At 55.4% G+C, this 115,343-nt stretch carries 97 protein-coding genes, 3 pseudogenes, 1 riboswitch and 1 other annotated feature (2 of these 102 running past the window's edge); of the genes and pseudogenes, 36 read left to right on the top strand and 64 right to left on the bottom strand.

Annotated features, from left to right (window positions below; genetic code table 11):
* The 22 genes from secA to leuO form a co-directional block, all read right to left on the bottom strand.
* Positions 1–2,250, bottom strand: partial view of a preprotein translocase subunit SecA gene (secA, locus tag OOJ60_RS14520; protein ID WP_042290036.1) — the 5' portion only. Its footprint begins 456 nt before the window's first position; 2,250 of the gene's 2,706 nt are visible here — the first part of the coding sequence; the start codon lies at positions 2,248–2,250; its stop codon lies beyond the left edge, outside the window.
* Positions 2,251–2,311: 61 nt separating this feature from the next.
* Complete coding sequence (secM, locus tag OOJ60_RS14525) at positions 2,312–2,818, bottom strand: secA translation cis-regulator SecM (protein WP_042290039.1); 507 nt, start codon at positions 2,816–2,818, stop codon at positions 2,312–2,314.
* 274 nt (positions 2,819–3,092) lie between these two features.
* Positions 3,093–4,010 carry a UDP-3-O-acyl-N-acetylglucosamine deacetylase gene (gene lpxC / locus OOJ60_RS14530; RefSeq protein WP_042290041.1) on the bottom strand — a complete coding sequence of 306 codons (918 nt, stop codon included), beginning with the start codon at positions 4,008–4,010 and terminating at the stop codon, positions 3,093–3,095.
* 100 nt (positions 4,011–4,110) lie between these two features.
* The gene (gene ftsZ, locus OOJ60_RS14535) at positions 4,111–5,262 is read right to left on the bottom strand and encodes a cell division protein FtsZ (RefSeq protein ID WP_042290043.1); all 1,152 of its coding nucleotides are present in this window, start codon (positions 5,260–5,262) and stop codon (positions 4,111–4,113) included.
* A gap of 62 nt (positions 5,263–5,324) precedes the next feature.
* Positions 5,325–6,587 (bottom strand): cell division protein FtsA, encoded by a 1,263-nt coding sequence (gene ftsA / locus OOJ60_RS14540; RefSeq protein ID WP_042290046.1) that lies wholly within the window; start codon positions 6,585–6,587, stop codon positions 5,325–5,327.
* Positions 6,584–7,414 (bottom strand): cell division protein FtsQ, encoded by an 831-nt coding sequence (ftsQ, locus tag OOJ60_RS14545; RefSeq protein WP_042290047.1) that lies wholly within the window; start codon positions 7,412–7,414, stop codon positions 6,584–6,586. Before ftsQ ends, ftsA begins: the two co-directional genes overlap by 4 nt.
* Before the next feature lies 1 nt (position 7,415).
* The gene (locus OOJ60_RS14550; protein WP_060570728.1) at positions 7,416–8,336 is read right to left on the bottom strand and encodes a D-alanine--D-alanine ligase; all 921 of its coding nucleotides are present in this window, start codon (positions 8,334–8,336) and stop codon (positions 7,416–7,418) included.
* Positions 8,329–9,804, bottom strand: coding sequence for a UDP-N-acetylmuramate--L-alanine ligase (murC, locus tag OOJ60_RS14555; protein WP_042290051.1), 1,476 nt, complete (start codon positions 9,802–9,804; stop codon positions 8,329–8,331). Before murC ends, OOJ60_RS14550 begins: the two co-directional genes overlap by 8 nt.
* A 57-nt stretch (positions 9,805–9,861) precedes the next feature.
* On the bottom strand, positions 9,862–10,929 hold the full coding sequence (gene murG, locus OOJ60_RS14560; RefSeq protein WP_205612775.1) for an undecaprenyldiphospho-muramoylpentapeptide beta-N-acetylglucosaminyltransferase: 1,068 nt from the start codon (positions 10,927–10,929) through the stop codon (positions 9,862–9,864).
* Entirely contained in the window at positions 10,926–12,170 is a 1,245-nt protein-coding gene (gene ftsW / locus OOJ60_RS14565) for a cell division protein FtsW (RefSeq protein WP_042290057.1), read from the bottom strand. The genes murG and ftsW overlap by 4 nt, the downstream gene beginning before the upstream one ends.
* Complete coding sequence (gene murD / locus OOJ60_RS14570; RefSeq protein WP_205612776.1) at positions 12,170–13,486, bottom strand: UDP-N-acetylmuramoyl-L-alanine--D-glutamate ligase; 1,317 nt, start codon at positions 13,484–13,486, stop codon at positions 12,170–12,172. The genes ftsW and murD overlap by 1 nt, the downstream gene beginning before the upstream one ends.
* A gap of 2 nt (positions 13,487–13,488) precedes the next feature.
* Positions 13,489–14,571 carry a phospho-N-acetylmuramoyl-pentapeptide-transferase gene (gene mraY / locus OOJ60_RS14575; RefSeq protein WP_012904478.1) on the bottom strand — a complete coding sequence of 361 codons (1,083 nt, stop codon included), beginning with the start codon at positions 14,569–14,571 and terminating at the stop codon, positions 13,489–13,491.
* On the bottom strand, positions 14,565–15,923 hold the full coding sequence (murF, locus tag OOJ60_RS14580; protein ID WP_181821981.1) for a UDP-N-acetylmuramoyl-tripeptide--D-alanyl-D-alanine ligase: 1,359 nt from the start codon (positions 15,921–15,923) through the stop codon (positions 14,565–14,567). The genes mraY and murF overlap by 7 nt, the downstream gene beginning before the upstream one ends.
* Positions 15,920–17,407: a UDP-N-acetylmuramoyl-L-alanyl-D-glutamate--2,6-diaminopimelate ligase gene (gene murE, locus OOJ60_RS14585; protein WP_042290063.1), complete on the bottom strand. Its 1,488-nt coding sequence runs from the start codon at positions 17,405–17,407 to the stop codon at positions 15,920–15,922. The genes murF and murE overlap by 4 nt, the downstream gene beginning before the upstream one ends.
* The gene (ftsI, locus tag OOJ60_RS14590) at positions 17,394–19,148 is read right to left on the bottom strand and encodes a peptidoglycan glycosyltransferase FtsI (protein WP_042290065.1); all 1,755 of its coding nucleotides are present in this window, start codon (positions 19,146–19,148) and stop codon (positions 17,394–17,396) included. Before ftsI ends, murE begins: the two co-directional genes overlap by 14 nt.
* A 152-nt stretch (positions 19,149–19,300) precedes the next feature.
* Positions 19,301–19,666 (bottom strand): cell division protein FtsL, encoded by a 366-nt coding sequence (ftsL, locus tag OOJ60_RS14595; protein WP_012904474.1) that lies wholly within the window; start codon positions 19,664–19,666, stop codon positions 19,301–19,303.
* Positions 19,663–20,604 (bottom strand): 16S rRNA (cytosine(1402)-N(4))-methyltransferase RsmH, encoded by a 942-nt coding sequence (gene rsmH, locus OOJ60_RS14600; protein ID WP_042290070.1) that lies wholly within the window; start codon positions 20,602–20,604, stop codon positions 19,663–19,665. Before rsmH ends, ftsL begins: the two co-directional genes overlap by 4 nt.
* Before the next feature lies 1 nt (position 20,605).
* Entirely contained in the window at positions 20,606–21,064 is a 459-nt protein-coding gene (mraZ, locus tag OOJ60_RS14605) for a division/cell wall cluster transcriptional repressor MraZ (RefSeq protein ID WP_042290072.1), read from the bottom strand.
* A gap of 613 nt (positions 21,065–21,677) precedes the next feature.
* The gene (cra, locus tag OOJ60_RS14610) at positions 21,678–22,682 is read right to left on the bottom strand and encodes a catabolite repressor/activator (RefSeq protein WP_042290334.1); all 1,005 of its coding nucleotides are present in this window, start codon (positions 22,680–22,682) and stop codon (positions 21,678–21,680) included.
* Between the two features lie 215 nt (positions 22,683–22,897).
* Positions 22,898–23,389 carry an acetolactate synthase small subunit gene (gene ilvN / locus OOJ60_RS14615; RefSeq protein WP_042290075.1) on the bottom strand — a complete coding sequence of 164 codons (492 nt, stop codon included), beginning with the start codon at positions 23,387–23,389 and terminating at the stop codon, positions 22,898–22,900.
* 2 nt (positions 23,390–23,391) lie between these two features.
* Positions 23,392–25,116, bottom strand: coding sequence for an acetolactate synthase 3 large subunit (gene ilvI / locus OOJ60_RS14620; RefSeq protein ID WP_060570735.1), 1,725 nt, complete (start codon positions 25,114–25,116; stop codon positions 23,392–23,394).
* Between the two features lie 327 nt (positions 25,117–25,443).
* Entirely contained in the window at positions 25,444–26,394 is a 951-nt protein-coding gene (gene leuO / locus OOJ60_RS14625) for a transcriptional regulator LeuO (RefSeq protein WP_205612777.1), read from the bottom strand.
* Positions 26,395–27,050: 656 nt separating this feature from the next.
* Here leuO and leuL point away from each other — a divergent pair.
* From leuL to leuD, 5 genes are all read left to right on the top strand, one after another.
* Entirely contained in the window at positions 27,051–27,137 is an 87-nt protein-coding gene (gene leuL, locus OOJ60_RS14630) for a leu operon leader peptide (protein WP_205612826.1), read from the top strand.
* A gap of 90 nt (positions 27,138–27,227) precedes the next feature.
* On the top strand, positions 27,228–28,799 hold the full coding sequence (leuA, locus tag OOJ60_RS14635; protein WP_060570736.1) for a 2-isopropylmalate synthase: 1,572 nt from the start codon (positions 27,228–27,230) through the stop codon (positions 28,797–28,799).
* Positions 28,799–29,890, top strand: coding sequence for a 3-isopropylmalate dehydrogenase (gene leuB, locus OOJ60_RS14640; protein ID WP_042290085.1), 1,092 nt, complete (start codon positions 28,799–28,801; stop codon positions 29,888–29,890). The genes leuA and leuB overlap by 1 nt, the downstream gene beginning before the upstream one ends.
* Before the next feature lie 2 nt (positions 29,891–29,892).
* Positions 29,893–31,293 carry a 3-isopropylmalate dehydratase large subunit gene (gene leuC / locus OOJ60_RS14645; protein WP_200034942.1) on the top strand — a complete coding sequence of 467 codons (1,401 nt, stop codon included), beginning with the start codon at positions 29,893–29,895 and terminating at the stop codon, positions 31,291–31,293.
* A gap of 10 nt (positions 31,294–31,303) precedes the next feature.
* The gene (gene leuD / locus OOJ60_RS14650; protein ID WP_042290089.1) at positions 31,304–31,909 is read left to right on the top strand and encodes a 3-isopropylmalate dehydratase small subunit; all 606 of its coding nucleotides are present in this window, start codon (positions 31,304–31,306) and stop codon (positions 31,907–31,909) included.
* A gap of 88 nt (positions 31,910–31,997) precedes the next feature.
* On the opposite strand, the gene OOJ60_RS14655 is transcribed toward leuD, so the two are convergent.
* Positions 31,998–33,176, bottom strand: coding sequence for a sugar efflux transporter (locus OOJ60_RS14655; protein ID WP_042290091.1), 1,179 nt, complete (start codon positions 33,174–33,176; stop codon positions 31,998–32,000).
* 117 nt (positions 33,177–33,293) lie between these two features.
* Positions 33,294–33,407, bottom strand: a complete 114-nt coding sequence (sgrT, locus tag OOJ60_RS14660; RefSeq protein WP_042290093.1) for a glucose uptake inhibitor SgrT — start codon at positions 33,405–33,407, stop codon at positions 33,294–33,296.
* Between the two features lie 93 nt (positions 33,408–33,500).
* Here sgrT and sgrR point away from each other — a divergent pair, with 93 nt between their 5' ends.
* From sgrR to thiQ, 4 genes are all read left to right on the top strand, one after another.
* Positions 33,501–35,156 (top strand): HTH-type transcriptional regulator SgrR, encoded by a 1,656-nt coding sequence (sgrR, locus tag OOJ60_RS14665; RefSeq protein WP_060570737.1) that lies wholly within the window; start codon positions 33,501–33,503, stop codon positions 35,154–35,156.
* 33 nt (positions 35,157–35,189) lie between these two features.
* Positions 35,190–35,314, top strand: a riboswitch (TPP riboswitch).
* 32 nt (positions 35,315–35,346) lie between these two features.
* Positions 35,347–36,330, top strand: coding sequence for a thiamine ABC transporter substrate binding subunit (thiB, locus tag OOJ60_RS14670; RefSeq protein ID WP_205612778.1), 984 nt, complete (start codon positions 35,347–35,349; stop codon positions 36,328–36,330).
* On the top strand, positions 36,306–37,916 hold the full coding sequence (gene thiP / locus OOJ60_RS14675) for a thiamine/thiamine pyrophosphate ABC transporter permease ThiP (protein ID WP_060570739.1): 1,611 nt from the start codon (positions 36,306–36,308) through the stop codon (positions 37,914–37,916). Before thiB ends, thiP begins: the two co-directional genes overlap by 25 nt.
* Positions 37,900–38,598: a thiamine ABC transporter ATP-binding protein ThiQ gene (thiQ, locus tag OOJ60_RS14680; RefSeq protein WP_042290102.1), complete on the top strand. Its 699-nt coding sequence runs from the start codon at positions 37,900–37,902 to the stop codon at positions 38,596–38,598. The genes thiP and thiQ overlap by 17 nt, the downstream gene beginning before the upstream one ends.
* An 85-nt stretch (positions 38,599–38,683) precedes the next feature.
* Here the strand turns inward: thiQ and OOJ60_RS14685 are convergent, their stop codons facing one another.
* On the bottom strand, positions 38,684–39,451 hold the full coding sequence (locus OOJ60_RS14685; protein ID WP_060570740.1) for a DedA family protein: 768 nt from the start codon (positions 39,449–39,451) through the stop codon (positions 38,684–38,686).
* An 85-nt stretch (positions 39,452–39,536) separates the two neighbouring features.
* Entirely contained in the window at positions 39,537–40,415 is an 879-nt protein-coding gene (gene araC / locus OOJ60_RS14690; RefSeq protein ID WP_042290107.1) for an arabinose operon transcriptional regulator AraC, read from the bottom strand.
* 339 nt (positions 40,416–40,754) lie between these two features.
* Here araC and araB point away from each other — a divergent pair, with 339 nt between their 5' ends.
* The 3 genes from araB to araD all read left to right on the top strand — a co-directional run bounded on the left by araB (position 40,755) and on the right by araD (position 44,766).
* Positions 40,755–42,464, top strand: coding sequence for a ribulokinase (gene araB, locus OOJ60_RS14695; RefSeq protein ID WP_042290110.1), 1,710 nt, complete (start codon positions 40,755–40,757; stop codon positions 42,462–42,464).
* A 10-nt stretch (positions 42,465–42,474) separates the two neighbouring features.
* Complete coding sequence (araA, locus tag OOJ60_RS14700; RefSeq protein ID WP_181821987.1) at positions 42,475–43,977, top strand: L-arabinose isomerase; 1,503 nt, start codon at positions 42,475–42,477, stop codon at positions 43,975–43,977.
* 93 nt (positions 43,978–44,070) lie between these two features.
* Positions 44,071–44,766: an L-ribulose-5-phosphate 4-epimerase gene (araD, locus tag OOJ60_RS14705; protein WP_205612779.1), complete on the top strand. Its 696-nt coding sequence runs from the start codon at positions 44,071–44,073 to the stop codon at positions 44,764–44,766.
* A gap of 38 nt (positions 44,767–44,804) precedes the next feature.
* Here araD and OOJ60_RS14710 read toward each other — a convergent pair whose 3' ends face one another.
* Complete coding sequence (locus OOJ60_RS14710; RefSeq protein WP_042290118.1) at positions 44,805–45,188, bottom strand: DUF4751 family protein; 384 nt, start codon at positions 45,186–45,188, stop codon at positions 44,805–44,807.
* Positions 45,189–45,619: 431 nt separating this feature from the next.
* Here OOJ60_RS14710 and polB point away from each other — a divergent pair, with 431 nt between their 5' ends.
* The 3 genes from polB (at position 45,620) to rluA (ending at position 51,829) form a co-directional block, all read left to right on the top strand.
* On the top strand, positions 45,620–47,971 hold the full coding sequence (gene polB, locus OOJ60_RS14715; protein WP_205612780.1) for a DNA polymerase II: 2,352 nt from the start codon (positions 45,620–45,622) through the stop codon (positions 47,969–47,971).
* 280 nt (positions 47,972–48,251) lie between these two features.
* Positions 48,252–51,158 carry an RNA polymerase-associated protein RapA gene (gene rapA, locus OOJ60_RS14720; RefSeq protein WP_199956935.1) on the top strand — a complete coding sequence of 969 codons (2,907 nt, stop codon included), beginning with the start codon at positions 48,252–48,254 and terminating at the stop codon, positions 51,156–51,158.
* An 11-nt stretch (positions 51,159–51,169) separates the two neighbouring features.
* On the top strand, positions 51,170–51,829 hold the full coding sequence (gene rluA / locus OOJ60_RS14725; RefSeq protein WP_042290127.1) for a bifunctional tRNA pseudouridine(32) synthase/23S rRNA pseudouridine(746) synthase RluA: 660 nt from the start codon (positions 51,170–51,172) through the stop codon (positions 51,827–51,829).
* A gap of 40 nt (positions 51,830–51,869) precedes the next feature.
* Here rluA and djlA read toward each other — a convergent pair whose 3' ends face one another.
* Positions 51,870–52,682 (bottom strand): co-chaperone DjlA, encoded by an 813-nt coding sequence (gene djlA, locus OOJ60_RS14730; RefSeq protein WP_042290130.1) that lies wholly within the window; start codon positions 52,680–52,682, stop codon positions 51,870–51,872.
* A gap of 255 nt (positions 52,683–52,937) precedes the next feature.
* Between djlA and lptD the strand changes: the two genes are divergently transcribed.
* The 6 genes from lptD to apaH are packed head-to-tail and all read left to right on the top strand — an operon-like array spanning position 52,938 to position 59,662.
* Positions 52,938–55,277: an LPS assembly protein LptD gene (lptD, locus tag OOJ60_RS14735; protein ID WP_042290133.1), complete on the top strand. Its 2,340-nt coding sequence runs from the start codon at positions 52,938–52,940 to the stop codon at positions 55,275–55,277.
* Positions 55,278–55,329: 52 nt separating this feature from the next.
* Positions 55,330–56,616: a peptidylprolyl isomerase SurA gene (gene surA, locus OOJ60_RS14740; protein ID WP_205612781.1), complete on the top strand. Its 1,287-nt coding sequence runs from the start codon at positions 55,330–55,332 to the stop codon at positions 56,614–56,616.
* Positions 56,616–57,605 (top strand): 4-hydroxythreonine-4-phosphate dehydrogenase PdxA, encoded by a 990-nt coding sequence (gene pdxA, locus OOJ60_RS14745; RefSeq protein WP_205612782.1) that lies wholly within the window; start codon positions 56,616–56,618, stop codon positions 57,603–57,605. Before surA ends, pdxA begins: the two co-directional genes overlap by 1 nt.
* The gene (gene rsmA, locus OOJ60_RS14750; RefSeq protein WP_042290139.1) at positions 57,602–58,423 is read left to right on the top strand and encodes a 16S rRNA (adenine(1518)-N(6)/adenine(1519)-N(6))-dimethyltransferase RsmA; all 822 of its coding nucleotides are present in this window, start codon (positions 57,602–57,604) and stop codon (positions 58,421–58,423) included. The genes pdxA and rsmA overlap by 4 nt, the downstream gene beginning before the upstream one ends.
* Before the next feature lie 2 nt (positions 58,424–58,425).
* Positions 58,426–58,803 carry a Co2+/Mg2+ efflux protein ApaG gene (gene apaG / locus OOJ60_RS14755; protein ID WP_042290141.1) on the top strand — a complete coding sequence of 126 codons (378 nt, stop codon included), beginning with the start codon at positions 58,426–58,428 and terminating at the stop codon, positions 58,801–58,803.
* A 10-nt stretch (positions 58,804–58,813) separates the two neighbouring features.
* Positions 58,814–59,662, top strand: a complete 849-nt coding sequence (gene apaH / locus OOJ60_RS14760) for a bis(5'-nucleosyl)-tetraphosphatase (symmetrical) ApaH (protein ID WP_042290143.1) — start codon at positions 58,814–58,816, stop codon at positions 59,660–59,662.
* Positions 59,663–59,743: 81 nt separating this feature from the next.
* Here apaH and folA read toward each other — a convergent pair whose 3' ends face one another.
* The 9 genes and pseudogenes from folA to OOJ60_RS14805 form a co-directional block, all read right to left on the bottom strand.
* The gene (gene folA, locus OOJ60_RS14765; RefSeq protein ID WP_042290144.1) at positions 59,744–60,223 is read right to left on the bottom strand and encodes a type 3 dihydrofolate reductase; all 480 of its coding nucleotides are present in this window, start codon (positions 60,221–60,223) and stop codon (positions 59,744–59,746) included.
* A gap of 184 nt (positions 60,224–60,407) precedes the next feature.
* Positions 60,408–62,281 (bottom strand): annotated as a pseudogene (gene kefC, locus OOJ60_RS14770) (glutathione-regulated potassium-efflux system protein KefC).
* Complete coding sequence (gene kefF / locus OOJ60_RS14775) at positions 62,274–62,804, bottom strand: glutathione-regulated potassium-efflux system oxidoreductase KefF (protein ID WP_060570749.1); 531 nt, start codon at positions 62,802–62,804, stop codon at positions 62,274–62,276. The pseudogene kefC and the gene kefF overlap by 8 nt, the downstream one beginning before the upstream one ends.
* A 103-nt stretch (positions 62,805–62,907) precedes the next feature.
* Positions 62,908–63,141 (bottom strand): YgdI/YgdR family lipoprotein, encoded by a 234-nt coding sequence (locus tag OOJ60_RS14780; RefSeq protein WP_042290152.1) that lies wholly within the window; start codon positions 63,139–63,141, stop codon positions 62,908–62,910.
* 102 nt (positions 63,142–63,243) lie between these two features.
* The gene (locus OOJ60_RS14785; RefSeq protein ID WP_205612784.1) at positions 63,244–64,575 is read right to left on the bottom strand and encodes an MFS transporter; all 1,332 of its coding nucleotides are present in this window, start codon (positions 64,573–64,575) and stop codon (positions 63,244–63,246) included.
* 61 nt (positions 64,576–64,636) lie between these two features.
* The gene (gene fixX / locus OOJ60_RS14790) at positions 64,637–64,924 is read right to left on the bottom strand and encodes a ferredoxin-like protein FixX (RefSeq protein ID WP_042290155.1); all 288 of its coding nucleotides are present in this window, start codon (positions 64,922–64,924) and stop codon (positions 64,637–64,639) included.
* The gene (gene fixC, locus OOJ60_RS14795; RefSeq protein WP_181821997.1) at positions 64,921–66,207 is read right to left on the bottom strand and encodes an FAD-dependent oxidoreductase FixC; all 1,287 of its coding nucleotides are present in this window, start codon (positions 66,205–66,207) and stop codon (positions 64,921–64,923) included. The genes fixX and fixC overlap by 4 nt, the downstream gene beginning before the upstream one ends.
* 22 nt (positions 66,208–66,229) lie before the next feature.
* The gene (locus OOJ60_RS14800) at positions 66,230–67,171 is read right to left on the bottom strand and encodes an electron transfer flavoprotein subunit alpha/FixB family protein (protein WP_042290160.1); all 942 of its coding nucleotides are present in this window, start codon (positions 67,169–67,171) and stop codon (positions 66,230–66,232) included.
* 11 nt (positions 67,172–67,182) lie between these two features.
* Positions 67,183–67,956 (bottom strand): electron transfer flavoprotein FixA, encoded by a 774-nt coding sequence (locus OOJ60_RS14805; protein ID WP_060570754.1) that lies wholly within the window; start codon positions 67,954–67,956, stop codon positions 67,183–67,185.
* 455 nt (positions 67,957–68,411) lie between these two features.
* On the opposite strand from OOJ60_RS14805, the gene caiT reads away from it, so the two are divergent.
* The 5 genes from caiT to caiD all read left to right on the top strand — a co-directional run bounded on the left by caiT (position 68,412) and on the right by caiD (position 74,855).
* Positions 68,412–69,956: an L-carnitine/gamma-butyrobetaine antiporter gene (gene caiT, locus OOJ60_RS14810; RefSeq protein ID WP_042290166.1), complete on the top strand. Its 1,545-nt coding sequence runs from the start codon at positions 68,412–68,414 to the stop codon at positions 69,954–69,956.
* A 3-nt stretch (positions 69,957–69,959) separates the two neighbouring features.
* Positions 69,960–71,102 (top strand): crotonobetainyl-CoA dehydrogenase, encoded by a 1,143-nt coding sequence (caiA, locus tag OOJ60_RS14815; protein ID WP_042290168.1) that lies wholly within the window; start codon positions 69,960–69,962, stop codon positions 71,100–71,102.
* Positions 71,103–71,189: 87 nt separating this feature from the next.
* Positions 71,190–72,407 (top strand): L-carnitine CoA-transferase, encoded by a 1,218-nt coding sequence (caiB, locus tag OOJ60_RS14820; RefSeq protein WP_042290171.1) that lies wholly within the window; start codon positions 71,190–71,192, stop codon positions 72,405–72,407.
* Positions 72,408–72,464: 57 nt separating this feature from the next.
* Positions 72,465–74,018 carry a crotonobetaine/carnitine-CoA ligase gene (gene caiC, locus OOJ60_RS14825; protein WP_205612785.1) on the top strand — a complete coding sequence of 518 codons (1,554 nt, stop codon included), beginning with the start codon at positions 72,465–72,467 and terminating at the stop codon, positions 74,016–74,018.
* A gap of 51 nt (positions 74,019–74,069) precedes the next feature.
* Positions 74,070–74,855, top strand: coding sequence for a crotonobetainyl-CoA hydratase (gene caiD, locus OOJ60_RS14830; protein WP_205612786.1), 786 nt, complete (start codon positions 74,070–74,072; stop codon positions 74,853–74,855).
* Between the two features lie 96 nt (positions 74,856–74,951).
* On the opposite strand, the gene caiF is transcribed toward caiD, so the two are convergent.
* From caiF to OOJ60_RS14855, 5 genes are all read right to left on the bottom strand, one after another.
* On the bottom strand, positions 74,952–75,341 hold the full coding sequence (caiF, locus tag OOJ60_RS14835) for a carnitine metabolism transcriptional regulator CaiF (protein WP_042290179.1): 390 nt from the start codon (positions 75,339–75,341) through the stop codon (positions 74,952–74,954).
* 247 nt (positions 75,342–75,588) lie between these two features.
* Positions 75,589–78,813, bottom strand: coding sequence for a carbamoyl-phosphate synthase large subunit (gene carB / locus OOJ60_RS14840; RefSeq protein ID WP_205612787.1), 3,225 nt, complete (start codon positions 78,811–78,813; stop codon positions 75,589–75,591).
* 18 nt (positions 78,814–78,831) lie between these two features.
* The gene (carA, locus tag OOJ60_RS14845) at positions 78,832–79,980 is read right to left on the bottom strand and encodes a glutamine-hydrolyzing carbamoyl-phosphate synthase small subunit (protein ID WP_060570759.1); all 1,149 of its coding nucleotides are present in this window, start codon (positions 79,978–79,980) and stop codon (positions 78,832–78,834) included.
* A gap of 455 nt (positions 79,981–80,435) precedes the next feature.
* Positions 80,436–81,257, bottom strand: a complete 822-nt coding sequence (gene dapB / locus OOJ60_RS14850; RefSeq protein ID WP_181822003.1) for a 4-hydroxy-tetrahydrodipicolinate reductase — start codon at positions 81,255–81,257, stop codon at positions 80,436–80,438.
* Between the two features lie 133 nt (positions 81,258–81,390).
* Positions 81,391–82,398 carry a LacI family DNA-binding transcriptional regulator gene (locus tag OOJ60_RS14855; protein WP_042290191.1) on the bottom strand — a complete coding sequence of 336 codons (1,008 nt, stop codon included), beginning with the start codon at positions 82,396–82,398 and terminating at the stop codon, positions 81,391–81,393.
* 187 nt (positions 82,399–82,585) lie between these two features.
* Between OOJ60_RS14855 and OOJ60_RS14860 the strand changes: the two genes are divergently transcribed.
* The 5 genes and pseudogenes from OOJ60_RS14860 to OOJ60_RS14880 all read left to right on the top strand — a co-directional run bounded on the left by OOJ60_RS14860 (position 82,586) and on the right by OOJ60_RS14880 (position 86,899).
* Positions 82,586–84,331, top strand: coding sequence for a class I mannose-6-phosphate isomerase (locus OOJ60_RS14860; RefSeq protein ID WP_205612788.1), 1,746 nt, complete (start codon positions 82,586–82,588; stop codon positions 84,329–84,331).
* A gap of 4 nt (positions 84,332–84,335) precedes the next feature.
* Positions 84,336–84,764, top strand: a pseudogene (locus tag OOJ60_RS14865) (PTS sugar transporter subunit IIA).
* Positions 84,765–84,775: 11 nt separating this feature from the next.
* The gene (locus OOJ60_RS14870) at positions 84,776–85,270 is read left to right on the top strand and encodes a PTS system mannose/fructose/N-acetylgalactosamine-transporter subunit IIB (RefSeq protein ID WP_042290197.1); all 495 of its coding nucleotides are present in this window, start codon (positions 84,776–84,778) and stop codon (positions 85,268–85,270) included.
* A 10-nt stretch (positions 85,271–85,280) separates the two neighbouring features.
* The gene (locus tag OOJ60_RS14875) at positions 85,281–86,081 is read left to right on the top strand and encodes a PTS mannose/fructose/sorbose/N-acetylgalactosamine transporter subunit IIC (RefSeq protein WP_042290199.1); all 801 of its coding nucleotides are present in this window, start codon (positions 85,281–85,283) and stop codon (positions 86,079–86,081) included.
* The gene (locus tag OOJ60_RS14880; RefSeq protein WP_042290202.1) at positions 86,081–86,899 is read left to right on the top strand and encodes a PTS system mannose/fructose/sorbose family transporter subunit IID; all 819 of its coding nucleotides are present in this window, start codon (positions 86,081–86,083) and stop codon (positions 86,897–86,899) included. Before OOJ60_RS14875 ends, OOJ60_RS14880 begins: the two co-directional genes overlap by 1 nt.
* Before the next feature lie 63 nt (positions 86,900–86,962).
* Here OOJ60_RS14880 and OOJ60_RS14885 read toward each other — a convergent pair whose 3' ends face one another.
* The 8 genes and pseudogenes from OOJ60_RS14885 to OOJ60_RS14920 all read right to left on the bottom strand — a co-directional run.
* Complete coding sequence (locus tag OOJ60_RS14885) at positions 86,963–87,745, bottom strand: glucose-6-phosphate isomerase family protein (RefSeq protein WP_042290204.1); 783 nt, start codon at positions 87,743–87,745, stop codon at positions 86,963–86,965.
* Positions 87,738–88,301 (bottom strand): glucose-6-phosphate isomerase family protein, encoded by a 564-nt coding sequence (locus OOJ60_RS14890; protein ID WP_042290206.1) that lies wholly within the window; start codon positions 88,299–88,301, stop codon positions 87,738–87,740. The genes OOJ60_RS14885 and OOJ60_RS14890 overlap by 8 nt, the downstream gene beginning before the upstream one ends.
* 127 nt (positions 88,302–88,428) lie before the next feature.
* A complete protein-coding gene (gene ispH / locus OOJ60_RS14895) occupies positions 88,429–89,379 on the bottom strand; it encodes a 4-hydroxy-3-methylbut-2-enyl diphosphate reductase (protein ID WP_042290209.1) in 951 nt (316 codons plus the stop codon).
* Position 89,380: 1 nt separating this feature from the next.
* Positions 89,381–89,830, bottom strand: coding sequence for an FKBP-type peptidyl-prolyl cis-trans isomerase (gene fkpB / locus OOJ60_RS14900; protein ID WP_042290212.1), 450 nt, complete (start codon positions 89,828–89,830; stop codon positions 89,381–89,383).
* Positions 89,831–89,926: 96 nt separating this feature from the next.
* A complete protein-coding gene (gene lspA, locus OOJ60_RS14905; RefSeq protein ID WP_042290214.1) occupies positions 89,927–90,424 on the bottom strand; it encodes a signal peptidase II in 498 nt (165 codons plus the stop codon).
* Positions 90,424–93,240, bottom strand: coding sequence for an isoleucine--tRNA ligase (gene ileS, locus OOJ60_RS14910; protein WP_042290217.1), 2,817 nt, complete (start codon positions 93,238–93,240; stop codon positions 90,424–90,426). The genes lspA and ileS overlap by 1 nt, the downstream gene beginning before the upstream one ends.
* Before the next feature lie 34 nt (positions 93,241–93,274).
* Entirely contained in the window at positions 93,275–94,210 is a 936-nt protein-coding gene (gene ribF / locus OOJ60_RS14915) for a bifunctional riboflavin kinase/FAD synthetase (protein ID WP_042290220.1), read from the bottom strand.
* Between the two features lie 7 nt (positions 94,211–94,217).
* Positions 94,218–94,430 (bottom strand): annotated as a pseudogene (locus tag OOJ60_RS14920) (DUF2575 domain-containing protein); the annotation flags it as partial.
* A gap of 108 nt (positions 94,431–94,538) precedes the next feature.
* Here OOJ60_RS14920 and rpsT point away from each other — a divergent pair.
* Positions 94,539–94,802: a 30S ribosomal protein S20 gene (gene rpsT / locus OOJ60_RS14925; RefSeq protein WP_002887965.1), complete on the top strand. Its 264-nt coding sequence runs from the start codon at positions 94,539–94,541 to the stop codon at positions 94,800–94,802.
* A 114-nt stretch (positions 94,803–94,916) separates the two neighbouring features.
* Here rpsT and nhaR read toward each other — a convergent pair whose 3' ends face one another.
* The 4 genes from nhaR to dnaK form a co-directional block, all read right to left on the bottom strand.
* On the bottom strand, positions 94,917–95,816 hold the full coding sequence (gene nhaR, locus OOJ60_RS14930) for a transcriptional activator NhaR (RefSeq protein WP_042290226.1): 900 nt from the start codon (positions 95,814–95,816) through the stop codon (positions 94,917–94,919).
* Positions 95,817–95,880: 64 nt separating this feature from the next.
* Positions 95,881–97,047, bottom strand: coding sequence for a Na+/H+ antiporter NhaA (gene nhaA / locus OOJ60_RS14935; protein WP_042290227.1), 1,167 nt, complete (start codon positions 97,045–97,047; stop codon positions 95,881–95,883).
* A 174-nt stretch (positions 97,048–97,221) separates the two neighbouring features.
* Positions 97,222–98,355 (bottom strand): molecular chaperone DnaJ, encoded by a 1,134-nt coding sequence (gene dnaJ / locus OOJ60_RS14940; protein WP_042290231.1) that lies wholly within the window; start codon positions 98,353–98,355, stop codon positions 97,222–97,224.
* Positions 98,356–98,440: 85 nt separating this feature from the next.
* A complete protein-coding gene (gene dnaK, locus OOJ60_RS14945) occupies positions 98,441–100,357 on the bottom strand; it encodes a molecular chaperone DnaK (protein ID WP_205612789.1) in 1,917 nt (638 codons plus the stop codon).
* A 356-nt stretch (positions 100,358–100,713) separates the two neighbouring features.
* Here dnaK and satP point away from each other — a divergent pair, with 356 nt between their 5' ends.
* On the top strand, positions 100,714–101,280 hold the full coding sequence (satP, locus tag OOJ60_RS14950) for an acetate uptake transporter (protein WP_042290236.1): 567 nt from the start codon (positions 100,714–100,716) through the stop codon (positions 101,278–101,280).
* Positions 101,281–101,310: 30 nt separating this feature from the next.
* Here satP and OOJ60_RS14955 read toward each other — a convergent pair whose 3' ends face one another.
* From OOJ60_RS14955 to tal, 3 genes are all read right to left on the bottom strand, one after another.
* Complete coding sequence (locus tag OOJ60_RS14955; RefSeq protein ID WP_205612790.1) at positions 101,311–102,618, bottom strand: MFS transporter; 1,308 nt, start codon at positions 102,616–102,618, stop codon at positions 101,311–101,313.
* 123 nt (positions 102,619–102,741) lie between these two features.
* Complete coding sequence (mog, locus tag OOJ60_RS14960) at positions 102,742–103,329, bottom strand: molybdopterin adenylyltransferase (protein WP_060570766.1); 588 nt, start codon at positions 103,327–103,329, stop codon at positions 102,742–102,744.
* Positions 103,330–103,436: 107 nt separating this feature from the next.
* Entirely contained in the window at positions 103,437–104,390 is a 954-nt protein-coding gene (tal, locus tag OOJ60_RS14965; protein ID WP_042290242.1) for a transaldolase, read from the bottom strand.
* Positions 104,391–104,673: 283 nt separating this feature from the next.
* Here tal and OOJ60_RS14970 point away from each other — a divergent pair, with 283 nt between their 5' ends.
* Both OOJ60_RS14970 and yaaA read left to right on the top strand, forming a co-directional pair.
* Entirely contained in the window at positions 104,674–106,104 is a 1,431-nt protein-coding gene (locus OOJ60_RS14970; protein WP_060570767.1) for an alanine/glycine:cation symporter family protein, read from the top strand.
* A gap of 69 nt (positions 106,105–106,173) precedes the next feature.
* Entirely contained in the window at positions 106,174–106,947 is a 774-nt protein-coding gene (gene yaaA, locus OOJ60_RS14975) for a peroxide stress protein YaaA (protein ID WP_205612791.1), read from the top strand.
* Positions 106,948–107,003: 56 nt separating this feature from the next.
* Here yaaA and thrC read toward each other — a convergent pair whose 3' ends face one another.
* From thrC to yjjY, 6 genes are all read right to left on the bottom strand, one after another.
* Positions 107,004–108,290 carry a threonine synthase gene (thrC, locus tag OOJ60_RS14980; RefSeq protein WP_205612792.1) on the bottom strand — a complete coding sequence of 429 codons (1,287 nt, stop codon included), beginning with the start codon at positions 108,288–108,290 and terminating at the stop codon, positions 107,004–107,006.
* 3 nt (positions 108,291–108,293) lie between these two features.
* Positions 108,294–109,223 (bottom strand): homoserine kinase, encoded by a 930-nt coding sequence (thrB, locus tag OOJ60_RS14985; protein ID WP_042290253.1) that lies wholly within the window; start codon positions 109,221–109,223, stop codon positions 108,294–108,296.
* Position 109,224: 1 nt separating this feature from the next.
* Entirely contained in the window at positions 109,225–111,687 is a 2,463-nt protein-coding gene (gene thrA, locus OOJ60_RS14990) for a bifunctional aspartate kinase/homoserine dehydrogenase I (protein ID WP_205612793.1), read from the bottom strand.
* A gap of 25 nt (positions 111,688–111,712) precedes the next feature.
* Positions 111,713–111,833 (bottom strand) — a sequence feature (Thr leader region).
* Positions 111,769–111,834, bottom strand: a complete 66-nt coding sequence (thrL, locus tag OOJ60_RS14995) for a thr operon leader peptide (protein ID WP_001386572.1) — start codon at positions 111,832–111,834, stop codon at positions 111,769–111,771. (Overlaps the previous feature by 65 nt.)
* Positions 111,835–112,165: 331 nt before the next feature.
* Complete coding sequence (locus tag OOJ60_RS15000) at positions 112,166–112,852, bottom strand: tRNA/rRNA methyltransferase (RefSeq protein WP_060570769.1); 687 nt, start codon at positions 112,850–112,852, stop codon at positions 112,166–112,168.
* Between the two features lie 398 nt (positions 112,853–113,250).
* Positions 113,251–113,391 (bottom strand): protein YjjY, encoded by a 141-nt coding sequence (yjjY, locus tag OOJ60_RS15005; protein WP_001541509.1) that lies wholly within the window; start codon positions 113,389–113,391, stop codon positions 113,251–113,253.
* A gap of 95 nt (positions 113,392–113,486) precedes the next feature.
* Between yjjY and arcA the strand changes: the two genes are divergently transcribed.
* Positions 113,487–114,203 carry a two-component system response regulator ArcA gene (arcA, locus tag OOJ60_RS15010; protein WP_001194359.1) on the top strand — a complete coding sequence of 239 codons (717 nt, stop codon included), beginning with the start codon at positions 113,487–113,489 and terminating at the stop codon, positions 114,201–114,203.
* Between the two features lie 68 nt (positions 114,204–114,271).
* On the opposite strand, the gene creD is transcribed toward arcA, so the two are convergent.
* A protein-coding gene (creD, locus tag OOJ60_RS15015; RefSeq protein WP_205612794.1) for a cell envelope integrity protein CreD crosses the window boundary here: on the bottom strand, positions 114,272–115,343 show its 3' portion. Its footprint extends 284 nt past the window's final position; 1,072 of the gene's 1,356 nt are visible here — the last part of the coding sequence; its start codon lies off the right edge, out of view; the stop codon is at positions 114,272–114,274.

Consider the following 115,343-nt stretch of genomic DNA (forward strand, 5'->3'; position numbering starts at 1 on the left):
TTTACGCTGATACACCTCGATAGCCTGCGCAAGAATACGCTCGCGCAGGGTCTCTTCGTGCAGTTCCGGCTCTTTATCCAGCCACTCCGCGATCGGCATGTCCAGGTCGAAGTCATTTTTCAGACGTTCCTGCAGGCCAGGGATATCCCACATTTCTTCCAGCGACTGCGGCGGAATGTAAGCATCGATGGTTGCTTTAAACACATCCTCGCGAATGCTGTTAATGGTTTCGCTCACATCAGAGACATCCAGCAGTTCGTTACGCTGGGTGTAGATCGCGCGACGCTGATCGTTGGCGACGTCATCGTATTCCAGTAACTGTTTACGAATGTCGAAGTTACGGCTTTCCACTTTGCGCTGGGCGTTAGCAATAGCTTTGGTTACCCACGGATGCTCGATGGCTTCACCCGGTTTCATGCCGAGCTTACGCATCATGCCGGACACGCGGTCAGAGGCGAAGATACGCATCAGCGCATCTTCCATTGACAGGTAGAAACGGGAAGAACCCGCATCCCCCTGACGGCCCGAACGACCGCGCAGCTGGTTATCGATACGACGGGATTCGTGACGCTCTGTACCAATAATATGCAGACCGCCCGCAGCCAGTACGGCATCATGACGCACCTGCCAGTCTGCTTTGATCTGCGCAATTTGTTCTGGCGTCGGATTTTCCAGCGCGGCGACTTCCGCCTGCCAGCTACCGCCCAGCATGATATCCGTACCACGACCCGCCATGTTGGTCGCGATGGTCACGGCTGCCGGATACCCCGCCTGGGCAACGATAGCCGCTTCGTTGGCGTGGAACTTGGCGTTCAGGACGTTATGTTTGATGCCCGCTTTCGTCAGTTCATTAGACACCACTTCCGATTTCTCAATCGAGATGGTTCCCACCAACACCGGCTGGCCTTTTGCGGTACGCTCTTTAATATCTTCAATGATGGCCTGAATTTTTTCCGCTTCGGTCATGTAGACCAGATCCGGCATATCTTTACGGATCATCGGACGGTTGGTCGGCACCACCACGGTGTCCAGCTTGTAAATGGAGCTGAATTCGAACGCTTCGGTATCTGCCGTACCGGTCATACCGGCCAGTTTTTCATACAGACGGAAGTAGTTCTGGAAGGTAATCGAAGCCAGCGTCTGGTTCTCGTTCTGGATGTCCACGCCTTCTTTGGCTTCAACCGCCTGGTGCAGACCATCAGACCAGCGACGCCCCTGCATAGTACGCCCGGTGTGTTCGTCAACGATAATGACTTCACCGTCTTTAACGATGTAATCAACGTCGCGGGTAAACAGCGCGTGCGCGCGCAGCGCGGCGGTAACGTGATGCATCAGCATGATGTTGCCCGGAGAGTACAGCGACTCGCCTTCATCCATAATGCCTTCTTTTACCAGCAGTTCTTCAATCAGCACCAGACCGCGTTCGGTCAGGTTAACCTGGCGCGCTTTTTCATCCACCGAGAAGTGTCCCTCACCCTGGAAGGTGTCGGAATCCTCTTTTTCCTGACGAATCAGGTGTGGGATGATTTTGTTCACTTTCTTGTACATTTCCGAGCTGTCTTCAGCCGGACCGGAAATGATCAGCGGAGTACGCGCTTCGTCGATCAGGATGGAGTCAACCTCATCCACCAGCGCATAGTGCAGTTTGCGTTGGACGCGTTCTTCAGGGCTGAACGCCATGTTGTCACGCAGGTAGTCAAAACCGTATTCGTTATTGGTGCCGTAGGTGATGTCAGCGGCGTAGGCTTCGCGCTTGGCGGGCGCAGGCATACCCGGCAGGTTAATGCCGACGGTCATGCCGAGGAATTCAAACAGCGGACGGTTGTTTTCGGCGTCACGCTGCGCCAGATAATCGTTCACTGTCACCACGTGTACGCCCTTTCCGCTCAGCGCGTTCAGGTAGGCGGGCAGCGTCGCGGTCAGGGTTTTACCCTCGCCGGTACGCATTTCTGCGATGCAGCGATCGTTCAGAACCATACCACCGAGCAACTGCACGTCGAAGTGACGCATACCGAATACGCGCTTGCTCGCTTCACGCACCACGGCGAACGCTTCCGGGATCAAGCTTTCCACGCTAGCGCCTTTCTCGAGACGCGCACGGAACTCTCCGGTCTTGGCTTTCAGCTCTTCGTCGGTGAGTTTTTCCATTTCCGGTTCCATGGCGTTGATCACGCCGACCACTTTACGCATACGACGCAGCGTGCGATCGTTACGGCTACCGAATACTTTAGTTAACAATTTGATTAGCATATTAAAATCTCAAACGCCCCGCACAGCGGAGTCATAATTATCAGAGGAAGGTTTTCTGTTTTTAGCTGAGGCGTTGAGGACCGGCACGAATACCCTGCGCCTGGCTTATCCAGGCAGGAACGGTAAAGACGGCCAGCGGCATGAAATGGGCGTACGCGACGCGCTGCGGAGTCGCAGCGGGCGTGCCTTCCTGAGTCAGCAGCGCGCTGAGCGTGTTCAGTAAGGCTAAATGATGTGCCTGAAGCGGCGACGGCTCTTCGACCACGGGCAATGCCTGCGGCGCCATGGCGAAGGAAAGATGGCGGATAACGGTGCGGATGGCGTGCTGATGCCAGTAATCGACAGTAAAATTAGGCCGACGGTTGGAGGCTTCCAGCAAAGCAAGCTGGCTGAAATTAACGCTGACCTGTTGATCGTGGCGACTGGCCGCCGCTTTAGCTGGCGTGTTGGGTTCCGCGGCATTGCTGAGCGCAGGCAGGCCAAGACTCGCCGCGACCATCCCTAATAAGAGATGCGGCCAGAAATAGCGTCTACCTAACTGTCGCCAACGCGTCAGTATTCCACTCACGTTAAAGCCATCCCATAAATGTTATTCAAACGTTTTTTGCGCACAAATCTTATCATTAATGCTCAGGTACTACAGCAGTATTGATGAGAAGATACGGTTAAAAACGCTTAAGAAACCAGCGTTCGCACAGCATTTTAGTGCAGAATGGGTTTTGACATTGAAGAAAGTCTGTTACCCATACCGGCCCGCTAAACGAGCAAAAAAAAACGACTGGCTTACCTGGCCGGAGAGAGTGCCAGATTTACCAGTCGAATTTATGCGACAACGCGTGTCGTTATGCCAGTACGGTCGATGGTGCTTTGAAAGCCAACGGCAGTTCTGCGTCGTCTTCGAAGGTCACATATTCCCAGGCTTCCTGTTTTGCCAGAACAGCCTGCAACAATTTGTTATTCAATGCATGACCGGACTTATACGCGGTAAATGCACCAATAATGTTGTGACCACACATGAACAAGTCACCAATCGCGTCAAGCATTTTATGACGAACGAATTCGTCTTCAAAACGCAGGCCGTCTTCGTTCAGTACGCGATAATCGTCAACAACGATGGCACAATCGAAGCTGCCGCCCAGGCACAGGCCGCGGGACTGCAGATATTCGATATCACGCATGAAGCCGAAAGTACGCGCGCGGCTGATCTGACGCATAAACGCGTCAGCAGAGAAGTTCATCGCATAGCGCTGCGTGCTGGAGTCGATCGCCGGATGGTTAAAGTCGATGGTGAAATCCAACGTAAAACCATTGTATGGCTTGAACTCAGCCCACTTGTCGCCATCTTCGACGCGAACGGTCTCTTTGATGCGAACAAATTTCTTCGCGCTTTTCAGTTCTTCGATACCGGCGTCAAGGAGCAGGTAGACGAACGGCGCAGCGCTGCCATCCATGATCGGGATTTCCGGAGCATCGACTTCAATAACGATGTTATCGATACCTAAACCCGCCAGCGCCGCATTCAGGTGCTCAACGGTTGAAATCCGTACATCATGCTCGTTGACCAGACACGTACAGAGCATGGTATCACGCACAGATTTGGCATCGGCCGGAAAATCTACCGGTGGATTCAAGTCGGTGCGACGATAGATGACCCCGGTGTTGGCCGGCGCAGGGCGTAAGGTCAGGGTGACTTTCTTGCCGGTATGTAAACCGACGCCAGTCGCCTGAACGATACGTTTAAGTGTCCTTTGTTTGATCATCGTATAATCTCGCCAAATTACCTATCCAACCGAAGTGTACTATACATTCGGTGGGCCAGTTTAGCACAAAGAGCCGCGAATCCCAACTTCCAGCTAATTCTTAATCAGCTTGCTTACGCAGGAAGGCAGGAATATCCAGATAATCCGGCTCTTTCGCGGTCTGCGGCGTATTGTCGTTTACCACTTTTGCGGCTGGCTTCTGCTCCTGGGTCAGCGGCGCCATGCCGTGCTGCTGGTAACGATCCAGTACCGGTTGCTGTACCTGTTTGTTGGTCACCAGCGTGATTTCCGGACGTTTGTCCATACCAATTCCGGTCGCCACGACGGTAACGCGCAGTTCGTCGTTCATATCCGGGTCCAGAGAAGTACCGATAACCACGGTCGCGTTATCCGAAGCAAACGCACGGATGGTGTTCCCCACGGTTTCAAACTCATCCAGACGCAGGTCGAAGCCCGCGGTGATGTTAACCAGCACGCCGCGCGCGCCAGACAGATCGATATCTTCCAGCAGTGGAGAAGAAATCGCCATTTCAGCCGCTTCTTCCGCGCGGTCTTCACCGCTTGCCACGCCGGAGCCCATCATCGCGTAGCCCATTTCGGACATCACCGTGCGCACGTCCGCAAAGTCGACGTTCATCAGACCCGGACGGGTGATCAGCTCTGCGATACCCTGCACCGCGCCTTTCAGCACGTCGTTCGCCGCGCCAAACGCGTCAAGCAGAGAAATACCGCGACCCAGCACTTTCAGCAGCTTGTCGTTCGGAATGGTGATCAGCGAGTCCACATGCTTGGACAGCTCAGTGATCCCCTGCTCCGCAAAGGCCATGCGCTTTTTGCCTTCAAAGTTGAAAGGCTTGGTCACCACGGCAACGGTCAGAATGCCTAAATCTTTTGCGACTTCAGCAACCACTGGCGCGGCGCCGGTACCGGTACCGCCGCCCATGCCCGCGGCGATAAACACCATGTCTGCGCCATCCAGCGCGGCACGCAAGGCTTCACGGTCTTCATCCGCAGCGTTGCGCCCCACTTCCGGGTTTGCGCCGGCGCCCAGACCTTTGGTAATTCCGCTACCAATCTGAATGGTCTGGCCAACCGCAGTTTTACGTAACGCTTGCGCGTCAGTGTTCACTGCGAAGAATTCGACACCTTCAATGCGCTCGCGCACCATGTGCTCAACGGCATTACCACCGCCGCCACCGACGCCGATGACTTTAATCACCGCGTCGTTGGTTAATTCCATTGGTTCAAACATAATCTCTCTCTCCGTTGTGCCTGTCGCCTGAGACCGTAATTTTCGCCGGTCTCATAAAAAAATTAAAACTCTTTACGCAGCCAGCTGTTGATACGCTTGATCCACGAGCCGACCGAAGCTGTTACGCGTTTTTCTACTTCAGCTTCACCATTTAAGTGGGACTCTTTCCCGTAGTGAAGCAGCCCCACCGCCGTCGAGTAATACGGCTCCTGAGCGTAATCCGTCAGACCAGTAATATTCAGCGGCGCACCGATACGCACCTGCGTATGGAACACGCGCTGGGCGCAGGCAGCAAGACCTTCGATCTGCGCTGCGCCACCGGTTAACACAATCCCCGCCGCAAGATGATGTTTCACCCCCTGCTGGCGAAGCTGTTCCTGTAATTGCAATATTTCTTCGTTGACCAGGTTGAGCAGCTCGGTGTAGCGCGGCTCAATAACCTCCGCCAGCGTTTGTCGCTGCAGACTGCGCGGCGGACGACCGCCCACGCTCGGCACTTCAACGCTTTCGTCTTTACCGACGATGGAACCCAACGCGCAGCCATGGCGAACTTTGATCGCTTCGGCGTCGCTTGGCGGCGTACCGAAAGCGTAGGCAATGTCGCTGGTGACCACGTTACCTGCATAAGGTATCACCTTGGTATGGCGCAACGCCCCGCCAGTATAAACGGCGATATCCATTGTACCACCCCCGATATCCACGACGCAGACGCCCAGTTCACGTTCATCTTCCGTCAATACGGAATAGCTGGCCGCCAGGCCGGCAAATATCAGTTGGTCAACTTTCAGGCCACAACGTTCAACGGCTTTCACAATGTTTTTTGCCATATCGTTGTGGCAGGTGATCAAATGCACTTTCGCCTGCATTCGCACCCCGGAAAGACCGACAGGATTTTTGATGCCTTCCTGATAGTCAATCGCATATTCCTGCGGAATCACGTGCAGCACACGGTGCTCATCGCGTACGCGCACCGACTTCGCGGTATGCACGACGTTTTCCACGTCTTCCTGCGTCACTTCTTCTTCGGAAATCGGCACCATGCCGATTTCATTCTGACAGCTAATGTGCTTGCCGGAAAGCGCCAGATACACAGAGGAAATCTGACAATCCGCCATCAGTTCTGCCTGGTCGATAGCGCGCTGTACGCACTTCACTACCGACTCAAGGTCATTAACCCCGCCTTTATCCATACCGCGCGACGGGCAACTGCCCACGCCAATGATATTGACCATACCGTCGGGCAGAACTTCCCCTACTAAAGCGGCAACCTTCGCGGTGCCAATCTCCAGTCCAACTACCAGTTTTCTGTCCGTCGCCTTGATCATTGTTGTTCTGCCTGTGCCTGATTCTGTTGCTGAGTAGATTCCTCAGGCGGTAAGGGCGCCCACCCTACTGCCGCACCTGAGTCATAACGCAAATCAACGTAGCTAATCCGTTTGCCATCGGTTTGCGCCTGCTGCTGTAAAACCGGATAGAGTTCTACAAAGCGAGCCAAACGTTTCATCGTGTCGCCCCTGCCAAGGTTGAGCTTAATATCGTTATTCAGCGTCAACTGCCAGGAACGACGTGCGGTCATCGCCGCTTCCTTCAGAGTAAATCTGTCCTTCGCCAGTATCTGTCCCATCTCGCGATAGCCCTGCAACACTTCACTTGCGCTGCCTTCCGGGCCATACAGCATCGGCAGGACCTGTTTGCTGGTACGTTCTGACGGCACGCTGAAAGCATTTCCTTCGGCGTCCACCATATGCTGATCATTCCAACGCGCTATCGGCACATATTCAACCAGATGAATCTTCAATTCATCGGGCCATTGCTTTCTGACGCTGGCCTGCTTGATCCACGGCAGGCGTTCAATCTGGTTCTGAATGATATTAACATCCTGCGTCATGAAGGTGCCGGGCGCGCCCAGCGCCAGAATTGACTGCCGGATATCATCATTTTTCGTGTAGTGCCGCTCGCCGGTCAACACCAGTTTTGACAGCGGTAAACGCTGCGCGTCTTCCATCCAGCCCAACACCACCCAGCCGCTGACAAACACGGTACACAGCACCGTCAGCAGAAATAAAATTCCTGCAAGACGCGTTCCATTATTGCGACGTGATGAAGACACCTCTTCGTCACTGTTTCGCGTGTTCAGCGCCGCCTGCGACATATCAGTCCGCCAACTCCAGAATACGTACCACTAACTGCGAGAAGCTCATCCCGGCCTGTCGCGCCGCCATCGGCACCAGACTGTGGCTGGTCATACCCGGTGAGGTATTCGCTTCCAGCAGATAAAACTGCCCATCGCTATCCAGCATGGCGTCAATACGCCCCCAACCTTCGCAACCTAACGTTGACCATGCTTTTTGCACTAAAGCGCGCAAATGGGTCTCCTGATCGGATTCCAGACCCGCCGGGCAGAAATATTGTGTCTCATCAGACAGATACTTCGCCTCATAATCATAGAAGGTTCCAGCGGGTTGGATACGTATCGACGGTAAAATTTCTTCACCCAGTATCGCAACGGTAAATTCCGGTCCGCTAAGCCATTTTTCAATCAATACTTCTTCATCATGCTGAAATGCCAGCGCTAAGGCGCTGTGTAAACCATCATATTCCGAAACCTTCGACATGCCGACGCTGGAACCTTCGCGGCTGGGCTTCACGATCAGCGGTAAACCGAGCGCAGAAATTTCCGTGACGACCGCCTCGCTGAGGCCTTTCTCAAACTGGGCGCGAGTCAGCGCCACCCATGGCGCAACGGGTAACCCCGCGCCCTGCCACAGCAATTTACTGCGCAATTTATCCATGGAGATGGCAGAAGCCATCACGCCGCTACCGGTATACGGCAGGCCGATCAACTCCAACAATCCCTGTAACGTACCGTCTTCGCCCCCACGACCGTGCAGCGCGATAAAGACTTTCTGAAACCCCATCGCTTTCAGTTGCGTCACGTCGGTCTCTTTCGGATCGACAGGATGCGCATCCACGCCGCCTTCACGCAACCCGGCGAGCACCGCCGCGCCGGAATTCAGCGACACGTCACGTTCAGCGGATGTCCCCCCCAGCAGGACCGCGATTTTATCAGCCATGATGCTCGTCCTCCTGAATTTGCGGCTTCAGTTTGATTTCAGCTAAGGAACGCGCGATTTTGCCGATATTTCCCGCACCCTGCACCAGAATTAAATCATTGCCGGTTAAGACCGGCGCCAGCATTTCAGCGACCTGCGCCGGATCGGGAACCAGAATCGGGTCGATCTTACCGCGCCCGCGAATCGTGCGGCACAGCGAACGGCTGTCAGCGCCCGGAATCGGCGTTTCCCCGGCGGCATACACATCCAGCATCAACAGAGCGTCAACCTGAGTCAGCACGTTAGCAAAGTCGTCGTACAGATCGCGGGTACGCGTAAAGCGGTGCGGCTGAAACAGCATCACCAGGTTTTTATCCGGCCAGCCCGCGCGAGCGGCTTTGATAGTCGCGTCCACTTCCGTCGGGTGATGACCGTAATCATCCACCAACATCGCCGTTCCGGCCTTGCCATTTACTGGCTCAAGCGGGAATTCCCCGAGGAAGTCGAAGCGGCGACCGGTGCCCTGGAAACTTTCCAGCGCACGTAAAATAGCGTCGTCGGCAATGCCCTCTTCCGTCGCCACCGCCACGGCAGCCGCGGCGTTCAACGCATTATGACGCCCCGGTGCGTTCAGGGTTACACGCAGCTCAGGCATCCCCTGACGCAGCAACGTAAAATGCCCCTGCGGACCGATCTGCTGATAATCTTCCACGCGAACGTCAGCATCATCGCTAAAGCCGTAAGTCGTGGTCTGACGCCCGACGCGCGGCAACAGCTCGCGGATCACCGGGTCGTCAACGCACATCACCGCACGACCATAAAACGGCAGGTTATGCAGGAAATTAATGAACGTCTGCTTTAAATTTTCGAAGTCGCCATGGTAGGTATCCATATGATCGGCTTCGATGTTAGTGACAATCGCCACCATCGGTTGCAGGTGCAGGAACGATGCGTCGCTCTCATCTGCTTCCGCAATCAGATAACGGCTATGCCCGAGACGCGCATGCACGCCCGCCGCTTTCACCAGACCGCCGTTGACAAAGGTGGGGTCCAGGCCCGCTTCCGCGTATATGCTGGAAACCATCGCGGTGGTGGTCGTTTTGCCGTGCGTCCCGGCAATCGCAATACCATGACGAAAACGCATCAGCTCCGCCAGCATCTCCGCGCGGCGGATCACCGGTATGCGCGCTTCATGCGCCGCCACGATCTCCGGGTTATCGGCGGAGATCGCGCTGGAGACCACCACCACGCTGGCGTCGAGCACGTTTTCCGGACGATGGTTAAAGTAAATCGTCGCTCCCAGGTTGGTAAGCTGCTGCGTCACCGGGTTTGGCGCTAAGTCGGAACCACTGATCTGATAACCTTCGTTAGCCAGAACTTCGGCAATACCGCCCATACCGGCACCACCGATGCCGACAAAGTGAATGTGCCGAACGCGACGCATTTCGGGCACGATGGAACGCAGTTTTGCCAGTTGTTGTGTATTCATTCTTTACGCCATTAACTACTTCAAAAAATTCGTGCAGCGCAACACGCGCTGCGAGGGTTAAGCCCGGGCTGCCAGGCTGACTTCTTTCGCCACCCGTTCAGTGGCATCCGGGATGGCCGTCGCGCGCGCGCGTTGCGCCATCTCCAGTAATACGTCCCGATCCCACCCGGACAGGGTGTTCACAACGGCATCCACGGTAAACTGCGGCTGCTCAAGGATTTTAGCGGCGCCCGCTTTTTCCAGCGGTAGCGCATTCCAGTACTGCTGCCGGTCTTTGTGCTGGAACGGCACAAACAGCGCGGGTAAACCGGCTGCGGCGATCTCACTGACCGTCAGGGCGCCTGAACGACATACCACCACATCGGCCCATGCGTAAGCGGCGGCCATATCATCTATAAATTCAGTCACTTTATGCTGCGGTTGCCCGGCGCTGGCGTAAGCCTGTTCGACCGTCTGCTGCCCGCCTTTTCCGCTTTGATGCCAGATGGTCACGGCATTACCGAGTTTCGCGGCAACCTGCGGCAGCGTTTGATTCAGTACGCGCGCCCCCTGGGAACCACCGACCACCAGTATGCGAATCGGGCCAACACGCCCTGGAAGGCGATCCTGCGGCAGCGGTAACGCCAGCACGTCAGTCCGAACCGGGTTCCCTACCACTTCCGCATTCGGGAACGCGCCCGGGAAAGCCTGCATAACCTTGGTGGCAATTTTCGCCAGCCATTTATTGGTTAGCCCGGCAATGCCGTTTTGTTCGTGCAGCACCACCGGAATACCCAATGACCACGCGGCAAGGCCGCCAGGGCCGGAAACATAGCCGCCCATCCCCAGCACGACGTCAGGCTTAAATGACTTCATGATCGCGCGCGCCTGACGCCACGCATTGAAAATACGCAGCGGCGCGGCCAGCAGCGCGTGGACGCCTTTCCCGCGCAGCCCGGAGATGCGGATGAAATCAATGTCAATTCCGTGCTTTGGAACTAAATCCGCTTCCATACGGTCTGCGGTGCCCAGCCAGCGAACATCCCAGCCCTGAGCCATTAAATGGTGCGCGACCGCCAGCCCCGGGAACACATGTCCGCCGGTACCGCCCGCCATCACCATCAACCGCTTCGCCTGACCACTCATCGTAAACCTCGTGTAAACGCCTGGGCTTTTTCCAGACGTGTTTCATAATCAATTCGCAGCAACATCATGATTGCCGTCGACATAATCAAGAGACTTGAGCCACCGTAGCTGATAAGCGGCAGCGTCAGACCTTTGGTTGGCAGCATCCCCGCCGCGGCCCCCACGTTAACCAGCGCCTGGAAACTAAACCAGATCCCGATAGAGCAAGCCAAAAAGCCGGAAAAGCGGTGGTCAATCTGTAACGCCTTACGGCCAATCGACATCGCGCGAAAAGCGACGAAGAATACCATTAAAAGTGCCAGTACCACACCGATATAACCCAGTTCTTCCCCAATAATGGCGAAGATGAAGTCGGTATGCGCTTCCGGCAAATACTCCAGTTTCTGTACTGAGTTACCCAGCCCTTGTCCCCAGACTTCCCCGCGACCGAACGCCATTAGAGACTGCGTGAGCTGATAACCGCTACCGAATGGGTCTTCCCACGGGTTCCAGAACGAAGTCACGCGGCGAATACGATACGGTTCTGCGAGGATCAGCAGCACGACCGCCGAAATCCCCATGCCGATGATGGCGATGAACTGCCACAGCTTCGCCCCGGCCAGAAAAAGCATCGCCAGCGTGGTGACGAACAGCACCACAACGGTGCCGAGGTCAGGCTGCGCCAGCAGCAAAACCGCCAGTACGAGGATCACGCCCATCGGTTTTAAAAAACCGCGCAGGTTGTTCCGCACTTCGTCGACCTTGCGCACCAGATAGTTCGCCAGGTAACAGAACAACGACAGCTTGGTGAATTCCGCCGGCTGAATACGCAGCGGCCCGAGCGCAATCCAGCGCGATGCCCCGTTCACCGAGCTGCCGACCACCAGTACGATCAACAGCATGATGATCGAGGCGATCAGCATCGTGGTGCTGTAGCGCTGCCAGAACTCCATCGGCAGGCGTAGCGTGATCATCGCCAGACAAAATGCCAGTAAAATATAGAGCGCGTCACGTTTGGCAAACAGGAACGGATCGCCCGCCAGACGCTGGCCTACCGGCATAGATGCCGAAGTCACCATCACGAAACCGATCGCCGCCAGGCCAAAAGTCAGCCACAGCAGCATACGGTCGTACATCACCAGGCTGTCGGTGTCTTTATCCCGCGAGCCCATCACCCAGCCTTTCAGCGCCGCAAAGATCCAGCCCAGGATGCCAAATCCCGGCAGGCGCGGCAGTCTCAGGCGAGGGAGAGATAAACGCATCAACCTAACTCCTTCGCCAGACGGGTAAAGACATCACCCCGTTGCTCAAAATTCTTAAACTGGTCGAGGCTGGCGCAGGCCGGAGAGAGCAGAACCATATCACCCGACTTCACGCGCGGCGCCAGCAGGCGCATTGCTTCTTCCAGGGTTTCTGTCTGTTCGGCGATCTCCGGACGCAGCGCGGCAAGCTGCGCCCCATCGCGACCAAAGCAGTACAGCCGCACGTGATCGCCGTCGAGGTAGCGCGCAAGCGACGAAAAATCCGCCGACTTGCCGTCGCCGCCCAGCAGCAGATGCAGTGTGCCATCAACGTGCAGCCCGTTCAGCGCCGCCTCGGTACTGCCCACGTTGGTGGCTTTCGAATCGTTGATCCAGCGCACCCCGTTGTGCTCCAATGCCAGCTGGAAGCGATGCGCCAGGCCGGTAAAGGTGGTCAGGGCTTTCAGGCTGCTGGCGCGCGGTAAACCTGCGGCGTCCGCCAGCGCCAGCGCCGCCAGGGCATTGGTATAATTGTGCTGCCCGCTGAGTTTCATCTCTTTCACGTTCAGCACTTTTTCGCCTTTCACCCGCAGCCAGGTTTCGCCCTGCTGGCGGTTAAGGTGGTAGTCACCCATGTTTACGCCGAAGCTGACGCAACGCGCATCGGCGCCGCGCACCGGCATGGTCAGCGCATCGTCAGCATTGACGACGCACACTTTGGCGTTCTCATAGACGCGCAGTTTCGCCGCGCGGTACTGCTGCAGACCAAACGGGTAGCGATCCATATGATCTTCAGTCACGTTGAGGATCGTCGCCGCCACCGCCTGCAGACTGCAGGTGGTTTCCAGTTGGAAACTGGACAATTCCAGAACGTACAGTTCGCGCTCGGCATCCAGCAGCATCAACGCGGGCAGGCCGATATTGCCGCCGACGCCGACGTTTACGCCTGCCGCTTTCGCCATCTCGCCCACCAGCGTGGTGACCGTACTTTTGCCGTTCGAGCCGGTAATCGCCACAATCGGCGCCTGCGCTTCACGGCAGAACAGTTCAATATCGCCGACAATTTCCACGCCTGCGTCGGCGGCGGCGCTCAGCGCCGGGTGCGCCAGGGCAATACCAGGGCTGGCGACAATCAGATCCGCCGCCAGCAGCCAGTCTTCATTCAGGCTGCCAATGTGGCGCTCAACCGCTTCGGGTAGTTTATCCAGCCCCGGCGGCGTCGCCCGGGTGTCCATCACGCGAGGAGTCACGCCGCGGGCAAGAAAAAAGTCCACGCAAGAGAGTCCGGTAAGCCCCAGACCGATAATGACGACGTTTTTGCCCTGGTAATCAGCCATGATTAACGTACCTTCAGCGTTGCCAGGCCAATCAGCACCAGCATCAGCGAAATAATCCAGAAGCGCACAATCACGCGCGGTTCCGGCCAGCCTTTCAGTTCATAATGGTGATGAATCGGCGCCATGCGGAAAATACGCTGTCCGCGCAGTTTAAAGGAGCCGACCTGCAGGATCACCGACAGGGTTTCCACGACAAACACGCCGCCCATAATCACCAGCAGGAACTCCTGACGCAGCAGCACAGCAATAATCCCCAGCGCGCCGCCCAGCGCCAGCGAACCGACATCGCCCATAAAGACCTGCGCCGGGTAAGTATTGAACCACAGGAAACCTAATCCCGCGCCGACTATCGCCGTACAGACGATCACCAGTTCCCCCGCATGACGCAGATACGGAATATGCAGATAGTTGGCGAAATTCATGTTACCGGTCGCCCACGCCACCAGGGCAAATCCCGCAGCGACGAAGACGGTAGGCATAATGGCTAAGCCATCCAGACCGTCGGTCAGGTTCACCGCATTCCCCGTCCCCACAATCACGAAATACGCCAGCAGGACGTAGAACAGGCCCAACTGCGGCATGACGTCTTTAAAGAACGGCACCACCAGCTCGGTGGCAGGCGTATCTTTTCCGGCGAGATACAGGGCGAATGCCACACCCAGCGCAATCACCGACATCCAGAAATACTTCCAGCGGGCAATCAGCCCTTTGGTGTCTTTACGCACCACTTTGCGGTAGTCGTCAACAAAACCAATAATGCCGTAGCCAATCAACACAACCAGTACACACCAGACGTACGGGTTGGACGGATAAGCCCACAGCAGCACGGAAATCACAATCGCCGTCAGGATCATAATGCCGCCCATCGTCGGCGTCCCACGCTTGCTGAAGTGAGATTCCGGACCGTCGTTACGCACGACCTGACCGAAGGAGAGCTTTTGCAAACGGGCAATCATGCGCGGGCCCATCCATAAAGAGATGAACAGCGCGGTCAGCAGGCTGACGATGGCGCGAAACGTCAGATAGGAAAAGACGTTGAAGCCGGAATAATATTTGACCAAATGTTCGGCCAGCCAAACTAACATGTTCCATTCTCCTGTAATGCGCGTACTACCTCTTCCATGGCGGCACTACGTGAACCCTTCACTAAAATGGTAATGATCTGTTGCTCTGCAATCAGCGCCTTCAGACGGGCGATCAGCGCGGATTTGTCCGCGAAATGCTCGCCTGTGCCGCTGGCCTCGCTGATGGCATGGCTCAGTTTTCCTGTACTCAGTACACTGTCGATCCCCGCCGCGCGCGCGGCAGTGCCGACCTGCACATGGCACGCTTCGCTTTCTGCGCCCAGCTCCGCCATATCGCCCACCACCAGTACGCGGTAGCCCGGCATTTCGGCCAGTACCTGTACGGCGGCGGTCATCGATCCGACGTTAGCGTTGTAGGAATCATCCAGCAGCAGCTTGTTTTCTGCCAACTGAACCGGGAACAAACGTCCCGGCACCGCTTTCAGATCCGCGAGGCCGGATTTGATCGCCTCAAGCGGCGCGCCGACAGCCATCGCCAGCGACGCAGCCGCCAGCGCATTGGCGATGTTGTGACGCCCCGGCAGCGGCAACAGCACATCAATGCCCCCCACCGGCGTCTGGAGGGTGAACTCCGTACCGTGCGAGGTCACATGGATGTTGGTCGCGGTAAAATCGCTGTTGGCGGCATTCGGGGAAAAGCGCCAGACTTTACGGTCGCCAATCACGCTTTGCCAGTTCAGCCAGTCGTTGTTATCGGCGTTCATAATGGCAATGCCGTTTTCCGGCAGGCCGGTATAGATTTCGCCTTTCGCCTTCGCCACGCCCGCCAGAGAGCCGAAGCCCTCAAGATGCGCGGCAGCCAGATTATTGACCAGCGCCGCTTCTGGTCGCGTCAGGCTGACGGTCCACGCAATTTCGCCCTGGTGATTGGCGCCTAATTCAATAACGGCAAAGTCATATTCTTCGGTTAACCGCAGCAGCGTCATCGGTACGCCGATATCATTATTAAGATTGCCTGCGGTGTATAAGGTTTTGCCACACTGACTCAGAATAGCGGCGGTCATCTCTTTGACGGAGGTTTTGCCGGAGGAACCGGTCAGCGCGACTACGCGAGCCGGTACCTGCGCGCGAACCCACGCGGCCAGTTCGCCAAACGCCAGACGGGTGTCCTGAACGACAAGTTGCGGCAAGTCACAGTCCAGCGGACGGCTGACCAGCAGCGCCCCCGCTCCGCCCTCTTTCGCCTGGGCGGCAAAATCATGGGCGTCAAAGCGTTCGCCTTTCAGCGCCACAAACAGGCAGCCCGGCGTCAGTTTGCGCGTATCGGTGGTCACGGCGTCGAGGGTCAGATCGTCCCCTTTCAGTTTGCCGTTAAGGATGCCGGCAAGTTGACTGAGCGTTACGCTAATCATGCGATAACCCCCAGCAGCCGCGCTGCGGTTACGCGGTCAGAATAGTCGAGACGCTGCGTGCCGATGATTTGGTAATCTTCATGACCTTTACCCGCTACCAGCACCACGTCGTTTTCTTTCGCCTGCATAATGGCGTTCGTGACCGCCTCGGCGCGGCCTTCCATCACCCGGGCGTGTCCGGCATCCAGCATTCCCGCCAGAATGTCATCGATAATAGCGCGCGGTTCTTCGGTACGTGGATTGTCGTCGGTAACGACAACCACATCGGCAAACTCTTCCGCGATCGCCCCCATCAGCGGACGCTTACCTTTGTCGCGATCGCCGCCACAGCCAAAGACGCACCAGAGCTGACCGGTACAGTGCAGACGCGCCGCCTGTAACGCTTTTTCCAGCGCATCCGGGGTGTGGGCGTAGTCAACCACCACGGTGGTTTTACCCGGCGCGCTGAACACTTCCATGCGACCGCAAACCGGCTGCAAACGCGCGGCGGTTTTCAGCAGTTCGCTCAGCGGATAGCCCAGCGCCAGCAGCGTCGCCAGCGCCAACAGCAGATTACTGACATTAAAGGCGCCCATCAGACGGCTTTCGATTTCGCCTTCACCCCAGCTTGAAGCAAAGCGAATCGTCGCGCCGCTATCGTGATAGTTCACGTCGACTGCCTTCAGCCAACGGCCATGGCAGTTCGGGTTGATGTGGTCTTCCATCGAGACGGCAACCGCGTCCGGCAGATTTGCCAGCCAGCGGCGACCCACTTCGTCATCCGCGTTGATAATGGCCTGACCATAATGATGCGTGGAGAAAAGCAGCCATTTTGCCGCTTCGTACTGTTCCATGTCACCGTGATAGTCCAGGTGATCGCGGCTGAGATTGGTAAAGACGCTCGCGGCGAATTTCAGCGCCGCCACGCGATGCTGCACCAGACCGTGCGAAGAGACTTCCATTGCGCCAAAGGTGGCGCCTTCATCGACCAGTCCCGCCAGGACATGCTGCACATCTACCGCCGACCCGGTGGTATTTTCAGTCGGGATCACTTTCCCCAACAGGCCATTGCCGACGGTGCCCATCACCGCGCTGGTTTCGCCCAACAGTTGGCTCCACTGCGCCAGCAATTGTGTGGTGGTGGTTTTACCGTTGGTGCCGGTCACGCCAACCAGACGCATGTTTTCAGAGGGTTCGTGATAAAAGCGACCAGCCAGTGCAGATAAACGTTCGTTCAGTTGGCTCAGATAGATGACCGGTACGCCGTGCATTTCACGAACTTCGCCGTCGGTCGCCTCTTCTTTCGCTTCTGCAATAATGGCAGCCACACCTTGCGCTATCGCCTGCGGGATATATCGACGCCCGTCCGCCTGATGACCTTTCACTGCCACAAAGAGATCGCCCGAAGCAGCCACGCGGCTGTCGAGTGTCATCTCTCGCAGTTCTCTCGCAGGTAAACCTGGTACCCACGGAGCAAGAAGGTCGCGCAAATTACGATCTGCCACCTGTTCCCTCGCCTTGATTAATTACGAATTCACTTTTTTCGCCCGTGGCCAGCGCATCCGGCTCGATGTTCATGGTGCGCAGTACGCCGCCCATGATGGCACCAAAGACCGGCGCGGACACGGCGCCGCCGTAGTATTTACCCGCCTGCGGATCGTTGATAACAACAACCAGCGCAAAGCGCGGCTGACTCGCAGGCGCAACGCCCGCGGTATAAGCAATGTATTTGTTGATGTAGCGGCCATCCGGTCCGACTTTTTTCGCCGTCCCGGTTTTAATCGCGATGCGATAACCTTTAATTGCCGCTTTCACGCCGCCACCGCCCGGCAGGGCCACGCTTTCCATCATATGTACGACAGTGCGCACGATGGATTCCGGGAAGATGCGTTCTCCCGGAACAGGGGGATCAACTTTGGTGATCGACAGCGGACGGTAAACCCCGTAGCTGCCGATGGTTGCGTAGACTCGCGCTAACTGTAACGGCGTTACCATTAGCCCGTAGCCGAAAGAGAAGGTGGCCCTCTCTATGTCAGACCACCGTTGTTTTTGAGGATATAAGCCACTGCGTTCTCCGACCAACCCCAAATTGGTCGCTTTTCCCAGCCCAAAACGTGAGTAAGTGTCTACTAACGCTGAGGACGGCATCGCTAACGCCAGCTTAGAAACACCGACGTTACTCGACTTCTGTAGAACCCCGGTCAGGGTCAATTCGCTGTAGCGCGCCACGTCTTTGATTTCGTGACCGTTAATTCGATAGGGAATGGTGTTGAGCACCGTGTTCTCGTTGACGATACCCCGCTGGAGCGCCGTCATGACCACCATCGGTTTGACGGTGGAACCCGGTTCAAAAACGTCGGTAATGGTCCGGTTACGCATCGCGTCTTTCGGCGTACCGCTGAGGTTGTTCGGGTTGTAGGACGGGCTGTTCGCCATCGCCAGGACTTCGCCGGTGTTCACATCCACCAACACCGCGCTGCCGGATTCCGCTTTGTTAAACGCCACCGCGTTGTTCAGCTCGCGATAAACCAGCGCCTGCAGGCGCTCATCAATACTCAGCGCCAGGTTGTGCGCCGCCTGGCTGTCGGTGGAGGAGATATCCTCAATCACGCGGCCATAGCGGTCTTTACGCACCACACGTTCGCCAGGCTGGCCGGTCAGCCATTTGTCGAAGCTTTTTTCGACGCCTTCGATACCCTGGCTGTCAACGTTGGTGAACCCGATGAGGTGAGCGGTCACTTCGCCGGAAGGGTAGTAGCGACGTGATTCTTCACGCAAATGAATGCCCGGTAGCTTCAGCTTTTTGATGTAGTCGGCCATATCCGGGTTGAGCTGACGCGCCAGATAGATAAAGCGCCCTTTCGGGTTGGCGTTAATGCGGGCAGCCAGCTGATCGAGCGGGATATTAAGCGCGGTGGAGAGCGCTTTCCAGCGATCCCCGACGCTGACGCCACCCGCGTCATGCACTTCTTTCGGGTCCGCCCAAATCGCTTTCACCGGCACGCTGACCGCCAGCGGACGCCCGGAGCGGTCAGTGATCATACCGCGGGAAGTGGCGACTTCCTGGACGCGCAGCGAACGCATGTCGCCCTGACGCACCAGCATATCCGGGGCGATAATCTGCAACCAGGCCACGCGGCCCAGCAGAAAACCCAGCGCCAATAAAATGCAGCCGCAAAGCAACGCAAAACGCCAACTGATAAAGTTGGTTTGTTCTTCCTGGCGTTTCGCTTTTATACGCGTCATGCTTCAAGCTGCCTCTGCGTTGGCTGCGCACACGTCTCCCGGTCGCTTACGTGTGTAAGCGCCTGGAGATTCATGTGCTTGCTGCCTTGATGCATCATGAATGCTTTTGCGTAGCGTGTTTCCTGCATTGCTTTCATGCGTCGCGCTGTTCCTTATTTTTGGACTACGATATTTTCTTGTGAGGGATCAACATGCTGCATTTGCAGCTTTTCCGTTGCGATCCGTTCCACCCGGCTATGGTCGCCGAGCGCGTTTTCTTCAAGGATCAGGTTGCGCCATTCAATATCCAGCGCATCACGCTCCAGAACCAGTTGTTCACGCTGCGCGGTCAGTAACCGCGTATGGTGAGCGGTCGTTACCACCGTCACCGCCGTCACAATGATGCAAATGAACAGGCAGAGTGGCAGCTTCCCGAATCGCAAAAGATCGTCACCGATCACGCCAGGCAAGGCATGGCGCTCGTTGCTTCCTATCGATCCCTTCACTTTGCTAAGGGCTTCTGTCACTCTGCTGATCATGCGTTCGTCCTCTCTGCAATGCGCAGAACTGAACTACGGGCACGAGGATTTTCTGCGACCTCTTTTTCACCCGGCATCAACTTGCCTAACGCTCTTAACTCACGGCCGCCCAGTTTACTGAGCTGCGCTTCCGTCATCGGGATCCCGGCGGGCACTTTCGGACCGCGGCTTTGCTCGCGCATAAAGCGTTTCACAATGCGATCTTCCAGCGAGTGGAAGCTGATGACAGAAAGCCGCCCACCCGGGGCCAGCACGCTGAGCGAGCTTTTTAGCGCCTGCTCTATCTCCTCCAGTTCACTGTTTACCCAGATGCGCACCGCCTGGAAGGTACGGGTCGCGGGATGTTTGAATTTGTCCTTCACCGGTGTTGCCGCCGCGACCACCTCCGCCAGCTCTTTGGTACGGGTCATCGGCTGCTCGCGGTTACGTTCAACGATGGCGCGAGCGATGCGCTTCGCAAAACGCTCTTCGCCAAAGGTTTTCAGTACCCAGGCAATATCCGCTTCTTCCGCGGTTTGCAGCCACTCGGCGGCGGACTGGCCGCGCGTCGGGTCCATCCGCATGTCCAGCGGGCCGTCGCGCATAAAGGAAAAGCCACGTTCAGCATCGTCGAGCTGCGGTGAAGAGACGCCAAGATCGAGAAGAATCCCGTCGATCTTGCCGGTAAGATCGCGCTCGCCGACATAGTCAGCCAGCGCCGAAAAAGGTCCATGAATGATGGAGAAGCGCGGATCATTGATGGTTTGCGCAACGGCGATCGCCTGCGGATCGCGATCGATTGCCAGCAAGCGCCCTTCTTCGCCAAGCTGCGAGAGAATGAGGCGCGAGTGGCCACCGCGACCAAATGTCCCATCAATGTAGATGCCATCTGGACGAATGTTCAGGCCGTTGACGGCCTCGTCGAGCAGCACCGTGGTGTGTTTAAAGTTTTCCATCATCTTATAGAGACAAGTCCTGCAGGCGTTCCGACAACGTCCCGGTAGCGCTCTGCTCTGCGTCGATATCTTCCTTGACCTGTTGATACCAGGTCGTTTCATCCCACAGTTCAAATTTGTTGAACTGTCCAACCAGCATCACTTCTTTCGTCAGACCGGCATGTTGCCGGAGAACAGGCGCTATCAGCAGGCGACCGGCGCTGTCCATCTGACATTCGCTGGCATGACCCAACAGCAGGCGCTGCACGCGGCGTTCTACCGGGTTCATGCTCGACAGACGCGATAATTTTTGCTCGATAATTTCCCATTCAGGCAGGGGGTAAAGCAGCAGGCATGGGTGATGGATGTCAATGGTGCAAACCATTTGACCGGTAGCGTTCTCGATCAGTTGATCCCGGTAACGGGTGGGCACGGCTAAGCGCCCTTTACTGTCGAGATTGACTAACGTTGCTCCCCGGAACATGCCAGCTCAACCCCTTATCACCACTTTGCCCCACAAATTCCCACTGAAAGGAGTTTACGGAGCGGAGGAAAAGCTTGTCAAGCGAGTCACAACGCTTACCAGAGTAAAAAACCCAATGTTTACGGCTAATATCAGCGTTGATTAAATTCTGTCCAACGAGCGAAGCAAATTAACGTCATGAATATTTGTAAGAAAAAATCCAAATACCCCTCCTCGTTTTTAAACGAACTTCTCTTCTCCTAAAGAAAATATAAAGTGTCAGTTTGCGACGCGAGCGGCATTTTAGGACATATTGCACTGCGAATACAGTCCCTGTTTAGCGCGGTTAACGCCGCGCGCCATCAAGCCAGCCGAGACTTTCGTAAAGAAGAAAAGGAAAGTGTCTGTTAATTCGGCAATTCGCGACAAACCTGTAACAAAAAAATACAAAACGGGCTGCGGTAAACGCTGTAATTACCCTTCGGGCCCGCACATGCGTTTAAAAAATCGTTTATTTGCCGTCGGGTGAGATAATACTAAGGAATAATCTTAATTCTGCTGGGGGTATTGTCTGGAAGGCATATTTCCCGCAGACCAGATTAACGCGAACGCCACCTGGACTGCGGTAAGGTTATCAGTTGCGGCTGAGAACGCCGCGACGGTACAGGTTACGTTTGATTCGCGTTAAGCCAGGCTTCGGTTTGCGCGGCTCGTCGAGACTCGCCAGCACGATCTCCAGCACGCGTTCCGCCACGTCGCGATGACGCTGCGCTACCGCCAGTACCGGGCACTGCAGGAAATCCAGCAGCTCATTATCGCCAAAGGTTGCAATGGCCAGATCGGAAGGCAGCTTGCCGTCGCGACGCAACGTCACATCCATCACGCCCTGCAGCAGAGCGAAGGACGTGGTGAACAGCGCCTGCGGCATCGGGTGTGTTTCCAGCCATTTTTCAAACAGCTGCGCAGCCGCTTCACGCTCGTAGCTATTGGCGTACAGAAAGTGAACCTCACGCGGATCGTCTTTCCAGGCGCTGCGAAAACCCTGCTCCCGCAGGAAACTCACGGACAGCTCCGGCAACGCGCCGAGATAAAGTACCGTTTCAGCGGGGAATTTACGCAACTCTTGCGCCAGCATTTCCGCATCGTCCTGGTCGGCGCCGACGACACTGGTGAAATGTTCACGATCCAGCGCGCGATCCAACGCCACAATCGGGAAGGAGTCATTCGCCCAGCGTTGATAGAACGGATGCTCCGGCGGCAGCGAGGTGGACACGATGATCGCGTCAACCTGACGCTGCAGGAGATGTTCGATGCAGCGCATTTCATTGTCCGGCTGATCTTCCGAACAAGCAATCAGCAGTTGATAGCCGCGCTGACGCGCCTGGCGCTCAAGATAGTTTGCAATGCGGGTGTAGCTTGTGTTCTCAAGATCGGGGATCACCAGCCCGATTGAGCGCGTGCGTCCAGCGCGCAGCCCGGCAGCCACGGCGTTCGGGTGGTAATTATGCTCGCGTACCACTGCCATGACTTTTTCGACAGTCTTGTCGCTCACGCGGTATTGCTTTGCTTTTCCGTTTATCACGTAGCTTGCAGTCGTTCGCGAGACACCGGCCAGCCGAGCGATTTCATCCAGTTTCACAATTGCCCCTTGCATAAAAAGTACAAACCATAACCATTGTAACGGCATGGATTAGTTTCATTAACATTCAAGCGCAGAATAATGACTGCGGCAACCGCTTTTGTTCCGGGTTTCCGCTGATTTCGCAAAAAAAAGCCCAACTTTAACCGTTGGGCTTGCGGATCAAGAATAAAGGTAGAGCGGTTAAGCGTTAACGTCACGCTTCCACCCAGGCGTTAGCGCATGATTTTATCGCCGCGCGACAACCCCACGACGCCGGAGCGGGCCACCTCGACAATTTTAGCCACTTCGCGCAGCGTCGCCAGAAACGCGTCCAGCTTATCGCTGGTTCCTGCCAGTTGCACTGTGTAAAGGGTTGGCGTGACGTCAATAATCTGTCCGCGGAAGATTTCCGTGTTGCGCTTCACTTCCTCCCGGCCATAGCCGCTGGCCTGAAGCTTCACCAACATAATTTCCCGTTCAACGTGCGCCCCCTGCCCCAGTTCACTCACCCGCAGGACATCGACCAGCTTGTGCAGTTGTTTTTCGATCTGCTCCAGCACTTTTTCATCGCCTACCGTCTGGATGGTCATGCGGGAAAGCGTAGGATCGTCCGTTGGCGCAACGGTCAGGCTTTCAATGTTGTATCCGCGCTGGGCAAAGAGGCCAATAACGCGCGACAGCGCGCCGGACTCGTTTTCCAGCAGTACTGATAATATCCGGCGCATAATCAGGTTCTCTCCGTTTTGCTTAACCACATTTCGTCCATCCCGCCGCCGCGAATCTGCATCGGATAAACATGCTCGCTGCCATCGACGTTAACATCGACAAACACCAGACGGCCGCTTTGCACCTGGGCCAGCGCCTCGCTTAGCGTGTCCTCCAGCTCTTCAGGACGGGAAATCCGAATTCCGACATGCCCGTAGGCTTCCGCCAGACGGACAAAATCGGGTAGCGACTGCATATAAGACTGAGAATGGCGACCGGAGTAAATCATGTCCTGCCACTGTTTCACCATTCCCAGATAGCGGTTATTCAGGTTGAGCACCAGCACCGGAAGTTCATACTGAAGCGCGGTCGACAGTTCCTGGATATTCATCTGGATACTGCCGTCGCCGGTAACGCACACAACCGTTTCGTCCGGCAGCGCCATTTTTACGCCCAGCGCGGCTGGCAGTCCAAAGCCCATCGTGCCGAGGCCGCCAGAGTTGATCCAGCGACGCGGTTTGTCGAAAGGATAATACAGGGCGGCGAACATCTGGTGTTGGCCGACATCAGAAGTAACGAACGCATCGCCACGGGTCAGACGCCAGATAGCCTCAATGACCGCCTGCGGCTTGATGCTTTCGCTGTGGGTATCATATTTCAGGCACTGGCGGGCGCGCCAGCGCTCAATCTGCTGCCACCAGTCACGAATATCATCCAGCGGTTGTTGCGCGGTTTCCTGAGGCAGGAGTTCCAGCATCTGCTCCAGCACCAGACGCGCATCCCCCACGATAGGAATGTCTGCCGTCACCGTCTTGGAGATAGACGTCGGGTCGATATCGATGTGCAATACCGTTGCATTCGGGCAATATTTCGCCAGATTATTGGTGGTGCGATCGTCGAAACGGACGCCAACGGCAAAAATCACATCGGCATTATGCATCGTCATGTTGGCTTCGTAAGTGCCGTGCATGCCGAGCATCCCCAGCGCCTGACGATGGGTCGCCGGGAAAGCGCCCAGCCCCATTAATGAGGAAACGACCGGCAGATTGAGTGTTTCGACAGCCTGACGAAGCGGCGCATAGCAGCCCGCCGTCACCGCCCCGCCGCCGACATACACCACCGGTTTTTTCGCCGCGACGAGCGTTTGCAGCGCGCGTTTGATCTGTCCTTTATGGCCGCCGGTGGTGGGGTTATAAGAACGCATACTGACCGAATCAGGCCAGCTATACGGCAGTTTATTTGCCGGATTAAGAATGTCTTTGGGTAGGTCGACCACCACTGGCCCTGGTCGGCCGCTTGCTGCCAGCCAGAAGGCTTTTTTCAGCACCTGAGGGATATCTTCTGTCTGCTTAACCAAAAAGCTGTGCTTCACTACCGGGCGGGAGATCCCCACCATGTCGCACTCCTGGAAGGCGTCGTAGCCGATTAGCGAGGTCGCCACCTGGCCGGAAAGAATGACCAACGGAATGGAATCCATATAGGCCGTGGCGATGCCGGTAATGGCATTGGTGGCGCCCGGACCTGAGGTCACCAGTACGACTCCCACTTCTCCCGTCGCCCGCGCCAGACCATCAGCCATATGCACGGCAGCCTGTTCATGGCGGACCAGCACGTGATCGATGCCGCCAACCGTATGCAATGCATCATAAATATCGAGGACTGCGCCCCCGGGATAACCGAATACCTGCTTAACGCCCTGATCGATGAGCGATCGGACGACCATCTCGGCTCCAGACAACATCTCCATGGCCTGCCTCACTGAATGACGAATAACGCGTGTTATTAAGTACAAAACACATTAACCGCTCGTTACTGCGCAGGCAATTCACTATCGGTTTTCTGACAGAAGAGAAATAAGAACAAACGAAAGGAAAGCGCCAAAGAAACGGGAAATTACACCAAATATGATTCTTTCGTTAATGAATAATCGCTTAAACCGGAAGGCTTGCAGAGAATCATCAATTTTTTGATCGATATGCCACCGCGCGCGCCAATCAATTCAGCATATAATTTCACAAAGAATGAAATAAAAAGAATAAACCGGATGTCTACACCCGGTTTATTTTGCCTACGCTTAGCGCTTGCAAACAGACGCCAGCAGTTCTTCCATCCATTGATGGCCCTTGTCCCGGCCTGCCGCTTCATGCCAGGAGAGATAACAGGTTCGACTATTAAGTTTTAACGGCAGCGGTAGCACTTGCAGATCCAGCGATTCAGCAAACTCATCCGCCAGCCAGCGCGGCGCAATCGCCACTAACTGAGTCTGCGAAACCACATTAAGCACGCTAATTAATGCCATTCCCTGATAGGCAATGCAGGATTGTTTATCCGCAGTGTCATACCACGGCTGGCTGAACGAGGCAAAACGGTCCAGAGACACAACGGCATGCTGTTCATTATAAACATCGCTTTCCAGTAATGGACCGCTAATACGCGGGTGCTTACGGCTGGCGACGAGAACTATTTCATCTTTAAACAGAGGGATACTGGTAAATTCAGGGCGACGGAATTCCTCATAACTAATAACGAATTCGGTTTCCTGATAACGTAATTGATGCTCTGTATTTTGATTTAATGAAGATTTGAAAACGACATGAATATTCGGCGCAATCTGCTCAACACGATTATAAATCAGGGAGGTAAGCACATTGTCCAGCGGGCTGCAGACGCAAAGATTAAACACGCGTTCACTGCTGGCCGGTTCGAAACCGGAACCCGGTAATTCATTTTGCACTAATTGCAACGCCTGGCGAACCGCGCCAAAAAGCTGGAAGGCGCGTGCGGTCGGTTGGATCCCACGGCCATAGCGCACAAACAGTTCATCGTTGAACATCACTTTCAGACGCGCAACCGCGTTGCTTACCGCGGGCTGCGACATCCCAAGGGCATGAGCGGCCCGCGTAATATTTTGTTCCTGCATCACCGCATCGAAGACTGTCAACAGATTAAGATCAACCATACGAAGCTGCGGCTTTTCCATCTCTATAAGAGGTGTATGAGGTTTATCATTTTTTACTTCTGGCATACTTAACTCCACTGTCACGCTTACTCCCTTTTCCAGCCGGAATGCAGAGAAATAATCTCAGAAAATATGATTTACCATGCATATAAAATAAGAAAAAGGGTACGGATAAAAATTAGGAAAACATAAAGATGCAAAAACAAAACACGAATAAACAGCGCAGGCGCGATGTGGCATCCTTCACGACACGACGAATCAATAAGTTTTAATGACGCGTGCAATATAAACATAAGCCAGACAAATAAACAATCATGTGTTTTATGAATAATACTTTAAGTATTAATTAAATGTTTATATTACTCTGTCGTTAATTCTTAACATTAGCTTATCAATAAACGGTTTTCAGTAAATGTTAATTTATTCATTGTCGTTATAACAGCCTAAAAATCATAGAGATAACCAATCTTTTTCGGACGGTGCACATCCCGTATTTCTCTCACTAATTGAAAAAAAATATGCTTAAGTATGACAAAAGATGAAAATTATGTACGCGCGCTACGCGTTTATTCCGGAAGAGGGGCAAAAGTTCAGCACAATTAGCTAAAGCAACGGGTGAGATTTCTCCTCGCCGTGGCGGCCTTTTTGGCAAACGGGGTTGACATCAGCAGCGGTATCCAGTACCACTAAAAGCATATCGCATTCGCCTGGAGTTAAACTTAATGATACATATCGCCCGCTTTAACGGTCTACTACTACTAAACGCATTTTCGTTGCGCGGTAGACTGGTGAGCGGCATTCAGCATTAAGTCAGCATCCAGTTAGATAAAAAACCCGCGCCGTTGCGCGGGTTTTTTTATGCTCGAAGCAAGGCGCCCTCAGGACCAAGGACCTAAACCATGAGCCAGCAAGTCATTATTTTCGATACCACTTTACGCGACGGAGAACAGGCGTTACAGGCAAGCCTGAGTGTGAAAGAAAAACTGCAGATCGCGCTGGCCCTCGAGCGCATGGGCGTAGACGTAATGGAAGTTGGCTTTCCGGTTTCCTCACCGGGCGACTTTGAGTCTGTGCAAACCATCGCCCGCCAGGTGAAGAACAGTCGGGTTTGCGCCTTAGCCCGCTGTGTGGAAAAGGACATCGACGTTGCGGCAGAGTCGCTGAAAGTGGCCGATGCCTTCCGGATTCATACCTTTATCGCCACCTCGCCAATGCATATCGCCACCAAGCTGCGTAGTACGCTGGATGAGGTGATCGAACGCGCGGTGTACATGGTGAAACGCGCACGAAATTACACTGACGACGTTGAGTTCTCCTGTGAAGACGCGGGCCGTACGCCTGTCGCCGATCTGGCGCGGGTGGTGGAAGCCGCCATCAACGCAGGCGCCAGAACCATCAATATTCCCGACACCGTGGGCTACACCATGCCCTTCGAGTTTGCCAACATTATTTCCGGTCTGTATGAACGCGTGCCCAATATCGATAAAGCCATTATCTCCGTCCATACACACGACGATTTAGGTTTAGGGGTTGGCAACGCGCTGGCCGCCGTGCATGCGGGCGCTCGCCAGGTGGAAGGCGCAATGAACGGCATTGGTGAACGCGCCGGCAACTGCTCTTTGGAAGAAGTGATCATGGCGATCAAAGTGCGCAAGGATATTCTGAACGTCCACACCCGCATTAATCATCAGGAGATCTGGCGCACCAGCCAGTTGGTCAGTCAAATCTGCAATATGCCCATCCCGGCGAACAAAGCGATTGTCGGTAGCGGCGCCTTCGCCCACTCCTCCGGTATTCACCAGGACGGCGTACTGAAAAATCGTGAAAACTACGAAATCATGACGCCGGAATCGATCGGCCTGAATCAGGTGCAGTTGAACCTGACGTCCCGTTCCGGACGCGCGGCGGTAAAACACCGCATGGATGAGATGGGATATAAAGAAAGCGAGTACAGCCTGGACGATCTGTACGACGCGTTCCTGAAACTGGCGGATAAAAAAGGCCAGGTATTCGATTACGACCTGGAAGCGCTGGCATTCATCAATAAACAGCAGGAAGAACCTGAACATTTCCGTCTGGACTACTTCAGCGTGCAGTCTGGCTCAAACGATATCGCGACCGCCTCGGTGAAACTGGCTTGCGGTAATACTGTAAAAGCTGAAGCGGCAAACGGTAACGGCCCGGTCGACGCTATTTACCAGGCGATCAACCGTATTACCGATTACCACATTGAACTGGTGAAATACGGCCTGTCCGCTAAAGGTCACGGTAAAGACGCGCTGGGCCAGGTGGATATCGTCGCTCACTATAACGGTCGCCGCTTCCATGGCGTCGGTCTGGCGACAGACATCGTTGAATCCTCCGCCAAGGCGATGGTGCACGTACTGAATAACATCTGGCGCGCCGCTGAAGTCGAAAAAGAATTGCAACGCAAAGCTCAGAACAACGAGAACAACAAGGAAACCGTGTGATGTCGAAGAATTACCATATTGCTGTTTTGCCGGGTGACGGAATTGGCCCGGAAGTGATGGCGCAAGCCCTGAAAGTCCTGGAAGCGGTTCGCGGCCGGTTTGATATGCGTATTACCACCAGCCACTACGATGTCGGCGGAGCCGCCATCGATAATCACGGTCAACCGCTGCCGAAAGCGACCGTAGAAGGCTGCGAGCAGGCCGACGCCGTGTTGTTCGGCTCCGTGGGTGGCCCAAAATGGGAACATTTGCCGCCAGATCAACAGCCGGAGCGCGGCGCCCTGCTGCCGTTGCGTAAACACTTCAAATTATTCAGCAATCTGCGTCCGGCGAAACTGTATCAGGGGCTGGAAGCGTTCTGCCCTCTGCGCGCCGACATCGCGGCAAATGGCTTCGACATCCTTTGCGTACGCGAACTGACTGGCGGCATTTACTTCGGCCAGCCGAAAGGCCGCGAAGGTAGCGGTCAGCATGAAAAAGCGTTCGATACCGAGGTGTATCACCGTTTTGAAATTGAGCGTATTGCGCGCATCGCCTTTGAATCCGCCCGCAAGCGCCGCCGTAAGGTAACGTCTGTTGACAAAGCCAACGTCCTGCAAACGTCTATTCTGTGGCGCGAAATCGTCAACGACGTCGCTAAAGCGTATCCGGACGTTGAGTTGGCGCACATGTATATTGATAACGCCACCATGCAGTTGATTAAAGACCCGTCTCAGTTCGACGTATTGCTGTGTTCCAACCTGTTTGGCGACATCCTGTCTGACGAGTGCGCAATGATCACCGGCTCCATGGGGATGTTGCCGTCCGCCAGCCTGAACGAGCAGGGCTTTGGTCTGTATGAGCCAGCAGGCGGCTCCGCGCCGGATATCGCCGGAAAAAATATCGCGAACCCTATCGCGCAGATTTTGTCGCTGGCGCTGCTGCTGCGCTACAGCCTGGATGCGGATGAGGCGGCAACCGCCATTGAACGCGCTATCAACCGCGCATTAGAAGAAGGCATCCGCACCGGCGATTTAGCCCGTGGCGCCGCTGCCGTTGGTACCGATGAGATGGGCGACATCATTGCACGCTATGTCGCGGAAGGGGTGTAATCATGGCTAAAACGTTATACGAAAAATTATTTGATGCGCACGTGGTGTACGAGGCGCAAAACGAAACCCCGCTGTTATACATCGACCGCCATCTGGTGCATGAAGTAACCTCCCCGCAGGCGTTCGATGGCCTGCGCGCGCATGGTCGTCCGGTTCGTCAACCGGGTAAAACCTTCGCGACGATGGACCATAACGTCTCGACGCAGACGAAAGACATCAACGCCTCCGGTGAAATGGCCCGTATCCAGATGCAGGAGCTGATCAAAAACTGCAACGAGTTCGGCGTTGAGCTGTACGATCTGAATCACCCGTATCAGGGCATCGTTCATGTGATGGGGCCGGAACAGGGTGTTACCTTACCGGGCATGACCATCGTCTGCGGCGACTCCCATACCGCCACGCACGGCGCGTTTGGCGCGCTGGCGTTCGGCATCGGCACCTCGGAAGTTGAACACGTACTGGCGACGCAGACCCTGAAGCAGGGTCGCGCGAAAACCATGAAGATTGAGGTCAAGGGCCGCGCGGCGCCGGGTATCACGGCGAAAGACATCGTGCTGGCGATTATCGGTAAAACTGGCAGCGCTGGCGGCACCGGCCACGTCGTGGAGTTCTGCGGCGACGCGATCCGCGCCCTGAGCATGGAAGGCCGTATGACCTTGTGCAACATGGCGATTGAGATGGGCGCGAAAGCGGGTTTGGTCGCCCCGGATGAAACCACCTTCAACTATGTGAAAGGCCGTTTGCACGCCCCGAAAGGCAAGGATTTTGATGATGCGGTTGCGTACTGGAAAACGCTGCAAACCGATCCGGACGCCCGCTTCGATACAGTTATCACCTTACAGGCTGAAGAGATTGCGCCACAGGTCACCTGGGGCACCAATCCGGGCCAGGTAATTTCGGTAACCGACATGATCCCCGATCCGGCTTCTTTCGCCGATCCGGTTGAGCGGGCAAGCGCAGAAAAGGCGTTGGCCTATATGGGGCTGAAGCCTGGCGTGCCGTTAACGGAAGTGGCGATCGATAAAGTATTTATCGGCTCCTGTACCAATTCACGTATTGAAGATTTACGCGCCGCCGCGGAAGTGGCGAAAGGACGGAAAGTGGCGCCAGGCGTTCAGGCGCTGGTGGTGCCAGGCTCCGGTCCGGTAAAAGCGCAGGCGGAAGCGGAAGGTCTGGATAAGATCTTCATTGAAGCGGGCTTTGAGTGGCGTTTACCGGGCTGCTCAATGTGTCTGGCGATGAACAATGACCGTCTGAATCCGGGCGAGCGCTGCGCCTCAACCAGCAACCGTAACTTTGAAGGCCGTCAGGGCCGCGGCGGACGTACCCATCTGGTCAGCCCGGCAATGGCCGCCGCTGCCGCCGTCACCGGCCATTTCGCCGACATTCGCAGCATTAAATAAGGAGACCACCATGGCAGAGAAATTTACCCAACATACCGGCCTGGTTGTCCCCCTGGATGCCGCCAACGTCGATACCGACGCCATCATTCCTAAACAGTTCTTACAGAAGGTTACCCGCACCGGTTTTGGCGCGCACCTGTTTAACGACTGGCGCTTTCTGGATGACAAAGGCGAGCAGCCGAATCCGGCGTTTGTGCTCAACTTCCCGGAATATCAGGGCGCGTCTATTCTGCTGGCGCGGGAAAACTTCGGCTGCGGTTCATCCCGTGAACACGCCCCCTGGGCGCTGACCGACTATGGCTTCAAAGTGGTGATCGCACCGAGCTTCGCCGATATCTTTTACGGCAACAGCTTTAACAACCAGCTGCTGCCGGTGAAGCTGAGCGATGAAGAGGTCGATGAGCTGTTCACACTGGTGCAGGCGAATCCGGGGATTTATTTTGAGGTGGATCTGGAAGCGCAGGTCGTTAAGGCGGGCGAAAAGCGCTACAGCTTTACTCTTGATGCCTTCCGCCGTCACTGCATGCTGAACGGTCTGGACAGCATCGGTCTGACGTTACAGCACGAGACGGCTATCGCCGCTTACGAAGACAAGCAGCCCGCGTTTATGCGCTGATTGTCCTCCTGCGATGCGCTTTTAATTCACAGCGGCTTCGCGCTATCCGGCCCACAAACGCCCTTCCTGTGGGCCGGATACTCTCTCCTCAGACATCCTTCACCTGGCTGGTCATATACAGCGTTACCACAGAGATCGCCGCAATCACCCAGTAAACGGCATAATGCCCGACGCTCTGCGCCACCGCCCCCTGAATCACTCCCGCGAGGATCACGCCGGTTGAGATGCTGTTGGTGAAGAGCGTCGTCGCCGACCCCGCCCTGCCCGGCATCAGATCCTGAAACCAGAGCATCCCAATTCCGGCGACGATCCCGATGAACACCGCGTTGAACACCTGGAGAATCAATAGCGCCGCGTGGCTGTGAAAGACAATCAGACCGAGATAAAACAGCACGCCCGCCGCTACTGCAGTCACCATCATCCGGCGCTTGCCAAAGCGTTTGACATAAAAACCTGCGAGGATCATCGCCGGAATTTCCAGCCCTGCCGCGGTCCCCATCAGGATCCCGGCAAGCTTATCCGGCAACCCCAGCTCAGCGCTGATCCATAGCGGCATATCAATGATGTACATGGTGTTGCAGGTCCACATTAGCGTGGAGGCGATAAACAGCATGCGAACGTTGTTGTCCTGCCAGCCGCTAACCCGGGTGACAGGTACATCGGCCGGTTGTTCAACCCGCGCCACCGATGGCAGCATAAAGGCGATCAGGACAAAGCTCAGCGCAAAAATTCCGGCAGCAATAGAAAACATCACCGTAAAGCCATAGTTAAGCGCCAGCATAAACGCCAGCGGCGGGCCGATCACCCAGGCCAGGGAAAGCTGCGCACGCATCACCGAACTGAACATCACCACTTCCCGCGCCGAGCTGTCGGCGTATTCCCGCGCCAACGCAAACAGCTGCGGCATCGCGGTATTCGCCAGCGACGCCAACAATACGCCGCAGGTGATCAGCGTCAGGTAATGACGGTTAAAAGCAAACAACAGGGCGTTGCCAATGGCCATCAGGCAACAAAACAGAATCAGTCTGCGCCGGTCGCCCTGGCTGTCGGAGCGCTTTGCCAGCGCGAGACTGACGCCAATCCCGGCGATGGCGTTGACGGTGTAAAACAGCCCCACCCAGAACGGCTGCGCCCCCACTTCTCGGCTCAGGAAAAGGCTCAACGTCGGCGCCTGTAGCGCGCCCGCGATGCCCATCATAAAGGCGACCAGCATAAATGCCGCATAAACACCGTTGAGACGTCGTCCCATCGTCATGATCCAGAGCATAAACCTTTCCTTAGCGCGCAGCGGAAACGAAAAAAGCCAGCAGATAATACCTGCTGGCGGGGTGAATAACACCAATACTCAGTCACACATGATGTCTGCCAATCCGGGATCGCGATGTCACTCCCACTGCATCAGTTCTTCCAGCATCTTTAAGCGCTGCGGTGCGCTCAGGCAAGCCAACCAGGACAACTTTTCTGTCGCGGAAAAATACTTCAGATAGAACTGGCGCATTGTTGACCCCTTCATCGTGCTTCATCGGGATTCATTATTGGCCTAATATAGGGATAATAAAATTGCTGAGTTTTTCGCTGGAGTTCCCCTTTTATGTCTTCTGGTCGTCTGCAACAACAATTTATCCGTTTGTGGCAATGCTGCGACGGCAAAACCCAGGACACCACGCTCAACGAGCTGGCGGAACTGCTGAACTGCTCGCGTCGCCATATGCGCACTCTGCTGAACACGATGCAGGCGCGCGGCTGGCTGACGTGGGAAGCGGAAGTGGGCCGTGGCAAACGCTCTCGTCTGACGTTCCTCTACACCGGACTTGCGCTCCAGCAGCAGCGCGCGGAAGATCTGCTGGAACAGGATCGGATCGATCAACTGGTGCAACTGGTGGGCGACAAAACCGCCGTTCGCCAGATGCTGGTGTCACATCTTGGACGCAGCTTCCGCCAGGGGCGTCACATCCTGCGCGTCCTGTATTATCGTCCTTTGCAAAACCTGCTGCCGGGTACGGCGCTGCGGCGCTCAGAAACGCATATCGCCCGTCAAATCTTTAGCGCCTTAACCCGGGTAAATGAGGAAAATGGGGAACTGGAAGCCGATATTGCGCATCACTGGCAGCAAATTTCCCCGTTACACTGGCGTTTTTTTCTGCGTCCGGGCATTCATTTTCACCACGGTCGCGAACTGGAAATGGACGACGTGATCGCTTCGCTCACACGAATTAACACCTTGCCACTGTACTCGCACATTTCCCGCATCAATTCCCCAACGCCATGGACGCTGGATATTCACCTGTCGCAGCCTGACCGCTGGCTCCCCTTACTGCTGGCGCAGGTGCCCGCGATGATCCTGCCGCGCGAATGGGAAACGCTGAACCATTTCGCCAGTCATCCTATTGGCACCGGCCCCTATGCGGTAATGCGCAACACGCGTAATCAGTTAAAAATTCATGCTTTTGATGATTTCTTTGGCTATCGGGCGCTAATCGATGAAGTTAACGTCTGGGTGCTGCCGGATATTGGCGATGAACCGACCGGCGCGCTGACGCTGGAAGGCCCCACTAACGATGAAAAGGCCATTGAAAGCCGGCTGGAAGAAGGCTGCTATTACCTGCTGTTTGACGCCCGCACCCACCGTGGAGCAAATCAGGAGGTCCGGGAGTGGGTCAGTCGCGTCCTGTCGCCGAGTAATCTGCTCTACTATGCCGACGAGCACTATCAGCGCCACTGGTTTCCCGCTTATGGCCTGCTACCTCGCTGGCATCATGCCCGTCCGGGCCACGGCGAAAAACCTGCCGGGCTGGAATCCCTCACCCTGACCTATTACCACGATCATATCGAACACCGGGTCATTGCGCAGATCATGAGCCAACTGCTGGCGGAACATCAGGTAAAGCTGAATATACAGGAGATCGACTACGATCAGTGGCACGCCGGAGACATTGAAAGCGATATCTGGCTGAACAGCGCCAACTTCACCCTTCCACTCGACTTTTCGCTGTTCGCGTATCTCTGTGAAGTTCCGCTGTTGCAGCACTGCATTCCGCTGGACTGGGAGGCGGACGCCGCCCGTTGGCGCACCGGTGAGATGAACCTGGCGGCCTGGTGTCAGCAACTGTTAGCCAGTAAAGCGATCGTCCCGTTGATTCACCACTGGCTGATCATCCAGGGACAGCGCAGCATGCGCGGTTTACGTATGAACACACTTGGCTGGTTCGACTTTAAATCGGCATGGTTTGCGCCACCAGACCCGTGATTGCTGCATAGCAACAAAATCATTACACTAACGGCGTTCTCAACGGGGTGCTGAAAAACATACACAACGTCATTCAGGATGAGGTGTACAGGCTGAGAAAATACCCGTCGAACCTGATCCGGATAACGCCGGCGAAGGGATTTGAGGCTACCGCTCAAAATCCTTTGCCACCCATCTAATGAGGTGCAAAGTGCTTAAAAAATGTCTTCCTCTGCTGCTCCTGTGCGCAGCGCCCGTGTTCGCCAAACCTGTGCTTACCGTTTATACCTATGATTCGTTTGCCGCCGACTGGGGTCCCGGCCCGGCGGTCAAAAAAGCGTTCGAGGCTCACTGTGATTGCGAACTGAAATACGTGGCGCTGGAAGATGGCGTATCGCTGCTCAATCGCCTGCGTATGGAAGGGAAAAACAGCAAAGCCGACGTGGTGTTGGGGCTGGACAACAACCTGCTGGAAGCCGCCACGCAGACCGGGCTGTTCGCTAAAACACCGATCCATACCGATGCCGTAAACGTCCCTTTCACCTGGAATAACGACACGTTTATTCCTTACGATTACGGTTGGTTTGCCTTCATCTATAACAAAACAACGCTAAAAAATCCGCCAAAAAGTTTGAAAGAGTTGGTAGAAAGTCCGGAAAAATGGCGTGTGATCTACGAAGATCCCCGCACCAGTACGCCGGGTCTTGGCCTGCTGCTGTGGATGCAAAAAGTGTATGGCGATAAAGCGCCGGAAGCCTGGCAAAAGCTGGCGGCGAAAACGGTCACCGTCACCAAAGGCTGGAGCGAAGCGTACGGTCTGTTCCTGAAGGGAGAAAGCGATTTGGTGCTGAGCTATACCACCTCTCCCGCGTATCACCTCATCGAAGAGAAAAAGGATAACTACGCGGCGGCAAATTTCAGCGAAGGGCATTACGTGCAGGTGGAAGTGGCGGCGCGCACCGTCGCCAGCAAGCAGCCTGAGCTGGCGACGACGTTCCTGCGCTTCATTCTCACGCCCGCCTTCCAGAGCGCCATCCCGACCGGCAACTGGATGTATCCGGTTACCACCACCCCACTGCCCGCCGGGTTTGAGACGTTAACCAAACCAACCACCACGCTGGAATTCACGCCAGCTGAAGTGGCAAACCACCGTCAGGCCTGGATTAGCGAATGGCAACGCGCCGTCAGCCGCTAATTCCCGGCTGGCTGCTGCCCGGTCTTAGCGCCGCCACGCTGATGGTGGCGGTCGCGCTGGCCGCATTTCTGGCGCTGTGGCTTAACGCGCCGCAGGGGGAATGGTCCTCGCTCTGGCAGGACAGTTATCTGTGGCACGTGGTGCGCTTTTCCTTCTGGCAGGCGTTTTTGTCAGCTGTGCTGTCGGTCTTCCCGGCGATATGGCTTGCCCGCGCGCTCTACCGGCGTCGTTTTCCCGGCCGTTTGGCGCTGCTGCGCCTGTGCGCGATGACCCTGATCCTCCCGGTGCTGGTGGCGGTATTTGGTATCCTTAGCGTCTATGGACGACAGGGTTGGCTGGCTTCGCTCTGGCAGACGTTCGGGCTGGAATGGACCTTCTCTCCTTACGGTTTGCAAGGTATCCTGCTGGCCCACGTTTTTTTCAATATGCCTATGGCAAGCCGACTTCTGCTGCAGTCGCTGGAAAATATTCCCGGCGAACAGCGTCAGCTCGCCGCCCAACTTGGTCTTCGCGGCTGGCATTTTTTTCGTTTCGTCGAGTGGCCGTGGTTGCGCCGTCAAATCCCGCCCGTCGCCGCCCTTATCTTTATGCTCTGTTTCGCCAGCTTTGCCACCGTGCTATCGCTCGGCGGCGGGCCACAGGCGACCACTATCGAGCTGGCGATTTATCAGGCGCTGAGCTATGACTACGATCCGGCGCGCGCGGCGATGCTGGCGTTGATCCAGATGGTGTGCTGCCTGGCGTTGGTGCTACTGAGCCAGCGCTTAAGTAAAGCCATCGTTCCCGGAACCACGCTGGTGCAGGGGTGGCGCGATCCGGACGACCGCCTGCACAGTCGGATTAGCGATACGCTGCTTATTCTCCTCGCGTTACTGTTGTTACTGCCGCCGCTGCTGGCGGTTATTGTTGATGGCCTCAACCGCCATCTGTGGGACGTACTGGCGCAACCGATCCTGTGGCAGGCAATGTGGACCTCGCTGCGCATCGCCCTGGCGGCAGGCCTGCTGTGCGTGATCCTCACCATGATGCTCCTGTGGAGTAGCCGCGAACTGCGGGCCCGTCAGCATGTGCTGGCAGGGCAAACGCTGGAACTGAGCGGAATGCTGATCCTCGCCATGCCCGGCATTGTGCTGGCGACCGGTTTCTTTTTGCTGCTCAATAACAGCATTGGTCTGCCGGCGTCGGCGGACGGCATCGTGATCTTCACCAATGCGCTGATGGCGATCCCTTATGCGTTAAAGGTGCTGGAAAACCCCATGCGTGACGCCGCCTCCCGCTACTCAATGCTGTGCCAGTCGCTGGGGATTGAAGGCTGGCGGCGGCTCAAGGTCGTGGAGTTACGCGCTCTGAAACGCCCGCTTGCCCAGGCGCTGGCTTTCGCCTGTGTGCTTTCCATCGGTGATTTTGGCGTGGTGGCGCTGTTCGGTAATGACGATTTTCGGACGCTGCCGTTTTATCTGTACCAACAAATCGGCTCGTACCGCAGTCAGGACGGCGCCGTGACCGCACTGTTACTGCTGTTGCTGTGCTTTATGCTTTTTACCGCTATCGAGAAATTACCAGGACGACATGCTAAAACTGACTGATATAACCTGGCTTTATCATCATTTGCCGATGCGCTTTACGCTTTCCGTGGCCCGGGGCGAGCAGGTAGCCGTTCTGGGGCCTAGCGGGGCGGGGAAAAGTACGCTGCTGAACCTGATCGCCGGTTTTCTTACTCCTGCCAGCGGCACGTTGATGATTGAGGGCGACGATCATACCGCTACTCCCCCTTCTCGTCGTCCGGTGTCGATGCTATTTCAGGAAAATAACCTGTTCAGCCATTTGAACGTGCAGCAAAACATTGGGCTGGGGCTGGATCCGGGGTTGAAGCTCAGCGCCCTACAGCGCGAGAAACTGATGCATATCGCGCGGCAAATGGGCATCGACAACCTGATGCGCCGCCTGCCCGGCGAACTGTCCGGCGGTCAACGTCAGCGCGTTGCGCTGGCGCGCTGTCTGGTACGCGATCAGCCCGTGTTGCTCCTTGATGAGCCGTTTTCCGCTCTCGACCCCGCCCTGCGTCAGGAGATGCTGGCGTTAGTCAGCGATGTCTGTCACAACCGACAGTTAACGCTGCTGATGGTTTCACACAGTGTGGAGGACGCCGCCCGCATCGCCCCCCGCTCCGTTGTCGTGGCCGATGGGCGAATCGCCTGGCAAGGCAAAACCGATGAACTGGTCAGTGGGAAAGCCAGCGCCTCGGCATTGCTGGGAATTAAAGGGTGATGGTTGTCATGGACGCTTCGCTTTCCCGGCCTACAGTGAAACACATTTGTAGGCCAGATAACGCGCAGCCATCCTTCAGCCAGAATCAGACGCCGACCACCTTCAGCAGGATATCCACGTAGACTGGCATTAGCGGATGACGAATCAGCATCACCAGCGCAACAATCCCCAGCGCCAGCACGCCAGGCGCGAGCCACAGCAAACGCGCTTTCGGGAGAAATACAGTTAACCGGTCGGTTGCCGCCTTTCCACTTCGCCACAGGCGCCAACACAGCCAGCCGCCAACCCATAACAGGAGCGCCGTTGCCAGCAGTAGCCATTTAAACTCGCCGCTCTGCATTCCCGCAGGAATATCGATCGCCGCACCCGCCAGTATCCCCGGCAGAAAGTAAAACGGCGGCCAGAGCAGACAGCCGATGATATTGGGGGTGATAAATTTCGAGACCGGCAGATCCAGCATTCCTGCCACCATCGGCACCAGCGGACGCGTCGGCCCGACAAACCGTCCGACCAGGATCGTAAACATACTATGTTGATGCAGCGCATGTTCGGTTTTATCCAGCAGCGCCTTGTTTTTCTTAAGGAATGACCAGCGATGCAGCGGCTTTTTAAAGCGCCATCCCAGCCAGAATGAGATCCAGTCGCCGAGCAGACAACCCACAATCCCCGCCAGCCACGCGTGCCAGAAATTAAGCTCGCCGCTACCGATTAGCGCGCCCAGTCCGGCCATCAGTACGGTGCCGGGTAAAATCAGACCGACCAGCGCCAGCGATTCCAGAAAGGCCACCAACACCACGGCTATCAAAGCGTACATGGCGGACTGCAGAATGAAGTGTTCCAGAAATGCTTGCATAGTTCGTCCGTCAGTTTTACGAAACAGGGATTCTGCAAACCCCTCGCTGCTTCGTCAAGCCATCAATTGTCTGAATAGTTACAGCTTATGACACCTTCACTGACACATCATTCACTTTTTCCTCACATCCCGCGCGGAACTCACTCGGGCTGGCGCCGGTGCATTTTTTAAAGACCCGGGAGAAATAAAGCTGGTCGTCAAAACCTACGTTACGTCCGACGGTGGCTATTGGCATACGCGTAGTGCTGAGCAGCAGTTTCGCCTGGCTGATACGCTGGTCCTCGCGCCAGCTCAGCACGCTGATGCCCAACTGCTGGCGGAACAGATGCGAGAGACGCGACGGCGACAGGCAAACATGCTGGGCAACGCTGGCGATATCAAAATGGCTGTCGGCGAGATGGTCGCTAATATACTGGCAGGCGTCGCGCACGCGGTTGTCCATTGGCGGATGCAGCGAGGCGTTTATCGCCTCCATACGGCGTAACAGGAGCTGTTCCAGCAGGTTAATCGCCAACAGTTCGGAATAGCGTCCTTCCCCCTGCCCGGCGCTGATGATCTGACCGAACAGTTCATTGAAGTGTGGCTGATGGGCTTCGTCAGGGCGGAAAAAACCGGTCTGGGCGAAAATCGGCGGCCAGGCCAGCCATTCTTGCCAGTAGGCGCGCGGACGGAAGTAAACCCACTGGTGATACCACTGGCTGGCATCCGGGTGACGTCCATAGTGATGAATTTCTCCCGGTGGAAACAACAAAATATCGCCGGGGCGGCAAACAAACTGCTTCCCCTGATTATTAATCACGCCCTCTCCACGAATGGTGAGATTGAGAATATAGCCTTTCATCCCCAGCGGGCGATCGATAAAGAAATCGAGATAGCCGTTGGCGTCGATGGGCGTTAACCCCGCCACCAGATGCGCGTTAAACGAGTAGCCGGGCAGGAGGGGATCATTTTGCGGTTCAGCCATAATTTCACGACTCCCGAAGTTCGGTGAGGAAACAAATTGTCCATATTACGTAAAAGGGTGTTATCTGCGTCCTGCTTTGCCCTGGCGTTGTTGCTGGCAGAGCATCAACTCCGCTTTTTCACAGCATTTTGTAACAAAACTGCGCGGTCAGAGCGATAAAATCTGATAACAAAAGTGTCTATAACTACGGCAGAAATGTCCACATTGAATATTTGCACGGCGTCACACTTTGCAATGCTATAGCATTTTTATCCATAAGATTAGCGGATCCTGCCTGACGGTTTTTATCCCCACTCACTACTGTTTCTCCATACCCGTATTTCTGGATGGAGTAAGACGATGGCGATTGCAATAGGCCTCGATTTTGGCAGTGATTCAGTGCGAGCGCTGGCGGTGGATTGCGCCACCGGCAGCGAAGTGGCAACCAGCGTTGAATGGTATCCCCGCTGGCAAGAAGGGCGCTACTGCGATGGCCCGAACAACCGGTTTCGCCATCATCCGCGTGACTACATCGAATCAATGGAAGCAGCGCTAAAAAGCGTTCTCGCTGAACTGAGCGCCGCGCAACGCGCAGAGGTGGTCGGAATTGGCGTCGACAGCACAGGTTCCACCCCTGCCCCGATTGACGCCGACGGTAACGTCCTGGCCCTACGTCCGGAGTTTGCTGAAAACCCAAACGCGATGTTCGTTTTGTGGAAGGACCACACCGCGGTGGAAGAGGCGGAGGCCATTACCCGTCTGTGCCATACGCCGGGCAAAGCGGACTATTCCCGTTATATCGGCGGTATTTATTCCAGCGAATGGTTCTGGGCGAAAATCCTCCACGTCACCCGCGAGGACAGTGCCGTCGCACAGGCCGCCGTGTCGTGGATAGAGCTTTGCGACTGGGTGCCCGCCCTGCTTTCTGGCACTACCCGTCCGCAGGATATCCGCCGCGGGCGCTGTAGCGCCGGACATAAATCGCTGTGGCATGAAAGCTGGGGCGGCCTGCCGCCCGCCAGCTTCTTTGACGAGCTTGATCCCCTCATTAACCAGCATTTGCCCTACCCGTTATTCAGCGAAACCTTCACAGCCGATCTGCCGGTTGGCACGCTGTGCGCGGAATGGGCGCAGCGTCTCGGCCTGCCGCAGAGCGTGGTGATCTCCGGCGGCGCGTTCGATTGCCATATGGGCGCCGTGGGCGCAGGCGCGCAGCCGAACGCGCTGGTAAAAGTGATCGGCACGTCAACCTGCGACATTCTGATTGCCGATAAGCAAAGCGTGGGCGATCGCGCGGTGAAAGGGATCTGTGGTCAGGTTGACGGCAGCGTCGTCCCCAATTTCATCGGGCTCGAAGCCGGACAGTCCGCCTTTGGCGATATCTATGCCTGGTTTGGCCGCATTCTCGGCTGGCCGCTTGAGCAGCTTGCCGCCCAGCATCCTGAGCTAAAAACGCAGATCAAAGCCAGCCAGAAGCAACTGCTGCCCGCGCTCACCGAAGCGTGGGCCAACAATCCTTCGCTCGATCACCTGCCGGTGGTACTCGACTGGTTCAATGGACGCCGTACGCCAAACGCCAATCAGCGTCTGAAAGGGGTCATTAGCGACCTGAATCTGGCGACGGACGCCCCGGCGCTGTTCGGCGGTCTGATTGCCGCCACCGCCTTCGGCGCGCGCGCCATTATGGAGTGCTTCACTGAACAAGGCATTGCGGTGAATAACGTCATGGCGCTGGGCGGTATCGCCCGTAAAAACAAGGTCATTATGCAGGCCTGCTGCGACGTCCTGAATCGCCCGTTGCAGATCGTCGCCTCCGATCAGTGCTGCGCGCTGGGCGCGGCGATCTTTGCCGCCGTGGCGGCAAAGGTGCATGCCGACATCCCTGCCGCTCAACAAAAGATGGCGAGTGCGGTGGAAAACACGCTGCAACCCCGCCCTGAACAGGCGCAGCGCTTCGAACAGCTTTATCGCCGCTACCAGCAGTGGGCGGTGAGCGCCGAGCAACATTATCTTCCGACTGCCGCCCCGGTCATCAACGCACCGGCTCACCAGGCAACCCTGACTCATTAAGGACACGACAATGACAATTTTTGATAACTATGAAGTGTGGTTTGTAATCGGTAGCCAGCACCTTTACGGGCCAGAAACGCTGCGTCAGGTCACTCAGCACGCCGAACACGTCGTTAATGCTTTGAACAGCGAAGCCAAACTGCCGTGCAAACTGGTATTGAAGCCGCTGGGCACCACGCCGGATGAGATCACCGCCATTTGCCGCGATGCAAATTACGACGATCGCTGCGCGGGTTTGGTGGTCTGGCTGCATACGTTCTCTCCTGCGAAAATGTGGATCAATGGACTGACGACCCTTAATAAGCCGCTGCTTCAGTTCCACACTCAGTTCAACGCCGCCCTGCCGTGGGATAGTATTGATATGGACTTTATGAACCTGAACCAGACCGCACACGGCGGTCGCGAGTTCGGTTTCATCGGCGCGCGTATGCGTCAGCAGCATGCCGTAGTCACCGGTCACTGGCAGGATAAGACGGCACAGGATCGTATCGGCTCGTGGATGCGTCACGCGGTCTCAAAACAGGATACGCGTCATCTGAAGGTCTGCCGTTTCGGCGATAACATGCGCGAAGTGGCGGTCACTGACGGCGATAAGGTCGCCGCACAGATCAAGTTCGGCTTCTCGGTGAATACCTGGGCGGTGGGCGATCTGGTGCAGGTGGTTAATTCCATCAGCGACGGCGATATCAACGCGCTGATCGACGAGTATGAAAGCCGCTACACCCTGACGCCTGCAACGCAGATCCACGGCGAAAAACGGCAGAACGTGCTGGAAGCGGCGCGCATCGAGCTGGGAATGAAGCGTTTCCTCGAACAGGGCGGCTTTCACGCGTTTACCACCACTTTTGAAGATTTGCACGGCCTGAAACAGCTCCCGGGACTGGCCGTACAGCGTCTGATGCAGCAGGGCTACGGCTTCGCTGGCGAAGGCGACTGGAAAACCGCCGCTCTGCTTCGCATCATGAAGGTGATGTCAACCGGTCTGCAGGGCGGCACCTCATTTATGGAGGACTACACCTACCACTTCGAGAAAGGCAACGATCTGGTGCTTGGCTCGCACATGCTGGAAGTGTGTCCGACCATCGCGGTGGAAGAAAAACCGATCCTCGACGTGCAGCATCTCGGCATTGGCGGTAAAGACGATCCCGCGCGTCTGATCTTCAACACCCAAACCGGTCCGGCGATTGTCGCCAGCCTGATCGACCTGGGCGATCGCTACCGCCTGCTGGTGAACTGCATCGACACCGTCAAAACGCCGCACTCGCTGCCGAAACTGCCGGTCGCCAATGCGCTGTGGAAAGCGCAGCCGGACCTGCCTACCGCCTCTGAAGCGTGGATCCTGGCGGGCGGCGCCCACCATACCGTCTTCAGCCACGCGCTGGATCTGAACGATATGCGCCAGTTTGCTGAAATGCACGATATCGAAATCGCCGTTATTGATAACGAAACCCGCCTGCCCGCCTTTAAAGACGCGCTGCGCTGGAATGAAGTCTATTACGGATTCAAACGTTAACCAGGTAATTGCCTGATACGCCTCACTTATCCGGCCTGATCAAGGTGTAGGCCGGATAAGGCGTTTACGCCGCCATCAGGCAAGGAGACAAACATGTTAGACGCTCTTAAACGCCAGGTGCTGGAAGCGAATCTGGCTTTGCCGCAGCATAATCTGGTGACGCTCACCTGGGGGAATGTCAGCGCCGTTGACCGCGAGCGCGGCGTGTTCATCATCAAACCGTCCGGCGTTGAATACAACGCGATGACCGCCGGGGATATGGTGGTGGTCAGCCTTGCGACAGGTGAAGTCGTGGAAGGAACGAAAAAACCGTCTTCCGATACCCCCACACACCGCCTGTTGTATCAGGCTTTTCCATCAATTGGCGGTATCGTACACACGCATTCCCGCCACGCAACCATCTGGGCACAGGCCGGACAGCCGATCCCTGCCACCGGTACCACCCACGCCGACTATTTCTACGGTACGATTCCCTGCACGCGTAAAATGACCGATGCGGAAATTAACGGCGAGTATGAATGGGAAACCGGCAATGTGATCGTGGAAACCTTCGAAAAACAGGGCATTGATGCCGCCCAGATGCCGGGCGTACTGGTACATTCTCACGGCCCCTTCGCCTGGGGTAAGAATGCTGAAGATGCGGTGCATAACGCCATAGTGCTGGAAGAGGTCGCCTACATGGGGATTTTCTGTCGCCAGCTTGCCCCGCAGCTACCCGATATGCAACAAACCCTGCTTGATAAACATTATCTGCGCAAGCATGGCGCAAAAGCCTATTACGGCCAGTAACACGCCGTTGCGCGTCCGGACAGAGACGCGCAACTTATTTATTCGGGAAGATATTCGGCGAATCGACTTTTGAATAAACAATTATTCGCGCTGATATATTCTATCGCATTATCAAAATAACCGCGTATTTCCTCCCCTTCCAGAGAATGAAAAAAGACGTAATCAACGATCGTTGACTGCCACCGTTGCCCGTGTAAAAAATAATTAATCACCGTATCGCGATGGCCATTTCGACGATCGTGACCTTGCCAATGGAAAAACGCATTTCCATCTTCAATAGTTTCAGTGCGCCAAATCTGCCCGGTCCATGTTTTATACTCAATATATTTACTGACGGTGTTCACCGACGGCCTTGAAACCAGCGTATTTACAAAAACATAGTTATGATAATTATTCTGATGTATTCGAGTAAATTCATTCATATACCCACTCCATGAAAAAGAAAACGCCCGTTCCCTAAGCTGAACAATAATCATCCGCTTAAAACAAAATGATAACAGAGAGATATTCCCGACGAAATCGAACCGCATCCTTTTTATTCAGAAATAGATAAATTTAAATATATATTATATTTTATCGATAAGTTACCCAAATATATATTATATTCAGTCAAAGCAATCGGGCGTTTCAAAAGAAAGTTTTACACTTACGTTTAATGAAAACAAATAAAAATTGCTAAATTTTGCTATTCCGAGAAACAAGTAACAAAATCAAACAGGCACTAATCCGAATTATATATAATGTCCTCATTCAGACTTTATAAAGGTTGCATTCGTCAATTACTGTACAAAATAACAGTATTTATTTTCAAACCAGGTTATACTGAAGACACATAAGCGAACAGGTATACAGCGTGGCGCAGGCAGGTTTTATTTTAACCCGACACTGGCGGGATACGTCGCAGGGAACAGAGGTCTCATTCTGGCTGGCTACAGACAGCGGACCTTTGCAGGTGACGCTTGCCCCTCAGGAATCCGTCGCCTTTTTCCCAGAACAGCAGACGCCACGGGTAAAATCACTTCTGGCCGCCGAAAACGGCTATCGCCTGGCGCCGCTTCGTCTCAGAGATTTTCATCGCCAACCGGTGTCTGGGCTTTATTGCCGTTCGCACCGACAGCTAATGCGTCTGGAAAAGCTGCTGCGGGAAAATGGCGTCACGGTGTACGAAGGCGATGTGCGTCCGCCAGAGCGTTACCTGATGGAACGGTTTATCACCTCCCCGGTGTGGGTAGAAGGCGAAGCGCGTCACGGCGCAATCGTCAATGCGCGGCTCAAGCCGCATCCTGACTATCGTCCGCCGCTGAAATGGCTCTCACTGGATATCGAAACCACCCGCCACGGCGAACTGTATTGTATTGGCCTGGAAGGCTGCGGCCAGCGCACCGTGTATATGCTTGGCCCGGCGAACGGCGACGCTTCCACGCTCGACTTCCAGCTTGAGTACGTCGCCAGCCGCCCACAGCTTCTGGAAAAGTTGAATGAATGGATTGCCCGCTATGACCCGGACGTCATCATCGGCTGGAATGTCGTGCAGTTCGATCTGCGCATGCTGCAAAAGCACGCCGAGCGCTACCGCGTTCCGCTGCGCTTTGGCCGCGACAACAGCGAACTGGAATGGCGCGAGCACGGGTTTAAAAATGGCGTATTCTTCGCTCAGGCCAGAGGTCGACTCATTATCGATGGCATAGAAGCGCTGAAGTCAGCCTTCTGGAACTTCTCGTCATTTTCCCTTGAGGCCGTCTCGCAGGAATTACTCGGCGAAGGCAAGTCGATTGATAACCCGTGGGATCGTATGGATGAAATCGACCGCCGGTTCGCTGAAGACAAACCCGCGCTCGCCACTTACAACCTGAAAGACTGCGAGCTGGTCACCCGGATCTTCCATAAAACCGAGATTATGCCGTTTCTGTTGGAACGCGCCACGGTCAATGGTTTACCTGCCGATCGCCACGGCGGTTCGGTCGCTGCCTTTGGACACCTCTATTTCCCGCGAATGCATCGGGCAGGTTATGTTGCGCCCAATCTCGGCGAGGTTCCCCCGCACGCCAGTCCAGGCGGCTACGTGATGGATTCACGCCCCGGGTTGTACGACTCTGTGCTGGTGCTGGATTACAAAAGCCTGTATCCGTCAATTATCCGCACCTTTTTGATCGACCCGGTGGGTCTGGTCGAAGGGATGGCGCACCCGGATCCCGCGCACAGCACCGAAGGTTTCCTTGATGCCTGGTTTTCACGGGAAAAACACTGTCTGCCAGAAATCGTGACCACGATCTGGCAAGGTCGCGACGAAGCCAAACGTCAGGGGAATAAACCGCTTTCCCAGGCGCTCAAAATCATTATGAATGCCTTTTACGGCGTACTCGGCACCACCGCCTGTCGATTCTTCGATCCCCGGCTGGCCTCGTCAATTACCATGCGTGGCCATGCGATCATGCGCCAGACCAAAACGCTGATTGAAGCGCAAGGTTATGATGTGATCTATGGCGACACAGACTCCACGTTTGTCTGGCTGAAACGCACCCACAGTGAAGCAGACGCGGCGGAAATTGGCCGCTCGCTGGTTGATCACGTCAACGCCTGGTGGAAGCAGGAACTGCAGCGGCAAAACCTCAACAGCGCGCTTGAGCTGGAGTACGAGACGCATTTTTGCCGCTTTTTGATGCCGACCATTCGCGGTGCGGATACCGGCAGTAAAAAGCGCTATGCCGGGCTTATCCAGGAAGGCGATGCGCAACGGATGGTCTTTAAAGGGCTGGAGACCGTGCGTACCGACTGGACGCCGCTCGCGCAGCAGTTCCAGCAGGATCTGTACCTGCGAATTTTCCGTCATGAACCCTATCAGGACTACGTGCGGGAAACGATCGCTAAACTGATGGCCGGTGAGCTTGACGATCGGCTGGTTTACCGCAAGCGGCTGCGTCGTCCGCTGAGCGAATACCAGCGCAACGTTCCGCCCCATGTCCGCGCGGCGCGGCTGGCGGATGAAGAAAACCTGAAGCGGGGTCGTCCAGCGCAATACCAGAACCGTGGCACCATAAAGTACGTCTGGACGATTAACGGCCCGGAGCCGCACGATTACCAACGTTCGCCGCTGGATTACGAGCATTACCTGACGCGCCAGCTGCAGCCCGTCGCTGAAGGTATCCTGCCTTTCATCGACGATAATTTTGCTACACTACTGACAGGACAATTAGGGTTATTTTGACGCGTGACGAATCCGCCGCCATCCATTACCATAGCGCCCTTTCCATTCCTGGACCCAAATAATCTTGCTGCCCACTTAGCGACTATCCCGGTAGGCGCCAGGCATGGCGGCAGGATCGTTATACTCACCATAATTCGAGTGACGGGCTGGCGACGACGCAGCAAATCCGCAGACGCTTCCTGAGGGTAAGTGACGGGAGTGAGCGAGTCGCGCCAACGCATCTGCAGCCTGAAGTATGTCGAGTATTGCCTGCAATTAAAGATATAGAGCCGAACAAAATATGCCTTTTACACTTGGTCAACGCTGGATCAGCGATACAGAAAGCGAACTGGGACTTGGAACCGTTGTCGCCATGGATGCGCGTACCGTCACCCTGCTTTTCCCTTCTACCGGCGAAAACCGTTTGTATGCGCGCAGTGACTCCCCTGTAACCCGCGTGATGTTCAACCCTGGCGATACCATTACCAGCCACGAAGGCTGGCAGCTGCAAATCGATGAAGTAAAAGAAGAAAACGGTTTGCTCGTCTACATTGGCACCCGTCTGGACACCGAAGAAAGCGGCGTAATGCTGCGCGAAGTCCTGCTGGACAGCAAACTGGTGTTCAGTAAACCCCAGGATCGCCTGTTTGCCGGACAAATCGATCGCATGGACCGCTTTGCGCTGCGCTACCGCGCGCGTAAATTTCAGAGCGAGCAGTACCGCATGCCGTGGAGCGGCCTGCGCGGCCAGCGTACCAGCCTGATTCCACACCAGCTAAACATCGCCCATGACGTGGGTCGCCGCCATGCGCCACGCGTTCTGCTGGCGGATGAAGTCGGTTTAGGCAAAACCATTGAAGCCGGCATGATCCTTCATCAACAACTGCTGTCCGGCGCGGCGGAGCGCGTACTTATTATCGTTCCCGAAACCTTACAGCATCAGTGGCTGGTTGAAATGCTGCGCCGTTTCAACCTGCGCTTCGCCCTGTTCGATGATGAGCGTTACGCCGAAGCGCAGCACGACGCTTACAACCCGTTTGAAACGGAACAGTTAGTGATCTGCTCGCTTGATTTCGCCCGCCGTAACAAACAGCGCCTGGAGCATCTGTGCGACGCCGAATGGGATCTCATGGTCGTTGACGAAGCGCACCATCTGGTCTGGAGCGAAGACGCGCCAAGCCGCGAGTATCTGGCGATTGAGCAACTGGCAGAACGCGTGCCTGGCGTTCTGCTGCTGACCGCCACCCCGGAGCAACTGGGGATGGAAAGCCACTTTGCCCGTTTACGTTTACTCGATCCGAGCCGCTTCCACGACTTCGCCCAATTTGTCGAAGAACAGAAGAACTACCGCCCGGTCGCCGACGCCGTCGCCATGCTGCTGGCAGGTAATAAACTCAGCAATGACGAACTGAATATGTTGGGCGAGCTTATCGGCGAGCAGGATATTGAGCCGCTGCTGCAAACGGCAAACAGCGACCGCGACGGCGCGCAAAGTGCCCGACAGGAACTGGTCTCCATGCTGATGGACCGCCACGGCACCAGCCGCGTCCTGTTCCGTAACACCCGTAACGGCGTGAAAGGTTTTCCGAAACGCGAGCTGCATACCATTAAGTTGCCGCTGCCGACGCAGTATCAGACGGCGATTAAAGTGTCCGGCATCATGGGCGCCCGCAAAAACGCGGAAGACAGAGCGCGCGACATGCTGTATCCGGAACAAATTTATCAGGAGTTTGAAGGCGATACCGGCACCTGGTGGAACTTCGACCCGCGCGTTGAATGGCTGATGGGCTATCTGACCAGCCATCGCTCGCAAAAAGTACTGGTCATCTGCGCCAAAGCGACCACCGCTCTGCAACTGGAACAGGTGCTGCGTGAACGCGAAGGCATCCGCGCCGCCGTGTTCCACGAAGGCATGTCGATTATTGAACGCGACCGCGCCGCCGCCTGGTTTGGCGAAGAAGACAGCGGCGCCCAGGTGCTGCTGTGCTCTGAAATCGGTTCTGAAGGTCGTAACTTCCAGTTTGCCAGCAACCTGGTGATGTTTGATCTACCGTTTAACCCGGACCTGCTGGAGCAGCGTATTGGTCGTCTCGACCGTATTGGTCAGGCCCACGATATTCAGATCCACGTGCCTTTCCTGGAAAAAACCGCCCAGTCGGTGCTGGTACGCTGGTATCACGAAGGACTGGACGCGTTTGAACATACCTGCCCGACCGGCCGCGCCATTTACGATGCGGTCTACAACAACCTGATTGGTTACCTGGCGGCGCCGGAAGAGACGGACGGATTCGACGATCTGATCAAAACCTGCCGTGAGCAGCATGAGGCGCTAAAAGCACAGCTGGAACAGGGGCGCGACCGCCTGCTGGAGATCCATTCCAACGGTGGCGAGAAAGCGCAGCAACTTGCTGAAAGCATTGAAGAGCAGGATGACGACACCAGTCTGATCGCCTTTGCCATGAACCTGTTTGATATCGTCGGCATTAACCAGGACGATCGCGGCGAAAACCTGATTGTGTTGACGCCGTCCGACCATATGCTGGTGCCGGACTTCCCGGGCCTGCCGGAAGATGGCTGCACCATCACCTTTGAACGTGATGTGGCGCTGTCGCGGGAAGACGCGCAGTTTATTACCTGGGAGCATCCGCTTATTCGTAACGGCCTGGATCTGATCCTCTCCGGCGATACCGGCAGCAGCACCATTTCGCTGCTGAAGAACAAGGCGCTGCCGGTCGGCACGCTGTTGCTGGAACTGGTATACGTCGTCGAGGCGCAGGCACCGAAGCAGCTTCAGCTTAACCGCTTCCTGCCGCCGACGCCGGTGCGCCTGTTGCTGGATAAAAACGGTAATAACCTGGCCGCGCAGGTGGAGTTCGAAACCTTTAACCGTCAGCTGAGCGCCGTTAACCGTCACACCGGCAGCAAACTGGTTAATGCGGTGCAGCAGGATGTGCATGCGATTCTGCAACAGGGCGAAGCGCAGGTTGAGAAATCTGCCCGTGCGCTGATTGACGCCGCGCGTCATGAAGCTGATGAAAAACTGTCGGCAGAGCTTTCGCGTCTGGAAGCGCTGCGCGCCGTCAATCCAAACATCCGCGACGATGAGCTGGCGGCGATTGAGAGCAACCGTCAGCAGGTGCTGGAAAGCCTGAACCAGGCCGGATGGCGACTTGATGCGTTACGTCTGATTGTCGTTACGCATCAGTAACGGAGCTGAAGATGGGAATGGAGAACTACAATCCGCCGCAGGATCCCTGGCTGGTGATTCTGTACCAGGATGAACACATTATGGTGGTCAACAAGCCGAGCGGCTTGTTGTCCGTGCCGGGGCGTCTTGACGAGCATAAAGACAGCATCATGACGCGCATCCAGCGCGACTATCCACAGGCAGAGTCGGTGCACCGACTGGATATGGCCACCAGCGGCGTGATTGTCGTTGCGTTAACCAAAGCGGCGGAACGTGAACTGAAGCGCCAGTTTCGCGAGCGCGAGCCAAAAAAACAGTACGTCGCGCGGGTGTGGGGACATCCTCAGCCCGCCGAGGGGCTGATTGATCTACCGCTTATTTGCGACTGGCCAAACCGGCCAAAGCAGAAGGTCTGCTACGAGACCGGTAAAGCGGCGCAGACCGGGTATGAAGTGGTGGACTATGCGGCGGATAACAGCGCCCGCGTGGTGCTCAAACCCATCACCGGACGCTCGCATCAGCTTCGTGTCCATATGCTGGCGCTCGGTCATCCGATCCTCGGCGATCGCTTTTACGCCACCCCGGAAGCGCTGGCAATGGCGCCGCGACTGCTGTTGCACGCCGAAACGCTCACCATTACCCATCCCGCTTACGGCAACAGCATGACGTTTAAAGCGCCTGCCGATTTTTAACTTTGTTTACCGGATGGCGCTGCGCCATCCGGTAAACGACTCACTTAAATCCTTTCTGGTCTTTGATTAATTCATATGCTTTCTGAATTTCCTGCGCTTTCTGCTTCGCCATCTCCATCATTTCTGGCGGTAACCCTTTAGCGACCAGTTTGTCCGGGTGATGTTCGCTCATGAGCTTACGGTAGGCGCGTTTGATGGTGGTTGCATCATCAGAGGGCTTCACCCCCAGCACGTTACAGGCGTCCTCCAGCGTCGGACCGCGCTGCGTCTGCTGCCAGCCACCGCCGGATTGCTGCTGGTAACCACCGCCAAACTGCGCGCCGCCCTGCATCATACGCAGGAATTGCTCAAACTGAACGCGGGAAATGCCCAGCTCTTCGGCAATCACATACAGCACTTCGCGTTCGTTCGGGTGCAGCGAGCCGTCGGCAAATGCCGCCTGGATTTGAATCTCCAGAAACATACGAATCAGGTCGAAACGACCAAAACAGACGCTACGAAACTGACGCATTTTTTCACGCAGTGGGTAATTGTCTGATTTTCCGACGCGGAACGCGTTTTGCGCCGCAGATCGCGATTCGCCATGTAAATTCATTCGATCCATAAGCACATTTGCCACATGGATATCCGCTTCGGTCACCCGTCCTTTTGATTTCGTTAAGTGCCCCATCACCTCAAAGGTAGTGGCAAAAAACAGCGCCTGACGTTCACGCTGGTTGGCAAACCACGCCATTTTTCGGCTGCGGGCTTTGTCAAACATATGGCCGATTAACAGCCCGAGAACCACGCCCCAGAAGCCGCCGCCCATCATCAGAGCCACGGCCACGCCAATAATTTTTCCCCAGTACTGCATAAACTCCCCAATTTGTCTCACGCCTGGTGAGGTTATGTCCCGCAAAATAAGTCGCTTTTTACCGTTTCACGGCAACGGTCAATTGTGGGACATCGCCTATAATTTGCATTATCATACCTGTCATTCACAGCCGTGACTAACACCACAGACGCTATCCCGGCAGGATTAACACTAGCACTACGAACATGAGTAAGTTAGGCTGTGGCGGTTTGTCACGCGCGACGCTACTGATGATGGAACAATAAAATACAACGTATGAAAAAACGTATTCCCACCCTCCTGGCCACCATGATTGCCACCGCCCTGTACAGTCAGCAGGGTCTGGCAGCCAGCCTCGCCTCACAATGTATGTTGGGCGTGCCAAGCTATGACCGTCCTCTGGTACAGGGCGAGACGAATGAACTCCCTGTCACCATTAATGCCGATCATGCGAAAGGAAATTATCCCGATGACGCGGTGTTTAGCGGCAATGTGGACATCATGCAGGGCAACAGCCGTCTGCAGGCCGATGAGGTGCAGTTGCATCAGAAAGCCGCGCCAGGCCAGCCAGAGCCAGTACGCACCGTCGATGCGCTCGGTAACGTCCATTACGACGACAACCAGGTGATCCTCAAAGGGCCGAAGGGCTGGGCAAACCTGAACACAAAAGATACCAACGTCTGGGAAGGTGATTACCAGATGGTGGGCCGTCAGGGCCGCGGTAAAGCCGACCTGATGAAACAGCGCGGTGAAAACCGCTATACCATCCTTGAGAACGGCAGCTTCACCTCCTGTCTGCCGGGTTCTGATACCTGGAGCGTGGTCGGTAGCGAAGTGATCCACGACCGTGAAGAACAGGTTGCGGAAATCTGGAACGCCCGCTTTAAAGTGGGTCCGGTTCCGATTTTTTACAGCCCGTACCTGCAATTGCCGGTGGGGGATAAGCGTCGCTCAGGTTTCCTGATCCCGAACGCGAAGTACACGTCGAAAAACTATTTCGAGTTCTATCTTCCTTATTACTGGAACATCGCGCCGAATATGGACGCGACCATCACGCCGCACTACATGCACCGTCGCGGCGGGATAATGTGGGAGAACGAATTCCGCTATCTGACGCAAGCGGGCGCTGGCCTGATGGAGTTCGACTATCTGAACTCTGACCGCGTCTATGACGATGAGCATCCCAAAGACGATAACTCGCGCCGCTGGCTGTTTTACTGGCAGCACTCCGGGGTGATGGATCAGGTGTGGCGCTTCAATGTCGACTACACCAAAGTCAGCGACTCCAGCTACTTTAACGATTTCGACAATAAGTACGGTTCCAGTACCGACGGTTACGCCACGCAGAAATTCAGCGTCGGTTACGCGGTAGAAAACTTCGACGCCACCGTGTCGACCAAGCAGTTCCAGGTCTTTAGCGATCAAAATAACAGTAGTTACTCCGCAGAGCCTCAGCTGGACGTTAACTACTATAAGAATGACGTCGGTCCGTTTGACACCCGTATCTACGGCCAGGCTGTGCATTTTGTCAACACCAAAGACAACATGCCGGAAGCGACGCGTTTGCACCTGGAGCCAACCATCAATCTGCCGCTGTCAAACAAGTGGGGAAGCCTCAACACCGAAGCGAAATTGATGGCGACGCACTACCAGCAAAAGAACCTCGAGAATTATCCGCAATATGATGATTCGGTGAACCGCGTTATGCCGCAGTTCAAGGTTGACGGCAAAATGGTATTCGAACGTGATATGAACATGCTCGCGCCGGGATACACCCAGACGCTGGAGCCGCGCGCGCAGTACCTGTACGTGCCGTATCGCGATCAGAGCAAAATTTACAACTACGACTCCTCTTTGCTGCAGTCTGACTATACCGGTCTGTTCCGCGATCGCACCTATGGCGGCCTGGACCGTATCGCCTCGGCGAATCAGGTCACGACCGGCGTCACATCCCGCGTATATGATGACGCGGCGGTTGAACGTTTTAACGTTTCTGTTGGTCAAATCTACTATTTCACCGAGTCTCGCACCGGCGATGACAACATTAAGTGGGAGAATGATGACCAAAAAGGCTCTCTGGTATGGGCAGGCGACACATACTGGCGTATTTCTGAGCGCTGGGGACTGCGTGGCGGTATTCAGTACGATACCCGTCTGGACAGCGTCGCGACCAGCAGTTCCAGTATCGAATACCGTCGCGACGAAGACCGCCTGGTACAGTTGAACTACCGTTACGCCAGCCCGGAGTATATCCAGGCTACGCTGCCGAGTTACTACTCGACGGCTGAGCAGTACAAAAACGGTATCAACCAGGTGGGCGCTGTCGCCAGTTGGCCGATCGCCGACCGCTGGTCTGTCGTTGGCGCTTACTACTACGATACCAACGTGAATAAACCTGCCGACCAGATGTTGGGTCTGCAATACAACTCCTGCTGTTACGCGATCCGCGTCGGTTACGAGCGTAAGCTGAACGGCTGGGAAAACGAAAAAGAACACGCGGTATATGACAATATTATTGGATTCAACATCGAACTTCGCGGTCTGAGCTCCAACTACGGTCTCGGCACGAAAGAGATGCTGCGCTCCAACATATTGCCGTATCAAAGCACTCTGTAATAGATTGATTTACCACGTAATCCGCAGTGCGGTTAATTGAAATGGAAAAAGTATGAAGAACTGGAAAACGCTGCTTCTCGGTATCGCCATGATCGCGAATACCAGTTTCGCTGCCCCGCAGGTGGTCGATAAAGTCGCAGCCGTTGTAAATAACGGTGTGGTGCTGGAAAGCGACGTTGATGGCTTAATGCAGTCTGTCAAACTGAACGCGAGTCAGGCCGCTCAACAGCTTCCGGACGACGCCACGCTGCGTCACCAGATCCTGGAACGTCTGATTATGGACCAAATCGTCCTGCAGATGGGTCAGAAGATGGGCGTAAAAATCTCTGATGAGCAGCTTGATCAGGCGATTGCCAATATCGCCAAACAGAACAACATGACGCTGGATCAAATGCGTAGCCGCCTGGCCTACGACGGGTTGAACTATTCGACCTACCGTAACCAGATCCGTAAAGAGATGATCATTTCTGAAGTGCGCAACAACGAAGTGCGCCGTCGTGTCACTATTCTGCCGCAGGAAGTCGAGGCGCTGGCGCAGCAGGTGGGCAACCAGAACGATGCCAACACCGAGCTGAACCTCAGCCACATCCTGATCCCGCTGCCGGAAAATCCGACCTCTGACCAGGTGAATGAAGCGGAAGCGCAGGCGCGCTCGATTGTCGATCAGGCGCGTAACGGCAATGACTTCGGCAAACTGGCGATTACCTACTCTGCTGACCAGCAGGCGCTGAAAGGCGGCCAGATGGGCTGGGGTCGTATTCAGGAACTGCCAGGCATTTTCGCTCAGGCGCTGAGCACTGCGAAGAAAGGCGACGTGGTTGGCCCGATTCGCTCCGGGGTAGGTTTCCACATCCTGAAAGTGAACGATATGCGTGGTCAGAACCAGAGCATTTCTGTGACCGAAGTTCATGCCCGTCACATTCTGCTGAAGCCGTCGCCAATCATGACCGATCAGCAGGCTCGCCAGAAACTTGAGCAGATTGCGGCAGACATTAAGAGCGGGAAAACCACCTTTGCCGCCGCAGCGAAAGAGTTCTCCCAGGATCCGGGTTCCGCCAACCAGGGCGGCGATTTGGGCTGGGCTGCGGCAGATATTTTCGATCCGGCCTTCCGCGATGCGTTAACCCGTCTGAACAAAGGCCAGATGAGCACGCCGGTACACTCTTCCTTCGGCTGGCATCTGATCGAACTGCTGGACACGCGTAACGTCGATAAAACCGACGCCGCGCAAAAAGATCGCGCTTACCGCATGCTGATGAACCGTAAGTTCTCGGAAGAAGCGGCAACCTGGATGCAGGAACAGCGCGCCAGCGCCTACGTTAAAATCCTGAGCAATTAATGACGGTTGCTCAACGCGTTGTCATTACTCCCGGCGAACCCGCCGGGATCGGCCCGGATCTGGTGGTTCAACTGGCGCAACGCGACTGGCCGGTTGAACTGGTCGTTTGCGCCGACGCCGCGATGTTAACAGACCGGGCAAACCAGCTCGGTCTACCGCTTTCCCTCCTCCCTTATTCTCCCGATACGCCAGCCAAAGCTCAGACCGCCGGTACGCTGACATTGCTGCCGGTGGCGTTGCGCGCGTCGGTCATCGCAGGACAGCTCACCGTGGAAAACGGTGAATATGTCGTGCAGACGTTGGCGCGCGCCTGTGACGGCTGCCTGGAGGGAGAATTCGCCGCGCTGATTACCGGCCCGGTGCACAAGGGCGTTATTAACGATGCGGGCATCCCGTTTACCGGGCACACCGAGTTTTTTGAAGCACGTTCGCAGACACAAAAAGTCGTGATGATGCTGGCCACTGAAGCGCTGCGCGTCGCGCTGGCAACCACGCATTTGCCGCTTCGCGACGTCGCCGATGCCATTACGCCTGCGCTGCTTCATGAAGTGATTGGCATTTTGCATCACGATTTACGCACCAAATTCGGTGTCGCTGAGCCGCGGATCCTGGTCTGTGGCCTGAATCCACATGCCGGTGAAGGCGGCCACATGGGAACCGAAGAGATCGACACGATCGTTCCGGTGCTGGATACGCTGCGCGCGCAGGGGATGAAACTGACCGGCCCGTTGCCCGCAGATACGCTGTTTCAGCCGAAATATCTGCAACATGCGGACGCGGTGCTGGCAATGTACCACGATCAGGGTCTCCCCGTGCTAAAATACCAGGGATTTGGCCGCGGGGTGAATATCACGCTGGGCCTGCCCTTTATCCGTACGTCGGTAGACCACGGCACTGCCCTTGAACTGGCGGGCCGGGGCGACGCTGACGTCGGCAGTTTTATTACGGCGCTTAATCTCGCCATCAAAATGATTGTTAATACCCAATGAATAATCGAGTCCATCAGGGCCACTTAGCCCGTAAACGCTTCGGGCAAAACTTTCTCAACGATCAGTTTGTGATCGACAGCATTGTTTCCGCCATCAACCCGCAAAAGGGTCAGGCGATGGTTGAAATCGGCCCCGGTCTGGCCGCGCTGACGGAGCCGGTTGGCGAACGTCTTGACCAACTGACGGTTATTGAACTTGACCGCGATCTGGCAGCGCGTCTGCAAACCCATCCGTTTCTGGGGCCAAAGCTGACCATTTATCAGCAGGATGCCATGACGATGAACTTCGGCGAACTGGCGGAGAAAATGGGCCAACCGCTGCGCGTGTTCGGCAACCTGCCGTATAACATCTCCACGCCGCTGATGTTCCACCTGTTTAGCTATACTGATGCCATTGCCGATATGCACTTTATGTTGCAGAAGGAAGTGGTCAATCGTCTGGTTGCAGGACCCAACAGTAAAGCGTATGGTCGATTAAGCGTCATGGCGCAGTATTACTGCAACGTGATCCCGGTGCTTGAAGTGCCGCCGTCCGCCTTCACGCCGCCGCCTAAAGTCGATTCCGCCGTGGTGCGCCTGGTGCCGCATGCGACGATGCCGTATCCGGTCAACGATATTCGCGTGTTAAGCCGAATCACCACCGAAGCGTTTAACCAGCGCCGTAAAACGATTCGCAACAGCCTCGGCAATCTGTTCAGCGTCGAGGTTCTGACGGAGCTGGGCGTCGACCCGGCGATGCGAGCGGAAAATATCTCTGTCGCGCAGTATTGCAAGATGGCGAACTATCTGGCCGAAAACGCGCCGTCGAAGGAGAGCTAAGCATGATCAATTCGCCCCGAGTGTGTGTTCAGGTACAAAGCGTCTATATTGAGGCGCAATCTTCACCTGATGATGAACGTTACGTTTTTGCCTATACCGTAACCATCCGCAATCTGGGGCGAGCGCCAGTGCAGCTATTGGGACGCTACTGGTTAATTACCAATGGTCATGGCCGTGAAACCGAAGTCCAGGGAGAAGGCGTGGTGGGCGTTCAGCCGCACATTGATCCTGGCGAAGAATACCAGTACACCAGCGGTGCGGTGATTGAAACGCCGCTGGGCACTATGCAGGGTCATTACGAGATGATTGATGAGAACGGCGTCGCCTTTACCATCGATATTCCTGTTTTCCGACTCGCCGTTCCAACACTCATTCACTAAAACAATAGCTATGGCAACATACCTTATTGGCGACGTTCACGGTTGCTACGATGAACTGATCGCATTGTTAGACCAGGTAAAATTTACCCCCGAATCCGATACCCTCTGGCTTACCGGTGATTTAGTCGCTCGCGGCCCCGGTTCGCTGGACGTGCTGCGCTATGTGAAGTCACTCGGCGACTGCGTGCGCCTGGTGCTGGGCAATCACGACCTTCATCTGTTGGCGGTGTTTGCCGGAATAAGCCGTAACAAACCCAAAGATCGGTTAGGCCCCCTGCTGGAAGCGCCCGACGCTGACGAATTGCTGAACTGGCTGCGCCGCCAGCCGCTGTTACAGATCGACGAAGAGAAAAAGCTGGTAATGGCCCATGCGGGGATTACGCCACAGTGGGATCTGCAGACGGCGAAAGAGTGCGCGCGCGATGTCGAAGCCGTGCTGTCGAGCGACTCTTATCCTTTCTTCCTTGATGCGATGTACGGCGACATGCCGAATAACTGGTCGCCAGCGCTAACAGGACTGGCGCGTCTGCGTTTTATCACTAACGCCTTTACCCGTATGCGGTATTGCTTCCCGAACGGTCAACTGGACATGTACAGCAAAGAGTCACCCGAAGACGCGCCCGCGCCGCTAAAGCCGTGGTTCGCCATTCCCGGTCCGGTAAGTGAGGAATACAGCATCGCCTTTGGGCATTGGGCCTCGCTGGAAGGCAAAGGTACGCCGGAAGGGATTTATGCGCTGGATACCGGCTGCTGCTGGGGCGGAGAGTTGACCTGTCTGCGCTGGGAAGACAAGCGTTATTTTGTCCAGCCGTCGAATCGTCAGATGGATATGGGCGAAGGCGAAGCGGTCAACGCCTGACGGTGCGTGCCGGATGGCGTTGCGCTTATCCGGCCCACACGAGATTGACCGGTCGCAGGCAACCCTCCGGCATAAAGCGGATTAACGACGTTCCAGGATCTCGAAGCAATAGCTGTGAGAGTTCTGTGCATCGGCATCGTGAAATTCGCTGAACACCGATTCCCAGTCATCCGGATCGTAATCCGGGAAGTGCGTGTCCCCTTCCACCTCCGCGTCGATATGCGTCAGGTACAGCTTGTCCGCTTTCGGCAGGAACTGCTCATACACGCGTCCACCGCCAATCACCATAATCTCTGGCGCATCGCCGCAGGCAACCAGCGCTTCATCAACGGATTTTACCCACTGAACGCGGTCGTCTGTGCCCGGCTGGCTGCTGATGACTATATTTTTACGTCCCGGCAGCGGACGTCCGATGGATTCCCAGGTATGGCGTCCCATCACTACAGGCTTATTTAAGGTATTGCGTTTAAACCAGGCGAGATCGGCAGGCAGATTCCACGGCATGGCGTTTTCCATGCCAATAACGCGATCTACCGCTAACGCAGCAATCAGACTGATCATTTATTCATTCCCGGATACAAAAAAATTGTCGCCACTATACGTAAAGAGCAATCTTTCGTCGACTGACGAAAAGAGGAAGAACACGAAAATTTTCCGTTCTGCTGGCGAGTCCACGTCTTGCGGGTGGACTCGCTGCATTACAGTAATTTAAAAACAGCGACTTAGTAGTAAAGTTTGCGGTACATCACACTTTTACCCCGGTTGGCGGTTTAACGTCCGGCTCATCGGCGATGTCGCCGGTGTGCTTGCCTTCCTCCGTTCCCTGCCAGCCGTGACGCTGTACCAACGACAAATGTTCACGGTCCTCGGTGATGATTTCGCTGAGCATCGCGCTGGTACGTTTATACACTGCCGCACGAGAAGTGGTATCGTTTTCGCCCTTCGCCATCTTCTCAACCATTCGAGTGTTATAGCGGCGGAACAGATCGGCGCGCTCGCGTGCCTCGTAGCGTCCCAGCCCGAGATTTTCCAGCGCCAGCCGTCCGGTTTTCAACGCACCTTCAAAGGTTTCACGCTCAGGTTGCTCCACCCCGGCCTGACGCAGACGAATGTAGTGATCGACATCACGCGCGCGGGCGATAATCTGCAAATTCGGGAAATGCGCTTTGACCATTTCCGTCAGCGCCAGGCTGGTTTGCGGATCGTCAATGGCGTTGATTAGCACTTCCGCTTTCGCCGCCCCGGCGGATTCCAGCAGATCCATTCGCGTTGCGTCGCCGTAAAACACCTTCATGCCGAATTTGCGTAGCGTTTCAATATGATCCGGGTCATGGTCGAGGACCACCATTTTTACCCCGCTGGAGAGCAGCAAACGGCCGGTAATCTGCCCGAAGCGCCCAAAGCCGGCAATAATCACCCGCGGCTGTTCCTCATCAATTTCATCCGCTTCGCGTTCTTCCCCGGCGGCATTTTTCTCCAGACGGGTAAGGATGACGAGGAAGATCGGCGTCGCGGCCATAGAGAGCGCCACCGCCAGCGTCAGCGCTTTCGCCCATTCCGGATCCAACACGCCCGCCATCTGCGCCGCGCCAAACACCACAAACGCGAACTCGCTGCCCTGTCCCAGCAGCACCGCGAACCAGCGACGCTGTTTATGCGGCACCTTCAGCGGGCGGGCAATCAGCCATAACATGCCGGTCTTAATAACCAGAAAGCCCACCAGCAGAATGATAATGCGCAAAGGATTATCAATAAGCGTGCCGAAGTCTATCGACATGCCGACGCCGATAAAGAACAGCCCAAGCAGCAGGCCTTTAAACGGTTCAATATCGCTTTCCAGAGCGTGACGATACTCCGAGCTTGCCAGCAGTACACCTGCCAGAAACGCGCCCATCGCCATTGACAGCCCCACTTCTTCCAGCAACAGACCGAAGCCGAACACCAGAAACAACGCCACGGCGCTGAACACTTCGCGCAAACCAGAACGCGCGACAAAGCGCAACGCCGGACGCGTGACATAGCGCCCGAGCAAAATCACCAGCGCCAGCGCGCCGACCACCTTCAGCGCTGACAGCGCAAACGCGCCCAGCGTTGTTGACGCGCCGCTGGCTGCCAGCAGGGGGATCATCGCCACCAGCGGTATAGCCGCAATATCCTGAAACAGCAGCACCGCAAAGGCGCTGCGCCCCATCTGCGAGACGGTAAGATTTCGCTCATTCATTGCCTGCATCGCTATCGCCGTGGAGGAGAGCGCCAAGGTCAGGCCGATCAGCTCCGCCACCTGCCAACGCAGGCCGAGGAACATACAGAACAGGCCGATCAGCCCACCGCACACGACCATCTGTAGCGCGCCGCCGCCAAACACCGAGGCACGGAGCTTCCAGAGACGCTGGGGATCCAGCTCAAGGCCAATGACAAACAGCATCAGCACCACGCCGATTTCCGCAAAGTGCAGTATCGACTCTGCGTCAGTGACCAACCGAAGCCCCAGGGACCAATGATGCACCCGGCAATCAGATAGCCGAGCACCGACCCCAGACCGAGCCGCACAGCAATCGGGACAATCAGTGCCGCGGAACCGAGATAAATCAGCGCCTGTATCAGCGTATGGCTATCCATTGTGCGCCTCCTGCCACTCCAGCAAACGTTGTTTATAACGCCGTGCCTGCGCTTGCAGGGTTTCATCATCGCAGATAAACGTGCAGTGCATCGCAAACGGCGGGAGCCAGTTGAGACCACAATAAAGCGCCGTCGCCTGGAGAGGTTGTGAAAGCACCGCAAATCCCGGATGCGAGCCGATCTCGAAATGATTCTCGCCCCCGCCGGTCGTAACCGCCCACATCAACTGTTTCCCCTGCAACGCCGTGCCGCCGTGACCGTAGGCCCAGCCGTGAGAGAGCACCTTATCCATCCACAGTTTGAGCAAAGGCGGCACGCTGTACCACTGCATCGGATGCTGCCAGATAATCAGATCGGCACGGGAAAGCGCCTCCTGTTCAGCGGCGATGTCGATATTGAAGTCGGGATAAAGTTGATACAGCGAACGTACTTCAACCCCTTCCAGGGTCCTTGCCTGTTCAAGCATCCGTCTATTCGCATGCGAATGCTGCGGATAAGGATGCGCGTAAATAATGAGGATCATGTTTAGCCTGTTTTTTTAGTGCTCTGTTTTGTAACAGAGTGTAGTCACTAATCGAACAGGCTAATAGTGAATATAATTGAGCAGCCTAATGGATAAAACTGAATTAGTTATCCAGCTCGCTCATGTTTTTCACCTGGTCACGGTTAATTTGTTCCGTCTGACCGGTTTCGGCGTTTTTGTAAGATACCAGCCCGGTGTCGTCATCCACCTGTGGTTTGCCGTCGGTGACAATGGTTCTGCCGTCGGTGGTGCGTACCGCCTGGTTTGAGGAACAGCCCACGACGGTGAAGACGGTTGCTGCGGCCAAAATAGACGCGATCAGTCGATGCTTTTGCATGGTGTTCTCCCTGCTTTTCAGTCATTTTCTGTTACTTACCCGTTAACTGTAGCCTAAGGGGTTGACGCTGAACGCAAATGCAGAACACTCTGAATGGCGTCGTTAGCGCAGCGGCGACCTGCGGAGGGTCATGGTGCTGGTTTCAGCCAACGTCAGGCCACGGGTTTCAGGGGCGAAGGCAATGGAGATTAACAGCCCAACCAGCGAAATTCCGGCGCCCATCAACATGACGTGACTGATGCCGTACTTCGTAATGAAAATCGGCAGCGCCCAGGTCGAAAGAACGGTGCCAATACGGCTCAACGACATGATGACGCCGACCGCCGAGGCGCGAATATCGGTAGGAAACAGCTCATTCGGATATAACCACTGAAGGTTTCCCGGCCCGCCGGAAAAAAAGGCGTAAACCGCAAACGCCGTGACCACCAGCCCAATCCCCATTTCCGGTATCAGCCCCAACACCGCTAACGCCAGCGTCATCATTACAAAACTGCCGATCAGCAGGGGTCGTCGACCCGCGCTGTTGAGCCAGAACATGGGAGGAATGCAGCCCAGCATAAAGAACAGACTGATGACCACGTTGCCCAGCGCGGCGCTTTTCCCGGCCCCCAGTCCCAACAACCCCACAATCTGCGGACCAAAGGTGTAAATGGCAAACATCGGGATCACCTGACAGGTCCAGATAGCCGCGACAAACAGCACAAACGGGAAGTGACGACGATTAAAAAGCTGTAAAAAGCGCGTTTCCTGCGGCGGTTCTTCTTCAAACGCTACCGGCTCGCCAAACAGCTTAATCATCATCGCTTCACACTCTTTCACCCGCCCCTTGCGCAGTAACCAGCGCGGCGACTCAGGCAGATCGAAGCGTCCGACCAGGATCAAAATACAGGGTATGGCCGCGCTACCCAGCATCCAGCGCCAGCCGCCCTCCACGTCATACAGCCAGTAACCAACCAGATCGGCACAGGTCGCGCCGACATACCACATGGCGGCAATAAAACTGATGGAGAACGCCCGCTGACGAGTGTTGGAAAACTCGGTAATCATGGAGGTGGCAATCGGATAATCCGCGCCGATCACCACACCGATCAACACCCGCATCACCAGCAGTTCCGCTGGGGTGGAAACAAACATGGTCGCCAGCGATATCCCCCCAATCGCGATGATATCGATAAGGAACATTTTTCGGCGCCCGACCTTGTCAGAGATATAGCCAAACAGCGAGGTTCCGACGAACAGCCCGGCCAGGGTGCCAGCGCCGAGCAGCCCCAGCCACCCGGCGTCGAGTTTGAGCGCTGGCGTAAGTTGCTCAAGCGCAACGCCAATTATCACCAGCACATACCCGTCGAGGAAGGGACCTCCGCTTCCCCACAGCATGATCCTGCGGTGAATGGATGAAAATTTTATGTCCTCAAAATTCCGTGGCTGTTGCATGAGCATATCCTGTGTAAACATCCTGCCTGATGACCCTTCGCATCGCCATCCGGCGCCCGGTTTAGCCGTAGCGAAATTCCACACCAAAGGTGCCGCGCGGGTATTCCCATTTCTCCAGCGCCGTCCCCAGCCCGAGGATGCGGCAGGTACCGCATTCCAGGCATCCCGCATAGTCAAAACGCACGCTGCCGTCATCCTGTTTTTTGTACAGCCCGGCAGGGCACGCCTTGACCAGTACATCCAGCACCTGCTGATTCGCATCGCTTTTCACGATGATGTGCGGATGCTCCTCATCGACATTGAATTTATTGACGCCCAGTTTGACGTCCACATTGACGGGAGAAGTCATAATGCGGTCACTCCTTTCAGACCATCTTTCATCAGATTGATGAAGCCTACGTTTTTCGCGTGACGCAGGATTTTCTTACGCAGCGGCACCGGCGCGCTGCCGTCGACGGTGAACAGGTCGCGGGCGATCCCCACCGCCATTTCCGGGTAGCGGGTAAACATCCGGGGATTATCCAGCAGCGCGGGCAAACGCTGATACATCCGCATATCCCGTAGCGGGCCGTCTTCAAGGTACTGGCGATACGTTGCCAGCCCCTGACGGCTAAAATCATTGCGCAGCCTCGCCGAGAGCACCGCTTTTGCCGCCGCTTCGCCAGCGGCAACGGCTAAATCCATACCGCGAATGGTGAATCCCAGGTTCAGGCACATTCCTGCGGCATCGCCGGCAATCAGCACACCGTCGCCTACCAGTTCAGGCTGCATGTTCATCCCGGCTTCCGGTACGACATGCGCCGCATATTCAACCAGCTTGCCGCCGGCTATCAGCGGCGCGACGGCCGGATGCTGTTTAAAATCTTCCAGCATTTGCGGAACCGATTTTTTCGCCTCCTGTAAATGATGAAGGCCACATACCAGCCCCAGCGAAAGCGTACTTTCATTGGTATAGAGGAAGCCCCCGCCCATCAGGCCATCGGTAGGCGAACCGGCGAACAGGCAGGCCGCGCCTTCGTTGCCCTGGAGCTGAAAACGATCCTCAATAACCGCTTTCGGCAGTTCGATCAGCTCTTTCACCCCCACCGCGACGTGCGCAGCGTCGACCCGTTTCGCCATACCCAGCTTTTCCGCGAGCAGGGAGTTCACCCCGTCGGCGAGGATCACCACATTTCCTTCAATGATCTCGCCGTCGGCTTCAACGCCCACCACTTTGCCATCGCGCTGTACCACGTTATCCACGCGGATCCCGGCAATCAGCTGTGCGCCCGCCGCTTCGGCCTGATCCATCAGCCAGCCGTCAAACCGGCTGCGCAGCACCGAATAAGAAACCTCTGCTGGCGAAGCGCTTTCCGCGTTGAGATAGTCCACCGTCATCGCACCGCGATCGGTCATAAAGGACAATTTTTCGTGAGTGATGACGCGCTCAACGGGAGCCTGCTGCGCAAACCCCGGGATAATGCGCTCGAGACTGTGCGCGTAAATGCGCCCGCCGGTGACATTCTTCGCGCCCGCCGAATTCCCACGTTCGATAACCAGCACTTGCGCCCCTTCCCGGGCAAGCACCAATGCCGCAACGGACCCGGCGAGCCCTGCCCCTACGATAATGGCGTCAAAGATATCTTCAGACATACATCCTCCCTGCTGGTGTGGATTAGCGCGCCAGAGCGGCGGTCAGCGCAGGAAGGATCTTCAGCGCATCGCCGACAATGCCGTAGTCCGCGTACTGAAAGATCGGCGCATTTTTGTCTTTGTTAATGGCAAAGATGGTCTGCGCGCCGTTCGCCCCAACCATGTGCTGGATCTGCCCGGAGATCCCCACCGCCAGATACAGCTCGGGTTTCAGCATCAGATTAGAGATCCCGACATAGCGCTCATGCGCCATCCACTTCTCGTTTTCCGCAACCGGACGAGAGCAGGCCAGTTCGGCGCCGATGGCCTGACATAGCGCTTGTGCCAGCGCGATATTCTCCTGGCTGCCGATGCCGCGCCCCACGCTGACCACCAGCCGCGCTTTGTCGAGGTCGACGCGCTGGCTCTGACGCGCCTCGGTGGCGGTACGGGTTACGCTTGTCTCCGGCGCCTGCCATGCCACAACATGCGTCTCGCCGCTGCGTGACGCGTCCGGCTGCGGCGCGTCAAACGTCCCGCTATTGAGCGTGATCACCGCGAAAGGCGATGTCACGGTCTCGTTCCCTATCGCCAGGCCGCCATACACCATATGTTTGACCTGTGCATGACCGTCCTGGCAGAGTACGTCGCTGGCGTCGTTTGAGACCGCCGCGGCGAGACGATGGCCCAGCTTAGCCGCCAGTAGCTTGCCGCGACGGGTATTGGGCAGCAAAACCAGTCCGGCGTCGCCCTGCTGACGGATGGTCTGCGCAATGACGTCCGCATAATCCTCCACCATGCGGTCGTCCGGTTTCCCCTGCAACAGCCACACGCGCTCCGCACCGCACTGCAACGCCGTTGTCTCCTCGTCGGCGTGCTGCACAAACGCATTCACTTGTTCACCTAAAATCCGCGCGCCGCCGATCAGTTCCGGCAGGCGTGAAGCCATATCGCTGAAAACCCAGACGCTGGAAAACTTGCTCATAACATCCCCTTTTAATTAATCATCTTGCGCAAACTGTCGGCAAATGCGGCGATCTGCTCTTCACCATCGCCTTCAATCACTTTGCGCAGGCGTTCTCGTTGCTTCGGCGCGGCTACTGTTTGTGAGGAACGCGCTTCCCCTGCGTTAAACCCAATATCCGCCGCAGACCAGACCTGAACCGGTTTTTTCGCCGCGCCCAGAATGGCCTTCATAGACGGGATTTGCGGAGAGTTAATGTCAGTGGATACCGCCACCACGGCAGGTAGCGGGATGCAGAGGGTTTCGATTTCGTCTTCCAGCTCACGCTCAACGGTCAGCGTGCTGTCGCTCAGCGAGAGGATCTTGCTGACGCCGTTAACCGCCGGAATGTTGAGGATTTCGCCGACCAACAGACCAACCTGCTGCGCGTACAGATCGGACGATCCGTCGCCGCAAATCAGCAGATCGAACCCCCGTTTTTGCGCTGCGGCCGCCAGAGCGCTGGCCGTCTGCTGCGGGAGCGCCTGTTCAAACGGGTCGTCAATGACCACTACCAGCTCATCCGGACCGCGCGACAGCACGTCTTTGCGTCCCTTCGCATTGGTTAGCGCTTTGCCGCCCACGCTCAGGGCGATAACCTGCGCGTCGCTGACCTGCTGTTTAAGCTGGCAGGCGGCTTCAATCGCATTCAAATCGTACTGGCTGATTTTGCTTTCGGCTTTGCTGATATCCAGGGAACCGTCAGCATTATTAATCGAAATATCCTGTTCATCAGGTACGCTTTTATAGCAAGTCAATATTTTCATTGCATCTCCAGAAGTCATGAATATCGGCGGTGTTAATTACAGATAGCACGCACGTTAATTCCGAAATAAAACCTTAATCACCATTATTGAAAATGTCACACACTGATGATTTCAACTTTCAATATTGTTAACCGCTTCACCAATATTGAACACAAGCGAATACAACAGCTAATTTTCAATATTGTTTTACGGATCACCAATATTGAACGCCGACGGGTATAAAAAGCGCCAAACACACCATTAACTTATTGATTAAAAATTAAAATATCAATATCAACACCCCAGGGCAGCCCGTCTGAAAAATGTGATAAGGGTAACAGAACACAGCCACGCGAATACCCATTATGAGTTATTCGCTCACGCGCCCCGAGGTTAAATGACCATCAACAACTATGTAATAAAAATAGAACAATTGGGAACGAATAATACATTCATTTTTAAACTGGAATTAGCGCATGAAAAATGAAAAGAGAAAGTCCGGCATTGAGCCAAAGGTTTTCTTTCCACCATTAATCATTGTCGGAATACTTTGCTGGCTAACGGTTCGCGATTTAGACGCAGCGAATATTGTTATTAATGCCGTCTTCAGTTATGTCACCAATATCTGGGGATGGGCCTTCGAATGGTATATGGTCGTCATGCTTATCGGCTGGTTCTGGCTGGTATTTGGCCCCTACGCCAAAAAGAAACTTGGTGATGAGAAACCGGAGTTCAGCACTGCCAGCTGGATCTTTATGATGTTCGCCTCTTGTACCTCTGCCGCTGTGCTGTTCTGGGGTTCAATTGAGATTTACTACTATATCTCGACCCCGCCGTTTGGCTTTGCCGCTCACTCAACCAGCGCGAAAGAACTGGGCCTCGCATACAGCCTGTTCCACTGGGGACCGCTGCCGTGGGCGACCTACAGTTTCCTTTCTGTCGCCTTCGCCTACTTCTTTTTTGTCCGCAAAATGGACGTGATCCGTCCCAGCTCCACGCTGGCGCCGCTGGTGGGGGAAAAACATGCCAAAGGGCTGCTCGGCACCATCATTGATAACTTCTATCTCGTCGCGCTGATTTTCGCGATGGGCACCAGCCTGGGCCTTGCGACGCCGCTGGTCACGGAATGTATGCAATACCTGTTCGGGATCCCGCATACCCTGGAACTGGACGCCATTATTATCACCTGCTGGATCATCCTCAACGCGATTTGCGTGGCCTGCGGCCTGCAAAAAGGGGTGCGTATCGCCAGCGACGTGCGCAGCTATCTGAGCTTCCTGATGCTCGGCTGGGTGTTTATCGTCAGCGGCGCCAGCTTCATCATGAACTACTTCACCGATTCGGTGGGCACGCTGCTAATGTATCTGCCGCGTATGTTGTTCTATACCGATCCTATCGCCAAAGGTGGCTTCCCTCAGGGCTGGACCGTTTTTTACTGGGCGTGGTGGGTGATTTACGCCATTCAGATGAGCATCTTCCTGGCGCGCATTTCCCGTGGACGCACCGTGCGCGAACTGTGTTTTGGGATGGTGTTAGGGCTGACCGCCTCCACCTGGATCCTGTGGACCGTGCTGGGCAGCAACACCCTGTTATTGATGGATAAAAACATCATCAACATTCCGCAGTTGATAGAGCAGCACGGCGTGGCGCGCGCCATTATCGAAACCTGGGCCGCGCTGCCGTTCAGTACCGCCACCATGTGGGGATTCTTCATCCTCTGCTTTATTGCCACCGTGACGCTGATTAACGCCTGTTCGTATACCCTGGCGATGTCGACCTGTCGCGAAGTGCGCGACGGCGACGAGCCGCCGCTGCTGGTGCGGATCGGCTGGTCGGTGCTGGTGGGCGTCATCGGTATTGTGTTGCTGGCGCTTGGCGGCCTGAAGCCGATTCAAACCGCCATCATTGCCGGCGGCTGCCCGCTGTTCTTCGTCAACATTATGGTGACCCTCTCCTTTATTAAAGACGCCAAAGCGCACTGGAAAGACAACTCAATTACCCCTAACAGATCAAGAGGTTGAAAGATGGATTTTAACTTGAATGACGAGCAGGAACTGTTTGTCGCCGGTATTCGCGAACTGATGGCCAGTGAGAACTGGGAAGCCTATTTTGCCGAGTGCGACCGTGACAGCGTGTATCCGGAGCGCTTTGTTAAAGCGCTGGCGGAGATGGGTATCGACAGCCTGTTGATCCCGGAAGAACATGGCGGGCTGGAAGCGGGGTTCGTCACCGTTGCCGCTGTCTGGATGGAACTGGGACGTCTCGGCGCGCCTACCTATGTGCTGTACCAGTTGCCGGGCGGTTTTAACACTTTCCTGCGCGAAGGCACGCAGGAGCAGATCGATAAGATCATGGCCTTCCGGGGGACAGGCAAACAGATGTGGAACTCGGCAATCACCGAACCGGGAGCGGGATCGGATGTGGGCAGCCTCAAAACCACCTATACCCGTAAAAATGGTAAGGTTTATCTCAACGGCAGTAAGTGTTTTATCACCAGCAGCGCCTACACGCCCTATATCGTGGTGATGGCCCGGGACGCCGCGTCGCCTGACAAACCCGTTTATACCGAATGGTTTGTCGATATGACGAAACCCGGCATCCAGGTGAATAAACTCGATAAGCTCGGCCTGCGGATGGACAGTTGCTGCGAAATTAACTTCGATGACGTCGAACTGGATGAAAAAGACAGGTTCGGGCGGGAAGGCAACGGTTTTAACCGCGTGAAAGAAGAGTTCGATCATGAACGGTTCCTGGTGGCGCTCACCAACTACGGTACGGCGATGTGCGCCTTTGAAGATGCAGCACGCTACGCTAACCAGCGCGTACAGTTTGGCGAAACCATCGGTCGCTTCCAGCTGATTCAGGAAAAATTTGCTCACATGGCCATCAAGCTCAATTCGATGAAAAACATGCTGCTGGAAGCCGCGTGGAAGGCCGATAACGGCACGATTACTTCGGGAGATGCGGCGATGTGCAAATACTTCTGCGCCAACGCGGCGTTCGAGGTGGTGGACAGCGCAATGCAGGTACTGGGCGGCGTTGGAATTGCCGGTAATCACCGTATCAGCCGCTTCTGGCGAGATCTGCGCGTGGACCGCGTTTCCGGTGGGTCTGACGAAATGCAGATCCTGACCCTCGGTCGCGCGGTGCTGAAGCAATACCGTTAATCATTATCGGGTGTTTTTCCTGGCCGGATAAGGCGTTCACGCTGTTATCCGGCCTACGGGACACCTATAACTGCCAGGAGCATAGGTATGAATCGTCTCCCCATGCCCACCTTTGGCCCGCTTGCCGGGCTGCGGGTGGTTTTTTCCGGCATCGAAATCGCCGGACCGTTCGCCGGACAATTGTTTGCTGAATGGGGCGCGGAGGTTATCTGGATTGAAAACGTGGCCTGGGCCGATACCATTCGCGTCCAGCCTCACTATCCGCAGCTTTCGCGCCGTAATCTCCACGCGCTGTCGCTGAATATTTTCAAAGATGAGGGGCGGGAAGCGTTTCTCAAATTAATGGAAACCACCGATATCTTTATTGAAGCCAGCAAAGGCCCGGCATTTGCCCGCCGCGGTATTACCGATGACGTCCTGTGGCGACATAACCCGAAGCTGGTTATCGCCCATTTATCCGGCTTTGGTCAGTACGGCAGCGAAGAGTACACCCACCTGCCAGCCTACAACACCATTGCCCAGGCGTTCAGCGGCTATCTGATCCAGAACGGCGACGTCGACCAGCCGATGCCCGCCTTCCCGTACACCGCCGACTATTTCTCCGGCATGACCGCCACCACCGCGGCGCTGGCGGCGTTGCATAAAGCGCGTGAAACCGGCAAAGGCGAAAGTATTGATGTCGCAATGTACGAAGTCATGCTGCGTATGGGTCAATATTTCATGATGGATTATTTCAACGGCGGCGAGATATGCCCGCGAATGACCAAAGGTAAAGATCCCTACTACGCTGGCTGCGGACTGTATAAGTGCGCCGACGGCTACATCGTGATGGAGCTGGTCGGTATTACGCAAATCGCCGAATGCTTTAAGGATATTGGTCTGGCGCACATTCTGGGCACACCGGAGGTTCCGGAAGGCACACAGTTGATTCACCGGATCGAATGCCCTTACGGACCGCTGGTAGAGGAAAAACTTGATGCCTGGCTGGCGACACGCACCCTCGCCGAGGCTCAGGCACGCTTCGCCGAGCTGAATATCGCCTGCGCCAAAGTGCTGACGATTCCGGAACTGGAAGGTAACCCGCAGTACATTGCCCGGGAATCCATTACCCAATGGCAAACGCTCGATGGCCGCAGTTGCAAAGGGCCAAACGTGATGCCGAAATTCAAAAATAACCCTGGAAAAATCTGGCGCGGCATGCCGTCACACGGCATGGATACCGCCGCCATTCTGCATAACATCGGCTACAGCGACGCTGAAATTCAGTCACTGGTCAGTAAAGGTCTGGCCAAAGTAGAGGATTAACCCGAACGCGCTAACCGGCATTTCCGGTTAGCGCCTGAATAAATGGACAGAGGTGCTATGGATATCGTTGGCGGACAACACTTACGCCAGATGTGGGACGATTTGGCCGAACGGCATGGCAGTAAAACGGCGCTGATTTGTGAATCCAGCGACGGGGAGATACGACAGTACAGCTACGCGTCGCTCAATGAGGAGATCAATCGCACAGCGAATCTGTTCCACGCCTCAGGCATTCGCAAAGGGGATAAGGTTGCCCTGCATCTGGATAACTGCCCGGAATTTATCTTTTGCTGGTTTGGACTGGCAAAAATCGGCGCCATCATGGTGCCGATCAACGCCCGCCTGCTGCGTGACGAAAGCGCGTGGATCCTGCAAAACAGCCAGGCCAGGCAGATCGTCACCAGCCCCGCGTTTTTGCCGATGTACCGCGAGATCCAGCGTGAAGGCGAAACGCAGTTAACCCTTATCTGGGTGGTTGGCGAAAACGTCGGGACCGAACCCGGCGTGAGTCACTTTTCACTGCAAAAAGATCGCCAGCCGGAGGCCTTGCAGGAAACGGTACCGCTGTCTACCGACGACACCGCAGAGATCTTATTTACCTCCGGCACCACGTCACGACCAAAGGGGGTGGTGATCACCCATTACAACCTGCGCTTTGCCGGATACTACTCCTCCTGGCAGTGCGCCCTGCGTGAAGACGATATTTACCTGACGGTGATGCCTGCGTTTCATATCGACTGTCAATGCACCGCCGCCATGGCAGCATTCTCAGCAGGCGCGACGTTTGTGCTGATTGAAAAATACAGCGTCCGCGCCTTCTGGCAGCAGATCCGAAAATACCGCGCGACCGTCACAGAATGCATCCCAATGATGATCCGCACGCTCATGGCGCAACCCGTCACACCGCAGGACAACCAGCATTGTCTGCGGGAAGTCATGTTCTACCTCAACCTTTCGGAACAGGAGAAAGACGCCTTTGTCACCCGTTTCGGCGTGCGCCTGCTGACCTCCTATGGCATGACGGAAACCATCGTCGGCATCATTGGCGACCGCCCCGGCGATAAGCGACGCTGGCCGTCGATAGGCCGTCCGGGATTTTGCTACGAAGCGGAAATTCGCGACGAGCAGAACCGTGCGCTGCCCGCTGGCGAGATTGGCGAAATCTGCATCAAGGGGGTGCCGGGCAAAACACTCTTTAAAGCCTATTACGCCAGGCCCGACGCCACGGCGAAAGCGTTCGACTCCACCGGCTGGTTACACACCGGCGATTCCGGATATCGCGACGAAGACGGCTTTTTCTATTTTGTCGACCGGCGCTGCAACATGATTAAACGCGGCGGTGAAAACGTCTCCTGCGTTGAGCTGGAAAATATCATTTCCGCACATCCTAAAATTCAGGACATCGTGGTGATTGGTATTCAGGATGCGATTCGTGACGAAGCCATTAAAGCCTTCGTCGTACTTAATGAAGGCGAAACGCTGACGGAAGAAGAATTCTTCCATTTCTGCGAACAAAATATGGCGAAATTCAAAGTGCCCTCTTTTATGGAAATAAGAACTGACCTGCCCCGTAACTGTTCAGGAAAAATAATCAAAAAGAATCTGAAATAACCCTGCTGGCGGGAAATGCCCGCCAGTTACTTTATTTTCTGGAGATGAACCATGAGTGAATCTTTACGTTTGACCCGTAACGGACCTGTTCTGGAAATCATTCTGGATCGACCTAAAGCCAATGCGATCGATGCCAAAACCAGCTTTCAGATGGGGGAGGCTTTTCTGCAATTTCGTGACGATCCCGAACTGCGCGTCGCGATCGTCACCGGCGCGGGGGAGAAATTCTTTTCCGCAGGCTGGGACTTAAAAGCCGCCGCAGAAGGTGAAGCGCCGGACGCCGACTTTGGCCCCGGCGGTTTTGCCGGACTAACGGAATGCTTTGATCTCGATAAACCGGTGATTGCCGCCGTGAACGGCTATGCCTTTGGCGGCGGTTTCGAACTGGCGCTGGCGGCGGATTTTATCGTCTGCGCCGAAAACGCCAGCTTTGCGCTGCCGGAAGCGAAACTGGGCATTGTGCCAGACAGCGGCGGCGTGTTGCGTCTGCCAAAACGGTTACCCCCAGCCATCGTGAATGAAATGGTAATGACCGGCAGACGAATGGATGCCGCGGAAGCGCTGCGCTGGGGGATCGTCAACCGCGTGGTCAGCCAGCAGGAATTGATGGACAGCGCGCGCGAACTGGCGCAAGAACTGGTCAACAGCGCGCCGCTGGCCATTGCCGCGCTGAAGGAGATCTCTCGGACCACCAGTGAAATGCCGGTCGAGGAAGGGTATCGTTTTATCCGCAGCGGCGTGCTGAAGCACTATCCGTCGGTCCTGCATTCAGAGGATGCCCTTGAAGGGCCGCAGGCATTTGCGGAAAAACGCGCCCCGGCATGGAAAGGCCGTTAACGCCTGATGGCACAGCATTTATCCGGCCTGCGATGTTCGCCATCCCCAGGCCGGATACGTCGTTTATACCGCCATTCGATACGGCGGATCTCCGCCTTACCGCCGCAAACTCTTTGACAGCATCATCTGCCATTTCTGCTCACGGTTCAGTTCTGACGGTGGAACCGCCGGGATCCGGGGCGCTCTGCTGGCCACCTTTTCCTGCGCGCGCTGTCCCAAACGCGCGTAAAGCTGCGGCGCGATATGGGTTACCCGCACCAGACGCTGGCACTGACAGCCCCGTCCTTCCAGTTGGTTAGGGATGGTCTTAGTCTCACAATGAATTTCCCCCACTTCCGCGAGAATATAAGAGACGGTATTAATTGCTTTGCAATGATCCATATTAAACTGCTTTGCAATCTCTTTTGCGCTGACCCAACGCTTTTCCGCCATGACCCAGTCGGCAATCATCAAATAAAGTGGTTTTTCAACATACTCTTCACACATAAGCACACCATTTCACAAATTAAAAATCGTGTTGCGTCCTGTCCATCATATTCCCGACAAGACCCTATTAAAATTGTGGATATAAGGGATAGTATGCAACTTGCCGGGTCATGAGTGTGATCCAAATCTTGCTTGTTACATTCACATTTCTGCTATTGCAGTATATTTCGCCAGGAAACGACTGATTGCATAAAAAAACGGCTCCGTTTCCGGAACCGTTTTTAAGACCGTGGAACATCAGGGTCGGTTATTTTTTAATTTGCGCGTGCATTTCCTGTACGGAGATCACTTTCTCCGTGGCGTCAGCATTAAGCGCCATCGCGGTGGCGAAACCGCCGTTCAGGGTGGTGTCGTAATGCACCTTGTACTGCAACGCGCTGCGGCGAATGACGCGGGAATCTTCAATCGCGCGACGCCCGGCGGTGGTGTTAATGATGTAGGTGTACTCGCCATTCTTGATACGGTCCTGAATGTGAGGACGGCCTTCATGCACTTTGTTTACCAGACGCGGATTAATACCGGCTTCACCCAGTACGATCGCCGTACCGTGAGTCGCATCCAGCTCAAAGCCCTGCTTCAGCAGCTTCGCGGCAAGGTCTACCACGCGTTCTTTATCGCCTTCGCGAACGGAGAGCAGCGCACGGCCTTGTTTTTTCATCGTGGAGTTACTGCCCAACTGCGCTTTGGCGAACGCTTCCGCAAAGGTGCGCCCCACCCCCATCACTTCTCCGGTAGAGCGCATTTCCGGCCCTAACAGCGGGTCAACGCCAGGGAATTTGTTGAACGGCAGCACCACCTCTTTCACCGAGTAGTAAGGCGGAATAATCTCTTCTGTCACCCCCTGCTCGGCCAGCGATTTGCCCACCATCACGCGCGCCGCCACTTTCGCCAGCGGTACGCCGGTGGCTTTGGAGACGAACGGTACGGTACGCGCGGCACGCGGGTTCACTTCAATCAGATAGACTTCGTTGTCCTTGACCGCAAACTGGACGTTCATCAGACCGCGAACCTGCAATTCGAAGGCCAGCTTCTGCACCTGCTGGCGCATCACGTCCTGAATTTCCTGGCTCAGGGTGTAGGCTGGCAGCGAACAGGCGGAATCGCCGGAGTGAACGCCTGCCTGCTCGATGTGCTCCATGATGCCGCCAATCAGCACCCTTTCACCATCGCAAATCGCATCCACATCCACTTCAACCGCATCGTCGAGGAAGCGGTCAAGCAGCACCGGCGCGTCGTTGGAGACGCTGACCGCGGTCTGGAAGTAACGACGCAGATCCGCTTCGTCATAGACGATTTCCATCGCCCGTCCGCCAAGCACGTAAGAAGGACGCACCACCAGCGGATAGCCGATCTCTTTCGCTTTTTCTACCGCTTGTTCAATGGCGGTGACAGTCGCGTTCGCCGGCTGTTTCAGCTTCAGACGGTCAACCGCATGCTGGAAGCGTTCACGGTCTTCCGCCCGGTCGATGGCGTCCGGGCTGGTGCCGATAACCGGTACGCCCGCGGCTTCCAGCGCGCGCGCCAGCTTCAGCGGAGTCTGGCCGCCGTACTGGACGATAACCCCTTTCGGTTTTTCGATACGCACGATTTCCAGCACGTCTTCCAGGGTAACCGGCTCAAAGTACAGGCGGTCGGAGGTGTCGTAGTCGGTGGAGACCGTTTCCGGGTTACAGTTGACCATGATGGTCTCGTAACCGTCTTCGCGCAGCGCCAGCGAGGCGTGTACGCAGCAGTAGTCGAACTCAATGCCCTGGCCGATACGGTTTGGACCGCCGCCCAGCACCATAATCTTGTCGCGGTCGACGGACGGGTTCGCTTCACATTCGTCTTCATAGGTCGAGTACATGTAGGCGGTGTCGGTGGCGAATTCCGCCGCGCAGGTATCCACGCGCTTGTAGACCGGATGCAGGTCGTACTGGTCGCGCAGCTTGCGGATTTCCGCTTCGCGTACGCCCGCCAGTTTCGCCAGGCGCGCATCAGCGAAGCCTTTACGCTTAAGCACGCGCAGGAAGTCGGCGGTCAGGCCATTGATGCCCAGCTCCGCGACTTTTTCTTCCAGACGGACCAGCTCTTCAATTTGCACCAGGAACCAGCGGTCGATGTTGGTCAGGTTGAAGACGCCGTCTACGGAAAGTCCCGCACGGAACGCGTCAGCGATATACCAGATACGATCCGCGCCAGCGTCTTTCAGCTCGCGGCGAATTTTGGTCAGCGCTTCCGGATCGTCGAGACTGACTTTCGGGTCGAAGCCGGTCGCGCCCACTTCCAGCCCGCGCAGCGCTTTCTGCATCGATTCCTGCTGGGTGCGGCCAATCGCCATCACTTCGCCCACCGACTTCATCTGGGTGGTCAGGCGGTCATTGCTGCCAGCAAATTTTTCAAAGTTAAAGCGTGGGATTTTAGTCACCACGTAGTCGATAGACGGCTCGAACGAGGCCGGGGTACGCCCACCGGTGATGTCGTTCATCAGTTCGTCAAGGGTGTAGCCCACCGCCAGTTTCGCCGCCACTTTCGCAATCGGGAAGCCGGTGGCTTTAGAGGCCAGCGCCGACGAACGTGACACGCGCGGGTTCATCTCAATGACAATCAGGCGACCATTTTTCGGGTTCACCGCGAACTGAACGTTAGAACCGCCGGTTTCAACGCCGATTTCACGCAGCACTGCCATCGAGGCGTTACGCATGATTTGGTATTCTTTGTCGGTCAGCGTCTGGGCAGGCGCAACGGTGATCGAGTCGCCGGTGTGGATACCCATTGCGTCGAAGTTTTCGATGGAGCAGACGATGATGCAGTTGTCGTTTTTATCACGCACCACTTCCATCTCATACTCTTTCCAGCCGATCAGCGATTCATCAATCAGCAGCTCGTTGGTAGGGGAAAGATCCAGACCGCGTGTACAGATTTCTTCAAACTCTTCGCGGTTGTAGGCGATACCGCCGCCGGTGCCGCCCATCGTAAAGGACGGACGGATGATGCACGGATAACCGACGTCGGCGGCCACCGCCAGCGCTTCTTCCATGTTATGGGCGATACCGGAACGCGCGGTGTCGAGACCGATTTTTTTCATCGCGATATCGAAACGGCGACGGTCTTCGGCTTTATCGATCGCGTCGGCGGTGGCGCCAATCATGGTCACGCCGAACTCTTCCAGTACGCCCTGACGCTCCAGCTCCAGCGCGCAGTTCAGCGCCGTCTGGCCGCCCATCGTCGGCAGCACCGCGTCCGGACGCTCTTTTTCGATGATTTTACGCACGACTTCCCAGTGAATCGGCTCGATGTAGGTCGCATCGGCCATTTCCGGGTCGGTCATGATGGTCGCCGGGTTAGAGTTGACCAGGATAACGCGGTAACCCTCTTCACGCAGGGCTTTACACGCCTGCGCGCCGGAGTAGTCAAACTCGCACGCCTGACCGATAACAATCGGACCCGCGCCCAGAATCAGGATACTTTTTATGTCTGTACGTTTTGGCATGGCTCTCTTAACTCCTGATTATTTCGCGGACTGACGGTACTGCTCAATTAACTCGATAAAGTGGTCGAACAACGGCGCGGCGTCATGCGGACCTGGGCTGGCTTCCGGGTGCCCCTGGAAACTAAACGCTGGCTTATCGGTGCGATGAATACCTTGCAGGGTATGGTCGAAAAGGGACTTATGGGTCACGCGCAGGTTCGCCGGCAGCGTGGCTTCATCGACGGCAAAGCCGTGATTCTGCGCCGTAATCATTACGGTATTGTTGTCGATATCTTTTACCGGGTGGTTGCCGCCGTGGTGACCGAATTTCATCTTCACGGTCTTCGCGCCGCTCGCCAGCGCCAGGAGCTGATGACCGAGGCAGATACCGAATACCGGCACATCGGTTTCGAGGAATGTCTGGATTGCGTCGATAGCGTAGTCACACGGCGCCGGGTCGCCAGGGCCATTTGAAAGGAAGATGCCGTCCGGGTTCATTTTCAGAACATCTTCCGCTGAGGTTTTCGCGGGCACCACCGTCAGGCGGCAGCCTCTGTCCACCAGCATGCGCAGGATATTGCGCTTGGCGCCAAAGTCATAGGCGACCACGTGGAACGGCAGTTCGTCTTGTTGTTTTGCTTCCGGCAGGTCATTTGCCAGCGTCCAGCTTCCCTGGGTCCAGCTATACGCTTCCGCCGTGGTCACTTCTTTCGCCAAATCCATCCCGTTCAGGCCCGGGAAGGCTTTCGCTTTTTCCAGCGCCAGCTGCGCATCCGGATTATCGCCCGCGATGATGCAGCCGTTTTGCGCGCCCTTTTCACGTAACAGACGCGTCAGCTTACGAGTATCGATATCAGCAATCGCCACGATGTTATGGCGTTTCAGGTAAGACGAGAGGTCTTCGGTGTTGCGGAAGTTGCTGGCGATCAGCGGCAGGTCACGAATGACGAGGCCTTGCGCATGTACCTGAGAAGATTCTTCATCAGCAGCATTGGTGCCGACATTGCCGATATGGGGATAAGTAAGAGTAACGATTTGGCGGGAATAGGAAGGATCAGTGAGGATTTCTTGATAACCGGTCATTGAAGTATTGAAAACGACTTCCCCAACCGCCGAACCTGTTGCCCCTATGGCCCGACCGTGAAACTGGGTTCCGTCTTCCAGAACCAATAGCGCTGACTTAATCAAAACACCCTCCAGAGAATATTCACTCACTTTATTTGCATACTAATTCATTTATACGCGATGAATCAATGCAAATTTGCTTACCTTGAATTTCTGGCAAACGGCGGCATTCTGGAGATAAGGCAGCTAAAAGTCAACTTAAAGGCAGTATTTTTTATATTCTTTTGCAACCTGGAGGTAAAAAGGACGGATTAACGGGCAAAAAGAGCAACTAACCTGGTTGAGAAAACGCTTGCGCAGCAAGAAGAATATAAAAAATGGCGGTAGCGCTGAAAAAAATGGACCATCTGGTCAAAATTTACATTTCAGCCACAATATTTAATAATAAAAAGTAGAATTTCAGGCATTACAAGAAAACTTTAAAGGTAAGGCGCTAAAATAAAAGGGCAATAAAATATTGCCCTATGTAATCAAGACATTAAGATTACAATAACCACATCACGAAGGGTAATAACACATCATAAACTGTGTAAATTCAGGACATCTCGCATATCAAAAAGGCCGCTTTGCTTTGTACTGACCCAAAGCGCCGATCTTACCGCGCCGTTGGCAAAGGTCATACGGCTGGAGGCCTTATGGGTAATTTCGATACGCTCGCCAATATCGGCAAACATCGCAGTGTGTTCACCAACAATGTCGCCCGCACGCACGGTAGCAAAGCCAATGGTACCCGGCACACGCTCGCCGGTGTAACCTTCACGGCTGTACACGGCGCACGCTTTCAGATCTTTATCCAGCGCATGCGCTATTGCCTCGCCCATCGCCAGCGCGGTGCCGGACGGCGCGTCAACCTTATGGCGATGGTGCGCTTCAATAATTTCGATATCGGTATAATCGCCCATGACTTTTGCCGCCTTCTCCAGCAGCTTCAGCATGACGTTTACCCCAACGCTGAAATTTGCCGCGAAGACAATGCCGATGTCAGCTGCCGCCTCACGAATCGCCTGTTTGCCTGCGTCATCAAAACCGGTGGTGCCAATGACCATGCCTTTGCCGTGTTGACGACAAAATGCCAGATGATTCAACGTGCCTTCCGGGCGCGTAAAGTCGATGAAAACATCAAAATCGTCGGTTACCGCCTCGAGGCTGCATTGTACAGTCACTCCCGTTTTGCCGACGCCCGCCAGCTCACCGGCATCGGCTCCCAGCAATGACGATCCTTCGCGCTCCAGCGCCGCACCAAGCGCAACGCCTTCCATTTCAAGGGCTGCCTGAATCAGCTGGCGACCCATACGGCCCCCCGCGCCCGCTATCGCGACGCGGACCTGTGCATCATGCATAGTTATTCTCTTACGTTAAAATGATGTAAATCGTTTTCAGATTAACCAGCCCGAGACAAAGCCGCCATCTGAAATCGCCGATAATTAGAATTTTATGATAAACAGGAGGGAGTATCAGTAAAAGGCATGATACTCAGCGAAAACCGCATGACTCTCTGATCACCAGCGCGGGCGGCAGAATAATTCGTTTCGGCGGTTCATCGTTCCCCTGGATGCGGCTGTACAACAGCTCACCCGCTTTGCGACCAATCTCTTTTGCCGCAACCGAAACGGTTGTCAACGCGGGCTGCACCAGCGCCGCTTCGGTAATATCGTCAAATCCCACCAGCGCAAAATCGTTCCCCGGTTCCCGTCCCATTTTACGCAGCGCCTGCATAACCCCTAGCGCAACGATATCCTGATAACAGACAGCGGCGGTGATCTGCGGATAGCGGGTAAGTAATGATTCCGCCACTCTGGCGCCGTCGATCTGACTGGCTTCGGCGGCAACGATCCAGTCCGGATTCGGTGAGATCCCCCACTCCATTAGCGTACTGGTGAATCCCCCCATTCGCTGCGCCCGACTGCCAGAGCTTGGGCTACCGCCGATAAAAGCGATATTCTTATGCCCCAACCTGAGTAAATGCGTCGTCGCCATCTGAGTACCGAGGAAGTTATCGGTGCCCACAAAGTCAAAATCAGGATCGCTGAGCGGGCGGACCACCATTATGGCAGGGATATTGCGTCTTTTCAGCGCGGCAAAAAACGAGACTGGCGTTTCCCGTGCTGCGCAAAGCACCATGCCGCAGGCGTTGTTTCGCATCAGGGAATCCACAAATTTTTGCTGCCGCTCGCCGGATTCTTCACTGTTCGCCAGAAACAGCAGCAAGTCATGCCGTTCCATCTCATGGCTCAGCCCGGCGGTCATCTCGCCGTAGAACGGGTTGGTGATGTCATGCAGCAACAACCCTACCTGGTTGCTACTCCGGTTGCGTAGATTCGCGGCCGTTTGATTGTAAACATAGCCAGACTCGTCCAGCGCTTTCAGCACTCGCTCACGCGTGGCCTGCGATATACGCCCCCGGTTGCGCAGTACCATCGAAACGGTCGCCGTCGACACCCCTGCGCGCTTCGCGACCTGCGCTAACGTGACTGTTGTCATGATTTCTCCTTGTGAAACGCCAGTTAATCGAATAACCCCAATCTGGCGCCTCTGGCCTGTGATACTCATCACACGGACGGCGCATGATCCCGGTTTGTTTCTGATTATGGCGGGTTAATCGCGTTAACCACGCTTTGAATTTAAGGTTAATCGATTAATCTTAATCCAGCGATTACGGAGACTCAACATGCAGACTACCTATAATAAATTCCCTGAGGTTGTCGTTCAGGGTTATGACACCCAGGCCTGGCAAGGCTGGGATTCTATTGCTTCTGTGCTCAACACCAGGGTTTCAGGTTTGACAAAACGCGTGCTGGTCGTGGATTGCTATCCGGGCGTGCGCTCAGATGAGCTGGAACAACGGCTTCTGGCCACCTTAAATGCCGCGTTGGTGGTGAACATCGAATCTGCCCGCCTCGGAAAAGAGGCATTACACGATCTTCTGGCCCGCAACCTGACCGATGACCGGGTGTTCGGCGTGCTTTCCTGCCATCAGCTTGTTGAGTTTTTTGATCCTGACAAACTCAATCAGATTCGCCAGCGCATCGCCTCGGTAGCAGAGGGCCTGGTCGTCGTATATGGTCCCGGCGCAGCGCTGGCGCATCCCGGCGATATCCTCGTCTATGCCGATCTCCCTCGCTGGGAAATCCAGCAGCGTATGCGCCATCACGGGCTGAGCAACTGGGGGGCGGACAATCCGGACGAGGATATTCTCCGTCGCTACAAACGCGCTTTTTTCATTGAATGGCGTGTCTTTGACAGACACAAAACGCCACTGCTCAAGCGCGCCGACTTTTTGCTGGATTCCACCGTTGAAAACGCGCCTGCCATGGTCAGCGGCGATGCGCTACGCGCTGGCCTGCAGCAGACCACCACCCAGCCGTTTCGCGTTGTTCCTTTCTTTGACCCCGGCGTCTGGGGCGGTCAGTGGATGAAGCAGCAGTTTGATCTCGATCCTGCGGTACCCAATTACGCGTGGTGTTTTGATTGCGTGCCCGAGGAAAACAGCCTGTTGCTGCGTTTTGGCGCCGTACGGATCGAGATCCCCTCTCAGGATTTAGTTTTGCTTTACCCGCGTCCCCTTCTCGGTGAGAAGGTCCATGCCCGCTTCGGCGCGGAATTTCCGATTCGTTTTGATTTTCTCGACACCATCGACGGGCAGAATCTCAGCTTTCAGGTTCACCCGCTGACGGAATATATCCAGCAGCAGTTCGGGATGCACTATACCCAGGATGAAAGTTATTACATTCTCGCCGCACAGCCCGGCGCGGTGGTGTATCTGGGTACCCAAACGGGCATTGAGCCGCAGGCGATGCTGGACGACCTGCGCGCCGCGGAACGTGGAGAAAAAACGTTCGACGATGCGCGTTTCGTAAATCAGATCCCAGCCCGCCAGCACGATCACTTTCTCATCCCGGCTGGCACCGTTCACTGTTCCGGCGCGGGCACCATGGTGCTGGAAATCAGTGCGACGCCGTATATCTTCACCTTCAAACTGTGGGACTGGGGACGCTTAGGTTTAGACGGTTTGCCCCGGCCTGTGCATCTTGAACACGGCGAGCGCGTTATTGACTGGCAGCGGGATACACAGTGGGTCTACGACAATCTGGTTAACCGCATTGAACCTATTACGCAAGGAGAAGGCTGGAGAGAAGAACGCACCGGCATGCATGAGCGAGAGTTTATCGAAACGCGTCGCCACTGGTTTACCGCGCCGGTAATCCATCACACCCAGGGTGGCGTTAACGTTCTGAATCTGGTGGAAGGGACAGAGGCGATTGTCGACAGCCCCAGCGGTGCGTTCGCCCCTTTTACCGTTCGCTACGCTGAGACATTTATCATTCCGGCGGCCGTAGGCGAATACCGGATTACGCCGTCTGGCAACAGTGTCGACCGGCCATTCGCCACCATCAAAGCCTGGGTAAGAGGATAACCGTATGATCAACATTCTTGTCGCCACTCACGGACCGCTGGCAGAAGCGCTACTCGCCAGTGGCCGTATGGTTTACGGCGAATTACCGCACGTCCACACCGTTACGCTGAGCGACCAGGCCGGGATTGAAGGGTTTAAAGAGAGCTTTGCGAAAGCCCTGGCCGATGCCGGGCAAAACGCGGATGGCGTGCTGGTACTGTGCGATATGCAAAGCGGCACGCCCTAGAATGTCGCCTGCCAGCATGCATTCTCTGCCCGGACCTTACCGCCTGTCGCCGTTGTCGCAGGCGTTAATTTTCCCATGCTGCTGCAAAGCGAAGAGATCTGCCACTTAACGGACGTGCATGCCGCCGCAGCCGAGCTGCTGGCGTTAACCGTACCGACGTTGATTAAAGCCGCCCCGGTTTTAACCGTTCAGTCAGAAGATTTTTAAAGGAAACCACCATGAGTATTTCTTTTGTACGTATTGATGACCGCGTTATCCATGGGCAGCTCGTGACACGTTGGGCCAGAGAGCTGCCCTGTGACGGCATTGTCGCGATCGACGACGCCGTTGCGGCCGATCCTCTGCTCTCATCAGTCATGAAAGGCGCGGTTCAGGACACTAAAGTCTGGTTATTTGATACGGCGACCGCGATTGAGAAGTTGCCAAAGGTTATCGCCAGTGAGAAGCGTTATTTCGTGATTGGCAAATCGCCCGTCACGTTAAAGCGCCTCGAAGAGGCAGGCATCAGCCTGCAGAACAGCAATGGCAAAATCAACGTCGGCCCGATGAGCGCCCGCGCCGGCACCACCACCATCGGCCCTAACCAGTCGGTCAATCCAGACGAAATCGCCGCGTTTGACTGGCTGACACAGCGCGGACATCAGGTGGAGTTCCGCCTGGTGCCGGATGCCGGTTTCTACAGCTGGCAGGACGCACGCCAGAAGCTGAAATAAGGAGGGGACGATGATTTTCGAAGCGACGTTAATCGGTATTCTGTGCTATCTCGGCGCCCTCAGCAGCCCCTGGCTTCTTGGGCTGACGGGTGGCTGGTATCTGATCACCCGACCGCTGATTTCCGGTATGCTGGTGGGGATCATCCTCGGCGATATGAAAACCGGCATCATCATTGGCGTTGCGGTTCAGGCCGTGTACATCGCCATGGTGACGCCCGGCGGCTCCATGCCCGCCGATCTTAACTTTGTGGCTTACCCGGCGATTGCCCTTGGGATCCTGTCCGGAAAAGGCCCTGAAGTGGCGGTCGCGCTGGCGGCAACGATCGGTATCGCCGGAACCATCCTGTTTAATGCGATGATGGTGCTTAACTCTTTCTGGAACCATCGGGCCGACGTGGCGCTGGAGCGCGGCGACGAGCGCGGCATCTACCTGAACAGCGCCATTTGGCCACAGGTGACAAATTTTATTTTACGTTTCGTTCCGACCTTTATTGCCGTTTACTTCGGCGCACAGTACATCAGCGGCTTTATGGACAGCTTACCTGGCGTCGTGCTGTCAACGATGAATGTACTGGGCGGCATTCTGCCCGCCGTGGGGATCGCCATCCTCCTCAAGCAGATCATTAAAAACTACACCATGTTGATCTATTTCCTCGTGGGTTTTGTCTGCATCGTTTTCTTAAAACTGAACATGGTCGCGCTGGTGATCGTCGGTTCGCTGCTGGCGTTGATTCACTATAACTACAAGCCGGAAGCGCCGCAGGCGGCTAATGCGGCGTCCGCCGCGACAGATGATGAGGATGAATTCTGATGGAAGAACGTTCCCTGACCCGTAAAGATCTCCGGCGCTGCTGGCGAGCATGGATGATGCACAACCTCTCCTCAATGAGCTTTGAACGTCTGGAGTCGTTTGGCTTTTGTCTGAGCATGCTGCCGGTCGCGAAAAAGCTCTATCCGGATGCCGCGCAGCGTACCGAAATGCTGCGACGCCACGCCTCGTTCTACAACACCGAACCGCAGATTGGCGCTATCGTAAACGGCATGGCGCTGGGGCTGGAAGAGAAAAAAGCTAACGGCGAACCCATTGACGGCGAGACCATTAACACCCTAAAAGTCGGCCTGATGGGCCCAATTGCCGGTATTGGCGATTCCATGATCCCAGGGATGTTGATCCCCATTCTGTTGAGTATCGGCATGGCGCTCGCCGCAGGGGGAAATATACTGGGGCCGCTTTTTTATACCGTCGCCTGGCTGGCGATCATCATTCCCGGCTCCTGGTTCCTGTTTTTGAAAGGTTACAAAATGGGTTCTGGTTCGGTTGAGATGCTGGTGAGCAGTAAATCTACCCGCCTGCGCGAAGCGTTGTCGTTACTGGGCGTGTTTGTCATGGGCGGCGTTGCGGCAAGCTACGTGAAGTTAGGCACCGGGCTGGAATTTATCACGCAGGATGGCGTAAATATTCACGTTCAACAGATGCTGGATGGCATCTTCCCTCAGCTCCTGCCGCTGGTCGTGGTGCTTGGCACCTGGTATTTGATGGCGAAGCGCGGCGTCTCACCGGTAAAAGCGATGATACTGCTTCTGGTGCTGGCGGCGCTGGGAGTCGCAACAGGCCTGTTTGCGGGTTAAATCCGCGTGATGGCATAAAGAGCGTCAACGCAAAACGAATGGCCGGGGCGATGCCCCGGTTTTTTATGGATGAAACTGCGTCCAAAGCTCGGCGACTTTATCCGGACGGGAAATAAACTGGAAGCGCGCCGGTTCGTCAATAAACTGCTGATAGATTGGCGCGGAGCTAAGCCCAAACTCCGTATAGTGCCGGGGCGTCACGACCTGTAACCGGCCAGCGATATAGCGCGGATTATGCTGCCAGACGACGTTTTTTCCCTGTAGCAGCGGGTACCATGCCAACCCTTTATGTGCCCTGACTGCCTCATATTCAAAGCCATATTCACGGTCACACCAGGCGCCAAAAGTGAGTGGCGTATCAGGATCGGCGGAGATCGTGGCATGACCCCAGCCTGGCGGCACCAGTACTTTCTCGCCCGGTCCGGCGATCACCGCGAAGCAGCGGCCTGGATCGTCATCGACATACTCTTGCATATAAACGATCGCTTTTCCCTGCCAGATCTCATAGAGCTCCGGCGGCGACCAGCCGCTGTGCTGGCTGATCCGATGAACATGCCCCTGACTTCGAATCGGCTCCTCACCCAATCGTCCTGCCGCGTAGGTCACCACGCCAAACAGCAGCATCCGTTTTTTCAGCTCGTCACGATCCTGCATCCGCGCGACATCCATTGCGATAGCGTAAACATCCTCCGGCCCGCAACAGTGCGGGTCGCGCAGAGAGGCTCGAATATGTTCGAGCCGACGAATTTCCGGCATGGGTCCGGTTACTTCCTCGCCATAGCTAAACCCCAGCGGGTGATGATGCACCGCCATATCCAGCCCAAAACGTGATGAAGGTTCAGCCATTCTGCACCGTCCTCGCCAGCGGTTGCTGGTTCTCTTCAAACACCCGGACATTGAAGCCTTTTGCCAGCGCCTGATAATCATGCCCTGCCAGCGTCGGCCATACGGCCAGCGCTGAGAGTACCTCGTCTCCGGTGTTGATCAACCGGTGAGCGGTATAACCTGCGATGATATGGACCGAGCCGGTAAAGACCTTTTCCAGACGTACTTCGCCCTGTTCATTTTGCAGCAGCAACAACCCGACGCCGCGTAGCCCAAAATAGACCTCACCTTGTTCGCGATGGGCATGAAAATGACCGCGGGTCATAAAATATTCGTGACCGACACGACCGGGATAAAGGTGGGTTATCCCGGTATAAAGCTCGCCGTCGGCGGGAGACGTGTTCAGCATCTCAACCTCATACACAATGCGTTCCCCGGCCAGTGACTGGCGGGCACGCTCATCGCTGAATATCCCAGTGAGATCCTGAATGCACGTTGACTTACGCAATAGCGGACCACCGGATAAATCGCCGGTAGTCCATTCCAGCCGCGGCGGCTGGCTAAAAGAAAGGTTCATATGTGTCTCCGGCCCGAGGAGAACAACATCGTCAGAGTAGCAGATTAATCGATTAACTTGCCAGTATGCGGCGAAAAAATGCCGGGTAACAAACCCGGCATTATCACGTCTGTCAGCACGAGAGAGGTTATTTGATTTCCTGCGCGTCGATGCGCAACTCTTTCGGCACCTCGAAGACAATATTCTCTTCGCGGCCTTCAAGCGGGACTGCCTCCCCGCCGCCAAGCTCCTGCAGGCGGGCGATGACGTTTTGCACCAGTATATCCGGCGCCGATGCGCCAGCAGTGACACCCACGCATTCCGCGTCTTTCACCCAGGCTTCCTGGATGTCGGCGGCATCGTCGATCAAAAACGCCATTTTTCCCATCCGCTGCGCCAGTTCAGCCAGTCGGTTGGAGTTAGAGGAGTTTTTCGACCCGACCACCAGCACCACATCCGCCTGCTCCGCCAGGGCGCGCACCGCTTCCTGACGGTTGGTGGTGGCGTAACAAATGTCGTCCTTGCGAGGACCGACGATTTTCGGGAAACGCTGGCGCAGCGCGTCTATCACGTCCGAGGTATCGTCGACGGACAGCGTGGTCTGGGTCATGAAGGAGAGTTTGCCTTCGTTTTTAACGTCAAGCGTCCAGACATCATCCGGCGACTCGACCAGGTACATGCCCCCTTCCGGGTTGCTGTACTGCCCCATCGTCCCTTCCACTTCCGGGTGCCCCGCGTGACCAATCAGGATCGACTCTTCACCGCGGCGGCTGGCGCGCGCCACTTCCATATGAACCTTAGTGACCAGCGGACAGGTGGCGTCAAAAACGGTCAGATCGCGGCTTTTGGCTTCGTTGCGTACCGCCTGAGATACCCCGTGGGCAGAAAAAATCAGAATCGCGCCGTCCGGCACTTCGCTGATCTGTTCAATAAAGATCGCCCCACGTTCACGCAGGCTGTCGACCACGTAGCGGTTATGCACCACTTCGTGACGAACATAAATGGGCGCGCCGTAAATTGCCAACGCGTTTTCAACAATGCTGATAGCGCGGTCTACACCTGCGCAAAAACCGCGCGGGTTGGCCAACAGGATCTGCATTTTACGCCTCCAGTGCCGGTTCGACTTCCAGCACTTCAATATCAAAATGAACGGTATGCCCGGCCAGCGGATGGTTGAAATCCACGGTGATTGAGTCGCCGTTGATCTCGCGGATCACCCCAGGCATTTCACTGCCGTCCATTGCGGTAAAGAGCATGATGGCCCCAATCTCAGGTTCGCCCGCGTCCATAAATTCACGACGAGAGAAATACTGGATCAGGTCAGGGGTCGGTACGCCAAACGCGGCATCCGGCTCCAGAGAAAAGGTGGTTTTATCGCCCGCCTTCAGGCCAAGAAGATGCTGCTCCAGTCCTTCAGACAGAGAGCCGTCACCCAGGCGAAAAAGCGCTGGCTTTCCGTTGTTACGGGTTGACTCAGCGGTGGAGCCATCGTCGAGCTTCAAAGTGAAGTGCACCAGCACCGCACTGTTACTCTGTACTGATTTAGACATGCAGGTTGCTCACTTATTGTCTTTCGCCAGGCCCGGTATGCGAAGCGTCACCGGGCCTGCTTAAACAGGCCTCTACCCAAAGGCCGGATACGGCGTTTATGCCGCCGTTTTTTGTCTGGAAGGTATAAATCCTTCCAGCACGATCAGCGCCGCACCGATACAAATCGCGCTGTCGGCGAGGTTAAACGTGGCGAAATGCCAGTCCCCGACGTAGAAATCGATCATATCGACGACGAAGCCGTGCCACAGGCGATCAAACAAATTACCCAGCGCGCCGCCAATGATTAACGCATAGGCTATGTTATTTAGTTTCTGCGTCGCTTTTGAACGGTACATCATCACCGTCAAAATAAGGCAGATACCTATCGCAATACCGGCAAAGAACCAGCGCTGCCAGCCACCGCTGTCAGCGAGGAAACTGAACGCCGCGCCATAGTTACGCGCATAATGCAGATTAAGCGACGGGAACAGCGCCACCGTATCCCCCAGAGCAAAGTTCTGGAGGATCAGGTATTTGCTGCCCAGATCGATAATCAGCACGACCACCACCAGCCACAGCCAGCGTAGCCCTGTTGAAAAGATCGGTTTACTCATCAGGCGAACTTACGTTTTTCGCCATCACCGGCGACGTTGCTGACACAGCGGCCGCAGATATCTGCATGTTCCGCCACCTTGCCGACATCTGTAGTGTAATGCCAGCAACGCGGGCATTTATCACCTTCGGCTTTACTCAACGCGACTTTCAGTCCTTTAAGCAATTCGCTCTGCTGTGCGTCGGCAGAAGCCTCCGCATAGTCTGCGACTTTCGCGCCCGAGGTCAACAGGACAAATCGTAATTCGTCGCCCAGCGCGGTCAGCATGGCAGCCAGTTCCGGTTCCGCGTACAGGGTCACTGCCGCTTCCAGAGAACCGCCCACTTTCTTGTCCGCGCGCGCCTGCTCGATCACCTTGTTCACTTCGCCACGCACTTTCAGCAGCTCGTCCCAGAAGGCATCGTTCATTGGCTCGGTTTCACCTAAGCCAAACAGACCGTCGTACCATTCGCCGGTAAAGACGTATTTCTCACGCTCGCCCGGCAGGTAGCCCCAGATTTCGTCTGCGGTGAAGGACATGATTGGCGCCATCCAGCGCACCAGCGCTTCTGCGATATGGTACAGCGCGCTCTGGCAGCTGCGACGCGCGACGCTGTCTGCCTTCGCGGTGTACTGGCGGTCTTTGATGATGTCGAGATAGAACGAGCCCATTTCAACGGAGCAGAAACGCATCAGACGCTGCACCACTTCATGGAAGTCATAGTCCTCGTAGGCTTTCAGGATGTCGTCCTGCGCGGTTTTCGCACAGCCGACCGCCCAGCGATCCAACACCACCATCTCTTCCGGTTTCACCATGTCTTTCACCGGATCGAACCCGTTCAGGTTCGCCAGCAGGAAGCGCGCGGTATTACGGATACGACGATAGCTGTCGGCGGCACGTTTCAGGATCTCGTCCGACACCGCCATTTCGCCGGTGTAGTCGGTAGATGCCACCCACAGACGCAGAATGTCTGCGCCCAGTTTGTTCATCACGTCCTGCGGCGACACGGTGTTGCCGATGGACTTGGACATCTTGCGTCCCTGACCGTCAACGGTGAAGCCGTGGGTCAGAACCTGGCGGTAAGGCGCTTTGCCCTTCATGGCGGTGGAGATCATCAGGGATGACATAAACCAGCCGCGGTGTTGGTCAGACCCTTCCAGATACATGTCGGCAGCGTGACCGGCAAACTCAGGGCGCACGTCAACCACAGAGGCGTGAGTAGACCCGGAGTCAAACCACACGTCCAGGGTATCCGGGACCTTCACGTACTGGTCGGCTTCGTCGCCCAGGATCTCTTTCGGGTCGAGATCCCACCACGCCTGGATGCCGTCAACTTCAACGCGTTTGGCAACCTCTTCCATCAGTTCAACGGCGCGAGGATGCAGCTCTTCGGTATCTTTGTGAACGAACAGCGACATGGGTACGCCCCAGGTACGCTGACGTGAGATACACCAGTCTGGACGGTTAGCCACCATGGATTCGATACGCGCCTGGCCCCAGTCCGGGATCCACTGCACGCCTTTGATCTCTTTCAGCGACTGGGCGCGCAGACCTTTCTGATCCATGCTGACGAACCACTGCGGAGTGGCGCGGAAGATGATCGGCGACTTATGACGCCAGCAGCACGGATAGCTGTGCTGCATTTTCGCCACGTGCAGCAGCGCGCCTTTCTCACGCAGTAGCTCAACGATCGTGTCGTTAGCTTTGAAAACGTTAACGCCGTCCAGCCCAGGATAAGTCCCAGCCAGATACGCGCCGTCCGGCCCTACCGGGTTGGCGATTTCCAGACCGTATTTCAGGCTGATGGTATAGTCGTCAGGACCGTGACCACCAGCGGTATGTACGGCGCCGGTACCTGCATCCAGCGTTACGTGATCGCCGAGGATAGCCGGGACGTCAAATCCCATAAACGGGTGAGTGAAACGCAGCAGTTCCAGCTCCGCGCCTTTTACCGTGCCGAGGATGCGGTAGTCCGCCACGCCAATGCGCTGCATTACGCTTTCCACCAGATCTTTCGCCAGGATCAGCGCCTGACCGTCGATCTGCACCAACGCATAGTCGAAATCCGGCGCCAGAGAGATCGCGCGGTTGGCTGGCAGCGTCCACGGCGTCGTGGTCCAGATAACCAACGAGATCGGCCCGCTGACGCCCGGCAGGCCAAACTTCGCCTGCACTGCATCCTGATCAACCGCACGAAACGCCACGTCGATCGAAGGGGACGTTTTGTCGTAATACTCGACTTCCGCTTCCGCCAGCGCGGAACGGCAATCTACGCACCAGTGCACCGGCTTGGCGCCTTTATGCAGGTGGCCGTTGCCGATGATTTTACCCAGCGCGCGAATGATGTTGGCTTCGGTTTTGAAGTCCATCGTCAGATACGGATGCGACCAGTCACCCAGCACGCCCAGGCGAATGAAGTCTTTTCGCTGACCGTCAACCTGCGTAGCGGCATATTCACGGCATTTGGCGCGGAATTCGGCGGCGGTGAATTTCTCACCCGGCTTACCGTATTCTTGCTCCACTTTCAGTTCGATCGGCAGACCGTGGCAGTCCCAGCCCGGAACATAAGGCGAGTCGAATCCCGCGAGTCCTTTGGACTTCACGATAATGTCTTTCAGAATCTTGTTAACCGAGTGACCAATATGAATGCTGCCATTCGCATAGGGAGGGCCATCATGCAGAATGAAGGTTTTTTTGCCTTTTTTGGCCGCACGAATGATGCCGTACAGATCATCATCAGTCCAACGCGCCAGCATTCCCGGTTCGCGCTTGGCGAGATCGCCGCGCATCGGGAACCCTGTTTCCGGCAAATTCAGGGTTGATTTATAGTCACTCATCAGATTCTCGGTTCCGTATTTAATACATAGGCATTTAAGCCGGGTATCGCCCAAAAAACTCGCGGGCCGTTAATTCATCTCGCGCAATCTGCGCTTTCAGTTCATCCAGCGAAGCAAACCGCTGCTCGTTGCGTATTTTTTTACGCAGCACTACATCTATATGGCGACCGTAGAGGTCCATTGCAATATCCAGCAAGTGCACTTCTAACTGTTGGCGCACGCCCGACACCGTTGGCCGGGTTCCGATATTCGCCACGCCGGGCAATGGCTTTTCGCCAAGCCCCCTCACTTCTACCGCATACACCCCTTTCACCGGGGAGACCTGACGGCGCAGCGGGATATTCGCAGTCGGAAAACCAATGGTGCGCCCCAGTTCATCACCGTGGACAACGCGTCCGGAGAGAGTAAACGGGTGCCCCAGTAAACTTTCCGCCAGCGCCAGATTGTCTTCCGCCAGCGCCTGACGCACGGCGGTGCTGCTGATACGCACGCCGCCTTCACAGAAGGTTTGGGTGCTGGTGACATCAAAGCCATACTCCAGGCCAGCCTTCTGTAATAACAAGAAATCGCCCGCCCGGCCAGCGCCAAAGCGGAAATCATCACCCACAGCCAGAAATTGCACCCCGAGGCGTTTGACCAGCAGATCGCTGATAAACGTCTGCGCGGTAAGCGCGGCGAAACGTCGGTCAAAACGCACGCACAGCACGTAATCGACGCCACATTCCGCCAGGTAACGCAGTTTCTCCCGCAGGCGAGTCAGCCGTGCGGGCGCTTTATCCGTCGCGAATAGCTCAAGCGGCTGCGGCTCAAAGATCATCACCATCACCGGTAAGCCACGTTTGCGCCCTTCTTCCTGCAAACCTTGCAGCAGCGCGCGGTGACCACGGTGCACGCCGTCGAAATTACCAATAGTCAACACACACCCGTGCGGGGCCTGACTAAGATTATGTATGCCGCGTATCAGCTTCATGTCTGGCTCAAAACAGTGAAAATCGCCAAAGTATACCTTGTACCGCGGTCAAGGTTAACCGGCGATTGATGCGCCAAAACGAAAAGCAGATGGATTTCATCACTATGAGGCAAACTCAGCGCCTAAACTGACAAAGCAATTCAATTTTTATCGTCGAAAAGCTGTATTCACGCCCCGCAAGCTGGTAGAATCCTGCGCCATCACTACGTAACGAGTGCCGCTAGATTAACGGCGCTTATTTGCACAAATCCATTGACAAAAGAAGGCTAAAAGGGCATATTCCTCGGCCTTTGAATTGTCCATATAGAACACATTTGGGAGTTGGACCTTGGCTAATATCAAATCAGCTAAGAAGCGCGCCGTTCAGTCTGAAAAGGCTCGTAAGCACAACGCAAGCCGTCGCTCTATGATGCGTACTTTCATCAAGAAAGTATACGCAGCTATCGAAGCTGGCGACAAAGCTGCTGCACAGAAAGCATTTAACGAAATGCAACCAATCGTGGACCGTCAGGCTGCTAAAGGTCTGATCCACAAAAACAAAGCTGCACGTCATAAAGCTAACCTGACTGCACAGATCAACAAACTGGCTTAATCGTCCGTTCGTTGTCGCTTTGTGAAAAAACCCGCTAACGCGGGTTTTTTTATGTCTGCGATCGGGCGTTTGACTGTGCCGGATGGCGGCGGCGCGTTATCCGGCCAACGAGGTTTATTTCGCCACAGGCATAAACAACGCCGAATAGTTGCTGTTACAGATGCGCTGCACTGCCGGGTGTTGAATCATGCGCTCGGCAAATATTGCGTGATACTCCTCCATCACGTTCTCCACGCGTCCTATCTCAACGATTGAATCATCTGCATAAAAATCATTTGCATAGAGCGTAGGCGCGACGAAAATCGCGTTGTGCGTGGCACCAAAGGCTTTCATTAACGCCGCGTCGTCGAACTCACCTAAAATCTCGACGTTGAGCCCCTGAGAGTTAAACCAGTTCAGCAATTTGCGTCCCAGCATAGAACGCCGACCAGGCACTAACAGGCGGCGCTCCTCCAGGCAGGCCGGAAATGGCTTTTCCGGCAGCGGATTCGTGCACCAGAAGCTGACGCTGCATTCACCAATTTTTACCGAAAACAGCCCCTCCTGCTGTGTCGAATCGATCGGGCAGTCGGAAATGATCATGTCCAGCTTATGCTGGCTTAATTGTTCCAGCAGCATTTCATGAGTGGACTCAAAGCAGCGCAGATGAATTTGTTCATCTTCCACCACCGCCGCGTCCAGTACGCTGCTGACCAGACGTTTTGACAGCGCATCCGCAACGCCCACATCAAACAGCAGGTTCGACTCTTTGCGGTAGTTAACGATATCCAGCATCTCCTGGCTGAGCGTGAACATTTTATCGGCATAGCGGAATACCAGTTCGCCAAGCTCGCTGGGTTCAAGGCCGCGCCCTTTACGCTTGAACAATTTGCCCTGCAAACGCTCCTCGAGCGCTTTGATCTGTCCGGTAATGGTTTGCGGCGTCAGATACAGCGCTTCCGCCGCGCCAACCACGGATCCCTCTTTATAAACGTGCCAGAAATAATAGAGATGGTTGTAATTGATATGGGACATACTCTCTCCCTGAAAAATGTCACAAAAAGGGGAGCTGACTGCGCTCCCCTGCGAATGCTTACGCTCAGGCCGCCGCGCTTAAACGCGCGCGTAGCCAGCTATAGCCAATTACTGCCGACAGCAGCGAACCAATCAGGATCCCCAGCTTCGCCCAGTTAATCAGTTCCGGATCAACGCTGCCAAACGCCAGGCTGGCGATAAAGATCGACATAGTAAAGCCAATGCCGCACAGAATGCCGACCGCCATGATCTGCGGGAAGGTCGTCCCCTGCGGTAATTGCGCCATTTTCAGACGCAGCGCCAACCAGCAGAACAGACTAATGCCCAGCGGTTTACCTATCAGCAGGCCAGCAATAATGCCCAACGGCAGGATGGAGGTGAGCCCATCGATCGTCACGCCCTGCAGGGAAACACCCGCGTTGGCGAAAGCAAACAGCGGCAGGATCATGTATGCCACCCACGGGTGCAAAACATGCTCCAGACGCTTCGCCGGAGAACGCCCGTGTTTCTCCTTGAGTGGAATAAAGAACCCGACAATCACCCCCGCTAACGTTGCGTGTACGCCAGACTTGAGCACCGCTGTCCAGAGCACGACGCCCACCAGAATATAAACCCCCGTTCGTCTTACCCCACACAGATTCAGCAGCGCCAGTACCGCAATGGCGCATGCCGCCACGCCCAGAGATACCATCGACAGATCGCTGGTATAGAACAGCGCGATAATCACAATCGCGCCCAGGTCATCAATAATCGCCAGCGCCATGAGGAAAATTTTCAACGCCAGCGGTACACGGCTGCCCAGTAACGCCAGTACGCCCAGCGCAAAAGCAATATCCGTCGCCGCCGGGATCGCCCAGCCCTCACGTGTTACCGGGTCGGCATAGTTAAACGCCAGATAGAGCACAGCCGGAACAATCATCCCACCAATAGCGGCAATAACGGGAAACGCCGCCTGACGCAAGCTGGCAAGGGAGCCTTGCATCAGTTCCCGCTTGACTTCCAGACCAATCAACAGAAAAAACACCGCCATCAGGGCATCGTTAATCCATAACAACATGTTTTTGTTGATTTCAAGCGCGCCAACGCGCAGTTGTACAGGAGTGTCAAGAAAAGCGTGGTACCACCCACTGGTGGCGCCGCTATTCGCCATTATCATGGCCAGCGCAGCGGCGATGATCAGTATGATGCCTCCGGAGGCGTCGCTGCTAAAGAATCGATGCAGATGTTTCACTTTTTATTCTCGCTTTCAGGTGAATACTTCGTAATGACCATCTTACTCCGCATGAATCATCGTTAAAATTAGATTATTTATGATGAATGAATCGGTTTTTACGAGTATAGACCAAAACAAAAAAGCCCGAGATCTCTCAATCTCAGGCTTGTTAAGCGAAATAACCGATGTGTCTTAGCGTGTCAGATCGTCGAAGAACTTTTTCACGCCGTCGAAGAAACTCTTGGAACGTGGGCTGTTATTTTCCCCTGTCGGTCCGCCAAAGCTTTCCTGCAGATCTTTCAGCAGTTGCTTTTGCTTTTCGTTCAGGCCTACCGGCGTTTCCACCACCACGCGACATAACAGATCGCCCTGCGCGCCGCCGCGAACGGACTTCACGCCTTTTCCGCGCATACGGAACAGTTTGCCGGTCTGCGTTTCGCCAGGGATTTTCAGCTTCACACGTCCGTCGAGCGTCGGAACTTCAATCTCGCCGCCGAGCGCCGCCATTGCAAAGTTGATCGGTACTTCACAGTACAGGTTATTCCCTTCACGTTCGAAGATCGGGTGCTGTTTCACCTGGACCTGAACATACAGATCGCCTGCCGGAGCGCCGTGCTCCCCTGCTTCGCCCTCGCCGGAAAGACGAATGCGATCGCCGGTATCCACACCTGCCGGGATTTTAACCGACAGCGTTTTGCTTTTCTCAACGCGACCATGACCGTGACATTTGTTGCACGGGTCTTTGATCAACGTACCCCGTCCCTGACAGTGCGGACAGGTTTGCTGAACGGCAAAAAAGCCCTGACGCATCTGCACCTGGCCGGAGCCGTGGCAGGTCGGACATGTCTGCGGCTGAGTGCCCGCTTTTGCCCCGCTACCGTGGCAAACATCACACTCTTCCAGCGTTGGAATACGGATCTCTTTGGTCACGCCACGTACGGCTTCTTCGAGGGTGAGATCCATGTTGTAACGTAAATCGGCCCCACGCGCGGCACGTTGACGACCCCGGCCACCGCCGAAGATATCGCCAAAAACGTCACCAAAAATATCGCTGAAGTCAGCGCCGCCGCCAAAGCCGCCGCCACCGCCCATTCCACCCTGCTCAAACGCAGCATGCCCGTACTGATCGTAAGCGGCGCGTTTTTGCGCATCGGTCAGCACTTCGTAGGCTTCTTTGATCTCTTTGAACTTGGCTTCGGCCTCTTTATCACCTTGGTTACGGTCCGGGTGATATTTCATGGCCAGGCGCTTGTAGGCCTTTTTGATTTCACGCTCTTCCGCTGATTTGGAAACGCCCAAAATCTCGTAATAGTCTTGCTTAGCCATCTCTTTTTATCTGCCCTTAACATGCGTGCACGGGCGGAGAGGAAACCTCTTCGCCCGTGCCAGTAATTACCCGTTCAAAGGGCGATTATTTTTTGTCTTTCACTTCTTCAAACTCAGCGTCGACAACATCGTCATCTTTCGCATTGTTTGCGGAAGCGTCAGCGGAGCCTGCCTGCTGCTGTGCGTGCTGCTGCTGGGCGATCTCCATCAGTTTCTGGGAAACCTGCGCCAGTTCCTGCATCTTCGCTTCGATAGCCCCTTTGTCTTCACCTTTCAGCGCCGTTTCCAGGCCGCTCAGCGCAGACTCAATGGCCGTCTTATCGTCAGCCGGCAGCTGATCGCCTGCTTCTTCTACCTGCTTACGCGTGCTGTGCAGCAGATGGTCGCCCTGGTTGCGGGTCTGAACCAGCTCTTCGAACTTACGGTCAGATTCTGCGTTCGCTTCTGCTTCGCGAACCATTTTCTGAATCTCTTCCTCGTTCAGGCCAGAAGATGCCTTGATGGTGATCTTCTGCTCTTTACCGCTGTTTTTGTCTTTCGCGGAAACGTGCAGGATACCGTCAGCATCGATATCGAAGGTGACTTCGATCTGCGGCATGCCGCGCGGCGCTGGGTTGATACCATCCAGGTTGAACTGACCCAGAGATTTGTTATCAGACGCGCGTTTACGCTCACCCTGCAGCACATGGATGGTTACCGCAGACTGGTTGTCTTCTGCAGTAGAGAACACCTGGCTGTGCTTGGTCGGGATGGTGGTGTTTTTGCTGATCAGCGCAGTCATGACGCCGCCCATCGTTTCGATACCCAGCGACAGCGGGGTAACGTCGAGCAACAGAACGTCTTTCACATCCCCGGTCAATACACCGCCCTGAACGGCAGCACCGATAGCCACGGCTTCGTCCGGGTTAACGTCTTTACGCGGTTCTTTACCAAAGAACTCAGCCACTTTCTTCTGCACCATTGGCATACGGGTCTGACCACCAACGAGAATAACGTCGTTGATATCAGATACGGACAGGCCAGCGTCCTGCAGCGCAACTTTCAGCGGCTCGATAGAACGGTTCACCAGATCTTCGACCAGGCTTTCCAGTTTCGCGCGCGTCACTTTGATGTTCATGTGTTTCGGACCGGTGGCATCTGCGGTGATATACGGCAGGTTCACATCGGTCTGCTGTGCGGAAGAAAGTTCGATTTTCGCTTTTTCCGCCGCTTCTTTCAGGCGCTGCATGGCCAGCGGGTCATTACGCAGGTCAATGCCCTGATCTTTCTTAAATTCTTCAACCAGATAGTTGATCATACGGCTGTCGAAGTCTTCACCACCCAGGTGGGTATCACCGTTGGTTGCCAGAACTTCGAAGGTTTTTTCGCCGTCAACTTCGTCAATTTCGATAATAGAGATATCGAAGGTACCGCCACCGAGGTCGTAGACCGCGATAGTACGGTTGCCAACTTCTTTATCCAGACCGTAAGCCAGTGCCGCTGCGGTCGGTTCGTTGATGATACGTTTGACTTCCAGACCTGCGATACGGCCAGCATCTTTGGTTGCCTGACGCTGAGCATCGTTAAAGTATGCAGGTACGGTAATAACCGCTTCCGTTACCGGCTCACCCAGGTAATCTTCCGCCGTTTTCTTCATTTTTTTCAGCACTTCGGCAGAGATCTGCGGCGGCGCCATTTTCTGGCCTTTCACATCAAGCCACGCGTCGCCGTTATCGGCGCCGATGATTTTGTACGGCATGATAGAAACATCGCGCTGGACTTCTTCGTCCTGGAAGCGGCGGCCAATCAGGCGTTTGATCGCAAACAGGGTGTTTTGCGGGTTTGTCACTGCCTGACGTTTAGCCGGCTGACCAACCAGAGTTTCACCATCCTGGGTATATGCAATGATAGAAGGCGTGGTGCGATCGCCCTCAGCATTCTCCAGCACGCGTGCCTGAGTGCCGTCCATAATCGCTACACAAGAGTTGGTAGTACCCAGGTCGATACCAATAATTTTACCCATCTAAACGTCTCCACTAAAAATTCGGTCAACATGTGGTTGTGAGTCTGTAATAAGGGCGAAACGTGCGGTTTCAACTACCCCTGAATCGTTTTTTTTCAGACTCGCCATTGCGGTTGACTACTAAGTGGGGTCGTAACCCACTTCATCAAGGGGGGAATGAAAAAAATTTTTGCTTTTGATGAGAAAAAAGCCTCCGACGGAGTTGTGATGTCAATCACGTCAAAAATAACGCCGTTTCCCCTGATGAGATCATAGACAGCCACCTCGCCCCTGATTATTATGCCGCGCCCCGAACGCGGAACCGTTTTTCGGGGAAACTATTTCACCATTCAATCAATGATGATTTTTGAGGATTTATGGGCAACACTAAGTTGGCTAACCCGGCACCGCTGGGCCTGATGGGCTTCGGCATGACCACCATTCTGCTTAACCTGCATAACGCGGGTTTCTTCGCCCTTGACGGTATTATTCTCGCGATGGGAATTTTCTACGGCGGCATCGCGCAAATATTTGCCGGTCTGCTCGAATACAAAAAAGGCAACACTTTCGGCTTAACCGCCTTCACCTCTTACGGCGCCTTCTGGCTGACGCTGGTCGCCATTCTGCTGATGCCGAAAATGGGTCTGACCGACGCGCCGAATGCGCAGTTCCTCGGGGTATACCTCGGTCTGTGGGGCGTCTTCACGCTGTTTATGTTCTTCGGTACGCTGAAAGGCGCACGCGCGCTGCAGTTCGTCTTCCTGAGCCTGACCGTTCTGTTCGCCCTGCTGGCTGTCGGCAACATCGGCGGCAGCGAAGCGGTGATCCACATCGCAGGTTGGGTCGGTCTGGTATGCGGCGCCAGCGCAATTTACCTGGCGATGGGTGAAGTGCTGAACGAGCAGTTTGGCCGCACCATTTTGCCAATCGGCGACGCGCATTAATCATTTATCCCCCCGCCTGGGGGGATACTCTCACTGCCGTTGTAGCTCAGCCTGTATGTCCGTGTTGTGATAACACCTATCCTGCCGCAACCAAATTCCCAGTCCTAGCCCTACCAGCGACAGCGCCAGCACATACCATGCCGGGGCCATTGGCGATACGTTCATTAGCAACGTCACCGCAATGGGCGTCAGGCCGCCGAAAATGGCGTAGGAAACATTGTACGAAAACGAAATGCCGGAAAAGCGAACCTCCGCAGGGAACGCGCGTACCATTACGTATGGCACAGCGCCGACCACGCCTACGCACAATCCCACCAGCCCGTATAAAAGAAATAATCGCGCCGGGTGTTCACCCGCCAGGTGATAGAAGAGCCCACTGGAACAGGCCAGCAGAACACTGCCGACAATAAAGGTTTTGCTGGCGCCGACGCGATCGACAAGGTAGCCGGAGAGCAGGCAGCCGACGCAGAGCATGATGGTCGCCACGCTGTTGGCCTGGAGCGTCAGGGCGGGAGCCAGTCCATACTGTTTTTGCAGCCAGACCGGCGACATCAGTATGACCACCACAATACCCGCAGAGAGCAGCCAGGTCAGCAGCATTGAGATGATGACGGCTTTCTGATGCCTGACCACCACCGACTTCACCGGTAACTCCTGCGCCAACGCTTTACGCTGTTGCATTTCCAGAAAGACAGGCGTTTCCTGTAACCAGCGGCGCAGGTACATCGCCACCAGGCCAAATACACCGCCGAGCAGGAAAGGAATGCGCCAGCCATAGTCGTGGACCGCCTGGGAAGAAAAATGGGTATTGACCTGTGTTGCCACCACTGAGCCGAGCAGGATACCCACCGTCAGCCCCGCCGTTAGCGTGCCGCAGGCAATGCCGATACGATGTTCCGGCACATGTTCGGCGACAAACACCCACGCGCCCGGCACTTCACCGCCAATCGCCGCCCCTTGCAGGATGCGCATCAGCAACAATAACAGCGGCGCGGCAATGCCTATCGCGGCATAAGTCGGTAACAGACCTATCGCCAGCGTGGGCACCGCCATCAGCAGGATGCTCAGAGTGAACATTTTCTTGCGCCCGACCAGATCGCCGAAATGCGCCATGATGATGCCGCCTAACGGACGCGCCAGATAGCCTGCGGCAAAAATACCAAAGGTCTGCACCTGACGAAGCCATTCCGGAATGTCTGCCGGGAAAAACAGCTCACCAACAACGGCGGCAAAAAAGACGAAGATAATGAAGTCGTAAAACTCCAGCGCGCCGCCCAGAGCGGCCAGCGTCAGCGTTTTATAGTCCTGACGATTCAAAGATCGGGCATGTTGTGACATAGCAAACCATCATTAAGGCGTGATTGGGCGATCGCGCATCGCCCTTGTAAAGTAAACCTTACTTTAACGTAAATAAATCAACACGCCAGATTTGCCGATGCTTATGTCACAAAAACATATAATTTAGCTATTTGTTTCGCGCCGCGCGCTTTTCGGACGAAATGCTGCTACAACTTCCGCTGCTGTTTCGACGTAAGGCCCGTCAAGCAACTGTATACAATACGGTACACTGGCAAAAATACCCGCGACCACCACGCTGCCATCCGCTGCTTTGACCCCTTCCAGCGTCTCTTTAATCGATTTCGGCTGGCCCGGCAAATTGAGGATCAGCGCCTGTTTGCGGATCACCCCAACCTGGCGCGAGAGAATCGCTGTCGGTACAAAGTGGAGGCTAATCTGCCGCATTTGTTCACCGAAACCGGGCATCTCGCGGTCGGCAATGGCCAGCGTCGCGTCCGGCGTGACGTCGCGACGCGCCGGACCGGTACCGCCGGTAGTCAGCACCAGGTGGCAACTCATTTCGTCGACCAGTTCGCACAGCGTCTGCTCAATAATGGCCTGCTCATCGGGAATTAAACGCGTCTGCACGTCAAACGGCGTTGTCAGCGCTTTGCCCAGCCATTCTTCCAGAGCCGGGATGCCTTTATCCTGATAAACACCGCTGGACGCGCGGTCAGAAATCGACACTAAGCCGATGCGTAAGGTATTCATATTCATTCCATTCAACTGATGCATTTAGGGAATGATACACGCAGAGGGGATTTTCAGACAGAGGACGAGAGAGGTCGCGTGACCGGGGATCCGGTCACGCGGAATGATTACAGCAGATCGCCGATCATTTTTTCCAGTTTTTCCTGGTCAACGGCAAACTTACGGATACCGTCCGCCAGTTTGTCCACCGCCATTGGATCCTGGTTGTGCTGCCACAGGAACTCAGACTCGGTAATACGTTCCGGGCGCGCTTTCACTTCGCCAGAGAAGGACAGTTTACGTTCAACAGCGCCTTCGCTTTCAGCCAGTTCTTTCAGCAGCGCCGGAGCGATCGTCAGGCGATCGCAACCTGCCAGCTCAAGGATTTCGCCGATATTGCGGAAGCTTGCGCCCATTACTACCGTCTCGTAGCCGTGCTGTTTGTAGTATTCGTAGATTTCCGTTACGGAAACCACGCCCGGATCTTCTGCCGGAGCATACTCTTTCTTATCGGTATTGGCTTTGTACCAGTCCAGAATACGACCAACAAACGGGGAGATCAGGTAAACACCCGCTTCAGCACAGGCGCGCGCCTGAGCGAAGGAGAACAGCAGCGTCAGGTTACAGTTGATGCCCTCTTTTTCCAACTGCTCAGCGGCACGGATGCCCTGCCAGGTGGAAGCCAGCTTAATCAGAATGCGATCGTTGCTGATGCCCGCATCGTTATAGAGCTTAATGATGCGTTTTGCCTTAGCGATAGACGCTTCGGTGTCGTAGGACAGACGCGCATCCACTTCCGTGGAGATACGGCCCGGAACCAGTTTGAGGATTTCCAGACCGATGTTGACCGCCAGCTTATCGGTAGCGTCAACAATCTGCTGCGCGCGGTCGCTGCTCTGCTGCTTAGCCCAGGCAACAGCGTCATCAATCAACTTGCGGTATTCCGGGATCTGCGCTGCGTTAAGAATGAGAGAAGGGTTGGTTGTGGCATCCTGCGGCTGATACAGCTTCATTGCCGCGATGTCTCCGGTGTCGGCCACCACGGTGGTGAACTGACGAAGGGAGGTCAATTTGTCCGTCATGATAGTGTTTCTCTTTAAACAGCTTGTTAGGGGGATGTAACCGGTCTGCCCTGATGATAACACGACGCAGTGTCAGCGCAACCGCAGACAATGCGGTTATCCCCGTCGCGCCGCCAGGGTCAATTTTCAGCGCTTGTCTTGATGTCACGCGCGATTCGTGCGCTCAACCTCATGTATGATTGATGCCCGCTACCCGTTGTCCAGCAGCGTATATACTATTCGACAATTGGTAACGCTTACACGGGATTGTTAAAGCGTACCGGCAGCAACAAGAGGGATGTTAATGCCTGACTTCTTTTCATTTATCAACGACGTGCTCTGGGGATCGGTCATGATCTACCTGCTCTTTGGAGCAGGCTGCTGGTTTACCTGGCGCACTGGATTCGTTCAATTTCGCTATATCCGCCAGTTTGGCAGAAGTCTGAAAAACAGCGTGAACCCGCAACCGGGCGGGCTAACCTCATTTCAGGCATTATGCACCAGTCTTGCCGCGCGGATAGGGAGCGGCAACCTGTCCGGCGTCGCGCTGGCGATCACCGCCGGCGGACCGGGCGCGGTTTTCTGGATGTGGGTCGCTGCCGTTATCGGCATGGCCACCTCCTTCGCCGAAAGCGCCCTTGCCCAACTGTATAAAGAGCGCGATCGCCACGGCCAGTTTCGCGGTGGTCCGGCGTGGTATATGGCGCGCGGTTTAGGCATGCGTTGGATGGGCGTGCTGTTCGCCCTCTTTTTACTGATAGCGTATGGGATGATTTTCAATGGCGTGCAGGCAAACGCCGTTTCGCGCGCGCTCCATTTTTCGTTTGATTTCCCGCCCCTGGTCAGCGGCGTGGTCCTCGCCGGCGCCGCGTTGCTGGTTATCGTCAGGGGCATCCGGGGCGTGGCGCGAATGATGCAGTGGTTTGTTCCGATGATGGCGCTGCTATGGGTGGTGACCAGCCTGGTGGTCTGTGCAATCAATATCGACCTGATCCCTGACGTGGTACTGTCCATCGTGCAGAGCGCGTTTGGCTGGCAGGAAGCCGCAGGCGGCGCGGCAGGGTACACGCTGAGCCAGGCCCTTACCAGCGGCTTTCAGCGCAGCATGTTTTCTAATGAAGCCGGAATGGGGTCAACGCCGAATGCCGCCGCCGCGGCAGCCTCCTGGCCGCCGCACCCCGCAGCCCAGGGCATCGTACAGATGATCGGCATTTTTATCGACACGCTGGTGGTCTGCAGCGCCACCGCCATGCTGGTTTTGCTGGCTGGCAACGGCACGACCTATGCGCCGATGGAAGGCATACAGTTGATCCAGAAAGCGATGAGCGCGCTGGTTGGCGAGTGGGGTGGCGATTTTGTCGCCATTGTGGTGACGCTGTTTGCCTTTAGTTCGATCGTGGTGAACACCATTTATGCCGAGAACAATCTGTTCTTTCTGCGAATGGATAACCGGCGGGCCATCTGGACATTGCGGTTTGCTGCCTGTTCTACGGTGATCGCCGGGACGCTGATGAGTTTCCCCGTTTTGTGGCAACTTGCCGACATCATCATGGCCTGCATGGCGATAACCAACCTGACCGCGATTCTGCTGCTGTCGCCGGTGGTGCATACCCTCGCCAGCGATTATTTACGCCAGCGTAAACTGGGCGTGCGTCCCGTCTTCGATCCGCTACGGTACCCGGATATTGAACCGCAGCTGGCGCCGGATGCCTGGGACGATATCCCACGGAACTAATCGCAACTATCGATCAACTCTGTCGCGTTTTTTGCTAAAGTCGCAGAAAATTTCCTGCAAGGACTGGATATGCTGATTCTGATTTCACCTGCAAAAACCCTCGACTATCAAAGCCCGCTGGCGACAACGCGCTTTACGCAACCCGAGCTGCTGGATCACGCCCAGCAGCTTATTCATGAGGCGCGCAAGCTGTCGGCGCCGCAAATCGGCAAGCTGATGGGCATCAGCGATAAACTTGCCGATCTGAATGCCACCCGCTTTCATGACTGGCAGCCCGACTTTACGCCGGAAAACGCCCGCCAGGCTATTCTCGCGTTTAAGGGCGATGTGTATACCGGTTTGCAGGCGGAAACCTTCAGCGACGCGGATTTCGAGTTCGCCCAGCAGCATTTACGTATGCTGTCAGGGTTATACGGCGTCCTGCGCCCATTGGATCTGATGCAGCCGTACCGTCTGGAAATGGGGATTCGTCTGCAAAACGCCAGAGGGAAAGACCTGTATCAGTTTTGGGGCGACGTGATTACCAACAAGCTAAACGACGCGCTGGCGGCGCAGGGAGACCGGGTGATTATCAATCTGGCGTCGGACGAATACTTTAAATCGGTGAAACCGCAGAAATTGAATGCAGAATTAATCAAGCCGGTGTTTCTTGATGAGAAGAACGGCAAGTTTAAGGTGATCAGCTTCTACGCCAAAAAAGCGCGCGGCCTGATGAGCCGGTACATTATTGAAAATCGCCTGACGAAACCGGAACAATTGACCGGTTTTAATCGTGAAGGCTATTTCTTTGATGAAGCCGCATCAGGGGATGGCGAATTGGTGTTTAAGCGCCACGAGCAGTAATGAGCGATGGTCTGATGGCGGCACGCCGCCATCAGACATTGCAGATACAGCCGCGATTATCTCCGGCTCATCATCAGCTTACGCAGAGCGGCGAAATCCGCCGGAAGCGAATGGGAAAGCAGCGGCAGATCGGCCCTTTCCGCCAGCGCTTTCGGCAGATCCAACGTTTCGCCCAGGATCGCTTCCACGCTCTCTTTAAATTTCGCCGGATGCGCCGTACCGAGAAACAGACCGTACTCGCCCGGATTCAGGCGATCGCGCAGGGCGCGGTACGCTACCGCCGCGTGCGGCTCCGAGGTATATCCCTTCGCTTTGAGCTCACGCAGGGTCTCTTTGGTGGTTTCATCATCCACTGCGGCATAGCCCAGCTCATTCAGACGCCAGATCTTACGACGGAACAGCTCCTCAACGCGCGGCCAGTTGTTCGGCTGGCTGACATCCATGGCGTTCGACAGAGTCGCCTGCGTCGCTTTCGGCGCCCATTTGCCCTCCTGCAGGAATCTCGGTACGGTATCATTGACGTTGGTCGCCGCGATAAAGCGCTTCACCGGCAGGCCAAGCGACTTCGCCAACAGGCCCGCCGTCAGATCGCCAAAGTTTCCGCTCGGTACAGAGATGACCAACTGATTGCGCGCGTCTTGCGGCAACTGCGCGACGGCTTCAAAGTAATAACAAATCTGCGCCAGCAGACGGCTGATATTGATCGAGTTCGCCGAGTTCAGCCCCAGCGTGACTTTCAGTTCCTCATCATCGAACGCCTGCTTCACCAGCGCCTGACAAGCATCGAAATCGCCATCAATCGCCACGGTTTCAATGTTGCCGCCGAGGGTGCAGAACAGTTTTTCCTGTAGCGGGCTGATCTTGCCGCGCGGATACAGAATAACGACGCGCACGTTCGGCAGACCGTAAAACGCATGGGCCACGGCAGCGCCAGTATCACCTGATGTCGCCGTCAGAATGGTCACCGGCTTGTCGCCGCTGATTTGGGTCAGCATCTGCGCCATAAACCGGCCGCCGAAATCCTTAAACGCCAACGTTGGGCCGTGGAACAGCTCCAGACAGCCGACGTCGCCTTCAACCTGTGTGACCGGCGCCGGGAAGGCAAACGCGGCGCGCACGCGCTCTTCAAGGATCGCCTGCGGGATCTCATCGCCAATAAAAGCGGAAAGAATCTTCGCGCTCCGGCTGACGAAATCCTGGTTCAGCATGTCATCGACTTCTGTCAGGCTAAATTCCGGCAGGTCGTGCGGAAAAAACAGCCCCTGATTTTTGCCCAGCCCCTGCGTGACGGCCTGCGCGAAGTTAACCTGTTCGTTATGATCTTTAAGATTGTAGAGTTTCATTAATTATCCCAATACCCGTGCGCCTGCCGTGTCCAGCCGGCAAATATGAACAAAGCCTTCCTGATTTTGCAGATAGTTTTTCTCAAGCCAGTCTGCCACCCGCTGTGCGGTATCCGGCTTATCGCACAGCGCGAACAGTGTCGGCCCTGATCCGGAAATCCCGCTCGCCAGCGCGCCGATTTCCGCCACCGCCTGACGCGCCAGGCTGAAGCCAGGCAGCAGACGCTCGCGGTACGGCTCGGCAATCACGTCCTTCATCAGTTTTGCCGCCAGCCCTGGCTGACGGGAATAACAGGCATGAATAAAACCCGCCAGATGCCGCCCGTGGGCGATGCAGTCCTGACGACGATATTGCGCAGGCAAAATCGCGCGCGCTTCCGCCGTAGAGACCTTAATGCCCGGATAAGCCAGCACCCACAGCCATTCATCAAAGCCTGGCACCTGCTGGCTGATAATGCCGTTTTCTTCAATCATCAGCTGCATGCCGCCGAGAAAACACGGCGCCACATTATCGTAATGAATACTGCCTGAGATACGGCCTTCCAGCTCGCCCATGATCGCCAGCAGCCGGGTATCGTTCAGCGGCTTTCCGCAGTGCGCGTTCATCGCCACCAGCGCCGCTACCACAGAACAGGCGCTGGAACCTAAACCGGAGCCAATCGGCATATTCTTTTCCAGGGTCATCGCCACCGGGATCGGTTTACCCAACTCCTGGCAGAAACGCTCCCAGCATTGATACACAATGTTTTCGCGTGGCTCGGTCGGCAGTTTGTCGGCGAAATGGCCGCGATTTTGCAGACTGAAGCTTTCCGCCGCGTCAACCGTTACCACATCGCCTAACAGTGAACCATCAACCGGCGTTACGGCCGCCCCGAGCACATCGAATCCAACGCTCATATTGGCGCTGGAAGCCGGGGCATACACTTTAACCATCTTAGACTCCTAACTTCCATGAGAGGGTGCGCAGCAGGTCGGCAAATACCCCTGCCGCCGTCACGTCGTTACCGGCGCCGTAACCACGCAGCACCAGCGGCAGCGGCTGGTAATAGTGGCTGTAGAAGGCCAGCGCGTTTTCGCCGTTTTTCACTTTATATAACGGATCGTTGCCATCCACTTCAGCAATTTTCACCCGGCACACGCCGTCTTCTTCGATGTTGCCAACATAGCGTAAGACGTTGCCCGCATCACGCGCTTTTGCCACTCGTGCGGCAAAGGCGTCATCCAGTTGCGGCAGGTTCGCCATAAACGCCGCGACATCGCCGGAATCGTCAAATGTTTCCGGAAGGACTGGCTCAATTACGATGTCAGACAGCTCCAGCTCACGCCCGGTTTCACGGGCGAGGATCAGCAGCTTGCGCGCAACGTCCATCCCGGACAGATCGTCACGCGGATCCGGCTCGGTATAGCCCATTTCGCGCGCCATTTTGGTGGCGTCCGAAAGGCTCATCCCTTCGTCCAGCTTACCGAAAATAAACGACAGCGAACCAGACAGGATGCCGGAAAATTTTTGCAGTTCGTCACCCGCGTTGAGCAGGTTTTGCAGGTTCTCGATTACCGGCAAACCCGCGCCGACGTTAGTGTCGTAAAGGAATTTACGCCGTGACTTCGCCGCCGCGAAACGCAACTGGTGGTAATAATCCATCGACGAGGTATTCGCCTTTTTGTTCGGCGTAACGACGTGGAAACCTTCACGCAGGAAGTCTGCATACTGATCCGCCACCGCCTGGCTGGAAGTACAGTCGACAATCACCGGGTTCAGCAGATGGTAGTCTTTCACCAGCCGAATTAAGCGTCCCAGGTTAAACGGCTCTTTCGCTTCCGCCAGCGCCGCCTGCCAGTTTTCCAGGTTCAGACCGTGTACGTTAGTCAACATTGCCCTGGAGTTCGCTACGCCGCAGACGCGCAGATCGATATGCTTGTTCTTAAGCCAGGTTTGCTGTCGCTTAAGCTGCTCCAGCAGTGCGCCGCCGACGCCGCCGACGCCGATGACAAATACTTCAATCACCTGGTCGGTATTGAACAGCATCTGATGGGTCACACGGACGCCCGTAGTGACATCGTCATTGTTCACAACAACCGAAATGGAACGTTCGGAAGACCCTTGAGCGATTGCGACAATATTGATATTGGCGCGAGCCAGCGCGGCGAAGAATTTAGCAGAGATCCCGCGCAGCGTGCGCATGCCATCTCCCACGACCGAAATGATCGCCAGACGTTCTGTGACTGCCAGCGGTTCCAGCAGCCCTTCTTTCAGCTCAAGATAGAACTCGTCCTGCAACGCGCGCTGGGCGCGGGCGCAGTCTGCCTGCGGCACACAGAAGCTGATGCTGTATTCCGATGATGACTGGGTGATCAGCACCACCGAGATCCCGGCGCGTGACATTACCGCGAAAACGCGCGCCGCCATCCCCACCATGCCTTTCATTCCAGGGCCGGAAACGTTGAACATCGCCATATTGTTGAGATTAGAAATACCTTTCACCGGCAGGTCGTCTTCGTCACGGCTTGCGCCAATGAGCGTGCCCGGCGCCTGCGGGTTACCGGTATTTTTAATCAGGAAAGGGATCTGGAACTGTGCGATTGGGGTGATGGTACGGGGGTGAAGGACTTTCGCGCCGAAGTAGGAGAGCTCCATCGCTTCCTGATACGACATCGACTTCAGCAGCCTGGCATCCGGTACCTGGCGCGGATCGCAGGTATACACGCCGTCAACGTCAGTCCAGATCTCGCAGCAGTCGGCGCGTAAGCAGGCGGCCAGTACTGCGGCAGAGTAATCGGAACCATTGCGGCCCAGCACCACCAGCTCCCCTTTCTCGTTCCCGGCGGTGAAACCGGCCATCAGAATCATGTGATCGGCCGGAATGCGTCCGGCGGCAATACGACGCGTCGATTCGGCAATATCAACGGTAGATTCGAGGTAGTGACCGACAGCCAGCAATTTCTCGACGGGATCGATAACGGTCACGTTGTGGCCGCGAGCTTCCAGCAGGCCCGCCATGATGGCAATTGACATTTTTTCGCCACGGCAGATAAGCGCAGCGTTGATGCTGTCCGGGCACTGGCCGAGCAGGCTGATCCCATGCAGTACATGTTTAATCTGGGCAAACTCTTGCTCAACGAACGCTTTCAACTTCGCCACCGGGAAGCCCGGTTGCGCCTCAGCGAGCCCAGTCAGAAGTTCGGCAAAAATACGTTCGGCATCGCTGATATTGGGCAAAGCGTCCTGGCCGCCGATAGTCTTTTCAATCATGGCCACCAGATGGTTCGTTATTTTCGCCGGGGCAGAAAGTACGGTCGCTACCTGCCCCTGCCTGGCATTGCTCTCCAGAATATCGGCAACCCGCAGAAAACGTTCTGCATTTGCCACTGATGTACCGCCGAACTTCAACACTCGCATGGTTGTTACCTCGTTACCTTTGGTCGAAAAAAAAGCCCGCACTGTTCAGGTGCGGGCTTTTTTCTGTGTTTCCTGTACGCGTCAGCCCGCACCGTTACCTGTGGTAATGGTGATGGTGGTGGTAATGGTGGTGCTGATGCGTTTCATAGATGTTGTGTGCTCTGTCATTTTTATCTGTCTGTGCTTGTCTATACCCTGAATACGTCGAGTTGCACGAAGGCGGCAAATGAACAATGTCCGATGAGCCTGGCTAAGCGATTTCGCTGGGCGACCGCTGAGAGCACACCTGCAACGTGAAGTATGACGGGTATATATTGGTTAAAGTATCTGATGACCTAAGTCAATAAATAATTGATTTACTCACCTTACGAAACTTGTTCATGTGCTGCTGCCGTCAGGTTTACTTTTAACCGATAAACCAGGTTAGCCCCTCTTGTTTTTAGCAAAAATAACCACAAGCCAGACAATTAACAAACAATTATTCTGTGATATTTTTTTCGATATCATGCACCAGTCGATGCAGCATGGCGGTGTCTCGCTGACCTAAAAGTCCCAAACGCTGTTGTAACCAGTCGACCAGCTTTTGGTCATCTGCGACATCTAAGGTCATCAGCAATTGCATGAGGCGGGAACGTAACGCCTGTAACTGAAATTCATCAGATACGTCGATATTTTTAGCCGGTTGTTGCATTAAACCTGCTAATTGATAGCAATAAACCATGACGGCCTGCCCAAGATTAAGGGAGGGATAATCCGCCACCATTGGCACGCCGGTCAGCACGTCCGCCAGCGCCAGTTCCTCATTGGTTAAGCCGGAATCTTCACGGCCAAACACCAGCGCAGCATGATTCATCCAGCCTGCTTTTTCGTCCAGCAACGGCACCAGTTCTGCCGGCGTGGCGTAGTAATGGAATTTCGCCCGGCTGCGGGCGGTCGTGGCGATGGTAAAATCGACATCCTGAATCGCGTCAGCAAGCGTGGGAAAAACAGCAATATTATCAATAATATCGCCGGAACCATGCGCGACCCAGCGCGTTGCTGGCTCCAGATGCGCCTGGCTGTCCACAATACGCAACTGGCTGAATCCCATTGTTTTCATCGCGCGTGCCGCCGCGCCGATATTTTCCGCTCTCGCCGGGGCAACAAGGATAATTGTGATACGCATTTAGCTACTCTTTAGATATGCCCGCGCAGAATAACGTGACCAATGTCAACTTATTACGCAGAGCGAATTTACAAAATTTTAACGAAAAAAGCTGAAAAACCGTTTCACCTTCAATAAAAGACGCTAAACTATTTCCTGACTTTACTAACATTTTTTATGTTAACAGAAACAGTATATCCTGCTGTTTATCTAAGACAATTTGATTTAAAATGAAACGCATTCATCGGATTCATTGCGTTAATTAGTTTTCCTGTGCAACTAGTTGGATTATTGCAAATTTGTGATGAACGCTAGCATTTGGATACGATGATTTCATCAAACTGTTAACGTGCTACAATTGAACTTGATATATGTCAACGAAGCGTAGTTTTATTGGGTGTCCGGTACGTCTTAGCCTGTTATGTTGCTGTTAAAATGGTTAGGATGACAGCCGTTTTTGACACTGTCGGGTCCAGAGGGAAAGTACCCACGACCAAGCTAATGATGTTGTTGACGTTGATGGAAAGTGCATCAAGAACGCAATTACGTACTTTAGTCATGTTACGCCGATCATGTTAATTTGCGACATGCATCAGGCAGGTCAGGGACTTTTGTACTTCCTGTTTCGATTTAGTTGGCAATTTAGGTATCAAACATGCAGACCCCGCACATTCTTATCGTTGAAGACGAGTTGGTAACACGCAACACGTTGAAAAGTATTTTCGAAGCGGAAGGCTATGATGTATTCGAAGCGACAGATGGCGCGGAAATGCATCAGATCCTCTCTGAATATGACATCAACCTGGTGATCATGGATATCAACCTGCCAGGGAAAAACGGCCTTCTGCTGGCGCGTGAACTGCGCGAACAGGCGAACGTTGCGCTGATGTTCCTGACGGGCCGCGATAACGAAGTCGACAAAATCCTCGGCCTCGAAATCGGTGCGGACGATTACATCACCAAACCGTTTAACCCGCGCGAACTGACTATCCGTGCCCGTAACCTGCTGTCCCGTACCATGAACCTGGGTACTGTCAGCGAAGAACGTCGTAGCGTTGAAAGCTATAAGTTCAACGGTTGGGAACTGGACATCAACAGCCGTTCTCTGATCGGCCCTGATGGCGAGCAGTACAAACTGCCGCGCAGCGAGTTCCGCGCGATGCTGCACTTCTGTGAGAATCCAGGCAAGATCCAGTCTCGCGCAGAACTGCTGAAAAAAATGACCGGTCGCGAGCTGAAGCCGCATGACCGTACCGTTGACGTGACTATCCGCCGTATTCGTAAGCATTTCGAATCCACGCCGGACACCCCTGAAATCATCGCCACCATTCACGGTGAAGGTTACCGTTTCTGCGGCGATCTGCAGGACTAAACGGGTTACCACCGTCATTGAAAAACGGCGCTTTGTGCGCCGTTTTTTATACCGGGAAGAAAAACTCTTTATTTCCAGAGACGCAATGCGTCGTCCTGATTATCTGGCGTCACCGGCGGCACAGGCTTAGCACGGGAAAACGTATACCAGTCCAGATGGCGTGTCAGGAACATCACCCCGCCCAGCGCCAAAAGCAGTACCGCCGTCCCCAACAGCAGCGCGCTATCCTCGGAGCGCAGCAGCACCCACATCACCCCATCAAGCAACAGTAAAGCCAGCGTGAAAACGATACTGATACGCCAGCCTTTCAACACCGCCTGCAAATAGACGCCATTCATCATCGCCCCGACCAGACTCGCCGCTATCCACGCTGGCGTAAAGCCAATGTGTTCGGACAGCGCCAACAGCAGCAGGTAAAACATGACCAACGAAAGCCCCACCAGCAGATACTGCATGGGATGAAGCCGTTTTCCGGTCAGCGTTTCGAAGACAAAGAACGCCATGAACGTGAGACTGATCAGCAAAAGCGCATATTTTGTCGCTCTGTCCGTTAACTGATATTGATCGGCGGGTGTCGCAACGGCGACGCTGAACGAAGGCAAACGGTACCAACCGTCTTTTTGCGTAGCGACAAACTCTTCGCCGAGATTGTTGGCAAACCAGCTGCTTTGCCACTGGGCCTGAAACCCGGACGGGCTGATTTCACGTTTACCCGGCAGGAAATCACCGAGGAAATTCGGATGCGGCCAGTTGCTGGTGAGCGTCATTTCACTGCTGCGCCCGATGGGCACCACTGAAAAAGAGCCGGTTCCGCTTAAGTTTAGCGACATCGCCAGGTTCAGGTCGCGCGTCGCCCACTGTTCATCCGGCAGGGGAATGTGGATCCCCGCCCCGCTCCCGGTTAACCCCGTCCCCGGCTCGACGGCGAGTGGGATGCCATTGACCGTCGGCGCTTTCACTACGCCAATCCCCCGCGCGTCGCCGACGCCCATCACAATAAACGGTTTCCCCAGCCTAATCGAAGGCTTGTTCAGCGCATTCAGGCGCGCAACGTCAAACTTCGCGTTGATCGCCAGGTCGGTATGCCAGACCTGCCCCTGATAAATGCCTACCTTGCGTGCTTCGACATTCTGATTGCCT

Source organism: Citrobacter sp. R4 (assembly GCF_026719175.1).
In the GTDB taxonomy this organism is placed as follows: domain Bacteria; phylum Pseudomonadota; class Gammaproteobacteria; order Enterobacterales; family Enterobacteriaceae; genus Citrobacter_A; species Citrobacter_A sedlakii.

Bases quoted from the DNA above. Each gene is read 5' to 3' on its own strand.
- lpxC (WP_042290041.1), bottom strand. From the start codon at position 4,010: ATGATCAAACAAAGGACACTTAAACGTATCGTTCAGGCGACTGGCGTC.
- ftsZ (WP_042290043.1), bottom strand. From the start codon at position 5,262: ATGTTTGAACCAATGGAATTAACCAACGACGCGGTGATTAAAGTCATC.
- ftsA (WP_042290046.1), bottom strand. From the start codon at position 6,587: ATGATCAAGGCGACGGACAGAAAACTGGTAGTTGGACTGGAGATTGGC.
- ftsQ (WP_042290047.1), bottom strand. From the start codon at position 7,414: ATGTCGCAGGCGGCGCTGAACACGCGAAACAGTGACGAAGAGGTGTCT.
- OOJ60_RS14550 (WP_060570728.1), bottom strand. From the start codon at position 8,336: ATGGCTGATAAAATCGCGGTCCTGCTGGGGGGGACATCCGCTGAACGT.
- murC (WP_042290051.1), bottom strand. From the start codon at position 9,804: ATGAATACACAACAACTGGCAAAACTGCGTTCCATCGTGCCCGAAATG.
- murG (WP_205612775.1), bottom strand. From the start codon at position 10,929: ATGAGTGGTCAGGCGAAGCGGTTGATGGTGATGGCGGGCGGTACCGGC.
- ftsW (WP_042290057.1), bottom strand. From the start codon at position 12,170: ATGCGTTTATCTCTCCCTCGCCTGAGACTGCCGCGCCTGCCGGGATTT.
- murD (WP_205612776.1), bottom strand. From the start codon at position 13,486: ATGGCTGATTACCAGGGCAAAAACGTCGTCATTATCGGTCTGGGGCTT.
- mraY (WP_012904478.1), bottom strand. From the start codon at position 14,571: ATGTTAGTTTGGCTGGCCGAACATTTGGTCAAATATTATTCCGGCTTC.
- murF (WP_181821981.1), bottom strand. From the start codon at position 15,923: ATGATTAGCGTAACGCTCAGTCAACTTGCCGGCATCCTTAACGGCAAA.
- ftsI (WP_042290065.1), bottom strand. From the start codon at position 19,148: ATGACGCGTATAAAAGCGAAACGCCAGGAAGAACAAACCAACTTTATC.
- ftsL (WP_012904474.1), bottom strand. From the start codon at position 19,666: ATGATCAGCAGAGTGACAGAAGCCCTTAGCAAAGTGAAGGGATCGATA.
- rsmH (WP_042290070.1), bottom strand. From the start codon at position 20,604: ATGATGGAAAACTTTAAACACACCACGGTGCTGCTCGACGAGGCCGTC.
- mraZ (WP_042290072.1), bottom strand. From the start codon at position 21,064: ATGTTCCGGGGAGCAACGTTAGTCAATCTCGACAGTAAAGGGCGCTTA.
- ilvN (WP_042290075.1), bottom strand. From the start codon at position 23,389: ATGCGCCGGATATTATCAGTACTGCTGGAAAACGAGTCCGGCGCGCTG.
- ilvI (WP_060570735.1), bottom strand. From the start codon at position 25,116: ATGGAGATGTTGTCTGGAGCCGAGATGGTCGTCCGATCGCTCATCGAT.
- leuO (WP_205612777.1), bottom strand. From the start codon at position 26,394: ATGCCAGAAGTAAAAAATGATAAACCTCATACACCTCTTATAGAGATG.
- leuL (WP_205612826.1), top strand. From the start codon at position 27,051: ATGATACATATCGCCCGCTTTAACGGTCTACTACTACTAAACGCATTT.
- leuA (WP_060570736.1), top strand. From the start codon at position 27,228: ATGAGCCAGCAAGTCATTATTTTCGATACCACTTTACGCGACGGAGAA.
- leuB (WP_042290085.1), top strand. From the start codon at position 28,799: ATGTCGAAGAATTACCATATTGCTGTTTTGCCGGGTGACGGAATTGGC.
- leuC (WP_200034942.1), top strand. From the start codon at position 29,893: ATGGCTAAAACGTTATACGAAAAATTATTTGATGCGCACGTGGTGTAC.
- leuD (WP_042290089.1), top strand. From the start codon at position 31,304: ATGGCAGAGAAATTTACCCAACATACCGGCCTGGTTGTCCCCCTGGAT.
- OOJ60_RS14655 (WP_042290091.1), bottom strand. From the start codon at position 33,176: ATGCTCTGGATCATGACGATGGGACGACGTCTCAACGGTGTTTATGCG.
- sgrT (WP_042290093.1), bottom strand. From the start codon at position 33,407: ATGCGCCAGTTCTATCTGAAGTATTTTTCCGCGACAGAAAAGTTGTCC.
- sgrR (WP_060570737.1), top strand. From the start codon at position 33,501: ATGTCTTCTGGTCGTCTGCAACAACAATTTATCCGTTTGTGGCAATGC.
- thiP (WP_060570739.1), top strand. From the start codon at position 36,306: ATGGCAACGCGCCGTCAGCCGCTAATTCCCGGCTGGCTGCTGCCCGGT.
- thiQ (WP_042290102.1), top strand. From the start codon at position 37,900: ATGCTAAAACTGACTGATATAACCTGGCTTTATCATCATTTGCCGATG.
- OOJ60_RS14685 (WP_060570740.1), bottom strand. From the start codon at position 39,451: ATGCAAGCATTTCTGGAACACTTCATTCTGCAGTCCGCCATGTACGCT.
- araC (WP_042290107.1), bottom strand. From the start codon at position 40,415: ATGGCTGAACCGCAAAATGATCCCCTCCTGCCCGGCTACTCGTTTAAC.
- araB (WP_042290110.1), top strand. From the start codon at position 40,755: ATGGCGATTGCAATAGGCCTCGATTTTGGCAGTGATTCAGTGCGAGCG.
- araA (WP_181821987.1), top strand. From the start codon at position 42,475: ATGACAATTTTTGATAACTATGAAGTGTGGTTTGTAATCGGTAGCCAG.
- araD (WP_205612779.1), top strand. From the start codon at position 44,071: ATGTTAGACGCTCTTAAACGCCAGGTGCTGGAAGCGAATCTGGCTTTG.
- OOJ60_RS14710 (WP_042290118.1), bottom strand. From the start codon at position 45,188: ATGAATGAATTTACTCGAATACATCAGAATAATTATCATAACTATGTT.
- rapA (WP_199956935.1), top strand. From the start codon at position 48,252: ATGCCTTTTACACTTGGTCAACGCTGGATCAGCGATACAGAAAGCGAA.
- rluA (WP_042290127.1), top strand. From the start codon at position 51,170: ATGGGAATGGAGAACTACAATCCGCCGCAGGATCCCTGGCTGGTGATT.
- djlA (WP_042290130.1), bottom strand. From the start codon at position 52,682: ATGCAGTACTGGGGAAAAATTATTGGCGTGGCCGTGGCTCTGATGATG.
- lptD (WP_042290133.1), top strand. From the start codon at position 52,938: ATGAAAAAACGTATTCCCACCCTCCTGGCCACCATGATTGCCACCGCC.
- surA (WP_205612781.1), top strand. From the start codon at position 55,330: ATGAAGAACTGGAAAACGCTGCTTCTCGGTATCGCCATGATCGCGAAT.
- pdxA (WP_205612782.1), top strand. From the start codon at position 56,616: ATGACGGTTGCTCAACGCGTTGTCATTACTCCCGGCGAACCCGCCGGG.
- rsmA (WP_042290139.1), top strand. From the start codon at position 57,602: ATGAATAATCGAGTCCATCAGGGCCACTTAGCCCGTAAACGCTTCGGG.
- apaG (WP_042290141.1), top strand. From the start codon at position 58,426: ATGATCAATTCGCCCCGAGTGTGTGTTCAGGTACAAAGCGTCTATATT.
- apaH (WP_042290143.1), top strand. From the start codon at position 58,814: ATGGCAACATACCTTATTGGCGACGTTCACGGTTGCTACGATGAACTG.
- folA (WP_042290144.1), bottom strand. From the start codon at position 60,223: ATGATCAGTCTGATTGCTGCGTTAGCGGTAGATCGCGTTATTGGCATG.
- kefF (WP_060570749.1), bottom strand. From the start codon at position 62,804: ATGATCCTCATTATTTACGCGCATCCTTATCCGCAGCATTCGCATGCG.
- OOJ60_RS14780 (WP_042290152.1), bottom strand. From the start codon at position 63,141: ATGCAAAAGCATCGACTGATCGCGTCTATTTTGGCCGCAGCAACCGTC.
- OOJ60_RS14785 (WP_205612784.1), bottom strand. From the start codon at position 64,575: ATGCAACAGCCACGGAATTTTGAGGACATAAAATTTTCATCCATTCAC.
- fixX (WP_042290155.1), bottom strand. From the start codon at position 64,924: ATGACTTCTCCCGTCAATGTGGACGTCAAACTGGGCGTCAATAAATTC.
- fixC (WP_181821997.1), bottom strand. From the start codon at position 66,207: ATGTCTGAAGATATCTTTGACGCCATTATCGTAGGGGCAGGGCTCGCC.
- OOJ60_RS14800 (WP_042290160.1), bottom strand. From the start codon at position 67,171: ATGAGCAAGTTTTCCAGCGTCTGGGTTTTCAGCGATATGGCTTCACGC.
- OOJ60_RS14805 (WP_060570754.1), bottom strand. From the start codon at position 67,956: ATGAAAATATTGACTTGCTATAAAAGCGTACCTGATGAACAGGATATT.
- caiT (WP_042290166.1), top strand. From the start codon at position 68,412: ATGAAAAATGAAAAGAGAAAGTCCGGCATTGAGCCAAAGGTTTTCTTT.
- caiA (WP_042290168.1), top strand. From the start codon at position 69,960: ATGGATTTTAACTTGAATGACGAGCAGGAACTGTTTGTCGCCGGTATT.
- caiB (WP_042290171.1), top strand. From the start codon at position 71,190: ATGAATCGTCTCCCCATGCCCACCTTTGGCCCGCTTGCCGGGCTGCGG.
- caiC (WP_205612785.1), top strand. From the start codon at position 72,465: ATGGATATCGTTGGCGGACAACACTTACGCCAGATGTGGGACGATTTG.
- caiD (WP_205612786.1), top strand. From the start codon at position 74,070: ATGAGTGAATCTTTACGTTTGACCCGTAACGGACCTGTTCTGGAAATC.
- caiF (WP_042290179.1), bottom strand. From the start codon at position 75,341: ATGTGTGAAGAGTATGTTGAAAAACCACTTTATTTGATGATTGCCGAC.
- carB (WP_205612787.1), bottom strand. From the start codon at position 78,813: ATGCCAAAACGTACAGACATAAAAAGTATCCTGATTCTGGGCGCGGGT.
- dapB (WP_181822003.1), bottom strand. From the start codon at position 81,257: ATGCATGATGCACAGGTCCGCGTCGCGATAGCGGGCGCGGGGGGCCGT.
- OOJ60_RS14855 (WP_042290191.1), bottom strand. From the start codon at position 82,398: ATGACAACAGTCACGTTAGCGCAGGTCGCGAAGCGCGCAGGGGTGTCG.
- OOJ60_RS14860 (WP_205612788.1), top strand. From the start codon at position 82,586: ATGCAGACTACCTATAATAAATTCCCTGAGGTTGTCGTTCAGGGTTAT.
- OOJ60_RS14870 (WP_042290197.1), top strand. From the start codon at position 84,776: ATGAGTATTTCTTTTGTACGTATTGATGACCGCGTTATCCATGGGCAG.
- OOJ60_RS14875 (WP_042290199.1), top strand. From the start codon at position 85,281: ATGATTTTCGAAGCGACGTTAATCGGTATTCTGTGCTATCTCGGCGCC.
- OOJ60_RS14880 (WP_042290202.1), top strand. From the start codon at position 86,081: ATGGAAGAACGTTCCCTGACCCGTAAAGATCTCCGGCGCTGCTGGCGA.
- OOJ60_RS14885 (WP_042290204.1), bottom strand. From the start codon at position 87,745: ATGGCTGAACCTTCATCACGTTTTGGGCTGGATATGGCGGTGCATCAT.
- OOJ60_RS14890 (WP_042290206.1), bottom strand. From the start codon at position 88,301: ATGAACCTTTCTTTTAGCCAGCCGCCGCGGCTGGAATGGACTACCGGC.
- ispH (WP_042290209.1), bottom strand. From the start codon at position 89,379: ATGCAGATCCTGTTGGCCAACCCGCGCGGTTTTTGCGCAGGTGTAGAC.
- fkpB (WP_042290212.1), bottom strand. From the start codon at position 89,830: ATGTCTAAATCAGTACAGAGTAACAGTGCGGTGCTGGTGCACTTCACT.
- lspA (WP_042290214.1), bottom strand. From the start codon at position 90,424: ATGAGTAAACCGATCTTTTCAACAGGGCTACGCTGGCTGTGGCTGGTG.
- ileS (WP_042290217.1), bottom strand. From the start codon at position 93,240: ATGAGTGACTATAAATCAACCCTGAATTTGCCGGAAACAGGGTTCCCG.
- ribF (WP_042290220.1), bottom strand. From the start codon at position 94,210: ATGAAGCTGATACGCGGCATACATAATCTTAGTCAGGCCCCGCACGGG.
- nhaR (WP_042290226.1), bottom strand. From the start codon at position 95,816: ATGTCCCATATCAATTACAACCATCTCTATTATTTCTGGCACGTTTAT.
- dnaJ (WP_042290231.1), bottom strand. From the start codon at position 98,355: ATGGCTAAGCAAGACTATTACGAGATTTTGGGCGTTTCCAAATCAGCG.
- dnaK (WP_205612789.1), bottom strand. From the start codon at position 100,357: ATGGGTAAAATTATTGGTATCGACCTGGGTACTACCAACTCTTGTGTA.
- satP (WP_042290236.1), top strand. From the start codon at position 100,714: ATGGGCAACACTAAGTTGGCTAACCCGGCACCGCTGGGCCTGATGGGC.
- OOJ60_RS14955 (WP_205612790.1), bottom strand. From the start codon at position 102,618: ATGTCACAACATGCCCGATCTTTGAATCGTCAGGACTATAAAACGCTG.
- mog (WP_060570766.1), bottom strand. From the start codon at position 103,329: ATGAATACCTTACGCATCGGCTTAGTGTCGATTTCTGACCGCGCGTCC.
- tal (WP_042290242.1), bottom strand. From the start codon at position 104,390: ATGACGGACAAATTGACCTCCCTTCGTCAGTTCACCACCGTGGTGGCC.
- OOJ60_RS14970 (WP_060570767.1), top strand. From the start codon at position 104,674: ATGCCTGACTTCTTTTCATTTATCAACGACGTGCTCTGGGGATCGGTC.
- yaaA (WP_205612791.1), top strand. From the start codon at position 106,174: ATGCTGATTCTGATTTCACCTGCAAAAACCCTCGACTATCAAAGCCCG.
- thrC (WP_205612792.1), bottom strand. From the start codon at position 108,290: ATGAAACTCTACAATCTTAAAGATCATAACGAACAGGTTAACTTCGCG.
- thrB (WP_042290253.1), bottom strand. From the start codon at position 109,223: ATGGTTAAAGTGTATGCCCCGGCTTCCAGCGCCAATATGAGCGTTGGA.
- thrA (WP_205612793.1), bottom strand. From the start codon at position 111,687: ATGCGAGTGTTGAAGTTCGGCGGTACATCAGTGGCAAATGCAGAACGT.
- OOJ60_RS15000 (WP_060570769.1), bottom strand. From the start codon at position 112,852: ATGCGTATCACAATTATCCTTGTTGCCCCGGCGAGAGCGGAAAATATC.
- yjjY (WP_001541509.1), bottom strand. From the start codon at position 113,391: ATGACTAAAGTACGTAATTGCGTTCTTGATGCACTTTCCATCAACGTC.
- arcA (WP_001194359.1), top strand. From the start codon at position 113,487: ATGCAGACCCCGCACATTCTTATCGTTGAAGACGAGTTGGTAACACGC.